Source organism: Sinorhizobium chiapasense (assembly GCF_045277575.1).
GTDB lineage: Bacteria > Pseudomonadota > Alphaproteobacteria > Rhizobiales > Rhizobiaceae > Ensifer > Ensifer chiapasense_A.
Genome location: NZ_CP144205.1, coordinates 3252672 through 3364543, shown reverse-complemented (window position 1 = coordinate 3364543; position 111872 = coordinate 3252672). Strand labels below are relative to the sequence as shown.

Below are 111872 nucleotides of genomic sequence, written 5' to 3'. Positions count from 1 at the left end.
CGCGCTCGTCGCCGAGCTGGCTGTCACGCAGGCGCGACACCGCGTCGTATTCGTAGAGACCCTGCTGCGCCTTGGTGGTCGACTTGACGCTCCATTCGATGAGTTCGAGATCGAGGGCGGCAGCGATCTGGCGGGCAAGCTCGGTCTTGCCGGTGCCGGGTTCGCCCTTGACGAGCAGCGGCCGCTCCAGCCGGATCGCAGCATTGACGGCGATCATCAAATCCTTGTCGGCGATATAGTCGGCGGTGCCTTCGAATTGCATGGTCGTCTTCCGGTTCAGCATAGGTCTAGCAAAGCGATGCCCATGGACTATCGCATATTGGCTTAATTCGGAATCGATTTGAGAGGAGATGGCGCGAGCAGAAGGGCTCGGCGTCAGCCGCGAAGGGCGGTGACTTCGATCTCGATCAGCATTTCCGGGCGGGTCAGGTCGCAGACGATCATGGTTGCGGCCGGGCGGATCTCGCCGAAGACTTCGCCGAAGATGGGGAACACCCGATCGGCGAAGCTGGCATCGGTGACGTAGTAGTGATTGCGCACCACGTCGGAAAGCGAAAAGCCCGCTTCCTTCAGCGCGCCCTCGATCGTCCTGAGGCAATTGCGCGCCTGCTCCTCCACCGTCTCCGGCATGGTCATGGTGGCATAGTCATAGCCGGTCGTGCCGGAGACAAAGCACCAGTCGCCCATCGCGACGGCACGCGAATAGCCTGCCGTCTTTTCGAAGGGCGAACCCGAGGAGATGAGCTTGCGCGCCATGTTGCCCGCTTTAGGCCCAGGGGCGCGACGTGGCGGCGGACTTCTCGAAGCTGTCGATGGCGGTTGCCTTTTCCAGCGTCAGGCCGATGTCGTCGAGGCCGTTCAGCAGGCAGTGGCGCTTGAAGGCGTCGATCTCAAACTTGATCGAACCGCCGTCCGGACCGGTGATTTCCTGGGATTCCAGATCGACCGAGAGGATGGCGTTGGAGCCGCGCGAGGCGTCGTCCATCAGCTTGTCGAGGTCGGCCTGGCTGACGACGATCGGCAGAATGCCGTTCTTGAAACAGTTGTTGTAGAAGATGTCGGCAAAGGACGTGGAGATCACGCAGCGGATGCCGAAGTCGAGCAGGGCCCAGGGGGCATGTTCGCGCGAGGAGCCGCAGCCGAAGTTGTCGCCGGCAACGAGGATCTTGGCGTTCTGATAGGCGGGCTTGTTGAGCACGAAGTCCGGATTGATCGAGCCATCCTCGTTGTAGCGGGCTTCGGCGAAGAGGCCCTTGCCAAGGCCGGTGCGCTTGATCGTCTTCAGGTAATCCTTCGGAATGATCATGTCCGTGTCGATGTTGACGACGGGGAGGGGTGCTGCGACACCGGTGAGCTTGACGAATTTTTCCATAACTTCAGGCCTTCGATTTCAGAAGAATGTTGCGTAGCGTTTAGATGAGTTTTGCGCGGAAATGAAGGAAAATCTGTCCAAACAGGCGTCGCCGGGCGGGTGAAAATGCCCGCCCGGCGGAAGCTTTGTCCGGTTTTCGATTGTCGGGAAGGCCTCAGCCTGCCTTTACCGGGCTGTTCATCGCCCAGAGAACGCCGAAGGGATCGCGAAGCTGGCCGTAGCGGTCGCCCCAGAACATCACCTCGACCGGCATCACCACCTCGGCGCCGGCGGCAACGGCCCGGTCCCACCAGGCATCGATGTCGTCGATGGTGAGCGTCAGGGTGAAGGCCTGCGGCTTTTCGAGTGGATGGCCATATTCCGGATAGGCATCGGCCAGCATCAGCGAGCTGCCGTTGATGTAGAGATGGATGTGCATCGTCCGGCCCTGCTCGTCTACCGGGTGCCGGTTGACTTCCTTGGCGCCGAACGCCCGCGTGTAGAATTCGGCCGCCTTTACGGCGCCATCGACCTGAAGATAGGGCAGAAGGCCGTTCAGAACCGGTGCCGGCTTCTTCGTTTCAGTTTGCTGCGTTTCGATGTCCATGTCGTTCTCCATTCCGTTCGAAGAGCCAGGACCGTGCTGGCCTGTCTCAAGGACGGGGAGAACGCGCCCGATCCGACAGGAAGATGGAAAAATTTTCGCAGACTGGGGAGCTATGGTTTTCCGCAGGAAACAATGGTGGGCGAGCCGATCATCGATCAGCCCGATTCCGGACCTGAGGATCGATCCCGATCGCTGGGGATCAGAGGTCGATGATCGTGCCGCGACCGTCGTTCCAGATGCGCATCTCGCGCTGGCCAGGGGCGGCGCCTGCGGCGGCCGGACGCGCGGTGGCGCGGGCTGGCTTGAGGTTCAGACGGGCGGCAATGGCGCTGCCGATCACGACGACGGCGGCGATGCCCGCCAGTGCCAGCGCCAGTGAAGCGGTCAGAACAAAGGCCGCGAACGTGATGGTCAGGGCTGCGGCCGTAAAGAGGACAGAGCGAATGCTTTGCATAATCGTCACCTTTCTGGTTGCGATGTGGTGGTTTGCAGCTCCGCTTGCAAGGGGTGGCTCTTATGAAAGGGTGCGGCGGTTCGCCTCGTCTTGCGGAACGAAGGAAAGGCGGGCACAACTGAAACATGAACAAATCGATCGAACATCACCCCGTGCGCCTGCGCCGCTCGGTGCTCTCGGTGCCGGCCGACAATGCCCGTGCACTTGCCAAAGTCGCTGAACTCGCGACGGACGCCGCGATCTTCGATCTCGAGGATGCGGTGGCGCCCGAGCGCAAGGTGGAAGCGCGCGAGGCGCTGGTGCAGTTTCTGACGGCGAGCCGGCCGGATTGCGAAATCGTCATCCGCATCAATGCGATCGGCTCCGACTTCGGCCAAGGTGACCTCGCTGCGGCACTTTCTGCCAACTCGGACGCCATTCTGCTGCCGAAGGTCGAAAGCCCGGCGGATATCCAGGCGGCGGCCGACTGGCTTGCCGAGAACGATGCGCCGGAGACGCTGCGTCTCTGGGCGATGATCGAGACGCCGCGCGGCGTCATCAACGCGCCTGTTATCGCCGAGGCCGGCCGCACCTTCGGTGGGCGGCTCGATTGCTTCGTCGTCGGCCTCAACGATCTGCGCAAGGAGACCGGCGTGCCGGATCGTCCGGGCCGGCCCTATCTCGTCCCCTGGCTGATGCAGATCCTGCTGGCAGCGCGGGGCGGCGGGCTCGACGTCATCGACGCCGTGTTCAACGATTTCCGTGATGTGGCGGGTTTCGACGAGGAATGCCGGCAGGGCCGCGACATGGGCTATGACGGCAAGATGCTGATCCATCCGGCCCAGATCGGCCCGGCGAACGAGCGCTTCGGCGTGGAGCAGATCGCCGTCGACGAGGCGCGCGCGATCATCGCCGCCTTCGCGGCTCCGGAAAACACCGGCAAGGGCGTCATCAATCTCAATGGGCGCATGGTCGAGCGGCTGCACCTCGACCAGGCCATGACGCTTGCCGCCAAGGCGGACCTTATCGAGAAACGAAAGGCAAGATCTTGAAACTCTACCGCTTCCTGACCGGCCCCGACGACGCCTCCTTCTGCCACAAGGTGACAGCGGCGCTGAACCAGGGCTGGAGCCTGCACGGCTCCCCCGCCTATGCCTTCAATGCGGATACGCAGCACATGCAGTGTGGCCAGGCGGTGGTCAAGGAGGTCGAGGGCAAGGATTACACCCCGGATATCAAGCTGTCGGAACAGTGAACCCGACGATTCGCTTGAGATTGCCCCTCACCCTAACCCTCTCCCCGCAGGCGGGGCGAGGGGACGAACCCGGCTCGCAGCGTTGTCGAATGGAAGCGTCGTCAGTAGAAATCGACGGGGCTTCTTGTTGAAGCGAGCGGAGGCCGCGAGTCTCCTTCGCCCCGCCTGCGGGGAGAAGGTGCCGGCAGGCGGATGAGGGGCAGAATGGCGGTTGAGTGGTACTCACTGGAGTAACGGAAAAACGCCTCACACTTTTCCCGGAATTGCTCTAACCGCCGACGTGCTCGACGCTGGCTTCGATCCGTTCCATGTCGTCGTCGGAGAGGCCGAAATGGTGGCCGATCTCGTGGATCAGCACATGGGTGATGATGTCGCCCAGCGTCTCCTCGTTCTCTGCCCAATAATCGATGATCGGACGGCGATAGAGCGTGATCCGGTTGGGGAACTGGCCGGTTTCCATGGTGAAGCGTTCGCCGATGCCGCGGCCTTCGAAGAGGCCGAGCAGGTCGAAGGGCGTCTCCAGCGCCATGTCCTCGAAAACGTCGTCGCTCGGAAAGTCGGCGACCTCGATGATGAGGTCTGTCGTCAGCTGGCGGAACTCCTGCGGCAGGTGGCCATAGGCTTCCAGCGCGAGCTGTTCGAAAGTGGTAAGCGTCGGTGCGTGGCGTTCCCGCCAATCATCGGTGTGGTCAATGCGGGCCATAGGCACTCCTTGTTGCCCTCCATATAACGATTTTGCCTTTGTTTTTCGAGTGTTGAATTCCGCAGGCACAAAGACAGGAATAAATTCTTAGAATTGGCTGTTGACTCATTTAGGAAGCTCTGGAATCAATTAGAACATAACATGAACATTTATGATGGGAGTTGACCGTCATGGCCGACAAAGCCGTGCAGCGGGAGACGGTACTTTCGCTCCGAGAGACCATAGCCAGGATCGAAAACCGTCGACTTCCGGGCGTCGTGCGCGCCGCCAAGGCGGCTGACCCCGGCGGCTTCCGTCAGCGCGAGGAAGATGGATCCGGCCGCAAGGCGCTTGCGCTCGGGGTTCCGGATCTGGACGCGCTTCTTGAAGGCGGTCTGCCGCTCGAAGGCATGACGGAAATCCGCAATGCCGAGACGCGTGATGCTGGTGCTGCCGCCGGTTTTGCCGCCGCACTCGGTGTGCTCTGCCAGCAGGCGCGCCTGGAAAAGGGCGAGACGGCAGCTCCCGTTCTCTGGATCAGCCAGTCGATGGCCTCCAACGAAGCGGGCATGCCCTATGGGCTCGGTCTCAAGGCTTACGGGCTCGATGTGCGCGGCCTCGTCTTCAGCCTGCCACGCACGGTGAAGGATGCGCTCTGGATCGCTGAAGCCGCGCTTTCCGTTCCAAGCTTCTGCGCCGTCATCCTGGAAATTCGCGGCAATCCCGCAGCCTTGGCGCTTAGTGAAAGCCGGCGCCTTCATGTCCGCTCACGGGCGGGCCACGTTCCTCTTCTGCTCCTGCGCCAGTCCGGACACGAGGAGGCCAGCAGCGCCTTCTTTCGCCTCCTCGTCGAGCCGGCGCCGGCGCGAGAGCGCCCCCTACCGGATGGATCGATGCTTCGCGGCAGCATCGGCCATCCCGTCTTTCACGTCATTGCCGAGAAGAGCAGGGCTCCTGCGCCGCTCGGCTTCTTCCTGGAGTGGAATCCCCATGACCGCCGCCTTTACCCCGTCGAGCCCCTACCAGCCGCTGCTGCGGCAGATCCAGAACCAGCGCATTCTGTCGCTCGCCTTTCCGCATCTTCCGGCCGATCGGGTCGCCCGCAAGCGCTGGGGGAACTCGTGGCTTTCCCGCGGGCGTCCTGAGCATCCGCCCGTCGTCTTCGCCGACAAGGTGAAGAGTGCGATGCGTCTCGTTGCGCTCGACGGTTACGCCGAGAAGCGTGGGTTTCACATTGGCCAGGGGGTTGCCGAGGCCCGGGCCATGTGTCCCGAGATCGACGTGCTGCCGGCCGATCCCGTCGCTGACCGAGCCCTGCTCGAAGGCCTTGCCGATTGGTGTTGTCGCTATACGCCGCTGGTCGCGCTCGACGGCGACAGTGGCCTCTTTCTCGACATCACCGGCTGCGCCCATCTTCTCGGTGGGGAAAAGGCGCTTCTCGACGATCTGCTCGCCCGCCTCTTCCATCTGGGGGTCGAGGCCCGCGCGGCGATCTCCTCCTCGGCCGGGCTTTCCTGGGCGGTGGCGCGCTTCGGGTCCGAAGGCATCATTGCCCCGGATGAGGCTGCACGGGTGCTGGCGCCGCTGCCGATGGCGGCGCTCCGGCTGCCGCGGGAGACGATCGAAACGCTTGGCCGGGTCGGGCTCAAGCAGGTCGGCGACATCATTGGGGCGCCGCGCGCGCCGCTTGCCCGCCGGTTCGGCGCGATCCTGCTTCTGCGCCTTGATCAGGCGCTCGGGCGGGAGGACGAACCTTTGTCACCACGGCTGCCCGTCGCCGCCCTTTCGGTCGAGCGCCGTCTCGGCGAACCGGTCCAGGGCGAAGACGATATTTTAGGCCTGACGGAAGAGCTGGCGCTGCGGCTGAAGCCGGAACTGGAAAAGCGCGGGCAAGGCGGGCGGCTGTTCGAGCTTCTGCTCTTTCGCGTCGACGGTGCGGTCTTCCGCATCGCCGCCGGCACATCCTCGCCGCTCAACGAGCCGCGGCGTGTTGCCGGTCTTTTCCGCGAGCGGCTGCAGGCGGTCCATGAGGATCTCGACGCCGGCTTCGGCTTCGAAATCCTCAGGCTCTCGGTTCCGAAGAGCGAAAAATACGAGGTGATGCAGGAGGATTTTTCCGGCACGCCGGATCGCGAGCGGCCGCTTGCGGCCTTTGCCGATCGGGTCATGGCGCGGTTCGGTGCGGAGAGCCTGCTGGTGCCGGCTCTCGCGGAAAGCCATGTGCCGGAGCGGGCAGCGACTTTCCGTCCGCTCACGGACCTGGCGCTGATCAGCAAGGCCGAGGAGCCGGCGGAAAACATTCCCGCGACCCTGCTTGCCGCAGCGGCCCGGCCACAGCGGCTCTTTCCAAGCCCCGAGCCGGTGGAGGCGGTGGCGGAGGTGCCGGAGGGGCCGCCGAGAAGTTTCCGCTGGCGCCGCACGTTGCATCGCATCGCGCGCGCCGAAGGGCCGGAACGGATCGCCGGCGAGTGGTGGCTCGATGGCGAGCCGGCGATGGAACGCGATTATTTCCGGGTGGAAGATGAGCGCGGCCGGCGGTTCTGGCTGTTTCGCGAGGGCCATTACGGGGCTGCCGCCCCGCCCCGCTGGTTCATGCATGGAGTTTTCGCATGAGCGGCGCTACCCCCTATTTCGAGATCGGCGCCTGGTCGAATTTCTCCTTCCTCGAAGGCGCCTCCCATCCGGGCGAGATGGTCGTTGCGGCAAGCCGCCTCGGCATTGGTGGCCTTGGCATTGCCGACCGCAACACGGTGGCCGGCGTCGTGCGCGCCCATGCACAGGCCAAGGTGGAGAAATATGCCTTCCAGCCCGGCGCGCGGCTCTCCTTTGCCGAAGATCTGCCTGACGTGCTTGCCTATCCCTTAAATCGCCGCGGCTGGGGCAATCTCTGCCGGATGCTGAGCGCCGGAAACCTGCGCGCCAAGAAGGGCACCTGCACGCTCTATGAAGCCGATCTTGTCGAATGGGGCGAGGACCTCTTGCTTGTCGTGCTGCCGGATCCGGTGATCGGCGCGCCGGAGGCAACCCTGCTTGCCGATTTCCTCAAGCGGCTGAAACCGCATTTTGCCGATCGGCTCTATCTGGCGCTGGTGCCGCGTTATGACGGCTTCGACCAGCTTGCCTTTGCCGGGCTTGCGACCATCGCCCGCCACGCGGCGGTCAAGCCCGTCGCCACCAACAGTCCGCTGTTCCATGCCGCTGCCCGGCGGCCGCTCGCCGATGTCGTCACCGCCATCCGTGAGCATGTGACCATTGCCACGGCCGGCTACCGGCTGCACGCCAATGCCGAACGGCATCTGAAGACACCTGAGGAAATGGCGCGCATCTTCCGCGACTACCCGGAAGCGATCGCCAATACCGGGCATTTCTTTGGGAGGTTGAAGTTCTCGCTGTCGGAACTCGAATATCAATATCCGGACGAGAGCATTCCGGGCGAGACGCCGACGGAGACCCTGCGGCGGCTGACGATGGAGGGCGCGCGCGAGCGGTATCCTGAAGGCATTCCCGATAAGGTTTCAAGGCAGATCGAGTACGAGCTCGAACTGATCGCGGGCAAACGTTACGAGCCCTATTTCCTGACGGTGCGCAATATCATGCAGTTTGCGCGCAGCGTTCCTATCCTGTGTCAGGGCCGCGGGTCGGCGGCGAACTCCACCGTCTGCTATTGCCTGGGCATTACCGAGGTCGATCCATGTGAGACCACCCTGCTCTTCGATCGCTTCCTCTCGACCGAGCGGGACGAGCCGCCGGACATCGACGTCGATTTCGAGCATGAGAAGCGGGAAGAGGTGATCCAGCATATCTACCGCACCTACGGCAAGGAACATGCGGGGCTGACGGCCGCCGTCATCAGCTACCGGGCGCGCTCGGCCGGCCGCGAGACCGCCAAGGCCTTCGGCTTTTCCGAGGACGTGCAATCGGCGCTCGCCGGTTCGGTCTGGGGCTGGTCGGTCGCCGATCTTTCCGAGCGCGAGGCGCAGGCTGCCGGTCTCGACACGAAGGACCCGACGACGGTGAAGGTGCTCGATTATGCCACCGAGCTGATGAGCTTCCCGCGCCATCTCTCCCAGCATGTCGGCGGCTTCGTCATCACCCGCGACCGGCTCGACGAGGTGGTGCCGATCATGAACACGGCCATGCCCGACCGCTACATGATCGAGTGGGACAAGGACGACCTCGACACGCTGAAGATCCTGAAGATCGACGTGCTGGCGCTCGGCATGCTCACCTGCATCGCCCGGGCCTTCGCGCTGCTCGACCGGCATTACGGCGAGAAGAGAACGCTGCATCAGCTCTTCAAGGACGACCAGAAGGACGTCTACGACATGATCTGCCGCGCCGATACGATCGGTGTCTTCCAGATCGAAAGCCGGGCGCAGATGAGCATGCTGCCGCGATTGAAGCCCAGGAAATTTTACGATCTCGTCATCGAGGTGGCGATCGTCCGGCCGGGGCCGATCCAGGGCAACATGGTGCATCCCTATCTGAAGCGACGGGAGCAGCATGCTCTGAAGATCCCCATCGAATATCCGAGCAAGGAGCTGGAGCTCGTTCTGGAGCGGACGCTCGGCGTGCCTCTCTTCCAAGAGCAGGCGATGCAGATCGCCATCACGGCCGCCGGTTTCTCGCCCAGCGAGGCCGACCGGCTACGGCGCGCCATGGCGACCTTCAAGCGCACCGGCACCATCCATACCTTCCATGAGAAGATGATCGAGGGCATGGTCAAGAATGGCTATGACAGGGACTTTGCCGAGCGCTGCTTCAAGCAGATCGAAGGTTTCGGCGAATATGGTTTTCCCGAGAGCCATGCCGCGTCCTTCGCGCTTCTGGTCTATGTCTCCTCCTGGCTCAAGACCTATTATCCGGACGTCTTCTGCGCGGCGCTCCTGAACTCGCAGCCGATGGGGTTCTATGCGCCCGGGCAATTGGTGCGCGATGCAAGGGAGCATGGGGTCCGGGTGCGGCCCGTCGACATCAATCATTCGGTCTGGGATGCCGATCTTGAAGAAGGAAGCCTCGACAAGGGGGCCATCGAGCCGCGCCATCGCGAGATGGAGGACGTGATCATGACCGACAAGGCGATGCGCCTCGGCTTCAACTCGATCAAGGGCCTGAACCAAAAGGAGATGGAGGATAAGCTCGTTGCCAACCGCGGCGCCGGCTACCGGACAGTCCGCGATCTCTGGCTGCGCTCCGGCCTCTCCCGCTCCGCGCTCGAAAGGCTTGCGGACGCGGATGCCTTCCGCTCGATCGGGCTCGATCGGCGCAAGGCGCTCTGGGCGGTAAAGGCCTTGGACGAAAAGAGTGCCGCCGAACGCTTGCCGCTCTTCGACCGGGCAGCAAAGGAAGAGTTGCGGCCGGAACCGGCGATGATCCTGCCGGAGATGCTGCCGGGCGAGCAGGTCATCAACGACTATCGCTATCTCTCCTTCTCGCTCAAGGCGCATCCGGTCTCCTTCCTGCGGGCGGCGCTTTCCGAGCAGGGCATCGTCACCAGCCGCACGCTTGCGACGGCCCCGGTCGGACGGCGGATAACGGTCGCCGGACTGGTGCTCGTCCGCCAGCGCCCGGGCTCCGCCAAGGGCGTGATCTTCATGACGATCGAGGACGAGACCGGCGTCGCCAATGCGATCGTCTGGCCGAAGGTATTCGCGACCTATCGGCCGGTGGTCATGGGTGCGCGCCTCGTCAAGATCCGCGGCCGGCTGCAGCGCGAAAGCAGTGTCATCCATGTGGTCGCCGAACACATCGAGGACATCACGCCGATGCTGGGACTGCTGCGTGCAGAGGTGAGGCGGTTCGGCGCGAACGACCGTGCCGATGAAACGCTGAGACCGACCGGCGACGCGCGCGAGAAGAAAGCGCAGGGCGATCTGCGCCTGGCGACGGCGCGGCGTCCCGGCAGCAGTCCGGAGCAGGCGACGGCCGAGGTGGCAGACGTGATGCCGAAGGGGCGCAATTTCCATTGAGGGCGCGGCTCGGATCCCGGCTACCGCAAAGGCAGCCGGATGGGCTTTCCGATAAAACGAGCAGGTCATCTTATATGCGGATCGGGACGGTCCGCATGACCATTCGGCAAAGGCTACAGTCGGCGCGCGCGGCGAAGCGGTCTGATGGTGTGTAAAAATGTCGCAGTCGGCGTGCGGCATGATCGACCTAAGGTCTGCAAGAATAGTCGTTCATATTTCTCTAATATTTTGAAAAGACGAAGCTTTTTATCAAGTTTAGAGTCGTTCTAATCGACCTGCAACTTCCGCTCGCGGAGTTTTTAGTTGACACTAAATGTCCTGTTTTGCTTTATGCGCTGATACAGGGCGTTGCGTACGACAGGCGAGACGACATGCTGGTTTGCAGCTGCAATTTCATCACGGAAAAAGAGATCGAGGACACGATTATCGGCCTCCTCGACGAGGACTGTTGGCAGCTGATCGTGCCGGCGAAAGTCTATCACGCGATGGAAAAACGCGGCCGTTGCTGCGGCTGCTTCCCGAATGTCGTCGACATCATCATCCGCACCACCGAGCAATATCACGCGCACCGCGACTCGACGGACGCCGAGATATTTGATTTCATGACCCGCCTCAGACAATTCCACGAAGAGAACCGGAGGGCGGACATTGAAAGGCGACAAAAAGGTCATCGAGCAGCTTAACGAAGCGCTCTATCTCGAACTCGGTGCCGTCAACCAATACTGGTTGCACTACCGCCTCCTCGAAGACTGGGGTTACACGCTTCTCGCCAAGAAGGAGCGCGCGGAATCCATCGAGGAGATGCAGCATGCCGACAAGCTCGTCGCGCGCATCATCTTCCTTGAAGGCCACCCCAACCTGCAGACGGTTGCGCCGCTGCGCATCGGGCAGAACGTCAAGGAAGTGCTGAAGGCTGACCTCGCCGGCGAATACGACGCCCGCACCGCCTACAAGAAATCACGCGACATCTGTCACGCCGCCGGGGACTATGTCTCCATGAAGCTCTTCGAAGAACTGCTCGCCGACGAAGAGGGTCACATCGACTTCCTGGAAACCCAGCTCGATCTGCTCGACAAGATCGGCGAAGAAAAATACGGCCAGCTCAACGCCGCACCGGCCAACGAGGCCGAAGCCGACTGAGTTCGGCGCAGCTTTCCAAAGGCAAAGGCCGGCGACATCGCCGGCCTTTTTCGTCTGTGAGACAAACTCTCGCTGGGTCCTTCGAAATTACGCGATACCGAACGGTAAGCCGCTGCGTATTTTGCGCGGCGTCCTTCAGGGCGCGAGATGCGCGAAGGCCGTGACGACTTCCTCGTAGACCTTGCGCTTGAACGGCACGATCAGCTCCGGCAATTCGTGCATCGGCTTCCACTCCCAGGCGTCGAACTCCGGATCGTGTCCACCCGGCGGCGGGTTGATGGCGATTTCGTCCTCCTCGCCCTCGAAGCGAAAGGCATACCAGCGTTGCGTCTGGCCGCGATACTTGCCCTTGAGGCCGATACCGATCAGATGCTCTGGCAGATCGTAGTTGATCCAGCCAGGCGCCTCCGCGAGTAGCGAGACCGTCTTCATGCCGGTTTCTTCGTAGAGCTCGCGATAGGCGGCCTTCAACGGATCCTCGTTCTTGTCGATGCCGCCCTGCGGCATCTGCCAGCGCTGCGGCGAGCCGTCATATTCGGAATTGCCGACGGCGATCCGGTGCCCGGCCCAGACGAGGCCTGCGCGGTTCAGCACCATGACCCCGACACAGGGGCGATAGGGAAGGTCCTCCGCTCTGAGTTTCTTGCCCTTTTCCTTGCTCATCGGCTGCCTCTTCTCTTCAATCGCCAAATCATCCTGCCGGATGGCTGTAAGCTAGTTCTGTTGCGGATCCTTGACGAGCGCGGAAACGCCGACGATCTCGATACCGCGTCCCTGTGCCTCGCCGATCCAGGAGGCAATCGCACCCACGCTTTCGTCGAAGGCGGAAGCGACGCCGATGGCAGTGCCATTGCGGCGTGCAATGCGCTCGAGCTCGTCGAGCTTCTTCAGGATCGCGCTGCGGCTGAGCTCGGTGTCGAGCGTCAGGTCGGCAAAGCCGTGCGGTACGTCGAAGGCATCGGCAAGCTTGCCCGAGAGCGATTGCGCCGACGTTCCGTCATCGAGGAACAGCAGGCCGCGCTTGCCGAGATCGCGCATCACCGGTTCCAGCGCGTCGGCGTCCGACAGGAAGCGGCCGCCGAGATAATTCATGATGCCGGTGTAATTCGTGATCTCGGCGAGATTCCGGTGCAGCTCCGTCAGGTTCTTCTTGGCGCCGAGATCGATGCGCAACGCATTGGGGCCGGGATCGTTCGCCGGATAGTCGAAGGGTTCCATCGGTACCTGCAGCAGGATCTCGTGGCCGCTTCGGCGCGCCTCCTGCATCCAGCGCTGCAGGCTGTTTCCGGCCGTGGCAAAGCCCAGCGTCACTTCAGCCGGCAGGTCGCGGATCGCTTTCTGGGTGCCGGTCTGGCTGAGGCCGAGACCGCCGACGACCAGCGCGATCCGCGTGCCGCGCGCACCGGACCAGGGCCGGGCATATTGATCCATGGGGCGCAGACCGTCCGGGCCGATGATCGGTAGACGTCCGGCCGGGCTGTCTTCCAGGAGATCGTCGTTGGGCATGGCTGCCATTCGCGGATCCTGGCCGCGGATCGGACCGACATTGATCAGGGCCGGGCCCTTGCCGTCGCGGCTGCGCGGTGAAAACTTGGTAACGGTAGAGCCGTCATCGGTGAGCGTGTGTTCGACGTCGGCGCCGGAATAGGCGGTCCCCGGCTTCATCGTTCCGCCCGCACCGGACTGGCCATTTGCCGCCTTCGCTGGCTTCTCGGCGGCGCCCTTGGCGCTCTCGGTCGCTGCCGTTTCAGGCTGGCCTCGCTTCAGCCCGTCCTGCGCAAGCGTGCCCCACAGCGACAGTCCGACCACCGACGCAATACAAATACCGAGAAAAGAGAGCCCGAGCATCCGTCGGGGATTGCGCCTCGCCGCTGGCTTCACCCGCCGGTTCTGGCCCAGGGGGGCATTGAGATCAGTTCCCAAACGGAGCCTCGGTCGATCTGTGCGATGTTGCCGCTCCTGCATGCCTGCTTTTGATCACGGTCGATCAAAGGACAAACATGCAGCAATTCAAAGTGCTGCAGCGACTTTGCGCGTCTGACAGGACGTGCGGCACTCTAGAGCAAGGCGGCGTTGAGACGCTTCGCAGTTCCTCTCTCCGAGCGCACCGGTGCCTGAGAATCAGCGGCCGCGGCAGCGTCTTTACCCCTATAATTTAGCTGAGTCGCGTTGACCAGTGCGTCTGCTTTCGGCGGAGCGGATGCGCTCGGCTGAAATGCAGAGCGCCGCGTGTTCGTTCGAACACGCGGCGCTCTCAATTCCATGCTCAGAGGCTTACTTCTTGAGCTGAGCCTGTTCCGGATTGGCCGGGAAGGCCGGATCCGTCTTCTTGCCGCGCAGCAGGTCGAGCGCGTAGTTGAGCTGCAGGTCGTCCTTCGTCTCCGGCGGCACATAGGCGACCGAGCCCGACCCTTCTTCGGTCTCGCTCTGGCCCTGGATGTGGCCGCGCAGGTCGGACTCGCCCTGGGCCTCGACCTTGCCGAGCAGTTCCGGCGGCAGCGGTTGTTCGACCTTGATGTCGGGCGAGATGCCCGTGCCCTGGATCGATTTGCCGGATGGCGTGTAGTAGAGCGCCGTCGTCAGACGCAGGGCACCGGCTTCGCCGAGCGGGATGATCGTCTGGACCGATCCCTTGCCGAAGGAGCGGGTGCCAAGCACGGTCGCGCGCTTCAGGTCCTGCAGGGCACCGGCGACGATTTCCGACGCGGAGGCCGAACCGCCGTTGACGAGCACGATGACCGGCTTGCCATCGGTCAAGTCGCCGGGCGTCGCGTTGAAGCGGCGGGTCTCGTCCGGGTTGCGGCCGCGGGTCGAAACGACCTCGCCGCGCTCGAGGAAGGCATCCGAGACGTTGATCGCCTGGTCGAGCAGACCGCCCGGGTTGAGGCGCAGGTCGAGGACGTAGCCCTTGAGCTTGTCGGCCGGCACTTCGGCCTTGATCTTCTCGATGCCCTTCTTCAGGTCGTCAAAGGTCTTCTCGGTGAAGGAGATGACACGCAGATAGCCGACGTCGCCTTCGGTGCGGAACTTGACGGCGCGAACGGCGATGACGTCGCGCACGATTGTCAGCTCGATCGGCTTTTCCGCGCCCTTGCGCAGGATCGTCAGCTTGATCGGCGTACCGACGGCGCCGCGCATCTTCTCGACGGCGTCCTCAAGCTTCAGGCCGCGCACGTCCTGGCCGTCGATCTTCGAGATGAAGTCGCCGGCAAGAACACCGGCGCGCGCGGCCGGCGTGTCGTCAATCGGGCTCGTGACCTTGACGAGATCGTCCTCCATGGTGACTTCGATGCCGAGGCCGCCGAACTCACCGCGGGTCTGGGTGCGCATGTCCTCGGCATCGGCCGAGTTCATGTAGCTGGAATGCGGATCGAGCGAGGAGAGCATGCCGTTGATGGCATTCTCGATCAGCTTGTCGTCCTGCGGCGGCGTCACGTACTGCGCGCGTACGCGCTCGAAGACGTCGCCGAAAATTGCCAGTTCGCGATAGGTCGAGGTGTTGGCCGCGACAGCCGGAACGACAGCCGAATAAACCACGCCCATCGCGGTCGCGCCCATCAGCGCCCCGACCAGAACAAGTGAAGCCCTACGTATCATTTCGCGCCTTTCCAACCTCTGCTGCGGTCCACCACGGTCGGGAATCAACCGGTTTCCCGTCTTTCCGGAATTCAATGTAAAGCGTCGGCCGGTCTGTTTCCAGCGCCAAGGCCGCAGCGCTCGCCACTCTTTTTGCGCCCATCGTTGCCAATGGTTCACCGGCCACGACAAACTGCCCGGGCTGTACGCTCACCCTCTCCATCCCCGACAGCACGACGTGATAGCCGTCGCCCGGGTTGAGAATGATCATCTGCCCATAACTGCGGAAATTGCCTGCATAGACGATCCAGCCATCTGACGGCGCAGTCACCAGCGCGCCCGGATTGGTTTCCAACATGATCCCTTGCAGGGAGTGCCCCGTGCCATCTGCATCGCCGAATTTGCGCAACAGCGATCCCGCAACCGGATAGGCAAGCTTGTTCCTCAGCTCCGAAAACACATATGCGGGGGCAATGCGGTTTTTGTCGGGCACGGCATTGCGGGCCAATTCGCGCGCCGCCTCGCGCTCGGCCTCGCTCATGCGCCGGCGCTCTTCCTCCTGCGCGCGGGCCGCTTCCGCGGCTTCGCGAACAGAGGCGATCTGGCTTTCGAGCGAGCCGATCAGACCTTGAAGATTGGTGGCCTGCCCGGCAAGTTCCTGCGCCTTGCGCTGTTCGGCGGCAAGCTCGCTGGCGCTCGACTGGCGCAGCTTCTCCTTTTCGGCGACCAGCATCGACATGCGGCGCTCTTCTTCGAGATTGGCGGTCATCGCCGCGGTCAACTCTTCCCGCTGACGGTCGATGCCGACGCGGATGTCCGAGAGCGCCTTGAGGTCCGCCACCAGGTTTTCGGTTTCCTTGCGCAGACCCGGCACGACGGCGCCGAGCAGAATCGCGCTGCGCACCGAGGCCAGCGCATCCTCCGGCGTCACCAGGATCGCCGGCGGCGGGTTGCGCCCCATTCGCTGCAGCGCGGCGAGAACCTCGGCAAGCACGCCGCGGCGCGCGTGCAGCGACTTCCGGACGGCATCCTCCTTGGTTCGCAGATCACTCAGTTTCTTTTCACCGTCGACGATCTGTTGCTCAAGGCCCTGCCGCTTCTTGGCGGAATCGACAATCGCGGCGCGCAGCGTCTCATTGGTCTTGTCGATCTCGGCGATGGTTTCGCTCAGCGCGTTGGCGCGCTCCTGCGACAGCGTGATGGTCTTCGAAAGCGCGTCGAGTTCGCTGCGCGTGCTGTTGCGGCGAAGGGTGAGGTCGGCGGCAGGATCCGGCGGGCCCTGTTCCTGGCCGGCCATCGTGGCGCCGGGTGGCGTGGCTTCCTGGGCGCCTGCCGGCAGGCCGATCGCGAGCGCGACCGCAAGCGCCGCCGCCTTGCGGCCAAGCCGTCCTGCGTCGTCTTTTCCCATGCTGAAAACGCTGGTCCTGCCTCGGCGCGTCATCGGTTCGCGTGCGTCCATCCGAAAAACATGAAGAAAAAACCTAATCTGATTTGGCGCGCGCGACCAAGCATATTCTCGTTATCGCTGCGTGTGCCGCGCGGGGAGTAAGGGCGAAAAACCTGCGCGTTAGACGCGATGGTATGGGTGTCCGGAGAGAATGGTGACGGCGCGGTAGAGCTGTTCGGCGATCAGGATACGGACGAGCTGGTGCGGCCAGGTCATCTTTCCAAGATTGAGCACGGCATCGGCGCGGGCGTGAAGGCTCGGGTCGAGGCCATCGGCGCCGCCGATCGCGATCATCAGATCGCGCTTGCCGCTGTCGCGGAACGTCCCGAGCAGCGATGCAAAGCTGTCTGAATCCAGCGCCTTGCCGCGCTCGTCGAGAAGCACGAGCAGGCTGCCATCGGCGAGTGCCTTCTCGAGCTGGGAGGCTTCCTCCCGCTTGCGCGTGTCGGCATTCGAGGCGCGGCTTTCGTTGACTTCGACGACACGGGAAAGCTCGAGGCCGATCGCCGGGCCCGCCTTGGAAAAACGATCGAGATAGCGGGCCGCGAGATCCTTTTCCGGCCCCGCCTTCAGGCGGCCGACTGCGAATAATCCGATACGCATGACCTTATCCGTCCTCGCTTGCGCTGCACCCGCGCACTGCATAGTTCCTGAAATCGGGTCGATTCAAGGAGAATTCCATGCAGCGTCCATGGAGCCTTGCAGCGTCGGTGCGCGCCTTGTCCGGTTAACGGCCCTGAAGGTCACGATCAGTCGCAACAAACTTCCGGCTGAAAGCGCCGCTCAAGACGGCGACAGCCCTTCAAATTCATGCATGACCGCAACTCGGCTCGTCCGGCATTCAGCAGCGCGGCGACCCGGTCGGTCTCAATGCAGGGTGCCGTCCTCGATCTCAGGAGCTGCCCACATCTTCTCGATGTTGTAGAACTCCCGGATCTCCGGCCGGAAAATGTGAACGATCACATCACCGGTGTCGATCAGCACCCAGTCACCGCCTTCCAGACCTTCGACACGGGCATTGCCAAAGCCCCCGTCCTTGAGGTCGGTCGTCAGGTGATCGGCAATGGCCATCACATGCCTGTTCGATCGCCCGGAGACGACGACCATGAAGTCCCCCAGCGCCGATTTTCCGGCAATGTTGATGCTGACGATATCTTCTGCCTTCGAGTCCTCTAGGCTTTCGAGGACCAGTTGAAGCGCACGGACAGCGGCTTCGTCGCTCGATCCCGTGCTGCGCGGGAATGCGGAGACCGCATATCCCTTGGCGTGTGCTGTTGTCAGGGTCTTTCCTTTCCATATGAACAGAACAGGCACTTTCGATTCGAACAAAGATCGAACCGTCCATGAATTTAGGCATCAAACCGTAGCGGTTTCAAGACAGCAGAACTGATTCCCAGGAAATCATACTCCGCCCGCCGCCCGAAGCGCGGTCGAGCTCATCGACGAGCGCGGTCCGTGAATGAAGGTCCAGGCGGGGGCTGCGTGATAGGCCAGGCGGCGTGCGTCGTCCTCGTCGATGCGTGCCTGGTCGAAGGTCTTGGCCATGCGCGAGGAGAGGTAGGCGAGCGTCGAGCCAGGCCGATCGATGACGGCGATCGGGAAGGTGCGGGCGATCTTCTGCCAGTTCTGCCAGCGGTGAAAGTTCTTCAGGTTGTCGGCGCCCATGATCCAGACGAAGCGAATGTCGCGATTGCGGGCGCGCACGATCTCAAGCGTGCGGGCCGTATAGCTCTGCCCGAGCGCCTGTTCGAAGGCCGTCACCTTGATGCGCGGGTCGCGCGCGATCGTTTCGCTCATGGCGATACGGTCGGCGAGCGGCGCCAGATCGTTGTGATCCTTGAGCGGGTTGCCGGGCGTCACCATCCACCAGAGCTGGTCGAGCCCGAGCCGCTGGATCGCCGTATCGGCTACCAGCACATGGCCCTGGTGCGGCGGATTGAAGGATCCACCGAAGAGTCCGACCACCATGTCGCTTTCGACATGGGGCATGCGCAGGTAGCGGGCGTTCACCTTGCCCGCCGTCACCTCAGGGCCTGACCTGTCCAGCACCGCGCACCCGATACTTGAAGGATGTCAACTGCTCGACGCCAACGGGGCCGCGCGCATGCATCTTGCCGGTGGCAATGCCGATCTCGCCGCCCATGCCGAACTCGCCGCCATCGGCAAACTGCGTCGAGGCATTATGCAGCAGGATCGCGGAATCGATCTCCGAGAAGAAGCGTTCGACCACCGCAGGATCCTCGGCGATCACCGCTTCGGTATGCGCCGAAGACCAGGTGCAGATGTGTTCGATGGCGCCGGAAATGCCGTCGACCAGCTTCACCGAGATGATGGCGTCGAGATATTCCGTCGCCCAGTCCTCATCGGTCGCGGCCTTCAGCCCGTCGACCGTACCGGCGAGTTCGTCCGACACCCGCACTTCGCAGCCGGCCGCAAGCAGGGCGCCCAGCAGCGGCTTGGCCAGCCGCGCGGCGTCGTTGCGGTCGATCAGCAGCGTTTCGGCCGCGCCGCAGATGCCGGTGCGGCGCATCTTGGCGTTGACGACGATCTTTTCCGCCATGGCAAGGTCGGCCGAGGCGTCGACATAGATGTGGCAGAGACCCTCGAGATGGGCAAAGACCGGCACGCGCGCTTCGTTCTGGACGCGGGCGACGAGGCTCTTGCCGCCGCGCGGCACGATGACGTCGATCGCGCCAGCGAGACCCGAGAGCATGGCGCCGACCGCGGCGCGATCGGCAACCGGCACCATCTGGATGGCGTGTTCGGGCAGGCCGGCGGCCTTCAGCCCTTCGACCAGGCAGGCGTGGATCGCGCCGGAAGAATGGAAGCTGTCGGAGCCGCCGCGCAGGATAACGGCATTGCCGGCCTTGAGGCAGAGCGCGCCGGCGTCGGCGGTTACGTTCGGCCGGCTTTCATAGATGACACCGATCACGCCGAGCGGGGTGCGCACGCGCTCGATATGCAAGCCGTTCGGCCGGTCCCATTCGGCGATCACGTCGCCGACCGGATCCTTGAACTCGGCAATTGCGCGAATGCCGCTCGCCATGTCGCGGATGCGGCCTTCGGTGAGGGTCAGGCGATCGATGAAGGCGCTGGCGACGCCGGTCTCGCGGGCGTTTTCGAGGTCGATCGCATTGGCGGCGAGGATCTCTTGCCCGCGCGCAATGATGGCGTCGGCCATGGCGATCAAGGCGGCGTGCTTGCGTTCGGCGCTGGCGACGGCGAGCGGTCGGCTGGCAGCCTTGGCCCTGCGGCCGATCTCCAGCATGACGCTTTCGACGTCGTCCTTGTTCTTCACCTCGTCAAGCATGGATCTCATCCTTCCGGCTGCCCTCGTCTTGGGCGCGTTTTCCGGTCATCACCATATCATCGCGGTGCACCATGGCGGCGCGGCCGGCATAGCCGAGGATCACGGCGATCTCGGCCGATTTCTTGCCGACGATCTGGCGGGCCTCGTCGGCGTCGTAGCCGGCAAGGCCGCGGGCGATCTCGCGGCCCGATACGCCGAGAATGGCGATCGTGTCGCCGCGGCTGAAGCTGCCGGTGACGTCGCGGACACCGGCCGGCAGCAGGCTCTTGCCCGAGCGCAGCGCCTCCTCGGCGCCGGCGTCGACGCTGAGCGTTCCGGCCGGCAGCAATTGCCCGGCGATCCAGGTCTTGCGTGCGGTCACCGGCGAACCCGATGGGGCAAACCAAGAGGAGCGGGCGCCGTCCTCGATCGCGGCGAGCGGATGGTTCGGCTTGCCGGAAGCGATGATCATGGCGCAGCCCGCGGTCGTCGCGATCTTGCCGGCGTCGATCTTGGTGCGCATGCCGCCGCGTGAAAGCTCGGAGGCCGCACCGCCGGCCATGGCTTCGATTTCGGGCGTGATCTCGGCGATCGTTTCCAGGAAACGGGCGTTCGGGTCGAGATGCGGCGGGGCGGTATAGAGCCCATCGATATCGGAGAGCAGCACCAGGAGGTCGGCGCCGACCATGGTGGCGACGCGGGCGGCGAGGCGATCATTGTCGCCATAGCGGATTTCCGTGGTTGCCACGGTGTCGTTCTCGTTGATGATCGGCACGGCGCCGAGCTTCAGCAACTGGTTGATCGTTGCGCGGGCATTGAGATAGCGGCGGCGCTCCTCGGTATCGCCGAGCGTCAGCAGCACCTGGCCGGCAACGATGGCGTCGGTCGAAAGGCTCTCCGACCAGGCGCGTGCCAGCGCGATCTGGCCGACGGCGGCGGCCGCCTGGCTTTCTTCCAGCTTCAGGGCGCCGGACGGCAACTTGAGCACCGTGCGGCCGAGCGCGATTGCGCCTGACGAAACGACCAGCACCTCGACGCCTTTGGCCTTGAGGCCGGCGATGTCGGCGCACATCGCGTCGAGCCAGGATTTCTTCAGCCCTGTGGCGCGGTCGACGAGGAGTGCCGAGCCAATCTTGATGACGACCCGGCGATACTTCAGAAGCGGCTTACGGGTCTTGCTCATGTCAGACGTTCTCCTCGCCGGACTCTTCGCCTGCCTTCGCGGCGACGATGACGCCACGAAGGGCCCGCAGCGCTTCGGTCATACCCTTGCCGACGGCGGCCGAAAGCAGGAGCGGCGGCGAGCCGCAGGCCTTCGCCAGAGCCTTGCTCTTCGCCTTCAACTCGTCCTCGTCCAGCACGTCGATCTGCGACAGCGCCACGATCTGCGGCTTGTCCTCGAGGCCGCCGCCATAGGCTTCGAGCTCGTGTTTCACCGTCCTATAGGCCTTGGCGACATCTTCTTCCTGGGCCGAGACGAGATGCAGCAGCACGCGGGTGCGCTCGACATGGCCGAGGAAGCGGTCGCCGATGCCGACGCCTTCATGGGCGCCTTCGATGAGGCCCGGAATGTCGGCGATGATGAACTCGTTGCCGTCGATGGTGGCGACGCCGAGATTGGGATGCAGCGTCGTGAAGGGATAGTTGGCGATCTTCGGACGCGCGCGGGTGCAGGCGGCGAGGAAGGTGGACTTGCCGGCATTCGGCAGGCCGACGAGGCCGGCGTCGGCGATCAGCTTCAGCCGCAGCCAGAGGGTCTTCTCGTCGCCTTCGAGGCCCGGATTGGCCCAGTTCGGCGCCTGATTGGTGGAAGACTTGAAATGCGCGTTGCCGAAGCCGCCATTGCCGCCGGCGGCCAGCCGGTAGCGCTGGCCCTCGGCCACCATGTCGACGATCAGGGTCTCGTTGTCTTCCTCGAAGATCTGCGTGCCGACCGGCACCTTCAACGTCACGTCGTCGCCGCCGGCGCCGGTGCGGTTGCGGCCCATGCCGTGCTGACCGGTCTTCGCCTTGAAGTGCTGCTGGTAGCGGAAGTCGATCAGCGTGTTGAGACCGTTGACGGCCTCCACCCAGACGTCGCCGCCGCGACCGCCGTCGCCGCCGTCCGGTCCGCCGAACTCGATGAACTTCTCGCGCCGGAACGAGACGGCGCCTGCGCCGCCGTCGCCGGAGCGGATGTAGACTTTCGTTTCGTCGAGAAATTTCATTGGGCTGCCATCTGTTCGGTAAAGGTGCGCGGTCTTAGTTCACGGTGAGAGCGGGATGCGGGCGGAAAACCGCATACATTTTTCCTCATCCCGCTTTATTTTGCCGCCATCGATATAGGCGGTTTATTCGGAGGTCAAAGAATATCGTGCGGTTCGTCAGCTACAACATCCAATACGGCATCGGTCTCGACGGCCGCTTCGATCCCGAAAGGATCGCGGCCTCGATCGGGGACGCCGATATCATCGCGCTGCAGGAAGTGACGCGGGGCTTCCACCGCAACGATCACGTCGATCTTGTTGCCCGCTTCGAAAGGCTGTTTCCGGGTCATTTTACGGTCTTTCACGCGCCTTGCGACATCGACATCGGTTCGGCGATCGAAGATGGGCGGGCGGTCAGCCGCCGCTTCCAATTCGGCAACATGATCCTGTCGCGCTGGCCGATCCTTTCGACGCGGCTGATCCCCCTGCCGCGCACCCGCACGATCAGCCCGCTGAACCTGCAGCGCGGTGCGACCGAAGCGTTGATCGCGACACCGGGCGGCGCCCTGCGTGTCTACTCCGTGCATCTCGATCATGTGCTTCCGGCCGAGCGCATCGCCCAGATCCGTTATCTCAAGGACCGGCTGCTCGGCTATCCGCTCGAAGGCGGCGCGATCACAGGGGCGGCCGATTTCGGCCTGGCCGAGCCGCCGCATCCGGAAGACTTCGTCGTCATGGGCGATTTCAACATGCAACCGGAGACGCCGGAATACAACGCCATGGTCGGTTCGCGCGACGCCTACTACGGTCGCTCGCTGCGGCTTGAGAACCCCGTCGATGCGCTCGCCCATCTCGGTCGGCTGGCGCCGGAAAGCTATAGCTGGATTCATCCCGAAAACCCCGAAAGACGCATGCATCTCGACTATTGTTTCCTCAGCGCCGGTCTCATTTCGCGGCTGACGGACGCTTGGATCGACTACGACGCCAAGGGCTCCGACCACTTGCCTGTCGGCTTCACGCTCGCATGACAAGTCCCCCGCGAAGTGAGCTTCGCGGGGGATGTCTTTCAATGTGGTCGACGCAGATCGGCAGCGGTCAGCCGCGTTTCGATATGCGCGACCATGGCATTGCGGGCGAGTGCGTAGACCTGGCTGCAGCCGGTGATCTGGAACCCGATCTTCTCCTGCACCTTCAGCGAGCCCGGATTGTCGGCAAAGACGCCCGAATGCAGCGTCGTTTCCGGCATGCGGCGGAAGAAGCGGTCGACCGCCGCATAGGTCGCTTCGGAGGCAAAGCCCTTGCCCCAGTAGAAACGGTTCAGCCAGTAGCCGACATGCCACTGGCCATGCCGGAGCTCGATGCTGACACAGCCGATATGCACGTCGTCGCCCGTGGTGACGGCGAAGGTCCAGTCGGGCGTCAGCCCCGAGGTCTGCGCGGTCAGCCAGTCGAGCGCATCCTGCAGGTCGTAGGGCGCGGGAACGCGCGCCAGCATGCGCGCGACCTGGAAATCGCCGAGCGACTGGGCGATCGCTTCGGCGTCACCTCGCCGGTGCGGGCGCAGGACCAGGCGCTTCGTCTCGATGACCGGGCAGGGGCCCGGACCGGGGCGGGCGACGAGCCGTTGGCGTTCGGAAACGAGCGCGTTCATCGCATGCCTCCCCAGCTTCTCAAGGAGACCCAGGTCTTGCGGTCGAGCCGGTACCACTCGACGGCGATCGAACCGCCGAGCGCCAGGCTGCCGACCATGCCGCTGCCCTGGAACTGGAAGCCGCACTTCTGGATGACCCGGCGGGACGCCAGATTCATGACCCGGCAGCGCGCATCGATCTGATCGATGTCGCGGGTGCGGAAGGCCATGTCGGTCAGGACCTGGGCGGCCTCGGTGGCATAGCCCTGGTTCCAGTAAGGCTCGCCCAGCCAATAGCCGAGTTCCGCCGTCTTGCCGTCCGGATGCGGCTCGATACCGCAGCAACCGAGAAATGCGCCATTGTCCGCCTTGGTAATCGCGTAGACGCACTTGCCAATCGTGCCGGCTTTCGCGCGTCGCACGAAATCGGCGGCGTCGGCCGTCGTATACGGGTGCGGCATGCGCGAGACCATGGTCGCGACATTGGCATTGTTGGCAAGATGGGCAAGGGCGTCGATATCGTCTTCATGAGGGGCGCGCAGAACGAGCCTGGGTGACAACAATATCGGGCAATCGGTCCTTGACCGTTGGGGCCTCAGCCTCTGCTCGGGAGACCGGGATTGGTCTTCCCTCAACAACTCGGTTTGCATGGCTTCCTCCAGAAATGAAAAAGGGGAGTTGGGTCTTGCCCCATCTCCCCTTTTCAAGTCTGGCCTGGAACCATCAGGTGCGTCAGCCGGGTCGATGAGACGCCGGCTGTTTTAGAGCGCTACCGGCTTATTCCGCTGCTTCGGCTTTCGGCATTACAGACACGTACACGCGGCCATTGGCCTTCGTACGGAAGTCCACGTTGCCGGCCGTAAGTGCAAAAATCGTGTGGTCCTTACCGAGGCCGACATTGGCGCCCGGATGCCACTTCGTGCCGCGCTGGCGCACGATGATGTTGCCTGCAACGACGTTTTCGCCGCCGAACTTCTTCACGCCAAGGCGCTTGGACTCAGAATCGCGACCGTTACGCGACGAACCGCCAGCTTTTTTGTGTGCCATTGGTGTTCTCCTTTAAACCTTAGATCCAGGAACTCAGTTTGCAGCGGCTTCGGCGGCAGCTTCGGTCTTCTTCGAAGCCTTCTTCGCCTTGCCACCGGCAGCAGCGATGTCCAGGATACGGACGGTCGTCTGGTGCTGGCGGTGACCGCGCGAGCGCTTGGAGTTCTGGCGGCGACGCTTCTTGAAGGCGATGACCTTCTTGGCGCGGCCCTGTTCCACAACTTCAGCGCTGACAACGGCGCCTTCGACAAACGGAGCACCGATGGTTGCATCGGCGCCGACGCCGACCATCAGGATCTCGGTGAATTCGATCTTGTCGCCTGCAACGCCTTCCAGCTTTTCGATGGTGAGGACGTCGTTGGCGGCCACGCGGTACTGCTTACCGCCGGTCTTGATGACTGCGAACATTTTTTATCCTTTCATGTTCGATCCGGCTCTTTGCCCAAGGACAAGGCCGTCTTTTTCTCAGTCGACAGGTAAAGTGGAGCCTTTTAGGCTTCCACCGGTGAAAGGGCGCAATTCACACCCGATGCGGAGTAGCCAGGCCACACCACTTCATTGCGCGGATTACAAGGAATCGCGCGTGTGTGTCAAGGCGAAAGCAACAGGACCGTTACATATTCTTCAAACAGGCCCTTGCCAGCACCCGAATCTGCCGCTATGAACCCGACCGCGCTCACCGAGCGCCAACCAGTTATGCGGAGAGGTGGCAGAGTGGTTGAATGCACCGCACTCGAAATGCGGCATAGGTGCAAGCCTATCGGGGGTTCGAATCCCCCCCTCTCCGCCAGTCTGAACTGAATTTCCAGCGTATTCCCCATACTTCTGCGCTCATTTGAGCGATCAATGCGCATGTTTGGTGGGTGTATGTATGCCTGGCCACAGTCCGGCACGAATAGACTTTCGCCTATGCATGCGGCGTCCGCGATGCGATGTTTGATCTGCGGAGGTTGCCCTCCGCAGAGGTAGTTACTCGGTGATGTCGACGTAACGCCAAGGCAAGCGTGACGGGTGGACGTTTTGGAGAAAGCGCACGACATCACGCCGACCATACAGTTGATTGCCGGTCGCACTCAGGAGGACAACCGGTTGCCTCAACCTTACGCTGAGAGCGGCAATGGTGCGCTCAGCTGTGTGACTGTTGCAGACAACGTGATCTTTTACCGAAGCTACGGCGAAATTGATCCCCTGTTCGCGAACGAGTGCTATTTGCCATCGAGACATTAAGCCACCCTCCTTTTCGTAAGAGCGACTTGTTCACTGCCCACGTGCTTTCGGCGTTTAACGACCTCGTTTATACGACCCGGGTTGACACCAAAGCTGGCTGCGATGTGGTGCTGGAATTCACCGGCCCAGTATCTCAACCAAACGTTCACTGCATCATCGAATGACAGCCTGCATGCCTGTGGATATTCCGTCTTCATGACGGCTCCTTTCGAGAAAGAGCCGGCTATGGCTTGACTGCTTCCACCTAATGACTCAAGGTCTGGTGGTGATCACGCAACAGCCCACCGGCTGTTATACCCTATGACCCACACGTCTCAACCACGTGTGGGTCAATTCAATTTCAGCGATTCTCCTAACGAAATCGAATCTTCCGGTCGCGTAAGCAGGGGCGGCGCCTGCTTTTCCACAGGAATCGGGGCGTTCTTCTTAAATGCGTGTATGCATAATCTTTGGCATCAGTTGGTTCATCCTCAGCTAGGTGTGGAGCCTCAACAGGTTGTCCTCGGTCAGGCCGAGTCTACTGATGGGCGTTTGAGATTTTAGGCTGCCATGCGGACGATGCCAATTGTAGCGATGAAGCCAGGCAGGCAGTTCGGGGGCGCGCTGGTCTGAAGTCGGGTAGGCGACGGCATAGGCCCATTCCCGGAGCGCGGTCTGGATGAAGCGCTCGGCCTTGCCGTTGGTTTTCGGCGTGTAGGGTCTGGTGCGGATGTGCTTGAGGCCGAGCGTGCGGCACGCCTTGGCGAAGGCTTTCGACCGATAGCAGGAGCCGTTGTCGGTCATGACGCGTTCGACCGTGATGCCGAGGCTTGCGTAGTAGGCGACCGCCGCCTTGAGGAAGGCGACGGCGCTTGTCTGTTTTTCGTCCGGCAAGACCTGCGAGAAGGCGCCGCGCGAGGCGTCGTCGATGCACACATGGACGAACTCCCAGCCAATGCCGCGGCTGTTGGACTGGCCGGTGCGATCGCCGGTGATGCGGTGGCCGACCCGGTCGAAGCGCCCGAGTTTCTTGATGTCGATGTGGATCATCTCGCCCGGCCTGTCGCGCTCGTAGCGGCGCACCGGCTCGGCCGGTTCGATATCCATCAGCCGCGAAAGACCGACCCGCTTGAGCACGCGGCTGACGGTTGCCGCCGACACGCCCGTCTGTCTGGCGATATGCTTGCCCGTCAGCCGCCGGCGGCGCAACGTCGCGATCGCGTCGGCAACCGCTGCCGGGGTCTGTGCCGGGCTCCGCTTCGGTCGAGACGAACGATCCGCCATGCCAGCCGGCCCCTCGCACCGGAAGCGCGCGACCCAGCGCCCGACGACCTTCACCGTCACGCCATAGACCCGCGCCGCATCGGCTTTGGAAAGACGGCCTTCGACAACGGCGCGCGCCATCTCCTCTCGACGCAACGGCGTCAAACGGGCATTCTTGTGGATGTTCATTCGGTCCTCCGCGAATCACTGAAGCTTGAACAACCTCAGCTTTCCCGGCTCGGACCGAGTGGACAACCTCCTGAAAGCTCACAGCTAGGTCTTCAACAGGCGTGTCAAACCAGATGATGTAGAACATCGATGGACGCCGATATCTATAAGTCTGACCAAGTCACTGCTGCTCACGGGAAGCTGCGACGGGATCTCAAGACCCAGTCGCTAATTTACGACTGTAAAGCTACCTTTTACTGGTCGTGCCGGGGCTGGACCTGTCAAGCCAAATACCAATGACTCAACCTCCTCCCAGGGAAGATTGAGATCATTGGCTATGTCGCTTTTCGTAACGCCTTTGGACCACAACGCCGCAAAAACCTTCGCTAACAGAGTGGAAGCCTCCCTTTCGACGCCTAATGGTTCGCCTGTCCGGTACCCCCTCTGACCAAGGTCGATGACAATTGACCGGTAGTTCCAATCCGAAAGCATACCGGCCTGGTTCAGCCTCATAGCCAATGCCATGGCTGAAACTTTCCAGCGAACCTTCGCTTTGATAATTTGCGATGAGCTATATACCTGACCAATCGAGTTCTTGAGATCGGCTTCGGGCATCAGGAAGGCGGAAGCAAATTGATTTGCTTGTCGTTCGGCATCGTCTTCCGGCGCCGATTCAGCTTGAGCATGGAAGTGCAAAACTAAATGGCCGAGTTCGTGCGCGGCATCAAAGTTGGAACGCTCCGCCGTCTTCCTCTGGTTAAGGAAGACGTAAGGGTGATCTGAATGCCAGAAAGAATATGCGTCCACATTCTGCGTATTCTCTGAGAGAGAAAGCACGCGGATACCCTTCGATTCGAATAATCGCAGGATATTGCCGATCGGACGATCACCGATGCCCCAATGCTGGCGCAGCAGACGTGCGGCCACTTCCGGTCGGTCCTGCTCTCTGCTCAGATCGATGAGATCTGGCGTTGGGAGTTTGAAACGTTCGTCAACCCATTGATAAAGTGCAATGCCGTTTGAGCCTGCTGCGAGCGAGGCGTTCCGCTCCGCCGCTTTCATTTTCTTTAGGCTGCGAAATGAAACAGAGCGCGGCTCAAGTATCTCCGGCTTATCCATGAAGAAGAATGCTCGAGGGTAGCCGAGCGCATGAATCAACTTTTCTACGGTCGCCTCGTCAGGCTGGTGACCGTTCTCGACTTTTGAAACTGTTACCTCCGTAACGCCAGCTGCTTCCGCTAATTGCTTCCCCGATAGCTTCTTCCTATGCCGGGCTACCTTTAGTCTTTCTGCGCAGAACATTATGCTTTGTCTTTGAAAATCACGGGAACATCAAAATCGTCGATTGGGCCAGTGTCAGGATCAATTGACGCTTCCCAGTTCTCATCAGGGCGATCAACGAAAATCCGCTCCACAAATCCGGCGTATCTCTTATTTCCGATCACAGGGCAAGAAAGTTCGACGCTGCCGTCTTCGCCGACCATCACAAAATAGGTAGTTACCTGATCGCCCAGAGGATCCTTAGCATCCTGATCAGGCAAGCGATCGGCATCATTTTCGAGAGCGATATCGAAATACTCAAAGAGTGGTAGGCGACATAGCTGGGCAGTGCCGTTACCCTTTGAGGAGCGCGGCATCGGAGGAAAATCAGCATCACATGCTCTATCGACGTTCTGATAGCCAAGGCGAACGCCAAGTCGACGATTGATCACAGCCTCAACGCCGAGCGTCCTGTCGATCATCCACTCATCATCAAGGACTTGGCTACGCAGCGCACCCACTCCGTGGATGTATGCCAGCGTTCCAGGTGCGTTAAGTGGCATCAGCGGGCTCGCGTCGTCGGCGGCGGCGCGTGCCGAGTCTCTAATGGCCAATATTTGGCCGAGAGTCAGTGCGAAATCGGCAAGTCGCCGCTCAGCGTCCATCGGTTTCTCAAAAATGGCAGTGCGGAACGGTGACATGGCGTTTCTCGCGTTTAAGAATCTCCCCCTCAATAGAGGGGATAAAAATTAAACGCGCAAGAGGCGCGGTCAACAATACGGATGTTTTTTCCGTCTTTGGGGCGGATGCCTCCACCCTCTCCACGAGTGGATTTCCTTGATAAATCTGTGCGATGTCGCGATCCTGCTTCAATTCTGCCTCGCGCTTGGTGCGTTCGGTCGTCATCGGCATCGCCGGCAATCTCGTTGCGCTCCTTCTTGCGACCTTTGGCAATGCTGGTCAGAGCCGCAAGACCATGGGTGTCGCAGAAATTGTTGGCTTTCAAGTGCTCGATGTCCGTCTGGTCGAGACGGGCAGGGAGACGGATTCGAGCTCAAGGCGCCGGCTCAATCCGCCGCGTTGTCCCGCAACCACATCTCCAGCGCGGCGATCACCGACAGACGCAGGCTTGCGCCCTTGGACAAGGCGCGGGTGAGGGACATGTCGTCGCCGGCAAAACCCATCTCGGCCATGATCTCGTTCGCGCGCAGCCGGCGGCGGTTCATGACGGTGCGGATTTCGGCGATCGCTTCGGGAAGCAGGTAGCGGCCGCTGGCGATGGCGGAGGGCTGGTGCGCCGCGCGTGGCGGATCGATTTCAACCAGTGTTGCGGCCAGTTTGACGGCGTCGTTGCTGCTCAGCCAGTTCAGGAAGGTCTCGCGTTCGGCGGGGCTTGCCTTGGTCCAGGAATTCTTGAGCTTGTCGAGGCGGGTGCGCTCGTCCTTGAGCCCTGCCGCGACAAGTGCCTTGCGCAGTGACGGGATGCGGCCGGAGAGCAGATCCGCATGGATCTCAGGGAAATCGAGCTTCAGGCGCTGCATGTCACCGGTTTCGTCGCGCTTGGTTTTCTTCGACATGCTCATTCCCGCGTCGTTCGTCCAGGCCGTTTCAGCGAAACCGCATGCCTCGTCTCCGCAACCGCGTGAACTGGGCGAAGCAACGCTTTCGCGTTTCTGGCGCAGCGGCGCGGGTGGGTGGCTAAACTGAGGTGATCTCGTCCAAGCCTCTGCCGCGCTCCACGCTTCTGCGCGACCTCCTCTAGCGTGGTCGTGCGCCCGGTGCGAGCGAAATAGCCCACTATCCTCTGTCCTTTGCGGACCATTGCCGATAGAACCGGGATCGAAGCGGTGCTCGGCGCGATATTCAATCGGTATGTTCGCTCGACGCTTTGACGTCATGCATCCAGCTTTACGCAAGTCCCTTCGCCTATCGTCACCTCAATGGCCGGGATGTGACACGGCGAATGAAGGACAATGATATGTCAAACGATATCGAGCATTACCGCGACCCATCCGATTCCATGGTCGCCCTCTATCTCGCCAATAACGACGGCGACGAACTCACCGATGCCCTGGTTGCCGCGCTTGAAGACGCGTTCCGTATTCTCCGCGACGAGATCTCCGGCGAGACGATGCACTGAAGCGGTGCCGGCTGTCGCGGCCGCCGGTTGCGCGCCGCCGCAGCCGCCGTGGCCGATGGGCGCCGCCCGACGGAGAAGGCCCATCAGCCCCAGTGCGCAGCTCTTCTCGGTTCGATCGGGATGTCTTGCCGCTTCAGTTTTTCCGCAGCAGCGCCTCCACCGAAAGAGCGGCCGCCAGCACGGCCGCATCCGTTCCATTCCGTCCCACCAGCATCATGCCGGCCGGGCGCAGGAGGCCCGGCATCGGCAGCGTGATGGCGCTGAGGTCAAACTGGTTGGCGATCTGGCAATTGCGCAGCAACAGGTCCTCCACGCGGTTGTATTCGGCCCGGTCCGCTTCGACGCTTGCGATCGGCAGGGCGGCGATCGGCGTCGTCGGCAGCGCGATGAGATCGTAGGGCGAAAGCCGCTCGTCCATTGCGGCGGCGAGCCCGCGCCGCGTTTCCAGCAAGGCGGCGATGGCTGCATCGGGTACGGCGAGACGGCGCCGAAGCGGGAGCTTGACCCTGTCGTCGACGGGGGCCGCGGCGTCATTCAGCCAGCCGGCATGGATGCGGCTTGCTTCCAGGCCGGCGATCGAGCCGATTCGCGTCGCCTCGCCGAGCTTGTCGATCAGATCCTCAAACGTGAAGTCGACGATTTCGGCGCCGGCCTTGGCCATCCGGCCGAGGCTTGCCGAGAAGGCAGCGGCGATTTCGGATGAGAGGTCTTCGAGCAGCCTTCCCCGGGGGATGCCGATGCGAAGGCCTGTGATTGGGCGGGCGACAGGCGGTTTCGGTTGCTCGCCGGCCATCACGGCGTCAGCCATCGCGCAATCGGCAACCGTTCGCGCAAGCGGCCCGAGCGAATCGAGCACGGGCGACAGCGGAAAGGCACCGGCGAGCGGGATGCGGCTGGCGGTCGGCTTGAAGCCGACGATGCCGTTCAGCGCCGCGGGGATGCGTATGGAGCCGCCGGTGTCGGAACCGATGGCGATGTCGCAAGTGCCTTCGGCAGCCGAAACGCCGGCGCCGGAAGACGAGCCGCCGGGGATGAGGCTCTCGTTTGTGGCGTTGCCGGGCACCGGGTAGTGCGGATTGAGGCCGACCGCGGTGAAGGCGAATTCGGTCATATGGGTCTTGCCGATGATCACGGCGCCGGCAGCGCGCAGTCGCTGGACGACGAGAGCGTCTTTCTCGGCCGGAACCGCATTGCGGCGGATGACGGAGCCGGCAAGCGTCGGTTCGCCCGCAACGTCGAAGAGGTCCTTGATCGAAACGATCTTGCCGTCGAGCGGACCAAGGCTGGCGCCGTCCCGTCGGCGGCGGTCGGCGGCATCGGCTTCCGCGCGGGCACTTTCCGCATAGAGGCGCACGAAGGCTTTTTCTTCGCGCCGGCGATCGTTGAGCCGGCTCAGGATTTGTTCCAGGCGGTCGCGGGCGGGAGTGGTGGCGGAGTGAGACACGATGATGACCTGTCGATTTTGGTGTTGCCGCGTGGCGGCATTAGGCGGGATCGTTGCCCGGATTCGCATGTGCGGTCAGGCTTTCTTCTTTGATAGCAGCATTGGCGGCGAAAGCCATTGCTCCAATGCCGAACGAGGTGGTGGTCTCAACCTTCACCGAACTGTCGCCAAATCGTTCAAATAGTTTCATGCCGTTGTTACGCCGTTGACATCGGCATGACCAAAGGTCCGGCACGCGCGATCGCGCTGCCGAATCGGAGGTCTGTTTGGCCGATATTCTCAAGACGCTTTCGCGGCGTTCTTTCCTGCTTTCCGCCGGTGCCGCGGGGTTCGTCGCCTCATCCGGCCTCGCGACACCCTTCTATGCCAGAGGCTACGGGCGGCCGGAATTCATTCACGGCGTGCAATCGGGCGATGTCGATACCTGCTCCGGCATGATCTGGACCCGGGTGGATCGACCGTCGCGGGTGTCGGTCGAATATTCGACGACCGAGAGCTTCTCCAATCCGGTTCGGCTTGCTGATCTCACGGCGACGCCCCAAACCGATTGCGCGGTCAAGTGTTCGCTCGACGGGCTGCTGCCGGACCAGGACATCTTCTATCGTTTCACCGCCACGGATCTTTATGATGTCAATCGCGTCTCCGAGCCGGTGGTCGGCCGGTTTCGCACCGCCCCCTTGCGCAAGCGTTCGGTCCGCTTTGTCTGGTCCGGCGATACCGCGGGCCAGGGCTGGGGCATCGACGATGTCGGCATGAAGACCTATTCGACCATGCGGCTGCACGAGCCGGATTTCTTCATTCATTCCGGCGATACGATCTATGCCGACAACCCCATCCCGGACGAGATCCCGCTTCGCGATGGCGGCGTCTGGAAGAACCGGGTGGTCACGCATGAGAAGCGCGACGTGGCGCGCTCGCTCGAGGAATATCGCGGCCAATGGAAATATAATCTGCTCGACGGGCATGTCCGGCAGTTGAACGCCGTCTGCCCCACCTTCTATCAGTGGGATGACCACGAGGTGCTGAACAACTGGTCGGCCTCGACCGATCTTCGCGACGATCCGCGCTATCCGGAAAAGGATGTCGCCGTCTATGCCGAGCGGGCAGCCCGGGCGTTCCATGAGATGACGCCGATCCGCACGCCAGCGACGCAGCCGGGCCGCATCTTCCGCAAGGTCGGCTACGGGCCATTGCTCGACGTGTTCTTCGTCGACCTCAGATCCTATCGCGGCGCCAACCAGGGTGAGGGCGGCGGCGCGCTGTTCGGCTGGCGGCAGGCGGACTGGCTGAAACGCGAACTTGCCGCCTCGCGCGCGGTCTGGAAGGTGATCGCCTGCGACATGCCGATCGGTCTCGTCGTCTGGGACGATTATGCCAACAGACGCGGTTCGGACGCGATCGCCAATGGCGACAATGGTGCGCCTCAGGGACGTGAGCGCGAATTCGCCGATCTCTTGCGCTTCATCCGCGACAACGGCATCGACAACCTCGTCTGGCTGACGGCGGACGTGCACTATACCGCCGCGCATCGCTACGATCCCGCGCGCGCCGCCTTCAAGGACTTCACGCCCTTCTGGGAGTTCGTGTCGGGGCCTCTGCATTCCGGCACCTATGGGCCGAAGGAGCTCGACATGACCTTCGGGCCGGAGGTCCGCTTCATCAAGGCATCCGGCGGCGGCATCGACTCGAACCTGCCGCCATCGGCCGGTCTGCAGTTCTTCGGCATCGTCGACATCAACGGTCAGACAGAGCAGATGACGGTGCGTTTGATGGACCGGCAGGACCAGGAACTCTGGCGGGTGACGCTCGATCCGGCCGCGATTGCATGACGAATCTGGTCCAGGCCGGCCGCTTCCCAAACCTTGTTCGCGAGACCCCTGGCGGGTGCAAACCCATGGCCTACCGGCATTTGAACGCGGCGCTCGTGCGCGCGCCCCCTTTCGCAATCGCAAAAAAACCTGTATGAGCGCGACCATTGAAAAAGCGGCGTGGCCCATCGGGGCTTGCCCTGAACCTCCGAGACGAAAAATGAGCATTCGTAACATCGCGATTATCGCGCACGTCGACCATGGGAAAACGACCCTTGTTGACGAGCTCCTGAAGCAGTCGGGCTCGTTCCGCGAAAACCAGCGCGTTGCCGAACGCGTGATGGACTCGAACGACCTCGAAAAAGAGCGCGGTATCACCATTCTCGCCAAGGCGACTTCGGTCGAATGGAAGGGAACCCGCATCAACATCGTCGACACCCCCGGCCACGCCGACTTCGGCGGTGAAGTCGAACGCATCCTGTCGATGGTGGACGGCGCCATTGTTCTCGTCGACGCTTCCGAAGGCCCGATGCCGCAGACGAAGTTCGTCGTCGGCAAGGCGCTGAAGGTCGGCCTGAAGCCGATCGTCGCGATCAACAAGATCGACCGTCCGGACGGCCGCCACGAGGAAGTCATCAACGAGGTCTTCGACCTCTTCGCCAATCTCGACGCCTCCGACGAGCAGCTCGACTTCCCGATCCTCTACGGTTCGGGCCGCGATGGCTGGATGAACGTCGCTCCCGAAGGTCCGAAGGACCAGGGCATGGCGCCGCTGCTCGATCTCGTGCTGAAGCACGTGCCGGAGCCGACGGTTGCCGAAGGTCCGTTCCGCATGATCGGCACGATCCTTGAAGCAAACCCCTTCCTCGGCCGCATCATCACCGGCCGCGTTCACTCAGGCTCGGTCAAGCCGAACCAGGCCGTCAAGGTCCTCGGCCAGGACGGCAAGCTGCTCGAATCCGGCCGTATCTCGAAGATCCTCGCCTTCCGTGGCATCGAGCGTCAGCCGATCGAAGAGGCGCAGGCAGGCGACATCGTCGCGATTGCCGGTCTCACCAAGGGCACCGTTGCCGACACCTTCTGCGACCCGAGCGTTGCCGAGGCGCTGACCGCCCAGCCGATCGACCCGCCGACCGTGACCATGTCGTTTATCGTCAATGACTCGCCGCTCGCCGGCACCGAAGGCGACAAGGTCACGAGCCGCGTCATCCGTGACCGCCTGTTCAAGGAAGCCGAAGGCAACGTCGCGCTGAAGATCGAAGAATCCTCCGAGAAGGATTCGTTCTTCGTCTCCGGCCGCGGCGAACTGCAGCTTGCGGTTCTGATCGAGACCATGCGCCGCGAAGGCTTCGAACTGGCCGTGTCGCGTCCGCGCGTCGTCATGCACAAGGACGACAACGGCCAGCTGCTCGAGCCGATCGAAGAAGTGGTCATCGACGTCGACGAAGAGCATTCCGGCGTCGTCGTGCAGAAGATGTCGGAGCGAAAGGCCGAAATGGTCGAGCTGCGTCCGTCGGGCGGCAACCGCGTCCGCCTGGTGTTCTTCGCCCCGACCCGCGGCCTCATCGGCTACCAGTCGGAACTTCTGACCGACACCCGCGGCACGGCGATCATGAACCGCCTGTTCCACGACTACCAGCCCTACAAGGGTGAGATCGGCGGTCGCGTCAACGGGGTTCTCCTGTCGAACGATGCCGGCGAATCGGTTGCCTATGCGATGTTCAACCTGGAAGACCGCGGTCCGATGATCATCGACGCCGGCGAGAAGGTCTATGCCGGCATGATCATCGGCATCCACACCCGCGACAACGATCTGGAAGTGAACGTGCTGAAGGGCAAGAAGCTCACCAACATGCGCGCCGCCGGCAAGGACGAAGCCGTTCGCCTGACGCCGCCGATCCGCATGACGCTCGAGCGCGCGCTCTCCTGGATCCAGGACGACGAACTCGTCGAAGTGACGCCGAAGTCGATCCGCCTGCGCAAGCTGCATCTCGACCCGAACGAGCGCAAGCGCTTCGAAAAGGCCCGCACCGCCGGCGCTGCGTAAAGGAAGAATGCCCCTCATCCGCCTGCCGGCACCTTCTCCCCGCAGGCGGGGGGAAGGGAGATGCCGCGCTCGCTCAAGTCCCCTCTCCCCGCGAGCGGGGAGAGGGCCAGGGTGAGGGGGCAAGTCCCATGCTGCGACTTCGTCGACTATGAAACCCCGGAGCGACAGGCTGTGTGGAAACGCTTTTGAGGCTCCGATTTGATCGGGGCCTCTTTTGGTCTCAGGCTGTTGCGGGGTCGAGGCCGATGTTGATGGCGCGCAGCATGTTGTAGGCGAGGACGGAGAGGGCCATTTCGGTGCGGGTGCCCTTGAGGTTTCTGGTGAGAAATCGGCCTCCTGCCGTCATTCGCTTGATCGTTCCGAATGGATGCTCGACGGTACATCGTCTGGCCCGCATCATGTCGGGTGTCGCGCGCGCGGCCATGCGGTTGAGGGCGTCCTCATCGAGGTGGCGCTTGACGAAGCGTCGATCTGCGGTCGTGCACCGTGACTTCAGGGGGCAGTCGGAGCAGTCCGCAGAGGCATAGGTGACATGACGCTTCTTGCGGTGCAATTGCTTGCGGATCAGCTTGCGTCCGGACGGACAGACCAGCGTGTCTGTTTCAGGCTCGTAGGTGAAGGCGGTGCGGTCGAACAGTGTCCCATCGCCCTGATTGTCGACGGAGCGCTGGCCGGGCACGCAGGCGAGGATCGCGTCGCGTTCGCAGGCGCCGGCATGTTCGCCGTTGTCATATCCCTTGTCGGCCACGACCGTCAGGGCGGCGAGCCCGAGGATCGTCTTCGTGCCATTGGCCATGGGATGAAGCTGGCGCCGGTCGGTCGGGTCGGCGGTCACGTCATGGTGCACGATCAGGCCGGTCCCGGCATCGACGGCACTCTGCACGTTGTAGCTCGGTGGTTTGGGGCCATGGCCCTTTCCCATCGGACGGGCATCCTCCTCGCCTTCGACGAGCGTTGTTCGGTCCTCCGCCTCCAGCCTGGCCGCCAACCTGTCCAATTCCGTGCGTCGCGCCTTCAGGGATGCGAGGGCCGCACGCACCGCGTCGGGCGCATCGTCGGGCTCGGTGGCATCAGTTGCGTCGAGTTCGACAAGATAAGCGGCGATCCTGCGGTCGAGACGCTCCGTCTCGGCCATGATCTCTTGGCGTCCGATGATCTTCTTCGGGCTCGCAGCCGCACGGAACTTGGAACCGTCTATCGCCACAAGCCGGGCCGAAAACAGACCGGCATCCCGGCACAGGAACACAAAGGCCCGGCAGGCACCGACGATCGCAGCGCCGTTGTCACGGCGGAAATCGGCGACCGTCTTGAAGTCGGGGGCGAGCCTTCGCATCAGCCACATCGCCTCGACATCGCGCCGGCAGGCACGCTCCAGACGCCGCGACGAACGCACCTCGTTGAAATAGCCCCAGACGTAGAGCTTCAGAAGATCCCGCGGATCATAGCCGGGACGCCCGGTCGATGCGGGAGCAGCACGAGTGAAACCAAGACCGGCAAGGTCCAGTCCATCGGCAAAGGCGTCGATCACCCGCACCGCGGCATCGGCCGAAACGTAATCCTCAATCCGAGCCGGAAGCAGGAGCCCCTGATCCCGCTCGTCTCCTGCGATGTAACCCATGAAAATGGCCGCCCCGTTCCCAAGGCGGCCACTCTATCTGATTTGCCCGGCTTTCCACACAGCCTGGCGATCCGGGGTTTTTTGCTATGTGTGCCACGGATGGGCGACTTGCGGATAAAGTTAAAAAGGCGTTAACCTTGCGTAGGGTGCCGTTAAAGTTGCCTGTGGGTTAACGCTGGCCGGCAACCGGGCGGGATTCCTGTTCGCCCCGTGTGCGTTTAGAGTCGCGAGTCATGAAGACTGTTTCGATCGAGGTCCGGCCTGGAGAGCCGCAGGAAGCGGCGGCAATTGCCGACGTGCACCGCGTTTCGTGGTTGCAGGCCTATGGCGGTCTCATTCCCCATCGCCCGCTGGTTCAGATGGTCAACCGTCGCGATGAAGTGTGGTGGCGCAAGGCGACGCGCGGGCCGGCGACGCTGCTCGTCGTTGACGTTGCCGGAACCATTGCCGGCTATGCAACGCTCGGCCTCAGCCGCGCCAAGGCGCTGCCGCAGGAAGGCGAGATCTACGAAATCTATCTCAGGCCGGAATATCAGGGCATCGGTCTCGGACGCATCCTCTTCGGCGAAGCCAAGAGCCTGTTGCGTTCACTCGGTTGCCGCGGCCTCGTCGTCTGGTGCCTCGAGGACAGCGAACACGCCTACCAGTTTTTCCAGGGCGCCGGCGGCACAGATATCGCCGAAGGCATGGAAGACTTTGGCGACAAGCACCTGAAGAAGGTCGGCTTCGTCTGGAACTGATCCGCTCCGCCTTGCGGACAACCCTCTGAAATCGAAAGCTTATTCCGGCAGTTGATTGTTGGGCTCGGCCGCCTTGTCGCCGCGCGTGCCGTGATAGCTGGCCGTGTCGATGCCGCAGCGGAAGGTCGGCGCCACCTCGTCGGCGATCTTGCGGGCAAGGGCGTTCGGATCGGGATTGGCAAGCGCATCGACATAGCCGGCAACGCAACCCTTGCCGTCATCCTTCTGCGCGACCTTGGAGACGACGAGGACCTGGCCCTGAAGCGCGGGGACCGAGGCGCCCGAGGCGTCCGTGTTCTCGATGAACCAGCGCAAGATCGTCGCGACCGGGGTGCCGCCCTCGGCAATCCGCCACTCCACCGTGGTGCCGGTATGGTTGAACGGGATGAAGCTTTCGAAGGCATCGTCGGCATAGCGCTGGTTCAGGTGGCCGAAGGAGACGCTCTGGCGGATGTCGGCTTCCTTGAATCGAACAGGGTAATCGGCGTGTCCGGGGCAGGTCATCAGCACATACATGCCTTCCTCTTCCGCGATCGTCTTGCACTTGTCGCGGCCGATGTCGATGTAGACGCTCTCATTGGCCATCACCGATCCGGCGGATAACAAAACCAGCGCCAGGGCTGCAACCTTTCCGTTCATCGTCATCTCCCCCGAACGAGATTTGGGCACTCTTGCAAGACGTTTCGCGAAGACAAAACGAGCGATTGAATCTGCGCTACGGACGAAAGTTATGTTGCATCGCGGCATGTTTCCCTTTATCCGACGGGCACACTTCTCAACTGACCCTGGAGTAGTCCATGCGCATCGACGCGATTTCCATCGGAAAGAATCCACCAGAAGATGTCAACGTCATCGTTGAAGTTCCCGTCGGCGGCCATCCGATCAAGTACGAGATGGACAAGGAAGCCGGCACGCTGGTCGTCGACCGCTTCCTCTACACGCCGATGACCTATCCGGGCAACTACGGCTTCGTGCCGCATACGCTGTCGGACGACGGCGACCCGATCGACGTTCTGATCTGCAACACCCGTCCCCTGGTTCCGGGCTGCGTCATCAACGTTCGCCCGATCGGCGTGATGATGATGGAAGACAATTCCGGCCAGGATGAAAAGATCATCGCCGTGCCGTCGTCGCACCTGACCAAGCGTTACGACAAGGTTGTCGAATATACCGACCTGCCGGAAATCACGCTCAAGCAGATCGAGCACTTCTTCGAGCACTACAAGGATCTGGAGCCCGGCAAGTGGGTGAAGATCTTCGGCTGGAAGGATGCTTCCACCGCTAGGCAGCTGATCAAGGAAGCCGTCGAGCGCGCCAAGGGCGCCAAGTAAGCTTCGAGCGGCGCAGGTCCGGACGGAAGACCGCTTCAGAGTTTTCCTGGAACTGCGCTACGGACCGACAAGCACTGCAAGTCGTCTGAATATCTCCTCCGGGTCGCCGTCGATCCGGAGGATTTTTTTACGCTGCGTATCGCCTGAGATGAGGGAGAGCTTGCTCTTGGCAAGGCCGAGCTTCTTCGCGAGAAAGGCAATCAGCGCCTGATTGGCCTTGCCCTTCTCCGGAACCGCGCTGACGCGCACTCTTAGATGTTCTTCTCCATCGGCGGCCGCTTCCAGGCCATCAATGGCATCGCGACCGCCGTTCGGCGTCAAGCGTACCGTCAGGCGAACGTGGTCGCCATGCGCGGTGAAGGCCGGGTTGGCCATCGTCAGCCAAGCAGCGCCTGTGCGATCGTCGTATTCAGGAAGAGCTGGATGAAATAGAGGATCACCAGCACCACCAGGGGCGACAGATCCACGCCGCCCATGTCGGGCAGCACACGGCGGATCGGGCGATAGAGCGGCTCCGTCAGCTGGTAGAGCGAGCGGCCGATCATGTTGATCGCCTGATTGTTCACGTTGATGACGTTGAACGCGTAGAGCCAGGAAAAGATGGCCGACGCGATGACCAGAAACCACGCGATGTTGATGATGAAGTTCAAGGTGCCGATAACAGCAAGCATGCCGGTCTCCAAATCGTTATTGACAGACATGTAGACATTGAGACCTAAACGAGCAAGTACGCCGGTCTATCGGGCGCGATCATGTTTAACGTGAGAACGCGTGATAACCGACCCCTAGCAGGAGTCTCTTCCGCATGTCCGCCGTTCATGCCTCGCATCGTTTTGCCGCCTTTCGGCATGTCGGCTATCGCCGCTATTTCTTCTCGCGGTTCCTGGCTTACTTCGCCATCCAAATCATCTCGGTCGCCGTCGGCTGGCAGATCTATGATCTCACCCGCGATCCCTTCGATCTCGGCCTGATCGGCCTCTTCCAGTTTCTGCCGTCTCTGGTGCTGATCCTCGTCACCGGCGCGGCTGCGGACCGCTACAACCGGCGCATGATCATGGGGATCTGCATGGTCGTCAGCACGCTCTGCGCGGCGGCATTGCTGTTGCTGACCATATCCGGGTTGTTTTCACCCTGGCCGGTCTATGCGGTCCTGATCGTCTTCGGCATCGAACGCGCCTTCCTGGCGCCGGCGTCGCAGTCACTGGCGCCCAACCTCGTGCCGCCCGAAGATCTACCCAATGCGATTGCCTGGAATTCCACGTCCTGGCAGACGGCGATGATCGTCGGTCCGGTTGCCGGCGGCCTGATCTATGCGCTCGGCGCCGTTGCGCCCTATGCCGTCGGCGTCTGCTTCTTCCTGGCCTCGGCATTGATGGTCTTCGCGATCCCGAAGCCGGCAGCGCGGACGCAGGCCGCTGGCCAGAGCTGGGAGACGATCACCGCCGGCTTCCGCTATATCAAGGCCGAGAAGGTGGTCCTCGGCGCGATATCGCTCGATCTCTTCGCCGTGCTACTCGGCGGTGCGGTCGCGCTGATGCCGGTCTTTGCCCGCGACATTCTCGATCTCGGTCCCTGGGGTCTCGGCCTCCTGCGTGCTGCGCCCGGCATCGGTGCCGTCAGCATGGCGGTCTGGCTGGCGGCGCATCCGATCCGCCACAGGGCCGGCTTCTACATGTTCACCGGCGTCGCGCTCTTCGGTCTCGGCACCGTTGTCTTCGGTCTTTCGGCGACGCCCTGGGTCTCGATCGCCGCGCTCGTCATCATGGGCGCTGCCGACATGATCTCGGTCTATGTGCGTGAAATCCTGATCACGCTGTGGACGCCGGACGAGCTGCGCGGCCGGGTCAACGCTGTCAACATGGTCTTCATCGGTGCGTCCAACGAGCTCGGCGAATTCCGCGCCGGCATGATGGCATCCGGCTTCGGCGCCGTCTTCGCGGTGGTCTTCGGCGGCATGGGAACGCTGCTCGTGTCGGGGCTCTGGGCGCTCCGTTTCCCGCAATTGCGCAAGATCGACACGCTGGACGTGCCCGATCATCACAAGTAGCCGGGTTACCGGACGGAAAACCGCGTCACAGCTTTGTTGCTTTCGGCCGCTCGTCGCGCAGGAAGATCAATTCCAGGAAGTTTTCCATCCAGGTGCGCAGCGGTCCGTCGTGCTGCATGCGTCCGTCGAGATGCGCCTTGCCCACCTGGGCGCCCGGCATCTCGAAGCGGTGGGCGCCGTGCACGACCCAACGGTGCATCATGGCGCGGGTCAGTTCGCCGTGAAACTGAATGCCCCAGGCATTGTCGCCGTAGCGGAACGCCTGGTTGGGATAGGTGTCGCCTGTCGCCAGCAGCTCGGCGCCGGCGGGCAGGTCGAAGCCTTCGCGATGAAAATGGTAGACCATGGCCGGCCAGTCCATCAGCGCCTTGCCGGCTTCGGTCGCGATGAGCGGATACCAACCGATCTCGGTCATGCCTTCATGATGCGGCGCCACGGAGCCACCGAGATTGCGCGCCAGCATCTGGGCGCCGAGGCAGATGCCGAGATAGGGCTTGTTCTCCTTGAGCGGCACCGACAGCCAGTCGATCTCGCGGCGAACGAACTCTTCCTCGTCATTGGCGCTCATCGGGCCGCCGAAGATGATCGTGCCGCTGTGATGTTCCAGTGTCGGCGGCAGGTCATCGCCGAGCGCCGGCCGACGGATGTCGAGCCGAAAGCCCTTCTGCTCCAGGATCTGGCCGACACGGCCAGCGCTCGACCGCTCCTGATGCAGGATGATCAGGACGGGCTTTCGGGCGCTGGTGTCCGGCATCGGCATTTCAGTTTCCCTGTTGCGGCTCGGCTTCTTCGACGGCGTCGCTTCTTGCCGCAGCCACCTGCCGCTGCAGCACCCGATCGCGACCGGAGACGCCGAGCAGATCGGCGATCCGCCAGATCACGTGGTCTTCCATCTCGCTGCGCTCGCCATCGGCATAGACGATATCCCAGAGCATGCCGACGAGTTCGATCCGCTGTTCCTCCGAGAGGTGGCGCTTGATCTCGGCGGTGAACTGGTAGAAGTCGATCGCCTCGCTTTCCGCAGTCTCCCCCGCTTCGATCAGCGCGGCAAGCGAGGCATCGTCGAGCTTGTAGTGTTTCTTGATGACTGACCGCATCTTGCGCCGTTCGGACGCAAGGATCCGGCCGTCGGCCTCCATCACCTGGAAACAGAGGGCGATGACGGCCACGCGCGGATCGCCATGCTCTATCCGCGTCGCTGGGCCCGTCAGGCCGTCGAGAAACGTTCGTAAGCGTTCAAACATGTATTTCGCCACAACCCATGAGAGTTCAAAACAGTCGGAAACCAGTCTTTTCCGGCGCCCTCTCGCCGGCGGCTGGATCGCGCACGCCGGGATCATCCGGCGGACGACCGAAGAAGGGATCGGGTATACGCTCGCCGTCGGTAACCTCTTCCTTCTCCGTCTTCTTGACCGGAGCCTTGTCGGCTATCGGCTCGGATGGCTTGCGCTCCGTAACCTTGATCGGCTGCGGTTCCGGGCGTGCCTCCTCCCGTTCGGCCTCGAGGATGACCGGCGTTTCGCTGCGGCGGGCTGCGGGTGCCGGTTCATGCGCATGCGGCTCCACCGCCACCGGCGGCAGACTGCGGATCGCCTCGTCGGCATTCGATTGCTCGTGGTCGACGGTCGCCGAAAGCGTATGGGGCGGCGCCTTCCATTCGAACGCATCGAGCCGCCCGCTGACCGGCGAGACCGGCAGCCAGGTCGGTGACGTCACGCCGTCGGCAGTCCAGGCCGGGTCGCGTGGGCTGCGCAGCGCCTGCGCCATCCAGTGGCGGATGCGGCCCTCGTCGCCGGTATCCGCCTCTTCGATATCGGCGAGTAGCAGGAAGACGCTCTCGGTCGGGTCGAGCCGGGCGGCGGCTTCCGCCTTGGTGCGGGCCAGAAGCAGTTCGCGTGCTTCGAGCGCGGCTTCGGCGACGGCAGCCATCGCCACGGCATTGTTGGGCTTCAGGGCTTCGAGCTTTCGCGCCCGCTTCAACCGGTCGACGGCGGTGTCGCCGCCGCGGGCGCGCACGTAGAGCCGCGCCACGTCCGGATGCGGATCGTGCTTCCAGCTCTTTTCGAGAATCGAGGTTCCCTTGCGCAGGTTGTCCTCGCGAAACAGTGCCTTGGCCGCCGTCAGCGCCGCCGGCACCAGATGTTCGTCGAGCTTCAGTGCAGCGAGCGCATCGTCGCGCGCCGCCTTCACGTCGCCGTCGAGCCTGGTGATGGCCCTTGCGGTCAGGAGCACGGCCTTCTTGCGGTCGGCTTCCTTGCGGTCGACCACATGGGCCGCGCGGCTCTGGTCGAGGAGACGCAGCGCATCGTCCCACTGTCCGGCCTGGCTCTGGCTGTCGAGCGTCGCGAGCGCTGCCCAGGGCAAATGCGGTGCCTTCTCGGCGGCGCGTTCGGCATATTGCCGGGCGGCCTCGTGGGCGCCGAGGCGTTTGGCTTCGAGATAGAGGCCACGGAGCCCGAGCTCGCGGGTCTCCGGATCGTCTGCCATCAGCTCGAACTTGCGGCGCGCATCATCGTACTTGCCTTCGATGAGGGCGGTCTGCGCTTCGAGCAGGTGGATTAGCGGCTCCTGGTCGGCGCTGATCAATCCGCGGGTGCGGGCGGTCATCTTGCGGGCAAGATTGGCGTCGCCGGCGCCAGCGGCGATCAGGCCGGTCGAAAGCGCCTGGTAGCCACGGTCGCGCTTGCGTGCCCGGAAATAGCGGGTGACGGTGTGCGGCGAGAGCCAGATGGTGCGCACCAGCCAGACGGCGATCAGCACGGCAGCGATTAGCGAGATCAGAAGTGACGCAGCGCGCATCAGGCTCATCTCGATGAGCTGCCCCTGCCAGATCAGCGAAAGTTCACCCGGTCGATCCGCGAGCCACGCGAAGCCGAGGCCGAGACCGAGCACGATCAGGATGAAAATCAGAATGCGGATCATATCTGGTACCCTCAGCCCTCTGTGCCTGGCTTTGCCATCGTCGCGGCGACGGCGGCATCGATCGCGGCTTCGACACGCAAACGCTGGTCGAGCTTGGCCTTGAAGGTCTCGCCCGCCGGTTTGGCGCCATCCGGCAGGCCATCCCACTCCAGAGCGGCGCCCTTGAGATCGCCGTTGTTCAGCTTGTCCTCGATGCGGGCGATGACGGCTTCGGGCGTTTCACCCTCGACACTGCCGACGGGGCGCACGCGAATGCCGGACATGGCGCTGGACACCAGCCGGTCGAAGATGCCCTCGTTCGGATCGGGCTGATTGAGGGCGTCGAGCATGGCGTCGGCGGTTCTCGGGAAATCTCGGCGCAGGTCGGTGCGGGTCGGCACGCCGACCTGGGCATCCTTAGCCAGAGCGGCGACGGCCGGCTCTTCCGGTGCGATGCTGCGCAGGGCGTCGAGTTCGGCAAGGAAGGGGCCACCGCGATCGATTGCCGACTTCAGCGCCGTGACTGCAACCGCCTTGGCCATCTGGATGTCGTTGACCGGCTCGTTGAGCTTCTGTTCGGCGGATTCGATGCGGCTCGTGAGCTCGGCCTTCTCGGCGGTTGCCGCCTGTTGCGCATCGGCAAGCGCCGCCTTCAGGCCTGCAAGCTCCTTGGTGAGCGTGTCGACCTCCGCCTTCAGCGTTTCGACCTCGGCGCCCGGCGCCCCGTTCGTGCCGGGTTGGGGGGCAGACTGCTCCAGGGCGGCGATACGGGCTTCGAGCGCCGTGTTGTCGACGACTGCTGCGGACGTGGGGAGTGCTGCGATCTGGTCGCGCAGGGCCTGCAACTCCCCGGAGACGTTCTGCTCGATGCCGGAAGCGCCACGATCGGGGCCAAGGCCTGGGACGATGCCCGCATATTGCAGGCCGCCGAAGCCGAGCAGCGTCACGAGGCCGCCGACGATGCCGGCCGCAAGCGCGCCTGAGTTCGATACCGGTTTCTGCCGCAGCGTCGGCTCCGGTTCAGGTGCCGCGTGGGGTGGCTCTTCGGCGAAGACGGCTGCGGCCGCATCGGCACGCTGCTCCTCGATCTCTTCTTCCAGGCGCGATCCGGCGGCGCTGTCGTCGCTGCTGTCCGTTGCCGTGTCATCCGCCTTTGCATCGCCCGCCGGGCTTGCGGCTGCCACGTCCGTCACCGTCTCGCGGCTGGCTTCGGCTTCTGATTCCGCAACGGTTTTTTCCGCTTCGAGGTCGATCGTCAGCGGTTCCTTCTCGGACTTCGAGCGGCGCGGCGGGTTTTCCGATACCATGGTGACCTCTTCCCGTTGGTGCCTGTCGGCTCTTCTTTCAAACCTAGTCAGCCGGACCGGTGAGGGAAAGCCCCTCCGTTCCGATTTTGGCCGAATCGGCATCGGACTAACGCGGAATGCGGGCGGAAAACCGGCCACACATCTCCTCATTCCGGTTTAGAGCAATCTAAAAAGGCTTTCTTCATCGGGCCTTGCGGCGATCTGCGACATGGCGTTGCCCGGCAGCGCCTCGGCAACGGCAGCGCTCAGGCAAAGGTAGCGCGGGGCGAAGGACGCAGCGTCCAGACCGGCCTGCAACAGCAACGTCGCCAGCCGTCGAGCCGTCTCCCGCGAATAGAGCAGGACGGCGTCGGGTCGGCTGGCTTGCGTGAGATCCTGCAACGCACCGGGTGGGTGCGCGATCGGTTCCATGCGATAGCATTCGACCGTTCTATGTTCGATGTCGTGCTGGCGGAGCGTGCTCTCGAGACCGTCGGAGCGAGGCGAGCCGGTCAGGTAGAGGAGGGGCTGTTTTGGCAAGGTGCCGGCGGCCAAAACGATCAGGCCGGCCAGCGCCTCGCCGGCGCCGTCGCCGACGCGGATATCGGTGAAGCCAAGTTCCCCTGCCGCGCGCGCGGTCGCTTCGCCGACGCAGAAGCACGGTGTTTTCAGGTGCTTTTCCATTTCACTGCCCAGCGCTGCGAGCACCCGAACGGCTTCGGCGCTGGTCAGGACGATGGCGGCAAATGGTTGTTCGAGCGCGGCGCTGGCAACGGCCGTGAGATGCGTGGCCTGCATCAATGGCAGGAGGATCGGCTGGTGGCCGGCAGCCTGCAGCCGGCGTGCCGTCGCCTCGGCGGCGGGAAGCGGCCGGGTGACGAGCACGCGCATCGGCTCAGGTCCAGCTTGCAAAGAAGCCGGGACCGGCCTTGGCGCGGATTTCCTCGCCCGCCTTCTTGCCGAGCGCTTCGGCGTTGGTGGCCTTGCCTTCGATCGTGACGCGATGATGCGTCTGGCCGTCCGGTGTGAGGATCATGCCGGAAAAACTGAGATGGGTGCCATCCGAGGTGGCGAGACCGGCGATCGGCGTGCGGCAAGAACCGTCGAGCGTCGCCAGGAAACCGCGCTCGCAGGCGACCGCCTCGTGCGTGCGCGGATCATCGATCGCGGCGAGCAGGTCGTTGATACGGCTGTCGCCGATCCGGCTCTCGATGCAGATCGCGCCTTGTGCCGGGGCCGGCGGGAAATCCTTGGGATCGAGCAATTCGGTCACCACGTCGGTCATGCCGAGCCGCTTCAGGCCGGCATAGGCGAGGAGCGTTGCGTCCACCTGGCCCTCGGCGAGCTTTCGCAGCCGTGTTTCCACCTGGCCGCGATAGGTGATGACGTCGAGATCCGGCCGCAGCCGGCGGATCAGCGCCTGGCGGCGCAGCGACGAGGAGCCGACGGTCGCGCCTTCGGGCAGTTCCATCAGCTTGCGCGCCGTGCGGCCGATGAAGGCGTCGCGGATATCCTCGCGCGGCAGAAAGGCGGAAAGACAGAGCCCGTCCGGCAGCTTCGTCGGCATGTCCTTGGACGAATGCACGGCAAAATCGAGCTCGCCCGACAGCAACTGCTGCTCGATCTCTTCGGTGAACAGGCCCTTCCCGCCGATCTCGGCGAGCGAGCGGTCGGTGATCCGGTCGCCCTTGGTCGAGAGGATGACGACCTCGAACATTTCCGGCGCCAGGCCATGCGCCGCTGCGAGCCGATCGCGCGTTTCATGGACTTGAGCGAGCGCCAGCGGGCTGCCGCGCGTGCCGATCCGGAAAGGTTTTGTTTGCATCAAAGGCTATCCATTGTTACCGGAGTTCCGTGTACCCACCTTTCGGTGCGACCGCAATCTTTGAGTATACTCTGATGTCTCCGCCCCTGCGCATCCTCGGCATAGAAACAAGCTGCGACGAAACCGCCGCTTCCGTCATTTTGCGCGATTCCGACGGCAAGGGCCACATTCTCGGGGATGTCGTTCTCAGCCAGCTCGAAGAGCATAGCGCCTATGGCGGCGTGGTTCCGGAGATCGCCGCGCGCGCCCATGTCGAGGCGCTCGATACCCTGATCGAGGAAGCGCTGCTGCGCGCCGGTGTGACGCTTTCGGACATCGATGCCATCGCTGCGACAAGTGGTCCCGGTCTGATCGGCGGCCTGATCGTTGGGCTGATGACCGGCAAGGCGATCGCGCGGGCCACGGGCAAGCCGCTCTACGCCGTCAACCATCTCGAAGGCCACGCGCTGACGGCGCGCCTGACCGACGGGCTCTCCTTCCCCTATCTGATGCTGCTCGTCTCCGGCGGTCATACGCAGCTCATCCTCGTCAAGGGCGTCGGCGAATACGAACGCTGGGGCACGACGATCGACGATGCGCTTGGCGAAGCCTTCGACAAGACGGCGAAACTGCTCGGCCTTCCCTATCCGGGCGGCCCGGCGGTGGAGCGTGCGGCACTTGCCGGCAACCCCGAACGTTTCGATTTTCCGCGTCCCCTCGTCGGTGACGCAAGGCTCGATTTCTCGTTTTCGGGTCTGAAGACGGCGGTGCGCCAGGCGGCGCAATCGCTGGAGCCGGTGACGGATGAGGATATCGCCGATATCTGCGCTTCCTTCCAGCGTGCGATTTCGCGCACGCTCAAGGATCGCGTCGGTCGCGGGCTGAAGCGCTTCAAGGCGGAGCATGCCGGCGTGGCGCGCCCGGTGCTGGTGGTTGCCGGCGGCGTTGCCGCCAACCAGGTGCTGCGTTCGACGCTGCAGACCCTGTGCGCCCAATCCGGTTTCGAGTTTATCGCGCCGCCGCTTTCGCTCTGCACCGACAATGCCGCGATGATCGCCTGGGCCGGTGCGGAACGCCTGGCGGCGGGCATGGCGGCCGATGGCCTCGACGTCGCGCCGCGCTCGCGCTGGCCGCTCGACGCCCAGGCACAGGCACTGCTTGGCTCCGGCAAACGCGGCGCCAAGGCATGACGAACTCAGCCAAGGGCATGAAGAATTCAGCCAAGGGCATGAGGGACCTGGTCAGGGGCTCAGCCCGGCATGATGCAGAATGTGACGGATAGAGAATGAACGATAATTCCAAGATCGGGCCCAAGATCGTCGTCGTCGGTGCCGGTGCCTTTGGCACCGCGCTCGCCGCGGTTGCGGCCTCGGCCGCAGGCAGCGACGTGACGTTGCTCGCTCGCCGCCAGGAGACCGTAGCGGCGTGCCAAAGCACCGGTCGCAACGAGGATCACCTGCCGGGCATCGACCTGCCTGCAGCGCTGAAACATACGGCCGATGTCTCCGTTCTGGCTGATGCCGAGGTCGTTCTTTTCGCGATGCCGTCCCAGGCGCATCGCGATGCGGCGCGGCAATATGGCCCGCAGATCAATGTCGCCGCCACGATCGTCACCTGCGCCAAGGGCATGGAGCAGGCGACCGGCCGGTTGCTGACCGATATCCTGTCGGAGGAATTGCCCGGCCGTTCGATCGGCGTGCTCTCGGGTCCCGGTTTCGCTGCCGACATCGCCAAGGGTCTGCCGACTGCGATGGTGATCGCTGCGGCCGATGCCCAAACGGCGACGATGTTGGCAGAGGTGCTTTCAGGCCCGACCTTCCGTCTCTACCCGTCGGAGGATCGCATCGGGGTCCAGCTCGGCGGTGCGCTCAAGAACGTGCTGGCCATCGCCTGCGGTATCGTCGAGGGCGCTGGTCTCGGCGATTCCGCCCGCGCAGCGCTGATCTCGCGCGGCCTTGCCGAAATGTCGCGCTTCATTGCCGCCGAGGGTGGCGAGGCCGATACGGTGCGCGGGCTCTCCGGCCTCGGCGACCTCGTGTTGACGGCCACCAGCCACCAGTCGCGCAACCTGCGCTTCGGCATCGCGCTCGGCAAGAACGGCCGCGCCGATGGGCGCACCAGCGAGCTGGTCGAAGGGGCGTTTGCTGCCTCGGTCGCCGCCCGTGTCGCCGATGATCTCGGGGTTGAAATGCCGATCACCGAAGCGGTGGCGGCGATCATCGACGGCAAGCTCGATGTCCGCACCGCACTCGAACAATTGATGACACGCCCGATTACTCAGGAATAATCCGGCAGCGGGATGGGAAAAGTGTAAGGCGGTTTCCGCTTGCATCCCGCGCCAAACGACAACTCCAGGAGGAAGCATGCTCTTCGCACTTCATTGCACCGACCAGCCAGGCGCCCTGCAGCTTCGGCTCGATACCCGCCCCGATCACGTTGCCTATCTCAATGATCTCAATGCCAAGGGCATCCTGAAAATGGCAGGCCCGTTCATCGGTGACGACGGCAAGCCGACCGGCAGCCTGGTGATCGTCAAGGCCGAGACCATTGACGAAGCCCGCGCCCTTGCCGAGGCCGATCCCTATGCCAAGGCGGGTCTTTTCTCCAATGTCGAGATCAAGGCCTTCAACTGGGTCTTCAACAATCCGGAGGCTTGAGAGGCGATGGCGCACTGGCTCTACAAGTCCGAACCATTCAAATGGTCCTGGCAGATGCAGAAGGACGCGGGCGCCAAGGGCACCGAGTGGACCGGCGTGCGCAACTATCAGGCGCGCAACAACATGCGGGCGATGCAGATCGGCGACAAGGGCTTCTTCTACCACTCAAACGAGGGCCTGGAGATCGTCGGCATCACCGAGGTCTCAGCGCTTTCGCACCCGGATTCGACCGCAGAGGGTGACGCTCGCTGGGACTGCGTCGACATCCGCGCGGTGATGGATATGCCGCGTCCGGTGACGCTGAAGGAAATCAAGGACAATCCGAAGCTCGCCAAGATGTCGCTCGTCACCTCGATGCGCCTTTCGGTGCAGCCGGTGACCGAGGACGAATGGATCGAGGTCTGCCGTATGGGCGGGCTCGACAATCCGCCGCGGTAGTTTTTTCCCGCATGATTTGTCCGACACCGGTTCCCGCCTTTCGGACCACGCTTGGAGAGTTGTTTGAAGACCGATCCGGAAAGCTTCATTCTCGCCAATACCGGCGTGCTCTCGCCGCCGCACGTGCCAGAGGTTCGCCTGCATCTGGCAACCGAGGCGCATGAGCTCTGGCTGAAGACGGAGGAGGAATTGCAGGAGATCGGCCTGCCGCCACCGTTCTGGGCCTTTGCCTGGGCCGGTGGGCAGGGGCTTGCGCGCTATATCCTCGATCATCCGGAGGTGGTGCGCGGCAGGAGGGTCGTCGATTTCGCCTCGGGCTCCGGTCTGGTGGCGATCGCCGCGGTGAAGGCGGGTGCGGCCTCCGTTCTTGCCGCCGATATCGATCCCTGGGCGGAAACGGCGGTCCGGCTCAATGCCGATCTCAACGGCGTCACGCTCTCCTATACGGGCGAGGACGTGACCGGCCGCGACCTTCAGGCCGATGTCTGCCTCGCCGGCGACGTTTTCTACGACAAGGCTTTCGCCGACCGGCTGAAGCCGTGGTTTTCGGATCTGGCGGCGAAAGGCGTGACGGTGATCGTCGGCGATCCCGGCCGCGCCTATTGCCCGCGCGAGATGATGACGGCGCTCGCGACTTACGAGGTTCCCGTGACGCGGGCACTGGAAGACAGCGAGGTCAAGCGCACGACCGTCTGGCGCTTCGGGGCTGCTGCGAACACGGACGGTTGACAGCCCAAAGGCCTTCGATTCCAATCCGTCAAAAAAACTAGGGGATCGGATATGGCATTTGCGGGCATGAACTATCTGGCGGTGCTGATTGCCGCCATCGCAGCTTTCGTCATCGGTGCCGGCTACTACGGCATTCTCGGCAAACCCTGGATGAAGGCCGCGCGCATCGATCCCGCGAGCGCGCAGATGTCGCCGGTACTCTTCGCCATTTCCTTCGCCTCGGAACTGGTGATGGCGACCATGGTCGCCGGTGTCGTTGGCCACCTCGGTCCGGGCGAGGTGACACTCGTCAACGGCATCGCCTCGGCCTTCTTCCTCTGGCTCGGCTTCGTCGCCACGACCCTCGTCGTCAATCATCGCTATCAGGGTTTCGGCTGGGACCTGTCGCTGATCGATGGGGTGCACTGGCTGCTCGTGCTTCTGGCGATGGGCGCCATCATCGGCGCCATGGGCGTATCGGGCTGATCCGGCCGGAGGCGCTGCGACTACCGCCGGATCACGCAGACGCCGTGTTCATAGGCGCAGGAACCGTTCATCGTTTGCGGCGTGACATTGATGATCTTGCCGCGTTTCGTCTGCGGTGGCGGCGCATACTCCCCGCCGTCGGCATAGCCGTAATCACCTTCCTGGTTGAAATAGATGCCGTTGCCGAGGTCGACATAGGCGGAAATGCCGCCGACATAGGTGCCGATGCCCGGGATGATGTCCGGATATTCATCGCCGCCATAATAGCTCGGGCGATAGTCGCGGCGCTGGCCGCCGGATGTCCAGATCTCGCGTCCGGCGCGGTCGCGAACCCAGCCGCCGCCGTTGCCCCAGCGATCGGGATAGGGGCGGTATTGCGGGAGGAGAACATGCCGCGTGCGTGTCTCGACTTCCGGCAGTCCATCGGCGATGCGTGGGCGACCGTCGTGGCGGCGGCCCCCGGATGTCCAGATGTCATTGCCTGCCCTGTCACGAACCCATCCGCCGCGATGCTCCCAGCGCCCGGCATAGGGGCCGGGGTAGGGGCGATATCGGGGGAGCCGAACATGCCGGGTGCGCGTGTTCACTTCCGGCAGCCCATTGTTGGCCATCCAGTCGCGACGCGGCATGTGATTGCGGTTCCAGCCGTTGCGATAGCCTGAGCGGTCCGAATACATGCGGATATGGTTGGTGCGCGTCTGAAAGCCGCGTGCTCCGCCCCAGTCGCGGGCCTCCAGGGGGATGCAGGTCGTGGCGATGACCAGGCCGGCGAGCGCTAGCACTTTGGTCGCATGGATTGCCCTGAACAGAGTCATTCTGTTCGCCCTCCGGAATGACGCTTAACAAATCGTTAAGCTCACCTTGGGCCACTTTCGCCGGAAAGTCACGGAATTGCTTGGCTTTTTGCTGCTATCGTTAACGGATGCCCATGTCTCCGGCAGGCAGGAAAATGGCGCAATTCGTCTAATCGATTAAATTGATTTTGCACCGCAAACACACTTGTCGTTAAGCATTATGGTGATTAAAGGTCCGAATGACTGAATTGCGCACAATCAGGTGCGATACCGGACTAAAACCGTCCAGTTTCTTGGGCGAAAATCCGGGCATTCCGTGAGGTTCCGATGACGAATGTCACAAGAAGCCGGCCACTCTCGCCGCATCTTCAAATCTATAAACCGATCCCGACGATGGTGATGTCCATTGTGCACCGCATCACCGGCGGCGCGCTCTACTTCGGCACCATCCTCGTTGCCTGGTGGCTGATCGCCGCCGCATCGGGTGCGGCCTACTACGATTGGGTCAGCTGGCTGTTCGGCACGCTGATCGGCAAGCTGGTGCTCTTCGGCTATACCTGGGCGCTGGTGCACCACATGCTCGGGGGCTTGCGCCACTTCGTCTGGGATCTCGGCTACGGCTACGAGAAGCACTTCGCCACGAAGATGGCCAAGGCGACGATCATCTGTTCGGTGGCGCTGACGCTGCTGATCTGGGTGGTCGGTTATCTCGTCCGCTAACTGAGAGGAAAGACACCCATGGATATGCGCACACCTCTCGGCAAGGTCCGCGGCCTCGGCTCGGCCAAGGAAGGCACCGATCACTTCTGGCGCCAGCGCCTGACGGCGGTCGCCAACGTTCCGCTGCTGACCTTCTTCGTTATCTTCCTCGTTCGTTACGCCGGCGCGCCCCATGCGGATGTCGTCGCCGCGCTTTCAAACCCCTTCGTCGCGGTCGTCATGGCCCTCGTCGTGCTCTCGGGCCTGGTCCACATGCGTATCGGCATGCAGGTGATCATCGAGGACTATGTGCATGGCGAAGGCATGAAGATCGCCCTTCTCATGCTCAATACGTTTTTCGCGATCGCGGTTGGCGGGCTCTGTCTCTTCGCCATTCTGAAGATCGCTTTTGCAGGGTAATTTCGCCATGGCATCGAACAGTTCACCCGCTGCAAACGGCAAGGCCTATCAATATGTCGATCACGCCTTCGACGTCGTCGTCGTCGGCGCCGGCGGCGCCGGCTTGCGCGCGACCCTCGGCATGGCCGAGCAGGGTCTGAAGACCGCCTGCATCACCAAGGTCTTCCCGACCCGCTCGCACACGGTCGCCGCCCAGGGCGGCATCGCCGCCTCGCTGCAGAACATGACGCCGGACAGCTGGCAGTGGCACCTCTACGACACAGTCAAGGGTTCCGACTGGCTCGGCGACGTCGACGCCATGCAGTATCTCGCCATGGAAGCGCCGAAGGCGGTCTATGAGCTCGAGCACTACGGCGTGCCGTTCTCGCGCAACGCAGAAGGCAAGATCTACCAGCGGCCCTTCGGCGGCCACATGCAGAACTATGGTGAAGGCCCGCCGGTTCAGCGTACCTGCGCTGCCGCCGACCGTACCGGCCACGCGATCCTGCACACGCTCTACGGCCAGTCGCTGCGCAACAACGCCGAGTTCTTCATCGAGTATTTCGCGCTCGACCTGATCATGTCGGATGACGGCCGCTGCACCGGCGTCGTCGCCTGGAACCTTGACGACGGCACGATCCATCGCTTCTCCGCCAAGATGGTGGTGCTGGCGACCGGCGGCTACGGCCGCGCCTACTTCTCGGCGACCTCGGCGCATACCTGCACGGGCGACGGCGGCGGCATGATCGCGCGCGCCGGCCTGCCGCTGCAGGACATGGAGTTCGTTCAGTTCCACCCGACCGGCATCTACGGCGCGGGCTGCCTGATCACCGAAGGCGCACGCGGCGAAGGCGGTTATCTCGTCAACTCCGAAGGCGAGCGCTTCATGGAGCGCTACGCGCCCTCGGCCAAGGACCTTGCCTCGCGTGACGTCGTCTCGCGCTGCATGACGATGGAAATCCGCGAAGGTCGCGGCGTCGGCAAGAACAAGGACCACATCTTCCTGCATCTCGATCACCTCGATCCGGCCGTGCTGCACGAGCGCCTGCCGGGTATCTCGGAATCGGCGAAGATCTTCGCCGGCGTCGACGTGACGCGCGAGCCGATCCCGGTTCTGCCGACGGTGCACTACAACATGGGCGGCGTGCCGACCAACTATTGGGGCGAAGTCCTGAACGCCGACAGCCAGAACCCCGAGCGGGTCGCGCCCGGCCTGATGGCGGTGGGCGAAGCCGGCTGTGCTTCGGTGCACGGCGCCAACCGTCTCGGCTCCAACTCGCTGATCGACCTCGTGGTCTTCGGCCGCGCCGCCGCGATCCGTGCCGGCCAGGTCATCGACCGCAACGAGGCGATACCGGAACTCAACAAGGTTGCCTGCGACCGGATCATGGACCGCTTCGACCGCCTGCGTAACGCCAATGGCGGCACGCCAACGGCGGTGCTGCGCGAAAAGATGCAGCGCGCCATGCAGGAAGACGCAGCCGTGTTCCGCACCCAGGAATCGCTGGAATCGGGCTGCAAGCGCATCTCGGCGATCTGGAAGGAGATGCCCGATGTCAAGGTCACCGACCGCTCGATGATCTGGAACTCCGATCTCGTCGAGACGCTGGAACTCGAAAACCTCATGGCCAACGCCATCACGACGATCTACGGTGCCGAGGCGCGCAAGGAGAGCCGTGGCTCGCACGCCCGCGAGGACTTCACCGAAGGTCCGCTCGGCGGCCGTGACGACGTCAACTGGCGCAAGCATACGCTCGCCTGGGTCAATGAGGCCGGCGACGTCAAGCTCGACTATCGTCCGGTTCATACCGGCCTGATCGCCGAAGGCATCGATCCCAAGAAGATCGAGCCCAAGGCCCGGGTGTACTAGTGTTCAGAGCGGAACAAACTGCACTCGACCCAGATGCGCGTGAGCGCTCTGGGCTCTACGCAGCGTTCCCAATTTTTACGCAGAAGGACTTCGAGGCTCCTGTAAACAAGGCCGGATATGAAGTTGGAATTGACTATAGTTATCCCGCGTCACTACGCGAGATGATTAGTGCTGCAATTGTAACCTACTCTCTGCGAAATAAGTCGATCGATCATGTTCGGCGGACCTACCTCAAGGATATCCGTTATGAGGAGGATCCGGGGGCAGAGTCTAGGCTTGACCGCGGGTACAAGCGGGCATGTTTCTCACGTCTCACTGCAATACAAGCAGCAATCAACTCGTATCCACCTTTGTTAGGTAGGGAACCGACTGTCGGTGAATGGATAGGAGACCTCACTCTTATCAGAGCCGACTATAGTTTCAGGCGCGCGTTCGCGGAGGCCGACAAGGGCGCTCTATTTGAAGCCGTCGCCATTGCAAGAATGATTCTTGAGCAGCTAGCATGGGTTTATGTCATTCGAGGAATTGACGACGCCGAGAAAGTCCAGAAAACCCAAACGACTAAATGCATGGGCATTACGGCAGCGAAGTTCCGGACAGTGGGTCGCCTTTACGGATGGATGAGTGACCATGTGCACTGGGGTTACAATGCACATGCGAAAGTGATCACGTCCAACGACGACGGATATTCTGGAGCGTGGCTAGCCACCCCCCAGTTTAAAGCAACCGCATATGCAATGCTCATAGCACTGACAGCGATTGCTTACGAGTTGGTTATAGCTCTGCTCGGCAATTACCCCGAACTCATTGAAAGCAAGGTGCTAAAAGATTGGCTCGTCGAGAGCGATGATTTCAGCCCGGTTTCAATGGTCGAACGCATTTACGAATTGTCCGATGAATCGGAAGACATCAATACGATTCTCGAAATTGTGAAGGTGGCAACTAACGATGGTTGAACTCGCTCTCCCCAAGAACTCGCAGATGACGGAAGGCAAGGTCTGGCCGAAGCCTCAGGGCGCGACCAACGTTCGCGAATACCGCATCTATCGCTGGAACCCGGATGACGGCGCCAATCCGCGTATCGATACCTTCTATATCGATATCGACGATTGCGGCCCGATGGTGCTCGACGGTCTGCTCTATATCAAGAACAAGATCGACCCGACGCTGACGCTGCGGCGCTCCTGCCGCGAAGGCATCTGCGGCTCCTGCGCGATGAATATCGACGGCACCAACACGCTCGCCTGCACCAAGGGCATGGACGAGATCAAGGGCGCGGTGAAGGTCTATCCGCTGCCCCACATGCCGGTTGTCAAGGACCTGGTGCCGGATCTGACGAACTTCTACGCCCAGCACCGCTCGATCGAGCCGTGGCTGAAGACGGTGTCGCCGACGCCGGCCAAGGAATGGAAGCAGAGCCACGAGGATCGCCTGAAGCTCGACGGCCTCTACGAGTGCATTCTGTGCGCCTGCTGCTCGACCTCCTGTCCGAGCTATTGGTGGAACGGCGACCGTTACCTCGGTCCGGCGGTTCTGCTGCAGGCCTATCGCTGGCTGATCGACAGCCGCGACGAAGCGACCGGCGAGCGTCTCGACAATCTCGAGGACCCCTTCCGCCTTTACCGCTGCCACACGATCATGAACTGCGCGCAGGCCTGTCCGAAGGGCCTGAACCCGGCCAAGGCGATCGGCGAAATCAAGAAGATGCTGGTCGAGCGCCGCGTCTGATCGACAGGCAGTATTCGATTGCGAAAGCGGCGGGCTCCGGGCCCGCCGCTTTCATTTTGACATGCTGGCCGGCGATGCCGGGCGAGCAATCCGTGATTGTGGGGCGCGTATCAGAAGATCGTCGCTCGCGACTCGCGTTGGAGGAGCGTGTGGCACAAGCCGGCTTCGCACTTCGGCCAGACGTTTCAATCCTGCAACAGGTCGGCAGGAATCGTCGTCCCTTGATTTGGCCGGTGGATTTGCTGTATTTCGGCCTATATTATCGCGTTGCATCATGGTTCGCGAACACGAACAGGAGTAGGGATATGCGGGTTTTTCATGCGGCGGCGGGGCTGGCAGTTGTGCTTGCGCTGACCGGATGCCAGCGGACATCGATGGGCGGTTTCAGTTCCCAGGATGCTTCACCCGCTCCCATTCAAGCCGCACCGGTTCCCTCGGTTTCGTCGAACCAGCTTCCGGCGCCGACCGGAAACACTTCGCAATTCCCGGCTGCACCGACGAGCGGGACAATGACGCCCGGCACGGTTCAGCAGCCCGGCACGCAGGTCGCTGCGGCGGCGGGCGGCGGACTTGACGTCACCAAGGAGTCGATGGTCGGCAACTGGCGCGTATCGAGCGCCGGCAGCTCCTGCGACATGTTCCTGACGCTTACCAATCTCGGCTCCGGCTCGCGCGGCGGCACGCGTGGCTGCGCCGGTGAGCTGACGACCATGGGGTCCTGGGAAGTGGCCGGCAAGCAGGTGGTTCTCAAGGACCGCAGCGGCAACGCCATCGCCCGTCTCTACAAGACGGCCGACGCCCGTTTCGACGGCTCGACCAATGGCGGCCAGCCGGTCAGCCTCAGCCGCTGACGCTTTTTCAGCCCGGTCTCGCGCCGGGCTTTTGTTTTCCGGCCCATCTCGGGTGAGACGTGCTCAATCCTGACGACAGTATCTACCGCAAGCTCGAAACGCTCGTTGAGAGCGGCGAGCGCAAGCGCGACCCCGCACAGTTTACAATTGCGCGGCGTTTCGACCATCTTTCCGCGGAGCTGCTGGCCAGCCGCCCGTCGCGCAAGACCAATGCGCTCGGCTGGCTGTTCGCCTCACGCAAGAAAGACCATCCGCCGGTCAAGGGCCTCTACATCCATGGCGGCGTCGGGCGCGGCAAGACCATGCTGATGGATCTATTCTTCGATACCGTGCCGATCCAGCGCAAGCGTCGGGCGCATTTCCATGAGTTCATGGCCGACGTGCACGAGCGCATCTACAGGCACCGCCAGAAGCTGAAGAACGGCGAGACGAAGCAGGCCGATCCGATCCCGCCCGTCGCCTCGGAGCTTTTCGGCGAGGCGCGGCTGCTCTGCTTCGACGAGTTCTCGGTTACCGATATCGCCGATGCGATGATCCTTGGGCGGCTATTCGGCGAGCTTTTCTCGAAGGGCTGCGTCCTGGTCGCGACGTCGAACGTGGCGCCGGACGATCTCTATCGCGATGGCCTCAATCGCGGACTGTTCCTGCCCTTCATCGATCTCCTGAAGGCCAATGCCGAGGTCATCTCCCTCGACACGGACACCGACTACCGCCTGACGAAGACGGACGGCAGCCCGGTCTGGCTCTCGCCGCTCGGCGCCGAAGCGGATGCCGCGATGGCGCGGGCCTGGATCCAGGAGACCGGCAACGGCCTGGCCGGCCCCGCCGAGGTGCCGCGCAAGGGTCGCAAGATCCATGTGCCGGTCGCCTCCGGAAAGAGCGCCCGCTTTACCTTCGCCGACCTTTGCCAGCAGCCGCTCGGCGCGGCGGACTATTTGGCCATCCTCGAACGCTATTCGACGATTTTCGTCGATCACGTGCCGCATCTGGGTCCCCACATGCGCAACGAGACCAAGCGCTTCATCCTCCTGGTCGATACGCTCTACGATAACGGCGCCCGTCTTTTCGCTTCGGCCGCGGCCGAGCCACAGGATCTGCTGACCCAGAAGAAGGGCACGGAAGGCTTCGAGTTCGATCGCACGGTTTCGCGCCTGATCGAGATGCAAAGCGAAGAATATGCCCGCTGAGCACCCTGCTAATCGTGCTGTTTCATGACGCACTCGTGACGGAAATTCTTACGTTTACGTAAGAATTTTATGTTCTAACCGATTGAAATTGCTCTATCCAAAAGTATCGTTTGATATTTTACCATTTGCCGTTTAATGGCTTTCGGCGAAGGTTTGGCGTTTGCCGCGTTTCAGGCCTCGATCATATTGGGATCACAAAGGAAGCACTTTCATGGCGCGCAACAAGATCGCACTTATCGGTTCAGGGATGATTGGTGGTACGCTGGCGCATCTCGCCGGCCTGAAGGAACTGGGCGACATCGTCCTCTTCGACATCGCCGACGGCATTCCGCAGGGCAAGGGCCTCGACATTGCCCAGTCCTCCCCGGTCGAAGGCTTTGACGCCAACCTCACCGGCGCCAGCGACTATTCGGCAATCGAAGGTGCTGACGTCTGCATCGTCACCGCCGGCGTTCCGCGCAAGCCCGGCATGAGCCGCGACGATCTGCTGGGCATCAACCTCAAGGTCATGGAACAGGTCGGCGCCGGCATCAAGAAGTACGCTCCGAACGCCTTCGTCATCTGCATCACCAACCCGCTCGACGCCATGGTCTGGGCGCTGCAGAAGTTCTCGGGCCTGCCGAAGAACAAGGTCGTCGGCATGGCCGGCGTTCTCGATAGCTCGCGCTTCCGCCTGTTCCTTTCCCAGGAATTCAACGTCTCGGTCCAGGACGTCACCGCCTTCGTTCTCGGCGGCCACGGCGACACCATGGTGCCGCTCGCCCGCTACTCGACCGTTGCCGGCATCCCGCTGACCGACCTCGTTCAGATGGGTTGGGTTACCAAGGAGCGCCTCGAAGAAATCATCCAGCGCACCCGTGACGGCGGCGCCGAAATCGTCGGCCTGCTGAAGACCGGTTCGGCCTACTACGCCCCCGCCGCTTCGGCGATCGAAATGGCCGAAGCCTACCTCAAGGACAAGAAGCGCGTTCTGCCCTGCGCCGCTCACCTGACCGGCCAGTACGGCGTCAAGGATATGTATGTCGGCGTTCCGACCGTTATCGGCGCCGGCGGCGTCGAGCGCATCATCGAAATCGATCTCAACAAGGCCGAGAAGGAAGCTTTCGACAAGTCGGTCGCTTCGGTCGCCGGTCTTTGCGAAGCCTGCATCGGCATTGCTCCGAGCCTGAAGCAGTAATCGCGTCCCGTTGAGCGGATGCCCAAATCCGCTCAACCTCATTGTTTTTGCCGCATTTGTGCGATGGCAGGTGTTTCACCTGCCTGCGAAATGCTCCAGACAGGAAAAACACCATGAACATTCATGAATATCAGGCCAAGGCTCTGCTGAAGAGCTACGGCGCACCGGTCGCGGAAGGCGTCGCGATCTTCTCCGCCGATCAAGCTGAAGCCGCTGCCAAGTCGCTCCCGGGCCCGCTCTACGTCGTCAAGAGCCAGATCCATGCCGGCGGCCGCGGCAAGGGCAAGTTCAAGGAACTTTCCGCCGACGCCAAGGGCGGCGTTCGTCTTGCCTTCTCGATCGATGAAGCCAAGGCTCATGCCAAGGAAATGCTCGGCAATACGCTCGTCACCGCGCAGACCGGCCCCGCCGGCAAGCAGGTAAACCGCCTCTACATCGAGGATGGCGCCGACATCGATCGCGAACTCTATCTTTCGCTGCTCGTTGACCGCTCGGTCGGCCAGATCGCCTTCGTCGTTTCGACGGAAGGCGGCATGGACATCGAGGCTGTTGCGCACGACACGCCGGAAAAGATCGTCAACGTCGCGATCAACCCGGAAGCTGGCGTCACCGCCGCTGATCTCGCCAAGCTCACCTCGGCCCTGAAGCTCGAAGGCGAAGCCAAGGCTGACGCCGAAAAGCTCTTCCCGATCCTCTACAAGGCCTTTGTCGAGAAGGACATGAGCCTGCTCGAGATCAACCCGCTGATCGTCATGAAGAACGGCCGCATGCGCGTTCTCGATGCCAAGGTCTCGTTCGACGGCAACGCGCTCTTCCGCCACGACGATATCAAGGCACTGCGCGACGAAACCGAAGAAGACGCCAAGGAAATCGAGGCCTCCAAGTGGGACCTCGCCTATGTGGCGCTCGACGGCAACATCGGCTGCATGGTCAACGGCGCGGGTCTTGCCATGGCGACGATGGACATCATCAAGCTCTACGGCAAGGAGCCGGCGAACTTCTGCGACGTCGGCGGCGGCGCCGGCAAGGATAAGGTCGCGGCAGCCTTCAAGATCATCACGGCCGACCCGAAGGTCGAGGGCATCCTCGTCAACATCTTCGGCGGCATCATGAAGTGCGATGTCATCGCTGAAGGTGTCGTTGCGGCCGTACAGGAAGTCGGCCTCAAGGTTCCGCTGGTCGTTCGTCTCGAAGGCACGAATGTCGAGCTTGGCAAGAAGATCCTGAACGAATCCGGCCTGGCGATCACCGCCGCCGACGATCTGGATGACGCTGCCAAGAAGATCGTCGCCGCGATCAACGGCTAACTGAAGGACCAGACCACATGTCGATTCTCGTCAATAAGAACACCAAGGTCCTCGTTCAGGGCCTGACCGGCAAGACCGGCACCTTCCATACCGAACAGGCGCTTGCCTATTACGGCACGCAGATGGTCGGCGGCATTCACCCGAAGAAGGGCGGCGAAACCTGGACCGGCTCCAAGGGCGAAACCTTGCCGATCTTCGCCTCGGTTGCCGAAGGCCGTGAAAAGACCGGTGCGGACGCATCCGTGATCTATGTTCCGCCGGCAGGCGCCGCGGACGCGATCATCGAGGCGATCGATGCGGAAATCCCGTTCATCACCTGCATTACCGAAGGCATTCCGGTTGCCGACATGGTGCGCGTCAAGGCCCGTCTCGACCGCTCCAAGTCGCGCCTGCTCGGCCCGAACTGCCCCGGTATCCTGACGCCGGAAGAATGCAAGATCGGCATCATGCCGGGGTCGATCTTCCGCAAGGGTTCGGTCGGCATCGTCTCGCGCTCCGGTACGCTGACCTATGAAGCCGTGTTCCAGACCTCCAACGAAGGCCTCGGCCAGACGACGGCCGTCGGCATCGGCGGCGACCCGGTCAAGGGCACCGAGTTCATCGACGTGCTGGAGATGTTCCTGGCGGACGAGGCCACGACCTCGATCATCATGATCGGCGAAATCGGCGGCTCGGCCGAAGAGGATGCGGCGCAGTTCCTCATCGACGAGGCCAAGAAGGGCCGCAAGAAGCCGATGGCCGGCTTCATTGCGGGCCGTACCGCGCCGAAGGGCCGCACCATGGGTCATGCCGGCGCCGTCGTCTCCGGCGGCAAGGGCGATGCGGAATCCAAGATCGCTGCGATGGAGCAGGCTGGCATCCGCGTGTCGCCGTCGCCGGCCCGTCTCGGCAAGACGCTGGTCGAAGTCCTCAAGGGCTGATCTCAAGACTATGCCCGGGCCGGCCTATCCGGCCCGGGCAACCTGCAGCCCGCGTGTTTCCTTGGCTGATTGAAGATCAGGACATGCGGCAATGACTGCCACGGTGACCCGGCGCGTTCTTTCTATGCGCGGCGCCGTAGGAAAAGGCCCGGCGCCCGGACGCGCCGAACGAACATGAACGACCGGGATACCCGGCAACCCAACTTCAGTCAGGAGGCGGACAGATCAGTCCGCGTGAGACCATGACAAGGCAAGAGGCCAACGAGCAATTCCAGCTCACTTCGTTTCTGGACGGCGCCAATGCCGCCTATATCGAGCAGCTCCAAGCACGCTATGAAACGGAGCCGGCGTCCGTGTCGGCCGAATGGCAGGCCTTCTTCAAGGCGCTCGCCGACCGGCCGGAAGATGTCGTGAAGGCAGCCAAGGGCGCCTCCTGGAAAAAGAACAACTGGCCGATCGCGGCCAATGGCGAACTCGTCTCCGCGCTCGATGGCGACTGGGGTACGGTCGAAAAGGTCATCGAAAAGAAGGTCAAGGCGAAGGTTGAGGAAGCCGCCGCTGCCGCCGGTGTTGCCGTCAGCGCGGCCGATATCCATCAGGCGACGCGCGATTCCGTCCGCGCCATCATGATGATCCGCGCCTATCGCGCCCGCGGCCACCTGCATGCCAAGCTCGACCCGCTCGGCCTTGCTGCCCCGGTCGAGGACTACAACGAGCTTTCGCCCTCGAACTACGGCTTCGAGGACAAGGATCTCGACCGCAAGATCTTCATCGACAACGTGCTCGGCCTCGAATACGCGACCATCCGCGAGATGGTCGAAATCCTCGAGCGCACCTATTGCTCGACGATCGGCGTCGAGTTCATGCACATGTCGAACCCGGACGAGAAAGCCTGGATTCAGGAACGCATCGAAGGGCCGGACAAGGGCGTCGAATTCACCCCGGAAGGCAAGAAGGCGATCCTGCAGAAGCTGATCGAGGCCGAAGGCTTCGAGCAGTTCATCGACGTCAAGTACAAGGGTACCAAGCGCTTCGGTCTCGACGGTGGCGAGTCCGTCATCCCGGCGCTCGAGCAGATCATCAAGCGTGGCGGCCAGGAAGGCCTCAAGGAAATCGTTCTCGGCATGGCTCACCGCGGCCGCCTGAACGTGCTTTCCCAGGTCATGGCCAAGCCGCACCGCGCGATCTTCCACGAGTTCAAGGGCGGCTCCTACGCGCCTGACGACGTCGAAGGTTCGGGCGACGTGAAGTACCACCTCGGCGCTTCCTCCGACCGCGAATTCGACGGCAACAAGGTTCACCTGTCGCTGACGGCGAACCCCTCGCACCTCGAAATCGTCAACCCTGTGGTCATGGGCAAGGCCCGCGCCAAGCAGGACCAGATGGCGACCGTCTTCGAAGGCGACATCATACCGCTGCGGGAGCGCTCCAAGGTCATGCCGCTGCTGCTGCATGGTGACGCCGCTTTTGCCGGCCAGGGCGTGATCGCCGAAATCCTCGGCCTTTCGGGCCTGCGCGGCCACCGCGTTGCCGGCACCGTTCACTTCATCATCAACAACCAGATCGGTTTCACCACCAATCCCGCCTTCTCGCGTTCGTCGCCCTATCCGTCCGACGTCGCAAAGATGATCGAAGCGCCGATCTTCCACGTCAACGGCGACGATCCGGAAGGCGTTGTCTATGCGGCCAAGATCGCGACCGAATTCCGGATGAAGTTCCACAAGCCGGTCGTCATCGACATGTTCTGCTACCGCCGCTTCGGCCACAACGAAGGCGACGAGCCGGCGTTCACCCAGCCGAAGATGTACAAGGTCATCCGCGCCCACAAGACCGTCGTCCAGCTCTATTCGGACCGACTGATCGCCGAAGGCCTGATCTCCGAAGGCGAAGTCGAGAAGATGAAGGCCGACTGGCGCGCCCATCTCGAGCAGGAGTTCGAGGCCGGCCAGTCCTACAAGCCGAACAAGGCCGACTGGCTGGACGGTGCCTGGTCTGGCCTGCGCTCGGCCGACAACCAGGACGAACAGCGCCGCGGCAAGACCTCGGTGCCGATGAAGCAGCTCAAGGAAGTCGGCCGCAAGATCTCGGAGATCCCGGCAGGCTTCAACGCGCACCGCACCATCCAGCGCTTCATGGAAAACCGCGCCAACATGATCCAGACCGGCGAGGGCATCGACTGGGCAATGGCCGAAGCGCTCGCCTTTGGTACGCTCGTCACCGAAGGCACCAAGATCCGTCTTTCGGGCCAGGACTGCGAACGCGGCACCTTCTCGCAGCGCCATTCGGTGCTCTACGATCAGCAGACCGAAGAGCGCTACATTCCGCTCGCGAACCTCTCGCCGACACAGGCCCGCTACGAAGTCATCAACTCGATGCTCTCCGAAGAGGCGGTCCTCGGCTTCGAATACGGCTACTCGCTCGCCCGCCCGAACGCGCTGACGCTCTGGGAAGCCCAGTTCGGCGACTTCGCCAACGGTGCACAGGTCGTTTTCGACCAGTTCATCTCGTCGGGCGAACGCAAGTGGCTGCGCATGTCGGGTCTCGTCTGCCTGCTGCCGCACGGCTATGAGGGCCAGGGTCCGGAGCACTCCTCCGCCCGCCTCGAACGCTTCCTGCAGCTCTGCGCCGAAGACAACATGCAGGTCGCCAACGTCACGACGCCGGCGAACTACTTCCACATCCTGCGCCGCCAGGTGAAGCGCGACTTCCGCAAGCCGCTGATCCTGATGACGCCGAAGTCGCTGCTGCGCCACAAGCGGGCGATCTCCAGCCTGTCGGAAATGGCCGGCGAGAGCTCTTTCCACCGCCTGCTGTGGGACGACGCCGAAGTCATCAAGGATGGTCCGATCAAGCTGCAGAAGGACTCGAAGATCCGTCGCGTCGTGCTCTGCTCGGGCAAGGTCTACTACGACCTGCTCGAAGAGCGCGAAAAGCGCGGCATCGACGACGTCTACCTGCTGCGCGTCGAGCAGCTCTATCCGTTCCCGGCCAAGGCGCTCATCAACGAGCTCAGCCGCTTCCGCAATGCGGAGATGGTCTGGTGCCAGGAAGAGCCGAAGAACATGGGCGCCTGGTCGTTCATCGACCCCTATCTCGAATGGGTTCTCGCCCATATCGACGCCAAGTATCAGCGCGTGCGCTACACCGGCCGTCCGGCCGCCGCCTCGCCGGCGACGGGCCTGATGTCGAAGCACCTGGCGCAGCTTGCCGCTTTCCTCGAGGACGCGCTGGGGGGCTGATGCTCCCCTCGCTCTGAGCCAACAGAAACAGATATCTGATCAACGGAACAAAAATCATGGCAACAGAAATCCGCGTTCCCACCCTTGGCGAATCCGTCAGCGAAGCGACCGTCGGCACCTGGTTCAAGAAGGTCGGCGATGCCATCAAGGCCGACGAACCCCTGCTCGAACTCGAAACCGACAAGGTGACGATCGAAGTGCCGGCCCCTGCAGCCGGTACGCTTTCCGAAATCGTCGCGCAGGCCGGCGAGACCGTCGGTCTCGGCGCGCTGCTCGGCCAGATCGCCGCTGGTGACGGCGCTGCTGCGGCAGCCCCGGCTGCCGCGCCTGAGAAGAAGGCCGAGCCGGCTGCTGCCGCTCCGGCTGCCCCGGTCGCTGCTGCGGCTCCCGCCGCCTCGTCGATGCCGCCGGCACCGGCTGCCGCCAAGCTGCTCGCCGAAAACAACCTCTCGGCCGACCAGGTCGACGGTTCGGGCAAGCGTGGCCAGGTGCTGAAGGGCGACGTGCTTGCGGCCGTCGCCAAGGGCATCTCGACACCGGTCGCCGCAGAGCCGGCCAAGGTCCAGGCCCGCGCGCCGTCGACGGCCGAGGACGTCGTTCGCGAAGAGCGCGTCAAGATGACCCGCCTGCGCCAGACGATCGCGCGCCGCCTCAAGGATGCGCAGAACACTGCCGCCATGCTGACCACCTACAACGAGGTGGACATGAGCGCGGTCATGTCGCTGCGCAACAAGTACAAGGACATCTTCGAGAAGAAGCACGGCGTGAAGCTCGGCTTCATGGGCTTCTTCACCAAGGCCGTTACCCACGCGCTGAAGGAAATTCCGGCGGTCAACGCCGAGATCGACGGCACCGACATCATCTACAAGAACTACTGCCACATCGGCGTCGCCGTCGGCACGGACAAGGGTCTTGTCGTTCCGATCGTTCGCGATGCCGACCAGATGTCGATCGCCGAGATCGAGAAGGACATCGGTCGTCTCGGCAAGGCCGCGCGTGACGGCGCACTGTCGATGGCCGACATGCAGGGCGGCACCTTCACGATCTCCAACGGCGGCGTCTATGGTTCGCTGATGTCTTCGCCGATCCTGAACGCGCCGCAGTCGGGCATTCTCGGCATGCACAAGATCCAGGACCGTCCGGTCGCCATCGGCGGCCAGGTCGTCATCCGCCCGATGATGTACCTCGCGCTCTCCTACGATCACCGCATCGTCGACGGCAAGGAAGCCGTGACCTTCCTCGTCCGCGTCAAGGAAAGCCTCGAGGATCCGGAGCGTCTGGTTCTCGATCTCTAATCTTGGCAACAGACGCGGGCGCCTCTGCGCGCCCGCGTCTATCCTCATGTCGGTCGGAGACGGCGAATGATCGTTCGTCGCCGCCCTTGCCGAGGAGACTTGCCCCGGCGGGGTCGTGATACCGATCTGGATTGATCCTGAGATTGCGAGGGCTGATGGAAGCCGCGGCAGCGTCGACTGAAATCTGGGTGCTTGGCTGGAGCGTCGTGCTGCTGATCGTCCACATCCTGGCGCAGGCGCTGTCGCTCGACCTCGGCGTCAAGTACCTGCTCGGACCTCGTGATGAGCAGCGCGTGTCGAAGAGCTTCGTGGCGGGACGTCTCCTGCGCTCGCTTCGCAACATGCTGGAAACCAATCCTGCCTTCGTTGCCCTTGCGCTTGCACTGGCGGTGACTGGGAAGACCGGCGGCCTCGGTGCCATTGGCGCCCTAACCTGGATTTTGGCACGGGTGGCCTACATCATCCTCTACGTGGCAGGCGTTCCCGTGTTGCGCTCCATCGTCTGGTTCGTGTCGATCATTGCACTGTTGCTGATGGTCGTCCGGCTCATGGCATAGCATCCCTGCGGCAAGGCAAGAGGAGACTGGCATGGCATTCGAACCCAATGTACCGCCGATCCAGGTGCATCTCTGCGTCAAGGATGGCATGGCGGCGATTGCTTTCTACGAGAAGGCCTTCGGAGCGCAACACACCTTTTGCCAGTTGGCGGAGGATCGTAAGCGCGTAATGCATTCCAATCTGTCGGTGTTCGGCGGGGAGATCATGCTGCATGACGAATTTCCCGAATTCGGCGGCAGCGTGCTCTCGCCCGAGACGATCGGCGGCACCGGTGTCGCTATCAGCATCAACCTGCCGGCGGCTGTCGATGTCGACGCGGCCTATGACAGGGCGATTGCCGCAGGGGCATCGACAGTGCTGGAGCCGCAGGATACCTTCTGGCACGCACGCTACGCGCGCATCCAGGATCCCTTCGGCCACGTCTGGGCCTTCAACGCACCGGTCGCAAAACCATGAGCCAATATCTCTTTGAACTTGCCTCGCTGATGGCGATCTTCGCCTTCGCCATCGTCTCGCCCGGCGCCGACCTCGCCATGGTCATGCGCCAGTCGATCGTGCATGGCCGCCGCCCGGCCATCATCACATCCTTCGGCATCGGTACGTCGCTGATGTTCCATGTCACCTATACGATCCTTGGTCTCGGGCTGATCATTTCGCAGTCGATCTACCTGTTCAACATCGTCAAATGGTGCGGCGTCGCTTACCTGATCTATATCGGCATCAAGGCGCTGCGTGCCGGTCAGACGGAGATCAAGGTCGAGCGCGCGGAAGGCGCGGAACCCGCCAAGAGCCAGTCTGCCGCGAAGGCCTTCGGCCTCGGCTTCGCCGCCAACGCGCTCAACCCGAAGCCGGTGTTCTTCTTCCTGTCGATCTTCTCGACCGTCGTCAGCGCCCACACGCCGATTCTCATCAAGTTCGGCTACGGTCTGGTCATGGCTTCCTGCCTGATCCTCTGGTTCGTCGGCGTCAGTCTGTTCATGACGACGCCGCGTATGCGCGCCGCCTTCACCCGCGCCAGCAAGTGGATCGACCGCATGAGCGGCGTGGTCTTCATCGCCCTCGGCCTCAAGCTCGCGACGGAGAAGGCCGCCTGATCATGGTTCCCGGTCGTTTCGTTCCGACATTGTTTGGTCCGGCTCTGCTCGGCCTTGCACTCGCCGCACCGGCGATCGCTGCCGACTGCAAGCAGTCGCATGCGATCTATGGCGATCGCGACGGCGGCTACGAACTGCGTTTCGAACCGGTCGGCTCGGCAAGCGCGGCGACCAGCAACCACTTCAAGGTGGCGGTGCTGAAAGCCGGTCTGCTGCTCGACGGCGTCGTGATGCCGGCAGGCGAGCCGGAGCGCGCGACGGGGCTGATCATGCACAATTGCCCGGAAGGGGACGCGACCGGTGAGGAGCTGCGCGCCTGCACCGTCTGGCAGGGCGTCGTCTACGCGCTAAACAAGGCCGGAGCGATCAGCGAGATCCCGGCCGAGACCGAGCCGGCGGCCGAGCAATTGCTGCTTCCTGATTTCGGCCCGTCGCTCAGGGCGTCCAGCGCCTGGGGCAAGGGCAAGGCGGAGGCCGATAGCTGGGATTCCTTCACCCTCAAGGGATGCGCCGCATGAGCGTACGCCCCGTTCTCCTCGTGACCGGTGGCAGCCGCGGCATCGGCGCGGCGATCGGCCTCGGCGCCGCCAAGGCCGGCTGGCGCATCGCCGTCAACTATGCAAGCAACCGAAAAGCCGCCGATGCTGTCGTCGGCGCGATCGAGCGGGAAGGCGGCACGGCGATCGCGGTTCAGGGCGATGTCGGCTCTGAAGCGGATATCCAGGCGATGTTTGCTGCCGTCGATACGGCTTTCGGCCGCCTGGACGGCCTCGTCAACAATGCCGGCATCGTCGGGCCGACCGAGCGGGTGGACGAAATGTCCGTCGACCGACTGGAGCGCATGTTCCGCATCAACGTCACCGGTTCCATTCGCTGTGCGGCGGAAGCGGTCCGGCGCATGTCGACGCGCTATGGTCACCAGGGCGGGGTCATCGTCAACATCTCCTCGGTCGCCGCGGTGCTCGGCTCGCCGGGGCAATATGTCGACTATGCCGCATCGAAGGGCGCTATCGACACCTTTACCGTCGGCCTCGCGCGCGAGGTTGCGACCGAGGGCATTCGCGTCAACGCGATACGCCCCGGCATCATCGATACCGAGATCCACGCCTCCGGTGGTCTGCCGGACCGGGCACGCGATCTCGCTTCCACCATTCCCGTTCAGCGACCCGGCACCGCCGAGGAAGTCGCTGACGCGGTTCTCTACCTCCTGTCGGACAAGGCGACTTATGTGACGGGAGCAATTCTCAATGTCAGTGGCGGGCGGTAACCGCCCTGAAGGAAGGATATTCTAATGGCTTATGATCTCATCGTTATCGGCAGCGGCCCCGGCGGCTATGTCTGCGCCATCAAGGCGGCCCAGCTCGGCCTGAAGGTGGCCGTCGTCGAGAAGCGCGCGACCTATGGCGGCACCTGCCTGAACATCGGCTGCATCCCGTCGAAGGCGCTGCTGCATGCTTCCGAGATGTTCCAGCATGTCGCCCATGGCGTGGATGCGCTCGGCGTCGAAGTCGCAGCACCGAAGCTGAACCTCGAAAAGATGATGGCTCACAAGGACGCGACCGTTAAGTCGAACGTCGATGGCGTTTCGTTCCTGTTCAAGAAGAACAAGATCGACGGCATCCAGGGCACCGGCAAGGTGCTCGGCCAGGGCAAGGTCTCGGTCACCAACGACAAGGGTGAGGAGCAGATCCTCGAAGCCAAGAACATCGTGATCGCCACCGGCTCCGACGTGGCGGGCATCCCGGGCGTAAAGGTCGACATCGACGAGAAGGTGATCATCTCGTCCACGGGCGGCATCGCGCTTGAAAAGGTTCCAGCGCACATGATCGTCGTCGGCGGCGGCGTCATCGGCCTCGAGCTCGGCTCGGTCTGGGCCCGCCTCGGCGCCAAGGTCACGGTCGTCGAATATCTCGATACCCTCCTCGGCGGCATGGACGGCGAAGTTGCCAAGCAGTTCCAGCGCATGCTTGCCAAGCAGGGCATGGACATCAAGCTCGGCGCCAAGGTGACCGGCGTCGTCAAGGACGGCAAGGGCGCCAAGGTGACCTTCGAGCCGGTCAAGGGCGGCGATGCCGTGACGCTCGACGCCGATGTCGTGCTGATCGCCACCGGTCGCAAGCCCTACACCGATGGCCTCGGCCTGGACAAGGCCGGCGTCGTCATGGACCAGCGCGGCCGCGTCGAGATCGACCATCACTACCAGACGAGCGTTGCCGGCGTTTACGCGATCGGCGACGTGGTGCGCGGCCCGATGCTCGCCCACAAGGCCGAGGATGAAGGTGTCGCCGTTGCGGAAATCCTGGCAGGCCAGGCCGGCCACGTGAACTATGACGTCATCCCGAGCGTGGTCTACACCCAGCCGGAAGTTGCCTCCGTCGGCAAGACCGAGGAAGAGCTGAAGGCCGCCGGCGTTGCCTACAAGGTCGGCAAGTTCCCCTTCACCGCCAATGGCCGTGCGCGCGCGATGCTTGCCACCGACGGTTTCGTGAAGATCCTCGCCGACAAGGAAACCGACCGGGTGCTCGGCGGCCATATCGTCGGCTTCGGCGCCGGCGAGATGATCCACGAGATCGCCGTATTGATGGAGTTCGGCGGCTCGTCGGAAGACCTCGGCCGCACCTGCCATGCGCATCCGACCATGTCGGAAGCGGTCAAGGAAGCGGCTCTGTCGACTTTCTTCAAGCCGATCCATATGTGATGATTTTGCAGGGGGCTGCGGCGAGCGGCCCCCTCATTCCGGCCGCGCGTTTCGACTTGCCGGCTGCCGTTGCCGACCCATGCCGCGTCGGCGCGCACTGACATTGCCGCCAGCGACGTCGTCCGATGCCGGCGATCTTACTCCTCAGAAGCAGACCGGATCGCGTGGAAGCGCTCCTCGAATTCGCGCCTGAGGCTGCGTCGCGCCTCGGCCGCGCGTTGCCGTTGCTTACGGTCGGTGGTGTCCGTGACGAGCGGAGGAACGGGCGTCGGGCTGCCATCGGCATCGACCGCGACCATGGTGAAATAGCAGGAATTGGTGTGGCGGCGCTCGCCGCTGCGGATGTTTTCGGCCTCGACCCGGATGCCGATTTCCATCGAGGTGCGACCGGCATGGTTGACCGCGGCGCGGAAGGTGACGAGCTCGCCGACGTGGATGGGCTGGCGGAAGATCACCTGATCGACCGAAAGCGTCACCGCATATTGCTGCGAATAGCGCGAGGCGCAGGAAAACGCCACGCGGTCCAGGAGGTTGAGCAGCGCGCCGCCGTGGACCTTGCCGCTGAAATTCGCCATGTCCGGCGTCATCAGGACGACCATCTCGAGCTCGCGCGGGTCGTGGCTGGTTTCCATAGTTTGTCTCCTTGATGCGATTGGCGGCTTCACACCAGAGTTATGCAGCTTGTCGCCGCGAATGGAAGAGTGCGTAGACTCGTGGCCGATGGGGCGTGAGACGAGGTGTGACGATTGGCCCGAGGGGCTGCGACAAGCGGCGGTCTGTGCGGCGACGGTGGAGGGCGCAATCATGTTTTTCGCTTCAGATGACCAGCGTCGCCGAGGGGTAAGGAGGGAACATGAAACCGAGAGCCGTGGCCGTTTCGTTGCCGAACCGGCATCTGCCGGAGGCCGATTGGGCCGACCGTTTCGAGCTCGCCCTTGACGGCAAGGGCGTGACCGCCGCGGAAGCGGCCGAACGTTCGCTTGGCCGCTCGCCACGATGGATTCGCGAGCTGTTGCGCCTGCGCAATCGCATGGTGTCCCTCGTCGGCTTGAAATCGGCGGCGCCGAGGTCCGGCCGTTTCGGCCTGGTCGGAGCGTTTCCGGTGCTGTCGAAGACCGATGACGAAGTGGTGCTCGGCTTTGACGACAAGCATCTCGATTTTCGCATCATCGTCGATGTCAGGGCAGGGTCCGCGGTCAACCAGATCGTCGGCGTCACGACGCTCGTTCGGCGGCACAATACGCTCGGGCGGGTTTACCTCGCGGCGGTCACGCCGTTTCACAAGGTGATCGTGCCGACGCTGCTTGCCGGCGTTGCCGGTCCAGGCGGCATGATTGGCTGATCAGTCTCTGGCTTGAACGCCCGCCAGTCAGTTGGCGCGCGTGAGAATGAACCCCTGGGCACGCAGGAGTTCTACGAGGCCTTCCTTGCCCGGAAGGTGCAGCGCCCCGACCGCCATGAACGCACCGCCGTCCATCAGGATCGGTTCGGCGCGCGTCGCCATCGTCCTGTTGCGCTCGACGATGATGCGCTGTTCGAAATCGGCATAACCGAAATCCTCGCTGGAGGTCGTGTCAACGGCCTTCATCATCGGCATGATCATGCCTGTGTCGCCCGCGAGATAGAGATCGGTCATCGTCGCGAAGACGTCGTCGATCGTCTTGCCGAGCGCCAGCGTCTCGATGAGCGCGCGCAGATGCAGTTCGGTCGGCAGCGAATCCATCGCCGAGAGCTGCTCGATCAGCGTCTCCAGACCCTTGAGCGCCTTGCCCCGGCCGACGGCATCCTCGGCGATCTTCTTGTCGAGGAAGGAGGCGCCCGCCGCCTTTCGCGTGATCTCGCAGGCAGGCAAGGCCACGAAGCTCGCGATCATCCATGGTTTCATGCGCGCAACCAGCGTCAACGGAATGCCGCGTGCCTTGAGACCCGCTTCGAGCTGCTCACGGTCAGCGGGCTTCAGGAAGTCGGCGATCGTCTTGTTGTCCGGGAACATGGTGAGGTCGGGGTGCATCAGGATCGCAGCGGCCGACTTCTTTTCGTCGATGATCTCGTCCGATTCGACGATGACAGTCGAGGCTGCCTCGAAGGCGGCCGGCGCCTCGGCCGGCAATGCCAGCACGCGCGGATCGGTGACGTGCATGGTGCCGAGCAGCCAGGAGGGCGCGATACCGTCCTTCTCGATCTTCCAGAAGATGCCCTTGCCGTTCGGCACGGCGGCGGCTTCCGCTTCGAGCGCGGCGAATTTTGTCGGATCCGACTTGGCAAGCGCGGTCAGGACGTTCGAACCGCCGCATTCCCCATCCTGGTCGGCGTCCTGGGCATCGGCTTCGGCGACGAAGAGGAGGGCAACGACAAGGCAAGCCGCAAGGGCGACGTGCAGCAGGGCGATCAGCCACAGCGTGCCGTCAGTAACCCGCGCAAGCAGGCTGCGGTGCAGGTTTCGATCAGGTCTCGCAAAGGCTGTCATCATTCTTCCCCGACGGACGGACGCTTCTCAACCCTAGGCCCGGGCCGGTCACGGCTTCCTTAAAGGGCATGGTTAATCCAAGGTTTCGCCGAAAATCAGGCGCGCGGATGGGCGCGATCATAGATTTCCAGAAGCCTTGCGGAATCGACACCGGTATAGACCTGCGTCGTCGACAGGCTGGCGTGGCCGAGCAGTTCCTGAATGGTCCGGAGATCGCCGCCGCCGGCGAGCAGATGGGTGGCGAAGGAGTGGCGCAGGGCATGCGGCGTTGCCGTGTCCGGCAGGCCGAGGGCGCCACGCAGCTTCTGCATCTCGCGCTGGATGATCGCCGGCTGCAGCTTGGCGCCGCGCGCTCCGCGAAACAACGGCTCATCGGCCGCGGGCCGATATGGGCAGAGTTTGATATAGGCGGCGACGGCGTCACGTGCAGCCTGAATCAGCGGCACGAGCCGCGTCTTGCCGCCCTTGCCGACGATGCGCAGCGACGAGGGCCCGCCGGCGAAATCGCCCGATGTCAGCCCAAGCGCTTCGGAAATGCGCAGGCCGCAGCCGTAGAGCAGGGTCAGCACCGCGGCATTGCGCGCCGCAATCCAAGGCTCCTCGGCAAGCTGCGCCTCCGAGGTCACGACATTGAGCGCTTCACGATCGGTCAGCGGTTTCGGCAGGGATTTCGGCTGCTTCGGCGAGCGCACCGCGGTTGCACCGGCCGCATTGGCGAGACCATTGCGTTCGAGGAAGCGGAGGAACGAGCGCAATCCCGCGAGCCCGCGGCCGAGCGTTCGTGCGCCTGCGCCACCCTTGCGGCGCTGGGCGAGGAAGCCGCGCAGGTCCGCCGGCCTGAGCGTCCGGATATCGGAAAGCCGCGGCGGCCCGGCCAGATGCCCGGTCAGGAACGTCAGGAACTGGCGGGTGTCGCGCTCATAGGCCTCGACGGTGTTGTCCGAGAGGCGGCGCTCTCGCATGAGCCCATCGAGCCAACGTTGGCGTTCGGCAAGGAGTTCCGGATGGCCGATGACGAGGAGCTCGTTCATTGTCGCTTCCCAAGTTGGTCCATCGGCGACAATGCCCTGACGCGTCTTATGTTTTTGCTAATGCGCCCTTGGAATCTGTCATTCTTCGATCATATAGAATTGCGATGGTCAGCCGGAAAGAATCGGATGGGACTATGGCGGGACGGGATTCGGTGAACGGATTCGCGCATTTTGCTGAAGTAATCGCCCTGGTCTCACAGGGGCAGCCTGGTCACATCGTCGACACCCTGATTGCCGAGCGCGGGCAGCGCATCGTCAAGAGTCCGCTATGGCCGCTGCTGCGGCCTTTTCTCTACGCATTGCTGAATTACCGCAAGGCACACGAGTTCGCCGATGCGGTCGCCAACATGCCTGGCTTTCAGGCCTTCGAACATCTGAGTTCGCTTCTCTCGCTGGAGGTGCGGGTCGACCGGGCCGAACGCATTCCGGCCAAGGGCGGTTTCCTGCTCGTCAGCAACCATCCGACCGGCATTGCCGACGGTATCGCGGTCTTCGACCTGCTCAAGACACGGCGACCGGACATGATGTTCTTCGCCAATCGCGACGCCATCCGCGTCAATCCGCGCTTCGTCGAGATGGTCATCCCGGTCGAATGGCGCGAAGAATATAAGAGCAAGCTGAAGGCCCGCGAGACGCTGCAGGTGACCAATCGGGCGATCGGTGAGGGCAAGGCGACGGTGCTCTTTCCTTCCGGGCGCATCGCCTATTGGGCGGACGGATGCCTCAACGAGCGGCCGTGGAAGACGTCTGCCGTGGGCTTTGCACGGAAATACGGCTTGCCGATCCTGCCGGTGCACATGAGCGCCCGCAATTCTGGCCTATTCTACTGGTTCGCCAAATGGTCGACGGAACTGCGCGACATGACCGTGTTCCACGAACTGCTCAACAAGAAGGGCGATCTCTTCGATTTCCGCATTGGCAACCTCATCCCGCCGGAGGCGCTGGAGGGCGAGTCTGGCGAGGTGACGAAGGCGCTCGAGCGGCACACTGTCTTCGATCTGGCCATGGACGCAGACGCGGCGTTCCAGCCCAGGCTGCAAGTCGCGGCCGGGGTCTAGCGATCAGCAGCGCCATGTCTGCCGGCTTCACGCCAGGCGGCGGATCGGCTAGGTCTTGACCTATGCTGCTACAATCCATGTTTGCCGAAAACTATCGTTCGCTGAAGTCGATCCGCATGGATCTGACCGGGGTCAACCTGTTCATCGGCGAGAACGGCGTCGGCAAGTCCAATCTCTATCGGGCGCTTCAGCTCGTGCAGTCGGCGACGCGTGGGACGCTGGCGCGCGAGATCGCCGAAGAGGGCGGCATGTCGTCGGCGCTCTGGAGCGGCCGTCGGCGTGCCGACAAGCCGGCGCGCATCCGGCTCGAGACCGAGCTTCTGGACGAGGAGCGGGCGATCACCTTTCGCTACCGGATCGAGGCCGGGCTGCGCCCGCCAAAGGCTGCAGCCGGTTTTGCCTATGAGCCCCAGGTGAAGGAAGAGGAGCTGACGGTCGAAACGGGCCGCCGGCCGGTGACGATGATGAAGCGGTCCGGTCCCGGTATCTTCGTGCGCGGCGAGCGGGGGCGGATGGAGGACTATCCAGAAACGGCACTGACCTCGGAGACAGCGATCTCGCTGCTCGGCGACGCCGGCCACTATCCGGAGGTCGGCACCTTTCGCCGCGCGGTCGATCAGTGGCGGTTCTTCCATGGCTTCCGCACCGATCGCGATTCGCCCCTGCGGTTGCCGTGCCTCGCCGTCACGGCGCCGATGCTCGACGAGACCGGCGTCAACATGGCCGCGGTCTTCGCGACGCTTCGGCACACACGTCAGGATACGGTCGATCTCGATCGCGCCATCGCCGATGCCTTCGGCGGCGCCCATCTCGATGTTCCCGATCCCGGCCAGTTCGCCGAATTCTCGCTGGTCTTTCCGGATTTTTCCAACCGGCCGTTTTCGCCGCGCGAGCTTTCCGACGGACAGATGCGCTTCCTGGCCTTGGCGGCGGCGCTGCTTTCCTATCGCCGCCCACGCTTCATCGCACTGAACGAGCCGGAAACCAGCCTGCATCCGGACATGCTGCCGGCACTTGCCGACATGATCGCCAGCGCCTCGCGCGAGAGCCAGATCTGGATCGTCACCCATTCGGAAAGACTGGCGGAGGAAGTGCGCCAGCGCTGCGGCATCCGTCCGCGCCGGGTGATCCGCAAGGACAGCGCCACCTGGATCGACGGCATGCGGCTGACGGGGCTGATGGACGACGATGAGTAGGCAACAAAAAACCCCGCATCGCTGCGGGGTTTCTGGTCGCTCCTGAATGATCAGGCGATCTTCTGGCCGGTCTTGGCCCAGTCGGCCAGGAACATTTCGAGGCCCTTGTCGGTCAGCGGATGCTTGACCAGTGCCTTGAGCGTTGCCGGCGGCGCGGTAACGACATCGGCACCGATGAGCGCGGCTTCCTTGACGTGGTTCACGGTGCGGATCGAGGCTGCGAGGATCTCGGTCTCATAGCCGTAGTTGTCGAAGATGTGGCGGATTTCGCGGATCAGGTCCATGCCGTCGAAGGCAATGTCGTCGAGACGGCCGACGAAGGGCGAAACGAAGGTCGCGCCGGCCTTGGCGGCGAGCAGGGCCTGGTTGGCCGAGAAGCACAGCGTCACGTTGGTCTGGTGGCCGTCCGAGGTCAGCGCCTTGCAGGCCTTGAGGCCGTCGAGCGTCAGCGGCAGCTTGATGCAGATGTTGTCGGCGATCTTCGAGAGAACGGCCGCTTCCTTCATCATCTCGGCGTATTCGGTTGCAGTCACTTCAGCAGAAACCGGGCCTTCGACGATCGAGCAGATTTCCTTGGTGACTTCCGTGATGTCGCGGCCCGACTTCAGGATCAGCGACGGATTGGTGGTGACGCCATCGAGAAGGCCGAGATCGTTCAGCTCGCGGATTTCCTTGACGTCGGCGGTATCAACGAAAAATTTCATGGAGTCACTCCCTTGGGGCACGATTGCCGTTCGGGCGCATATCTACCGGGGAGGAATTCCGTTGGCAGAGATCGCGCGCGTTGAAACTCTGGTGGAACCGTGACAAACCCTGCGGCCTGCAAGGCTGCGGTTCGCAGCGCAGTTTTCTTTAACCGAAACACGTGGCAAGGTCACGGTAAAATGACTCGCGATTCAACCGATTTATTCGGCGATTTGCTCAGGTCCGCTCCGGGCCGTCGCGTCGTGCCGGTCCTGGTGCCCATGCCGGCGCCGAAAGCCTATTCCTATGGGGTTCCTGATGGCATGGCGGTGGAGCCTGGCTCGATCGTGCAGGTGCCCCTCGGGCCACGCCTCGTCGTCGGCGTCGTCTGGGATGGTGATGACGACGGCTCCGTCGACCCGAAGAAACTCAAGACGATCGAGAAGGTTTTCGACTGCCCGCCGCTGACGCGGGATATGCGGACCTTTCTCGATTGGGTAGCCGCCTATACCGTCACGCCGCCGGGACTCGTCGCGCGCATGGCGCTCCGGGCGCCGGCCGCCTTCGATCCGGAGCCGATGGTCGAGGCCCTGCGCCTTACCGAGATGCGGCCGGAGCGCATGACGGCGGCGCGCGAGCGCGTGATTGCCGCCGCCAGCGACGGCTTCTCCTGGACGCGCTCGGGGCTCGCGCACGCGGCCGGCACCTCGTCGAGCGTGATCGACGGGCTGACCCAGCAAGGCGTCTTCGAGACCGTATTCATGCCGCCGCCGCCGGTGGTTGCCTTGCCCGATCCCGATTTCGTCGCTCCCCGGCTCGAAGGCGCTCAGAAGGACGCCGCCGCCGACCTCCTTGCGGCGGTGGAGGAGGGCGGCTTCTCGGTGTCATTGATCGACGGCATCACCGGGTCCGGCAAGACCGAGGTCTATTTCGAGGCGATCGCGGCGACGCTTCGGGCGGGCAAGCAGGTGTTGATGCTGTTGCCGGAGATCGCGCTGACGTCGAGTTTTCTCGAGCGCTTCCAGGATCGTTTCGGCGCGAAGCCGGCGGAGTGGCATTCGGACCTCGCGCCGCGCACGCGTGAAAAGGTCTGGCGTCAGGTGACGACCGGCACGGTGCGTGTCGTTGCCGGCGCCCGCTCAGCGCTGTTCCTGCCCTTCGAGGACCTGGGTCTCATCATCGTCGACGAAGAGCACGACCCCGCCTACAAGCAGGAGGACCGCGTCTTCTACAATGCGCGCGACATGGCGGTCGTGCGCGGCCGCATCACCGGCTTTCCGGTCGTACTCGTCTCGGCGACGCCTTCGGTCGAAAGCCGGGTCAATGGCGAGGTCGGCCGCTACAAGCCGATCCATCTGCCGACGCGCTTCGGCGATGCGGCGCTGCCGCGGCTCGGCGTGGTCGACATGCGCCAGCATCCGCCGGCGCGCGGTGGCTTCCTTTCGCCTGTCCTCATCAACCAGATCGGCAAGGCCGTCGAGCGCGGCGAGCAGGCGCTGCTTTTCCTCAATCGTCGCGGCTATGCGCCGCTGACGCTCTGCCGAGTCTGCGGCCATCGCTTCCAGTGCCCGGATTGTGCGAGCTGGCTCGTCGAGCACCGATTCCGCGGCCAGATCCAGTGCCACCATTGCGGCTACTCGGAGAAGACGCCGGAAGCCTGCCCGGAATGCGGTACGCTCGATCACTTGGTTGCCTGCGGTCCCGGTGTCGAGCGCATCGCCGAGGAGGTGGAGCGGCATTTTCCCGAGGCGCGCACCATCGTGCTCTCCTCGGACCTGATGGGCGTCAAGCGCTTGCGACTGGAACTCGACGCCATTGCCCGCGGCGAAGCCGACATCGTCATCGGCACGCAGCTCGTCGCCAAGGGACATAATTTTCCGCTGATGACGCTGGTTGGCATCGTCGATGCCGACCTCGGCCTGGCGAACGGCGATCCGCGTGCGGCGGAGCGGACTTTCCAATTGCTCTCGCAGGTTACGGGTCGTGCGGGGCGAACCGGCCTCAAGAGCCTTGGCCTCTTACAGACCTACCAGCCACAGCATCCGGTGATGCAGGCGATCGTTTCGGGCGATGCAGACGCCTTCTACGACCGCGAGATCGCCGAGCGGGAGAAGGCGCTGCTGCCGCCCTTCGGCCGGCTCGCCTCGCTGATCGTTTCGGCCGATACGCGGCAGGATGCCGAGGGCCATGCGCGCGGCTTGCGCATGGCTGCGCCCCGGACCGATGGCATCACCATTCTCGGCCCCGCGGAAGCGCCACTGGCGCTGATCCGCGGGCGGCATCGCTTCCGCCTGCTCGTGCATGGCCGACGCAACAGCGACATGCAGGCCTTCGTCAAGGCGATGATCGCCGCCGGCCCGAAGGAACGCGGCTCGATCAGCGTCCAGCTCGACATCGATCCCCAAAGCTTCCTGTAAATTCAAGTTTCCTGTGATCGTCGTTGCTATGAGACGGCAGGCGATTCACAACCAGGGCGACATGCGCTAGAGGTCAGAAGTGCTTCGCTTCGGGCGGCCAGCCAGCCGAAGGCGAAACGACATGACAACGGCTCATCTGTGGGAACGGGCATGGAGTTCTACATTCCGACGGAAACCGGCGAGTTCCTCGCCTTCTGCGCGGCGGCGGCAGCAGTGCTGATCGGCGTCGTGATGCTGTTTGCGCCGCGGTTTACCTTTCGCGCGGCTGGCATCGGCCTCGCCGAGGGGCGGCGCGGCGGCTATGCCGAGGCGCGCTCCACCATGGGTGGCATGCATGTCGGGCTCGGCCTTGCCGCCATCCTGCTGGCGCAGCCGATGGTCTATCTTGCCGTCGGAGCGGCCTTTGCGCTTGCCGCCTTCGGCCGGATCCTCTCGATGATGAGTGACAATGGTGGCACGGTCTACAACTGGCTGGCGCTCTTCGTTCAGGCGGCACTCGCCATCCTTCCGCTCGCCTACGTCTTCGGCATGATCTGATCGTGCCCGCGGGCTATTCCGCGATTCACGGTGCAGGAAACGAATTTACGGCAAAATTCGGCCCAAGGCGGCCGACTTATGCCGCATTCCTGCCGTTCGCGTGTTGCGAGTCCAAACATCCTATGCTAGACGAACCGCGAATTGCGGGGGAAGTGGGTCGCCAGGCCTCGATATCCTGCAAGTTATTGCAGCAAATTCAAGAAGTTAAGTTGACGGCTCACCACCAACTCGGTTCTTGGATGAAATTGAGAGAAGCTTGTGCCCGTGGCAGACACATCCCAGCTTATTTCCGGTGTTGCAGAAAGATATGCGTCCTCGCTTTTTGAACTCGCGCTTAGCGCCGGTTCCGTCGAGGCAGTCGGCGCGGATCTTGCCCGCGTCCAGGCCCTGATCGACGGCAGCGATGATCTGAAGCGGCTGATCGTAAGCCCGGTCTTTTCTGCAGACGACCAGTTCAAGGCCATTTCGGCAGTTGCCGCGAAGGCTGGCATCTCCGGGCTCGTCGGCAACTTCCTCAAGGTCGTTGCCCGCAATCGCCGCCTCTTCGCGCTGCCGGGCATGATCAAGGCGTTCCGCCTGATCGCCGCGCGCCATCGTGGCGAAATTTCCGCCGACGTCACGTCGGCCCATGCGCTCACCGCAGCGCAGGAAACTGAATTGAAGGCGACGCTGAAAAGCGTCACCGGCAAAGACGTGGCGGTCAACGTCACCGTCGACCCGTCTATTCTTGGAGGTCTGATCGTCAAGGTCGGGTCCCGCCAGATTGACACCTCCCTTCGCACCAAACTCTCTACCCTTAAGCTTGCACTGAAAGAGGTCGGCTGATGGATATCCGCGCCGCGGAAATTTCCGCAATTCTCAAAGATCAGATCAAAAATTTCGGCCAGGAAGCAGAAGTCTCCGAAGTCGGTCAGGTGCTTTCCGTCGGTGACGGTATTGCCCGCGTCTACGGCCTCGACAATGTTCAGGCAGGCGAAATGGTCGAATTCCCCGGTGGAATTCGCGGCATGGCGCTGAACCTCGAAGCCGACAACGTCGGTGTCGTTATCTTCGGTTCGGACCGTGACATCAAGGAAGGCGACACCGTCAAGCGGACTGGCGCCATCGTGGACGTCCCGGTTGGTCCGGAACTGCTCGGCCGCGTCGTCGACGCGCTCGGCAACCCGATCGACGGCAAGGGTCCGATCAATGCCAAGCAGCGCGCCCGCGTTGACGTCAAGGCTCCGGGCATCATTCCGCGCAAGTCGGTGCATGAGCCGATGTCGACCGGCCTCAAGGCCATCGATGCGCTGATCCCGGTCGGCCGCGGCCAGCGCGAGCTCGTCATCGGCGACCGCCAGACCGGCAAGACCGCCATCATCCTCGACACGATCCTTAACCAGAAGGCCATTCACGACAATGGTCCGGAAGGTGACAAGCTGTATTGCGTCTATGTCGCTATCGGTCAGAAGCGCTCGACAGTTGCCCAGTTCGTGAAGGTTCTCGAAGAGCGTGGCGCTCTTCAGTATTCGATCATCGTTGCTGCGACGGCCTCCGACCCGGCTCCGATGCAGTACCTCGCACCGTTCGCGGGCTGCGCCATGGGCGAATACTTCCGTGACAACGGCAAGCACGCTCTCATCGGCTACGACGACCTGTCCAAGCAGGCCGTTGCCTACCGTCAGATGTCGCTCCTGCTGCGCCGCCCGCCGGGCCGCGAAGCCTACCCGGGCGACGTTTTCTACCTGCACTCCCGCCTGCTCGAGCGCGCTGCAAAGCTGAACGACGACATGGGCGCTGGCTCGCTGACGGCTCTGCCGGTCATCGAAACGCAGGGCAACGACGTTTCGGCGTTCATCCCGACCAACGTGATCTCGATCACCGACGGCCAGATCTTCCTCGAAACCGACCTGTTCTACCAGGGTATCCGTCCGGCCGTTAACGTCGGTCTGTCGGTATCGCGCGTCGGCTCGTCGGCTCAGATCAAGGCGATGAAGCAGGTCGCAGGCTCGATCAAGGGTGAACTGGCTCAGTACCGCGAAATGGCGGCCTTCGCTCAGTTCGGCTCGGACCTCGATGCCGCAACCCAGCGCCTCCTGAACCGTGGTGCTCGCCTGACCGAACTCCTGAAGCAGCCGCAGTTCTCGCCGCTGAAGACGGAAGAGCAGGTCGCGGTGATCTTCGCCGGCGTCAACGGCTACCTCGACAAGCTTCCGGTCGCCCAGGTCGGCAAGTTCGAACAGGGTCTGCTTTCCTACCTGCGTTCGGAAGGCAAGGACGTTCTGGAAACCATCCGCAAGGAAAAGGCGATCTCGGACGACACCAAGGCAAAGCTCAAGGCAGCAATCGACAGCTTCGCCAAGTCTTTCGCCTGAGCGGATTTCATTTAGGACGGACAACGGATGCCTTCACTTAAGGATCTGAAAAACCGGATCGCCTCCGTCAAGGCGACGCAGAAGATCACCAAGGCGATGAAGATGGTCGCCGCGGCGAAGCTTCGGCGTGCGCAGGAGGCGGCCGAGGCCGCCCGGCCTTACTCGCAGCGCATGGCTGCCGTTCTCGCCAACATCGCCCAGGCGGTTGGTGCGGACGACAGCGCGCCTGCGCTGATGACCGGGACCGGTAAGGACGATACGCACCTTCTGGTCGTCTGCACGGCTGAACGCGGCCTTTGCGGCGGCTTCAACTCGCAGATCGCCCGCCATGCCCGCGACCACGTTCGCAAGCTGCTTGCAGCCGGCAAGACGGTCAAGATCATCTGCGTCGGCAAGAAGGGCTTCGATATCCTGCGTCGCGAATATGCGTCGCTGATCATCGATCGTGTCGATCTGCGTGAAGTCAAGAAGATCGGCTTCGAGAACGCCGATCAGATCGGTCACAAGGTCATCGGGCTCTTCGAAAAGGGCGAGTTCGATGTCTGCACGCTGTTCTACTCCGAGTTCAAGTCCGTTATTTCGCAGGTTCCGACTGCGCAGCAGTTGATCCCGGCTTCGGCAGCACCGGTTGCCGCCGACGCATCGGACGCTTCGGCCGTCTACGAATACGAGCCGGACGCGGGCGCCATCCTCACCGATCTCATTCCGCGCAACATCTCCGTGCAGATCTTTAGGGCTCTGCTGGAAAACGTTGCCGGCGAAATGGGCGCGAAGATGAGCGCGATGGACAATGCGACGCGCAATGCTGGTGAGATGATCAACAAGCTGACGCTGAACTACAACCGTCAGCGTCAGGCGCAGATCACCAAGGAACTCATTGAAATCATCTCGGGCGCGGAAGCGCTCTAAGGTCACGAGAAGAGGGTAAGAATTATGGCTAAGGCAGCTACCCCGAAAGAAACCGTAGCGGAGAAGAAGCCCGCTGCACCGAGGAAGGCAGCTTCCGCCAAGACCGCAGCAGTTGCCGCAACGGGCGCTGTGGGTCGTGTAACGCAGGTCATCGGCGCCGTCGTCGACGTCGCGTTCGAAGAAGGCCAGCTTCCGCAGATCCTGAACGCGCTGGAAACCGACAACAACGGCAACCGCCTCGTTCTCGAAGTCGCGCAGCACCTCGGCGAAAACTCCGTCCGCACGATCGCCATGGACTCGACCGAAGGTCTGGTTCGCGGCCAGTCGGTCACCGACACCGGCGGCCCGATCTCGGTTCCGGTCGGCGACGAAACGCTCGGCCGTATCATGAACGTCATCGGCGAGCCGGTTGACGAAGCCGGTCCGCTGGTCACGTCCGCGAAGCGCGCAATCCACCAGGACGCTCCGGCCTATGTCGAACAGTCGACGGAAGCCCAGATCCTCGTCACCGGCATCAAGGTCGTCGACCTTCTCGCTCCTTACGCAAAGGGCGGCAAGATCGGCCTCTTCGGCGGCGCAGGCGTCGGCAAGACCGTTCTCATCATGGAACTGATCAACAACGTCGCCAAGGCGCACGGTGGTTACTCGGTGTTCGCAGGCGTGGGTGAACGTACCCGCGAAGGCAACGACCTCTACCACGAAATGATCGAGTCCGGCGTTAACAAGCACGGCGGCGGCGAAGGCTCCAAGGCTGCGCTCGTTTACGGCCAGATGAACGAACCGCCGGGCGCACGCGCACGTGTTGCTCTGACCGGTCTGACGATCGCTGAAGACTTCCGCGACAAGGGCCAGGACGTTCTGTTCTTCGTCGACAACATCTTCCGCTTCACCCAGGCTGGCTCGGAAGTGTCGGCTCTGCTCGGCCGTATTCCCTCGGCCGTGGGTTACCAGCCGACGCTGGCGACCGACATGGGCGCGATGCAGGAACGCATCACCACCACGACCAAGGGCTCGATCACCTCGGTTCAGGCCATCTACGTTCCGGCCGACGACTTGACCGACCCGGCGCCGGCAACCTCGTTCGCGCATCTTGACGCGACGACCGTTCTGTCGCGCTCGATCGCTGAAAAGGGCATCTACCCGGCCGTTGACCCGCTCGACTCCACGTCGCGCATGCTCGACCCGATGATCGTCGGCGAAGACCACTACGAAGTCGCTCGTAAGGTCCAGGGCACGCTGCAGCGCTACAAGGCCCTGCAGGACATCATCGCCATCCTGGGCATGGACGAACTGTCTGAAGAAGACAAGCTGGCCGTTGCCCGCGCTCGTAAGATCGAACGCTTCCTGTCGCAGCCGTTCTTCGTCGCCGAAGTCTTCACCGGCTCGCCGGGCAAGCTCGTCGCCCTCGAAGACACGATCAAGGGCTTCAAGGGCCTGGTCAACGGCGAATACGACCATCTGCCGGAAGCTGCCTTCTACATGGTCGGCTCGATCGAAGAAGCGATCGAAAAGGCCAAGAAGCTGGCTGCAGAAGCCGCTTGATAGCACTTAAGCCTCGGCGCGATGGCGCGCCGAGGCTTTCATCCTGCCTTCTCAGAGGGCAGGGAAGACATGCACAGCCACCCTCGGGTGGCGCGCCCACGAGAAGTGAATGGTCATGGCCGATTTCAACTTTGAGCTTGTTTCCCCCGAGCGCCTGCTCCTCTCCGAAAAAGTGACGGAAGTCGTCATTCCGGCGACCGAGGGCGAGATGACCGTGATGGCCAATCACGCTCCGACGATGACGACGGTCAAGCCCGGCGTGGTCTCGGTGAAGACGGCGGACGGCAAGACCGAGCGCTTTGCCGTGTTCGGCGGTTTTGCCGACATTCTGCCGACCGGCTGCACGCTTCTGGCCGAGTCCGCCGTCCACGTCGACGAACTCGACCGCACAATTCTTGAGAACCGCATCGAAGCGGTTCGCGCCGAGCTGGAAGGCGCCGGAGACGAGAAGAAGACCCGTCTCGAACAGTTTGTTGCCGAGCTGACGAAGCTTGGCGAGATCGTGATCCCGGCTTGAAAGGGACACCCGGAAGGGTGACCGATTTGAACCCCGCTTCGAGCGGGGTTTTTTATTGGTCGCAGGCCTTTGCCGCAATCGTTCCCCTAAAGTTAGAGCGAGATGTGGGCGGAGGGCCGCATACGCTTTTCCTCACACTGCCTAAACCTTCATGTCGGCGAATGGCTTGCCCGGATCGGCGCTTTGGCTATTCTCCATCAGAAGCCCTTGATTGGTCCCGGAACGTTCAGCTCGAAGAGGAAGAGGCGCCGGTATGACGTCAAAGATTGTTCCGGTGATCATGGCCGGCGGACGCGGCACCCGTCTGTGGCCGCTCTCGCGCGCCGCCGCGCCAAAGCAATTCCTGCAAATCCTCTCCGATCGCTCGCTGTTCCAACAGACGCTGGAGCGCGTTCACGACGCCAGCCAGTTCGAGCCGGCCATCATCGTCACCAACAGCGACTTTCGCTTCATCGTCGCGGAACAGGCCCGGGCGATCGACGTTCCCCTGGGCGACATCCTGCTTGAGCCGATGGCCCGCAACACCGCACCGGCGCTGGCTGCTGCGGCCTTCCAGGTTCTCGCCCGCTACGGCAAGGGCGCGATCATTCAGGTCCTTGCCTCCGACCACGAGATCGATGCCGGCGAGGTCTACGGGGATTGCATCCTCAGGGCGCAGCAGGCCGCAAGTCACGGCGAGTTGGTGACCTTCGGCATCACACCGACGGAACCCGCGACCGGCTACGGCTATATCGAGTGCGGCGAGGAGTTGACGGCGGGCACGAACCGTGTGGCGCGTTTCGTCGAGAAGCCGGACCGTGCGAAAGCCGAAGCGATGCTCGAGACCGGGCGCTACCTCTGGAACTCCGGCATGTTCATGCTGCCGGTAAATCCCTTTCTTGACGAAATGAAGCGGCACGCGCCGCCGGTCTGGGAAGCGGCGAAGCTCGCGCTGGAAGGGGCACAGAAGGACCTCGATTTCACGCGCCTGGATGCCGCGAGCTTTGCGACTGCGCCCGAGATCTCCGTCGATTATGCGGTGTTTGAAAAGACCGCGCGGGCAGCCGTGGTACCGTCTTCCTTCCTCTGGTCCGATCTCGGCAGCTGGGACGCCGTCTGGAAGACGGGAGAAAAGGACAGTGACGGCAATGTCGTCACCGACAGGGCGACGGTGTCGAACACGCGCAATTCGCTGGTCCTGTCGCGCGACATCCACCTTGCCGTTCAAGGACTGGACGATGTCGCCGTCATTGCCGGCGAGGATGCCGTCTATGTCGGACGGCTGGCCGACAGCCAGAGCGTCGGCTCCATCGTCAAGACATTGGCGAAATCACCGCAGACGACGGTCCTGACCGAGATACACCCGACCTCCTATCGCCCCTGGGGCGCGGTCGCCGCCATTTCGGACGGAGAACGTTTTGCCGTCAAACGGCTGCGGGTGAATCCCGGCAAGAAGATCTCGCTGCAGAAGCATCATCATCGGGCAGAACATTGGATCGTGGTGCGCGGCACGGCGGAGATCACGATGGCCGGAGAAACGCGCATGCTGCACGAGAACGAGTCGGCCTACATTCCGCCGGGGATCGTGCACCGGCTCTACAACCCGGGCAAGATTCCGCTGGAACTGATCGAAGTGCGCACCGGCTCCTATCTCGGTGAAGACGACATCATCCGCATCGAGGACGAATTCGGCCGAAGCTAAGGGGCTGTCCCTTGAAGCATGTCGCCGCAAAGGCGCGCCGCGGTTTTGCGATAACGGCATGCGAAATATCAAAGGCTTGAAGCGGAGGAACGAATCTGAAAGATCGCGACGCCCTTGGTGCATCTCGACCTCGCTCCAAAGACAGAGACCTGCAGCAAATCAAGGTGCGACGGCGACCTTTGCGCGCCTCAGAAGACGCGCGGCGCTGTAGCCCAAATGACTGGACGACATGAAAAAAGCCCGGGTGACCCGGGCTTTGCGTAGGTGAGAGCGGAATATCTATCCCGCTCCAAATCTGGCACGCTTCAAGCTGAAGGATCAGCCGGCGACGCGCTCGGTTTCACCCTTCTGAGCGTAGTAGTGGCCGAAGCGGTTTGCGAGGAATGTGTCGAGGCTGATGTCTTCCTGGCGGACAAAGCCCTTCGAGGCGATCTTGCCTTCGGCGAGCAGGTCGAGCACGGCGCAGATGCTGCCTGCCGTGGTGATCTGGATACCGCTCTGCATGCGGCCGGCAACGACGCCGCTATAGACCTTGTTGGCGTAGGTTTCCTGGATCAGGCGGCCGTCGCGGAAGCCCGAAACGGTGACGAAGATCACGACGACGTCCTGGGTCGTGGTCGGCAGCGCGTTCTCGAAGATGTCCTTGAGGACTTCGCGGCGATGACGCAGGCCGAGATCGTTCAAGAGCGCCTTCATGATCGCGGCGTGGCCCGGATAGCGGATCGTCTTGTAGTTGAGCGTCCGGACCTTGCCCTTCAGCGATTCGCAGAGGGTGCCGAGGCCGCCCGAGGTGTTGAAGGCTTCGTAGGTGACGCCATCGAGCGAGAATTCTTCGCGCTCTTCCATGGCCGGCACTTCGATGAGGTTGCCTTCGACGATCGCCTCGCAGGGCTCGATGTATTCGTTGATGACGCCGTCGGTGCTCCAGGTCAGGTTATAGTTCAGAGCGTTCGACGGATACTGCGGCAGGGCGCCGACGCGCATGCGCACGTTTTCGAGCGTCTCGAAGCGGCTGGCGAGATCGTTGGCGACGATCGAGATGAAGCCCGGTGCGAGGCCGCACTGCGGGATGAAGGCGGTGTTCGCCTTGGCCGCGATCGCCTTGACCTGGCGGGTGGATTCGACGTCTTCGGTGAGGTCCAAATAGTGGATGCCGGCTTCGGCAGCGGCTTCGGCGATCGCCACCGTCAGGTGGAACGGAGCGGCGCTGAGCACGGCGAACTTGCCGGAGAGAAGGGCGACGAGCGCCTTCTTGTCGCCGATGTCGACGGTTGCCGTCGTGATCGCGGCATGCTTTTCGATCTGCTCCAGCTGCTCGGCGCTGCGGTCAGCGACGCAGACGCTGTAGTCGCCGGTATGGGCGAGCATGCGAGCGATGGTGGAGCCGATCTTGCCTGCTCCGATGACGACGATATTCTTCATTCTTTCCCCCAGGGTATGAGAACTGTTTCTGTCGCTATTGTCGGGGGAGGGGTTGTTGATTTGAAGCGCTGAAACGACTAAATCGCCTATAGATATTCGGCAGATTGCCCAAGCGGACCGACGAAATGCAGATCACGGACAAGGATCGGGAGCTCCTCGCCATCCTCAGCGAAAACGCCCGCATGCCGACCGCGACGATCGCGCGGCGACTCGGCCTGTCGCGTACGACGGTGCAGGCGAGGATCGAGCGGTTGGAGCGCGAGGGCATCATCACCGGCTATGGCGTGCGCCTGTCGGAGAGCTACGAGAAGGGGCTGGTCAAGGCGCACGTGCTGATCACCATCGCGCCGCGGGCGCTCTCCCGCGTCACCCCTGAACTCAGCGCCATCCGGGAAATCCAGACGCTGCATTCCGTCAGCGGCAGTTTCGACCTTATCGCCGTGGTCGCGGCGACGTCGATCAGCGAACTCGATCTCCTGATCGATCGCATCGGCGAAATCGATGGCGTCGACCGAACGTTATCTTCGATTATCCTGTCGACCCGGATCGATCGCTAGGTCGTTGCTTTCCGTAAACCGGGCGCGCCAGGACCGTCATGGCCTGAGGTTGGCGGCGGGCTTTTCGCCGGCGCTGGTATCGGTCGCCGGTTCCGTGCCATCCGGTACTTTCGCCGGCACGTTCCATTCCGTGGGACCCTTGACGAAGCTGCGTTGGCTGGCATCGCCATAGGCAAGCCATTTGCTCCGGTCGAAGTAGAGCTCGGCAATGCTCTTTGGCCGCGCGCGCGGCGGCTGGTTCGCAAGGAAATTGTAGCGTGGCGTCACCTCGTCGGACTCGCGCTTGAACTGGATGCGGCTACCGAAACGCTTGAGGTCGAATTCCTTCAGAGCCTGGATCTGCAGCGTGACGCTGGCCGCGTCGGCCCAGCGCACATGGTCGAGAAATACGGAAGCCGCCCGTGCTGCTGCGGTGGTCACGGCCTGGCGGTCGTCGGGGCGTTCGATGTTGAGCTTGACGCGGAAGGAGGTGATTTCCTCTTCGCCGCTGCCCTTGACGAAGATGAAGATCGACGAGGGTTTGTCCTCGCCCGGACGCGGGAAGGAGACGAGCGATGAACATTCCCACTGGGCGCGTTCTCCGCCACCGGCTTTCCATTCGAGTTCGCGGAAGCCGGCGTCACGCAATTCATCGCAAAGCGCCTTGGGGTCGCTGCGGATCACGCGCAGGAATTGCTGCTCCGGCGTCTGCAGATCCTGGAAGGTCCAGGCGGGCAGGGCGATGCGCGGCGGTTCGCGCCTTGCCGGCTTCTCGGCCATCGGTTCGGGGGGCTTGCTCCTCTCGAGGAATGTCGTCGGCAGGCCCAATGCGACGAGAACTTTCCTGAGGTTGCGCTGCTCGTTGGCGAGCAGGGCCGTCGCGAGAATGGCGGTGACGATCAGGACGAGGGCCACAAGAAAGAAGCGCAGTCCCGTCCGGCCGGCGGGCCTTTGTGCCGGCGTCTTGCCACGGGACGCGCTCATGCCGCCTCGCCTGCCCGGCGGGGCGCGATGAGGCGCGGCGCCTCCAGCAAAAGGTGAACGGTCGGCCGGGCTTCCATGGTCTCGGGTTATCAACGGGTCTGGGCCCTCTTCATCCCCGAAATCCGTCGCGGCGGCAATATGCAACCGCCGATATCGGCAAGGGACTGTTGCGTCTCGGCACAACGCGCCGCTGAACCAGAGGTGCGGTGAGACTGAGAAGTTGAAATCCAGCGGCGATCACATAGCTTGGCGCAAATATCGAATGGGATGCGCCATGGCAGTTTCGAGTTCAGCCGAGCTTGTGATCGACGCGTCGCTGGTACGGCGGCTGATTGCAACGCAGTTTCCGCAATGGTCGGATCTCGAGGTGCGCCCGATCGAACCCGGCGGCTGGGACAACAGAACCTTCCGGCTCGGCGATCAGATGACCGTGCGCCTGCCGAGCGCCGAGCATTACGTGCTGCAGGTGGAGAAGGAGCACCACTGGCTGCCGCGGCTGGCGCCGCACCTGCCGCTGCCCATTCCCGTGCCCCTGGCCAAGGGCACGCCCGGCGAAGGCTTTCCCTGGCGCTGGTCGGTCTACCGCTGGCTTCCGGGCGAGACATTGGCGGTGGAGCGGGTCACGGATCTCCGCGACGTGGCGAAGGACCTCACGCGGTTTCTGCGCGCCATGCGGCAGGCGGATACGGCCGGCGGGCCCCTGCCCGGCGACCACAATTTTCATCGTGGTGGTCCTCCAGGCTTCTATGACGCGCAGACGCGCCAGGCGCTCACGCTGCTCGAAGGCGAGGTCGACACGGCGGCGGCCAGGGAGGTGTGGGAAGCCGCTCTTGCTGCACCGTTCGAGGGGACGCCCGTCTGGTTTCACGGCGATATCGCCTGGGGCAACCTGCTGGTCGAGCACGGTCGCCTGAGCGCCGTCATCGATTTCGGCACCTCGGGCGTCGGCGATCCGGCCTGTGATCTCGCGATAGCCTGGACGTTCTTCCAGGGCGAGAGCCGCGACGTCTTCCGCGATGGCATGGCACTCGATCGCGGCGCTTGGGCGCGTGGGCGGGGCTGGACCCTGTGGAAGGCGCTGATCGTTCTTGCCGGCATGACCGGCGCGCCCGCAAGCGAGAGGGCAAAGCAGCGCGCGGTGATCGAAGACGTGCTTATGGATCATCGCCGCTACGGCTGAGGCCGGTTGCGCTTCGGACAGACGCCAGCTTGACCGGGCGGCAGATTGCCTCTGGGTCGGGCGCAGGCGGGACGTCCCGCGTCGGTGCTTCGCATGGGGACGGCCTCACTATCTCCACCGAGATACTGAAGTCGATCGCGTCATGCAGCCCCAAAGCCCGCGGCGCGTCCGCGTGACCTTCCTCCTCCCGGAACAGCCCGATCAATTCATCGGAAGCGCTCGCTTCGTGGAACGATCTCGGTCGTCGACGCTTATCCAACACATTGACGCGTCAGCGGCCGCCGTCGCGTGCCGCCGATGTTTCGTCACCAGCGCACGAGGTTGATGATGGCTGGACCCATCGAACAATTCGAGATCAAGTCGCTCCTTCCGATCGCCGAGGTCGGCGGCCACCAGATCAGCTTTACCAATTCGGCCGCCTACATGGTGCTGACCGTCGCGATCGCCAGTCTCTTCCTGATCCTGTCAACGCGAAGACACGGCCTCGTGCCGGACCGGGCGCAGGCGGCGGCGGAGATCCTCTATGAGTTTGCGGCAAAGACGCTCCGCGACAATGCCGGCGAGAAGGGCATGCGCTTCTTCCCGCTGGTCTTCTCGCTGTTCATGTTCATTCTGGTCGCCAATGTGATCGGCACGTTCCCCTATGCCTTCACGGTGACGAGCCATATTGCCGTGACCTTTGCGCTGGCGATGCTCGTGTTCCTGACGGTCACGCTCTTCGGTATCTACCGGCACGGCTTCGGCTTCCTGCGATTGTTCATGCCGGCGGGCGTGCCATTGATTCTGGCGCCGATCATCATCCCGATCGAGGTGGTCTCCTACCTCGCGCGGCCGGTCAGCCACTCGGTTCGTCTGTTCGCGGTCATGCTGGCCGGCCACATCACGCTCGAGGTTTTCGCGGGCTTCGTCGTGGGGCTCACTGGCCTCGGGGCGCTCGGAATCCTGGCCGCGGTCATGCCCCTGCTGATGACGGTGGCGCTGACCGGGCTCGAACTGCTGATGGCGCTCATCCAGGCCTATATCTTCACCATGCTGACCTGCATGTATCTCAACGACGCGCTCCATCCGAGCCACTGAGAAAAGTGGAAGAGGCTCCCTGCAACGGGAGCCGCGTCGTCACTCGGCCGTCGTTCGTCGCGCTTCGATCCGGTAGGTCCGCCAGGATGACCAGGCGAAGGCGAGCAGGAACATTGCAGTCATCAGCAGCACGATGGTCGGCGCCGGTGCGCTATCGATGAAGAAGGAGAGGTAGACGCCGCAGAAGGAGGCCGTCATCGCTATGAACACGGCGACGACGAGCATCGCGCCCATGGTGCGGGTAATCAGGAAAGCGATGGCGCCGGGCGCGATCAGCATGGCGATGGCAAGGATCAGCCCTACCGCCTTCAGCGCGCCGACGATCGTCAGCGACAGGATCGCGAGCAGCCCGTAATGCAGCCAGTTGACCGGAAGGCCGACGGCCTTGGCCTGGGCGGGATCGAAGGCGTGCAGCAGGAAATCGCGCCATTTGATGGCGAGAATGCCGGTGGCGACCAGGGCGATCACGCCGGTTTCGACAATGTCCGGCCAGCCGATGCCGAGCATGTCGCCGAAGAGGATATGATCGAGGTGCACGTCGCTCTGGATCTTGGTGTAGAGCACTAGCCCGAAGCCGAACATGCCGGAGAAGACCACGCCCATCACCGTGTCCTGCTTGATACGGCTGTTCTCCTTGAGATAGCCGGTCAGAAGCGCACAGGACATGCCGGCTGCGAAAGCGCCGACGGCCAGCGGCAGGCCGACGATGTAGGAGATCACGACGCCGGGGAAGACCGCGTGCGAGATCGCGTCACCCATCAGCGACCAGCCCTTCAGCACCAGGAAGCAGGAGAGCATTGCCGTCGGGATCGCGACCAGCACCGAGATCAGCAGCGCATTGCGCATGAACTCAAATTCGAAGACGGCGAGCAGCATGTCGAGCGAGATCATCGGCCCGCCTCCGCCGGTTCGGCGCCACGCCTGCGTGCGGCGAGAAGCCCGTGTTTCGGGGCGAAGACGAAGGCTGCAAGGAAGAGCAGGGTCTGCAGCACGATGATGATGCCGCCGGTGGCACCATCGAGGAAGTAGCTGAAATAGGCGCCGAAGAAGCTCGTGAGCGCCCCGATGGCGACGCTGATCAGGATAAGCCGCGGAAAGCGGTCCGTGAGCAGGTAAGCGGTGGCGCCCGGCGTCACCACCATGGCGATGACGAGGAAGGCGCCGACGGTCTGAAGCGCTGCGACGGTGCAGGCCGAAAGCAGCGTGAAGAACAGCACCTTGAGGAAGGTGGTGGGAATGCCGATCGAGCGGGCGTGGCTCTCGTCGAAGAAGGTCACCATCAGGTCCTTCCACTTCGCCGTCAGGATGATGAGCGAGACGATGCCGATGATGGCAAGCTGCAGCGTATCGGCGGGCGTGATCGCCAGGATGTTGCCAAGCACGATCGTCTGGATGTTCACCGAAGTCGGCGACAGCGACACCATGAAGAGCCCGAGGCCGAAGAAGGAGGTGAAGATCAGGCCGATGATCGTGTCCTCCTTCAGCCGGGTGCGCTGATTGAGAAACAGCATGGCGCCGGCCGCAAGCGCGCCGGAGAAAAAGGCGCCAATGGAAAACGGCAGGCCGAGCATGTAGGCGCCGGCGACACCGGGGACGATCGAGTGCGAAAGGGCATCACCGATCAGCGACCAGCCCTTCAGCATCAGGTAGGAGGAGAGGAAGGCGCAGACGGCGCCGACCAGCGCGCTGACCCACATGGCGTTGAGCATGTAGCCATAGGTGAAGGGTTCCAGGAGCGTGGCGGTCATTTGCCGTTCGGCTCCGCGTCCGTTTCGGGTTTTGCCGGCTGCGCCACCATGCGGTCCTTGTCGCCATACATGACCAGCGGGCGCTCGTCGTCGGTGATGACGGCAAGCTGCCGCGGGTCGGCATCGTCGTGCAGGTTTTCGCCGCCGAGCACGAAATGCCGGAGCACCCCGCCGAAGGCGAGTTCGAGGTTTTCGCGGGTGAAGGTGGTTTCGGTCGGGCCATAGGCGAGAACCGTGTTTTTGAGCAGCACGGTGCGGTCGCAGAACTCCGGCACGCTGCCGAGATTGTGGGTCGAAACCAGCATCACCCGGCCTTCGTCACGAAGGCCGATCAGCAGGCGGATGATCGCATCCTCGGTCTTGACGTCGACGCCGGTGAAGGGTTCGTCGAGCAGGATGACCTTGCCATCCTGGGCAAGGGCGCGCGCCAGGAAGACGCGCTTCTTCTGGCCGCCGGAGAGCTCGCCGATCTGGCGCTTGCGGTAGTCGCTCATGCCGACCCGGGCAAGCGCTGCCTCGACCGCCTCATGGTCTGCCCTCTTCGGGATGCGCAGCATGTTCATGTGACCGTAGCGGCCCATCATGACGACGTCCTCGACGAGAACCGGGAAGTTCCAGTCGACCTCTTCGGCCTGCGGCACATAGGCGACGAGGTTCTTCCTGAGCGCTTCCGGAACGGAGCGCCCAAGGATCGAGATTTCGCCGCGCGACAGGCGGGCGAACCCCATGATCGCCTTGAACAGCGTCGACTTGCCGCTGCCGTTGACGCCGACGAGCGCGCTGATAGTGCCCGTCGGGATCTCGAAGGTGGCGTCGCGCAGGGCGCGCAGCCCGTTGCGGTAGGTGACGGTCGCGCCTGCGACGCGGATGCCGCTGCCTTGCTCGCCTGATACCGGCGGCTGGCCGGAGCGGGTCTTCACCTGGAGGTTCATTGCGAGAGGCCTTTGGCGATGGTTTCCGATGTGACGCGCAGCAGGTCGATATAGGTCGGAACCGGACCGTCCGCTTCGCTCAAGGAATCAACGTAGAGCACGCCGCCGTATTTGGCACCGGTTTCGCGCGCGACCTGCTCGGCCGGGTCGGGCGAGATCGTGCTTTCGGAGAAGACGACAGGGATGTGGTTGGCCCGGACGGCGTCGATCACCTTGCGGACCTGCTGCGGGGTACCCTGCTGGTCGGCATTGATCGGCCAGAGATAGAGTTCCTTCATGCCGAAGTCGCGAATCAGGTAGCTGAAGGCGCCTTCGCTCGATACCAGCCAGCGCTTGTCCTCAGGGATCTTGGCGATCTCGGCACGGATCGGCGCAATGGTTGCCTCGATCTTCTGCTTATAGGCCTCGGCATTGGCCTTGTAGGCCTCGGCATTGGCGGGGTCGTATTTCACGAAGGCGTCGCGGATGTTGTCGACATAGATCAGCGCGGCGGACGGCGACATCCAGGCATGCGGGTTGGGCTTGCCGCTGTAGGGGCCCTCGGCAATGCCCATGGGTTCGACGCCAGTCGAGACGACGACGCCCGGTACATCATCGAAATTCTGGAAGAACTTCTCGAACCAGCGTTCCAGGTTCAGACCGTTCCACAGGATCAGCTTGGCGTCGTGCGCCTTCAGGATGTCGCGCGGGGTCGGCTGGTAGTTGTGGATCTCGGCACCCGGTTTGGTGATCGATTCGACGACGGCCGCGTCGCCCGCGACGTTTTTTGCCATGTCGGCAATGACCGTGAAGGTCGTCACTGCCTTGAACTTTTCTTGCGCCGAGCTGGTGCCCGGAGCGAGCGCGATGGCTGCCAGGGCAGCGGCCGCTGCCAGGATCGCGCGCCTCGTCTGATCGATCATTCACTACTCCCAGATGTTGACGCCCACAGGAGTAGGCGAATGGTTTGCATAAGTCAATGCAAATGAGAAGCATTCGCAACTAGCTATTTTCAAAACCGGTGCCCTTGGCTAGTGTACGACCATGAAACAGAACAAGAATCGTGTCGAAGAACTGGAAGGTGTTTTGCGGGATGGCGGCGTGCGCGTGACGCGTCAGCGCTCCGCAATCCTGAAGATCCTCGCCACCGCCGAAGACCATCCGGACGCAAACGAACTGCATCGCCGGGCGAAGGAGATCGACGCCACCGTCTCGCTTTCGACCGTCTACCGGACGCTGTCGGCGCTCGAACAGCAGGGCGTGGTGCATCGCCACGCCTTCGAAAGCGCCACCGCGCGTTTCGAGACCGCCGACGCGCCACATCACGATCATCTTATCGACATCGATACCGGTGCGGTCATCGAGTTCCGCTCCGACAAGATCGAGCAGTTGCAAGCGGAGATTGCCGCCGAGCTCGGCTACGATCTGGTGCGGCACCGCCTCGAGCTCTATTGCCGCAAGCGCAAGGACTGAGCCAAGCGCGTTGGGGAGGCTGCGCCAAAGTGCGTCGCGATCTTTGCGATCGCTCCTTGCGCTTTAAGTTTTTGATATTTCGCATGTCGTTGTCGCAAGATTGCTGAGCCCTTCTGCGCGACCTACAGCGCCGCGCGTCTTATCAGACGTGCAAAGGCCGCCGTAGCACGTTGATTTGCTGCATGTCTTCGTCCTTAAATCGAGGTCGATTTAAGGACGAAGACATGCAGCAGGGATGTCGCGCAACGTCTCCTGTTGCCTTCAAACGAAAGAGCGTCAGCCACGGCCTGACGAATCCAAAGATCATGCAACGTAGCCGCAATGCGAAGCATCGATGGTTTCTGCGCCGGTGCGAATGCTCCGGCGCCGTTCGTTTGGGATCACGATCGATGGTATCTTGGAGACAGGCCTTCCGGCATCTGGCCGCTGTGCTGTTCACGCTCGCCTTCGCCCTTCCACCGGCTGCTGCGCGCGCCAGCGGCGCGACCTTTCCGGGGCAATGGCAGCAGGTGGCGTCAGGAACGGACGCATGCGAGACCTGCTGGGTCGAAATCAGGCGGAACGGTCCTGTCCTGAAAGTGACGGGCAAGGACGGATGGTTCGCGGTGGTCCATCTCGGGCGCGCTGGAGGCGGCTATAGCGCCGAGGGGATCGGCCGTTGGAGCGAGGGCGGCGACAGCCACTATCGCGGCCAGCCCTTCGACATCCGGATCGCGATCGTCGACAAGCATCTCTACATGGACATGACGGTGCGGATGGACGATGGCTCGACACGGGCGGTCAGGGCGATCTTCGACAAGCGCCGGTCCGAGAAGTCCAGGCGTTTGCGGCTGGCGCGCATGTAGGTGGGGCCATTTCTTCCAGGGAATGCCGGCAAAGAAAAACCGGGGCCGTTGCCGACCCCGGTGCCGCATCTCCTGAAGAGAAGAGGCCGCCCGTCTTGCAGGCGGCCCCGTTTTTTACTGCTGCCAGCTCTTGACCAGATCGTCGTAGTTGACGGTCTGCGGCTTTTCCTTCTCGTTCTCGACCTTCAACTGCGGAGCGAGGTTGCCCTTGGAAGCGGCGTCCTTGTTCCAGTATTCGAGATCGTGCTCTTCGGCGAGCTTCGGGCCGATGTCGCCCTGGACGCCCGAACGCTCGAGACGGGAAAGAACCTTCTCCTGCTCGGCGCACAGCGAGTCCATGGCTTCCTGGGCGGTCTTCGCACCCGAGGAGGCATCGCCGATCGCCTGCCACCAAAGCTGAGCCAGCTTCGGATAGTCAGGAACGTTCGTGCCGGTTGGCGACCACTGCAGGCGGGCCGGCGAACGGTAGAACTCGATCAGGCCGCCGAGCTTCGGAGCGCGATCGGTGAAGCTCTTGTGGTCGAGCGTCGACTGGCGGATGAAGGTGAGGCCGACATGGCTCTTCTTCACGTCGACGGTCTTCGAGGTCACGAACTGCGCATAGAGCCAGGCGGCCTTGGCGCGATCGTCAGGCGTGGACTTCAAGAGCGTCCAGGAACCGGCGTCCTGGTAACCGAGCTTCATGCCGTCCTTCCAGTAGACGCCGTGCGGGCTCGGAGCGAAACGCCACTTCGGCGTGCCGTCTTCGTTGACGACGGGCAGACCCGCCTTGACGAAGTCGGCGGTAAACGCCGTGTAGGTGAACATCTGCTGGGCGATTTCACCCTGCGACGGAACCGGGCCGGACTCCGAGAAGGTCATGCCCTGGGCGGCAGCCGGTGCATAGGCCTTCATCCAGTCGAGATACTTCTGGATCGAGTAGACCGCGGCCGGGCCGTTGGTGTCGCCGCCACGGGCAACGCAGGAGCCGACCGGACGCGAGTTTTCGTCGACCTTGATGCCCCACTCGTCGACCGGCTTGCCGTTCGGGATGCCCTTGTCGCCGTTGCCGGCCATCGACAGCCAGGCGTCGGTGAAGCGCCAGCCAAGCGACGGGTCCTTCTTGCCGTAGTCCATGTGGCCATAGACTTTCTTGCCGTCGATTTCGCGGCCGGTGAAGAACTCGGCGATGTCTTCGTAGGCCGACCAGTTGACCGGAACGCCGAGGTCGTAGCCGTACTTCGCCTTGAAGTCCGCCTTGTTCTTCTCGTCGTTGAACCAGTCGTAGCGGAACCAGTAGAGGTTCGCGAACTGCTGGTCGGGAAGCTGGTAGAGCTTGCCGTCCGGCGCCGTCGTGAAGGACTTGCCGATGAAGTCATCGATGTCGAGGTTCGGGTTGGTGACGTCCTTGCCTTCATTGGCCATGAAGTCGGTCAGGCTGCGGGCCTGCTGGTAGCGCCAGTGGGTACCGATCAGGTCCGAGTCGTTGATATAGGCGTCATAGACGTTTTCGCCCGACTGCATCTGCGTCTGCAGCTTTTCGACGACGTCGCCTTCGCCGATCAGGTCGTGGGTGATCTTGATGCCGGTGATGTCGGCGAAGGCCTTGGCGAGAACCTTCGATTCGTATTCATGGGTGGTGATCGTTTCGGAAACGACCTTGATCTCCATGCCGGCGAAGGGCTTGGCCGCATCGACGAACCACTGCATTTCGGCTTCTTGGGCCGCGCGGTCGAGCGAGGACAGGTCGCCGATCTCGCTGTCGAGGAACTTCTTCGCCTCGTCCATGCCGGCGAATGCCGTGCCGGTAAAGGCCAGCAGCATTGCCGCCGTCGTAGTCAAAAGATGCCGTCGCATAATTCCCTCCCTTAGGTTTGCGAGTGCGGTTCTTTAGGTTTTGACGGGCCGCTACCCAGCGGCCCGTCAAATCGGTTCGCCTCAGACGTAGCGGAAGACGCCGACGGCATAGACCAGGGAGAGCGCGAGCGCCCACCACAGGTTCTGTCCGCCGACGAAGCCGAGCCACGCGAGGTGAATGAAGGCGCTGCCGAGCAACGACACGAAGAGGCGATCACCCCGCGTGGTCTCGAAGCGCAGGATGCCGACGCGCGGATTGCCGCCCGGCGAGGCATATTCCCAGACTGCCATCATCGACAGCAGTGCGAAGATGGTGAGGAAGAACATGGCCGACGGGAACGACCAGGCCATCCAGCCGCCGGCGACCAACGGCGCGAACCAGTCGCGTGCGCCGTCCTTGATCGGCAGCATGCTCATGAGCAGCCCGGCGACGGCGGCATAGACGACGAGAACGGCGGCGAAGGGCAGTTGCCAACGGGCCTTGCGAATGGGTTGAGCGGTCATCATACCCTCCCGAGGGCAAAGCCCTTGGCGATGTAGTTGCGAACGAAGTAGATCACCAGCGCGCCCGGAATGATGGTGAGCACGCCGGCAGCGGCCAACACGCCCCAGTCGAGGCCCGAGGCGGAAACCGTGCGGGTCATGGTGGCAGCGATCGGCTTCGCGTCGGTGGTCGTCAGCGTGCGGGCAAGCAGGAGTTCGACCCAGGAGAACATGAAGCAGAAGAAGGCGGCGACACCGATGCCCGAGGCGATCAGCGGCATGAAGATCTTCACGAAGAAGCGCGGGAACGAGTAGCCGTCGATATAGGCGGTTTCGTCGATTTCCTTCGGCACGCCGGACATGAAGCCTTCCAGGATCCAGACGGCGAGCGGCACGTTGAACAGGCAGTGGGCGAGCGCCACGGCGATGTGCGTGTCGATCAGGCCGAAGGCCGAATAGAGCTGGAAGAAGGGCAGCGCGAAGACCGCGGGCGGCGCCATGCGGTTGGTCAACAGCCAGAAGAACAGGTGCTTGTCGCCGAGGAAGCGGTAGCGCGAGAAGGCGTAGGCCGCCGGCAGCGCTGCCGTCACCGAGATCACCGTGTTCATGACCACGTAGATGATCGAGTTGATATAGCCGTTGTACCAGGACGGATCGGTGAAGATCACCTGGTAGTTCCGGAGCGTCGGGTTCACCGGCCAGAGCGAGAAGGTGCTGAGGATCTCGCTCGTCTCCTTGAAGCTCATGTTGACGAGCCAGTAGATCGGCAGCAGGAGGAAGACGATGTAGATCGTTGGCACCAGCCAGGACAGGCGTTCGGTAAGCGGTTGTGTCTGCATGTTGGTTCTCCTCCCGACTTTATCAGCCCTGCGCGTCGCTCGTGGTCATCACGGTGTAGAAGATCCACGAGAGCAGCAGGATGATGAGGAAGTAGATGATCGATAGCGCTGCCGCCGGACCGAGGTCGAACTGGCCGATGGCCGTCTTGACGAGGTCGATCGACAGGAAGGTGGTGGAGTTGCCCGGGCCGCCGCCGGTGACGACGAAGGGCTCGGTATAGATCATGAAACTGTCCATGAAGCGCAGCAGGAAGGCGATCAAAAGCACGCGCTTCATCTTCGGAAGCTGGATGTAGCGGAACACCGACCAGCGCGAGGCGCCGTCGATCTTGGCCGCCTGGTAGTAGGCGTCCGGGATCGAGACGAGGCCGGCATAGCAGAGCAGCACGACGAGGCTCGTCCAGTGCCAGACGTCCATGACGATCAGCGTCACCCAGGCGGCGACCGGGTTCTGCACGTAGTTATAGTTGATGCCCATGCCTTCGAGCGTGCGGCCGAGCAGGCCGATGTCGACGCGGCCGAAGACCTGCCAGATGGTGCCGACGACGTTCCACGGGATCAGCAGCGGCAACGCCATCAGGACGAGGCAGACCGGCACGCCGAGACCCTTCTTCGGCATGTTCAGCGCGATGACGATGCCGAGCGGGATCTCAATCGCGAGGATAATCGCCGAGAAGATCAGGTTGCGGGTGAGCGCATCCCAGAACCGGTCGGACGTCAGCACCTGGACGTACCAGTCGGTGCCGGCCCAGAAGAACTCGTTGTTGCCGAAGGTGTCCTGGACCGAATAGTTGACGACGGTCATCAGCGGGATGACGGCCGAGAAGGCGACCAGCACGAGGACCGGTAGCACCATGAACCAGGCCTTGTTGTTCCAGGTTTTCTCCATGGTCAGGCCTCCTCGCCGACGCGCCAGGAATCGGCGTAGATGTTGATGGCTTTCGGATCGAAGCGGACGCGCGGATCGGCGGGGATCTCGCCGTCCTCGTCGACGATGATCGAGATCGGCTGATCGGCGAAGCGGGCGCGGACGATCTTGTGGCGGCCGATATCCTCGACCTTGGTGATCGCGACCGGCATGCCCTCGCGGCCGATCGAAACGAATTCCGGGCGGATGCCGAGCTCGGTCTTGGCGCCGGCCTTGACCTTGGGCAGGAAGTTCAAGGCCACATGTTCGCCGCCGACAGTGGCGGTGTTGCCGTCGAGATTGACCGGCAGCACGTTCATGCCCGGCGAACCGATGAAGTAGCCGACGAAGGTGTGGCGCGGGCGCTCGAAGAGCTCGGCCGGCGTGCCGATCTGGACGATCTGGCCGTCATACATGACGACGACCTTGTCGGCGAAGGTCAGTGCCTCGGTCTGGTCGTGGGTGACGTAGACCATGGTGAAGCCGAACTGCTTGTGCAGCCGCTTGATCTGCGAACGCAGCACCCACTTCATTTCCGGATCGATGACGGTGAGCGGCTCGTCGAACAGAATGGCGCTGACGTCGTTGCGCACGAGGCCACGGCCGAGCGAGATCTTCTGCTTCTGGTCGGCGGTAAGCCCGCGGGCGGTCTTCTTCGCCCAGCCGCCGAGACCGATCATCTCGATCGTTTCCTTGACGCGGCGGTCGACCTCGGCTTCCGGCACGTGCCGGTTGCGCAACGGGAAGGCCAGATTGTCGTAGACGGTCATCGTGTCGTAGATCACCGGGAACTGGAACACCTGGGCGATGTTGCGTTCCTGGGTGGAGAGATGCGTCACGTCCTTGCCGTCGAAGAGGATGCGCCCTTCGGACGGGTTGATCAGGCCGGAGATGATGTTGAGCAGCGTGGTCTTGCCGCAGCCGGACGGGCCGAGCAGCGCATAGGCGCCGCCGTCGTTCCATTCGTGATGCACTTCCTTCAGCGCGTAGTCGTTTTCCGACTTCGGTTTGGCGCCATAGGCGTGGCGGATATGTTCCAGATCGATGCGTGCCATGTTTTCCTCCCAGCGCCTCCTTTAGGCCGCGCCGCCAATGGCGCGTCCATCAGGCCCGAAGGCCATGAGATGGCGGGTGTCGACGAAGACCTCGAGGGTCGCGTCCGGTTCGATGTCGTGAATGCCCGGTGCCAGCATGACCCAGCGCGCATTGGCGAAACCGACGTGAATGAAGCTCTCCGATCCGGCGATCTCCGAGATCGCGGTCTTCACGGCAAGCGCATCGCCGCCGCCATTCGGCCGGTCGAAGGAGATGTGGTGCGGCTGGAAGGCGACGGTGCAGGGACCGTCGGCAATCGCCGCCAGATGCGCCGGGACCGTCAGTACGGACTTGCCGTCGAGCGCAAAGAGCGAACCGGTCTTGACGAGTTCGATCGTGTTCAGCGGCGGGTCGGCGAAGGTGCGGGCGGTGATGAGGTCGGTCGGACGACGATAGACGTCGATCGTCTTGCCGAACTGGGTGACGCGACCCTGGCTGAGGGCTGCCGTATTGCCGCCGAGCAGCAAAGCTTCCGATGGCTCCGTGGTGGCATAGACGAAGATGGCGCCGGAAGCGGCGAAGATCTTCGGCAGTTCCTCGCGCAGTTCCTCGCGCAGCTTGTAGTCGAGATTGGCGAGCGGTTCGTCAAGCAGCACGAGATCGGCATTTTTGACGATGGCGCGCGCCAGCGCGGTGCGCTGCTGCTGGCCGCCCGAGAGGTTCAAGGGCGTGCGGTCGAGATAGGGTGTCAGCTTCAGCAGCTCGGCTGCCTTGCGGACTTCGCGGTCAATGGTGGCGGCATCGGCGCCGCTGATGCGCATCGGCGAGGCGATGTTCTCATAGACGGTCATCGCCGGATAGTTGATGAACTGCTGGTAGACCATGGCGACCGAGCGCTTCTGCACGGGCAGGCCGGTAACGTCGGTGCCGTCGAAGATCAGCGAGCCGGAGGCGGGCTTGTCGAGACCGGCCATCAGCCGCATCAGCGACGTCTTGCCGGAAAGGGTCGGGCCGAGCAGCACGTTGAGCGACCCCCTCTCCAGCACCAGGTCGGTCGGGTAGATATGCGTCTCCCCGCCTACGACCTTGGATATCTTCTTCATTTCAAGCATCGAATTCTCCACCCAGCAGTCCAGAGCGTTTCCACGCCCAGCGCGGAAACGCTCTACCTCGTCGTTTTTCGCATTTCCGGACGCAAAACTGCTGCGCGCTTTTGCCGGAAATGCCCTAGAATGCGGTCTTCAGGCGGCTGCGTTGGCCGCTCCCCGCATGTACTCCTCCAGTGCTGCCGCCTCGCCGGGCGTCAGCTTCAATCCCAATTTCGTCCGGCGCCACAGCACGTCCTCGGCGTGCCGCGCCCATTCGTTCGTCATCAGCCACCTGACCTCGACTTCGTAGAGATCCGCGCCGAAATGGTGGCCGAGTGCGGCCTCGCTCGAGGCTGAACCGAGGAGCGCGGCGGCGCGTGTGCCGTAGAGGCGCACCAGGCGCCGCGCGTGTGCCGGCGCAAGGAAGGGATACTGCTCTTGCAGCCTTTCGACTTCATCGGCATAGCCCTGGGCCGGAAAATCGCCGCCCGGCAGCCTCGAGCCGGCCGTCCATTTCGATCCCTTGACGCCGATCGCCTCGCCGATCTTCTCGAGCGCGGACTCGCCGAGGCGGCGGTAGGTCGTGAGCTTGCCGCCGAAGACGTTGAGCAGCGGCGCCGCACCCTTGTCGCCTTCGACCCGCAGCACGTAGTCGCGGGTTGCCTCCTGCGCCTTGCTGGCGCCGTCGTCATAGAGGGGGCGCACGGCGGAGTAGGTCCAGACGATGTCGTCCTTCGTCACCGGTTCCAGGAAATATTCGCTTGCGGCCTTGCAGAGATAATCGACCTCGGCATCGCTGATGCGGACATCGGCCGGGTTGCCGGTGTAGTCGCGATCGGTGGTGCCGATCAGGGTAAAGTCTTCTTCATAGGGGATGGCGAAAATGATGCGGCCATCCGGGTTCTGGAAGAAATAGGCGCGCGGGTCGTCGAATTTCTTCTTCACGACGATATGGCTGCCCTGGACGAGGCGGACATTGTGGACGTCGTTCTTGCCAAGCGCGCCGGAAAGCACCGTGTCGACCCAGGGGCCGGCCGCATTGATGAGCATGCGGGCTCGAACGGTCTTGCGTTCGCCGCTCGTCTGGTTTTCGGTCTCGACCGTCCAGAGTGTGCCGTTGCGCCGTGCCGAGACGACGCGGGTGCGGGCCATGATGACGGCGCCGCGGTCGGCGGCGTCGCGGGCGTTCAATACGACCAGGCGGGCGTCGTTGACCCAGCCGTCGGAGTATTCGAACGCCTTGTTGAACAGGCGCTTCAGCGGCTTGCCGGCCGGATCGCGTTTCATGTCCAGCGTCGCCGTCGGCGGCAGCAGCTTGCGGCCGCCGATATGATCGTAAAGAAAGAGGCCGAGGCGGATGAGCCAGGCCGGGCGCAGGCCGCCCTTGTGGTATGGCAGCACGAAACGCATGGGCCAGATGACGTGCGGCGCCATCGCCCAGAGCACTTCCCGCTCCATCAGCGCCTCGCGCACGAGGCGGAACTCGTAATGCTCGAGATAGCGCAGGCCGCCGTGAATGAGCTTGGTGGAGCCGGAAGAGGTGCCGGAAGCGAAATCGTTCATTTCGGCCAAGGCGACCGAATATCCACGGCCGACCGCGTCGCGCGCGATGCCGCATCCGTTGATGCCGCCGCCGATAACGAAGACGTCGTAGATTGCCTGCTCTGACACTGCTGTTTCCCCTCCACTTTTCGCGACGCACAAATTGATGCGTCAGCGAAAGTGAAATCAGTTAAAACGAAAACATATCGAATGTCAAACGAATGCTCCCCGAATCTTTAGGGGTGCCTAAACCGCCCGTCTCAGGCGTCGGTTTCGATCAGCCGAACGTCCCGTTCGGCACAGATTTTCCTGACATTTTCGAGCGTGCAGCGATCGGTGATGAAGGTCTGCACCTGCGAGATGTGACCGATGCGCACTGGCGCCGTTCTTTCGAACTTGGTCGAGTCGGAAACGAGGATGACATGGCGCGCATTGGCGATGATTGCCTGTGCGACCTTCACTTCGCGGAAATCGAAATCGAGAAGCGCGCCGTCATGGTCGATTGCCGAGGCGCCGATGACGGCGAAATCGACCTTGAACTGCTTGATGAAGTCGACGGCGGCCTCGCCGACGATACCGCCGTCGGAACCACGCACGACTCCGCCGGTGATCACCACCTCGATCGAGGGGAAGACGCGTAAACGATTGGCGACATTTATATTGTTGGTGATGACCATCAGTTCCTTGTGGTCGAGAAGGGCCTCGCCCACGGCTTCGGTCGTCGTGCCGATATTGATGAACAGCGAGGCACTGTCGGGAATGAGTTCGGCGGCGGCCTTGCCGATTGCCTGTTTCTCCGGTGCTGCGATCTGGCGGCGGGCATCGTATTTGACGTTTTCCTTGCCGCTCGGGAAGATCGCGCCGCCGTGGATACGGTTCAGAACCTTGGCGTCGCAGAGGTCGTTCAGATCCTTTCGGATGGTTTGCGGCGTGACGGAAAAGCGCTGGGCCAGTTCCTCCACGAGTACGCGGCCCTCGCTCTTTGCCAGTTCCAGGATCTCCGCCTGCCGACCCGTCAGATACATTCCATCCTCCCCATTTTCGTTTTGTTTCATAATATGCAAAAACGAAAGTCGCGCAATTTCATAAATTGGCGTTTATCGTGAAACCGGTTTCGCCATGGTTTAAAATGCGGGAGCGCGTTGCATTCGTTTCGGCGATGGGCGACGCTGCTCGAGGAGCGAAGAGGGGAAAGACATGTTTCATCCGGCCTTGTTCAAGGGCATGACCGTCGTCGTCACCGGGGCCGGGCGCGGCATCGGGCTGGAGGTCGCGCGGCAATTCCTGGACTGCGGCGCGCGCGTGCTTGTCCATGCCGGCCGGTCGATCGGCGAGCTGCCCGATTTTCTCGAATCGGCGGCGACCGAGGGGCGGGCGCATGTGGTGACGGCGGATTTTCTGGCGCCGGATGGCGTCGAGAGTTTGGCCGAGGTGGTGCGCAGCCGATTCGAAAGCGTCGATATCCTCATCAACAATGCCGGTACGATGGTTGGTCGCTTTCCTGCGGCGGAGCTCACCGACGAACAATATTGGACCGTCGTGCAGCTCAATCAGACAGCGGTCGTCGAGATGACGCGGGCGATGCTGCCGTTGCTGCGCAAGGGCACGCATCCGGCGATCGTCAACACCGTGTCGATCTCGGCGGTCACAGGCGGCAGTGCCGGCTCTTCGATCTATTCGGCCACCAAGGCCTTCGTCGCCACCTATTCCAAGGCGCTGGCGCGCGAACTCGCGCCCGAGGGCATTCGAGTCAACTGCGTTTCGCCCGGCACGATCACCACCGACTTTCATCAGCGTTATTCGTCGCCGGAAAAGCTGGAGGCGACCCGCAAGACCATTCCGCTCGGCCGGCTGGGAACGGCGGAAGATTGTGCGCCGGCCTACCTCTTCCTCGCATCGCATGTGCTGTCGGGTTACATCACGGGCCAGGTGCTGGAGGTGAATGGCGGACAACTGATCGCGTGAGTGAGAGGCGATAACATGTGCTTGTTTCAATGTTCGCCCCTCATCCGGCTGCCGCCACCTTCTCCCCGCGGGCGGGGAGAAGGGACACTGCCGCGCCGTCTCAGTTCTGATCGGAGACTAGCGTGTTCGCACTCGCGCAGATGGGGAAAAAGGAGTTTTGGCGCTGCTGGTGTTTCTCTGGCTAGGACCGGGGCACGTCCCCTCTCCCCGCCTTCGGGGAGAGGGCTAGGGTGAGGGGCAAAAGCCAGCCCAATCGGGTAAGGGGCAGAATCAAAAACTCTGAAGGCTCGGCATGATCGATAAGCTGGAAATGTTCCTCGTTCTCGCGCGCGAACGGCACTTCGGCCGCGCGGCGGAGGAGTGTGGGGTGACGCAGCCGACATTGTCGGCCGCCATTCGTCAGCTCGAGGATCAGCTCGGCGTCATGCTCGTCAGTCGCGGTTCGCGTTTCCAGGGACTGACGCCGGAGGGACAGCGGGTGCTCGAATGGGCGCGCCGCATCGTCGGAGATACCCGGACGATGCGGGAGGAGATGCGAGCGGCGCGCAAGGGCCTTTCCGGCCACATCCGCCTGGCGGCGGTGCCGACGACGCTTGCCATGGTGCCGATGATCACCGCGCCGTTCCAGGAAAAGCACCCGGACGTCACCTTCTCCGTGCAGTCGACGACATCGGTGCAGATCCTGGCGTTGCTCGAGAATCTCGAGATCGACGCCGGACTGACCTACCTGGAGAACGAGCCGCTCGGCCGGGTGACCAGCGTTCCCCTGCAGGTCGAACGTTACCACCTCGTCACCGCCGCCGGGACGCCGCTTTCGGAGCGGGAAAGCGTGACCTGGAAAGAGGTTAGCGACGTTCGGCTTTGTCTATTGACGGCCGACATGCAGAACCGCCGCATCATCAACCAGCATTTTTCGGAAGCCGGCGCCGTTGCCAGTCCGACGCTTGAATCAAACTCGATGATCGTCCTTTTTTCGCATGTGCGCACCGGTCGCTGGGCCAGCATCATGCCGTTCAACGTCGCGAAATCATTCGGTTTTCACGAGGATATCCGGATGATTCCGATCGTCGATCCGGACGCCCGCCATACGGTTGGCCTGGTCGCGACACATCGCGAGCCGTTTACGCCGCTCGTCTCGGCCCTGCTGCATGAGGCGCGCATTCTCGGCGAACGAAATCAGGCTCAATAGATTTTTTCTATCGATCGACGGAACAGCCTTATTGACCCATTGGGCCATAAGCGCGAAGCTTTTTGATCATGGCCGGAGGCGTTGAGGAACGGCCTCTGTGAGACAAGCGAAATGTCGGCTGGGCCGGCCGCCCGTTTCGGGTGCTGCCATCCTAGTCCACGAGCCGGGAGGGCTCCTGTTGAATATCCATCAGCCGCGCGCCGATATCGCGGAAACCACACTCGCCATCGTCGAGGAGCTGAAGGGGCTCGAAGGGCCGCTGCTTCCGATCCTGCACGGGATCCAGGAAGAGTTCGGCTATGTGCCGCAGGAATGTCTTCCGCTGATTGCGCGCGAGCTCAACCTGTCGCGCGCCGAAGTCTATGGGGTGATGACCTTCTACCATGACTTCCGCGAGCATCCGGCCGGGCGCCACGTGCTGAAGCTCTGTCGTGCCGAGGCCTGCCAGTCGATGGGTGGAGACCAGCTTGCCGAGCGGGCAAAGCGGCTGCTCGGCATCGACTTTCACCAGACGACGCCGGACGGCGCGGTGACACTGGAGCCGGTCTACTGCCTCGGGCTCTGTTCCTGCGCACCCTCCGCCATGCTCGACGGAGAGGTGCATGCCCGGGTCGATGCCACTGAGCTGGAAGTGCTCGTTCAGGAGGCGCGTCGATGACGGTGAAGATCTATATCCCGCGGGATGCGGCTGCCGTGGCACTCGGCGCCGAGAAGGTCGTGACGGCGATGAGCGAGGCGATCGCTTCGCGCGGTCTCGATGCGGTGATCGTGCGCAATGGTTCGCGCGGCATGCACTGGCTGGAACCGCTGGTCGAAGTGGAGACGGCCGAGGGCCGCATCGCCTATGGTCCGATCAAGGCGCGCGACGTTGCCTCGCTCCTCGATGCCGGCCTGCTGGAGGGCGGCGATCACGCGCTCTGTCTCGGCAAGACCGAGGAGATCCCCTTCCTCAAGCAGCAGACGCGGCTGACCTTTGCGCGCTGTGGCATCATCGATCCCCTGTCGCTCGACGACTACCAGGCCCACGGTGGCCTAACGGGTCTGCGCAATGCCATCGCGCTGACACCTCAGGATATCGTCACGCAGGTGACCGAGAGCGGCCTTCGCGGCCGCGGCGGTGCCGGCTTCCCGACCGGGATCAAATGGAAGACGGTTCTCGATGCTGCGGGTGACCGCAAATACATCGTCTGCAATGCCGACGAGGGCGACAGCGGTACCTTTGCCGACCGGATGATCATGGAGGGTGATCCCTTCGTGTTGATCGAGGGCATGGCGATCGCCGGTATTGCGACCGGCGCCACCAAGGGCTTCATTTATACCCGCTCCGAATACCCGCATGCGATCGCGGTGATGGCAGAGGCGATCGAGATCGCGCGCAAGGCGGGCGTGCTCGGGTCCTCGGTGCTCGGATCGGGCCGGACCTTCGACATGGAGGTGCGTACCGGCGCGGGCGCCTATGTCTGCGGCGAGGAAACGGCGCTGCTGAACAGCCTCGAAGGCAAGCGCGGCATCGTCCGCGCAAAGCCGCCCCTTCCGGCCCATAAGGGCCTCTTCGACTGTCCGACCGTCATCAACAACGTGATCTCGCTCGCCTCGGTGCCCATCATCATGGACAAGGGCGCAGCCTTCTACCGCGACTTCGGCATGGGCCGATCGCGCGGCACGATCCCGATCCAGATCGCCGGCAATGTCAAACATGCCGGTCTGTTCGAAACCGCCTTCGGCCTGGCGCTCGGCGATATCGTCGATCAGATCGGCGGCGGCACGGCGAGCGGCCGACCGGTGAAGGCGGTACAGGTCGGCGGTCCGCTCGGCGCCTACTTCCCGCGGGCGCTGTTCGACACGCCGTTCGACTACGAGGCCTTTGCCGCGCGTGACGGCCTCATCGGCCATGCCGGCATCGTCGTTTTCGACGATACGGTCGACATGCTGCACCAGGCGCGCTTCGCCATGGAATTCTGCGCCGTCGAAAGCTGCGGCAAGTGCACGCCCTGCCGCATCGGTTCGACGCGCGGCGTCGAGGTCGCCGACAAGATCGCTGCCGGCATCGAACCGGAGAAGAACCGCGAATTGCTTGCCGATCTCTGCAACACGATGAAGTTCGGTTCGCTCTGCGCACTTGGCGGCTTTACGCCCTATCCGGTCATGAGTGCCATGACCCATTTCCCGGATGATTTTCAGCCGGCACCGGTGGTGGAGGCTGCGGAATGATCGAGGCGATGGAGTTCACCCCCCTCTGCCCTGCCGGGCATCTCCCCCACAAGGGGGGAGATCGACTCTTGGCTGACCTCTCGCCCTGGCAGGAACGGTTCCGCAGGCCGAGCGTTTCAATCGTTACGCAACGTGCGCCTGATCTTTTCTCCCCCCTTGTGGGGGAGGTGGCCGGCAGGCCAGAGGGGGGTAACGTCGCCCTCTTGAACGCATCTTCTCTGGAGGCCCGCTAATGTCCCTCATTCATGAAATCGACTACGGCACTCCCGCTTCCAAGTCCGAAAAGCTGGTGACGCTGACGATCGACGGGCGCGAGGTCACCGTGCCCGAGGGTACCTCGATCATGCGCGCGGCGATGGATGCGGGCATCGAGGTGCCGAAGCTCTGCGCCTCCGACATGATGGATGCCTTCGGTTCCTGCCGGCTCT

General features: G+C 62.9%; 114 protein-coding genes, 1 tRNA gene and 1 pseudogene (2 of these 116 cut by a window edge). 60 read left to right on the top strand and 56 right to left on the bottom strand.

Annotation, left to right across the window (positions count from 1 at the left end):
• From QM996_RS16225 to QM996_RS16205, 5 genes are all read right to left on the bottom strand, one after another.
• Nucleotides 1–262 carry the 5' end (the start) of an AAA family ATPase gene (locus QM996_RS16225; protein WP_500268334.1) on the bottom strand. The gene continues 578 nt to the left of window position 1, outside the view, so 262 of the gene's 840 nt are visible here — the first part of the coding sequence; it begins with the start codon at nucleotides 260–262; the stop codon falls past the left edge of the window.
• A 113-nt stretch (nucleotides 263–375) separates the two neighbouring features.
• Nucleotides 376–756, bottom strand: coding sequence for a RidA family protein (locus QM996_RS16220; RefSeq protein ID WP_500268333.1), 381 nt, complete (start codon nucleotides 754–756; stop codon nucleotides 376–378).
• A 10-nt stretch (nucleotides 757–766) separates the two neighbouring features.
• On the bottom strand, nucleotides 767–1372 hold the full coding sequence (gene leuD / locus QM996_RS16215; protein ID WP_500268332.1) for a 3-isopropylmalate dehydratase small subunit: 606 nt from the start codon (nucleotides 1370–1372) through the stop codon (nucleotides 767–769).
• Nucleotides 1373–1526: 154 nt separating this feature from the next.
• Nucleotides 1527–1958 (bottom strand): VOC family protein, encoded by a 432-nt coding sequence (locus QM996_RS16210; RefSeq protein WP_500268331.1) that lies wholly within the window; start codon nucleotides 1956–1958, stop codon nucleotides 1527–1529.
• A gap of 199 nt (nucleotides 1959–2157) precedes the next feature.
• Nucleotides 2158–2412 (bottom strand): hypothetical protein, encoded by a 255-nt coding sequence (locus tag QM996_RS16205; RefSeq protein WP_483500393.1) that lies wholly within the window; start codon nucleotides 2410–2412, stop codon nucleotides 2158–2160.
• A gap of 125 nt (nucleotides 2413–2537) precedes the next feature.
• Between QM996_RS16205 and QM996_RS16200 the strand changes: the two genes are divergently transcribed.
• Both QM996_RS16200 and QM996_RS16195 read left to right on the top strand, forming a co-directional pair.
• The gene (locus QM996_RS16200; protein ID WP_500268330.1) at nucleotides 2538–3443 is read left to right on the top strand and encodes an HpcH/HpaI aldolase/citrate lyase family protein; all 906 of its coding nucleotides are present in this window, start codon (nucleotides 2538–2540) and stop codon (nucleotides 3441–3443) included.
• On the top strand, nucleotides 3440–3646 hold the full coding sequence (locus QM996_RS16195) for a DUF1737 domain-containing protein (RefSeq protein ID WP_500268329.1): 207 nt from the start codon (nucleotides 3440–3442) through the stop codon (nucleotides 3644–3646). The genes QM996_RS16200 and QM996_RS16195 overlap by 4 nt, the downstream gene beginning before the upstream one ends.
• A gap of 268 nt (nucleotides 3647–3914) precedes the next feature.
• Here the strand turns inward: QM996_RS16195 and QM996_RS16190 are convergent, their stop codons facing one another.
• Nucleotides 3915–4349 (bottom strand): metallopeptidase family protein, encoded by a 435-nt coding sequence (locus tag QM996_RS16190; RefSeq protein WP_429814805.1) that lies wholly within the window; start codon nucleotides 4347–4349, stop codon nucleotides 3915–3917.
• Between the two features lie 170 nt (nucleotides 4350–4519).
• Between QM996_RS16190 and QM996_RS16185 the strand changes: the two genes are divergently transcribed.
• The 5 genes from QM996_RS16185 to bfr all read left to right on the top strand — a co-directional run bounded on the left by QM996_RS16185 (nucleotide 4520) and on the right by bfr (nucleotide 11437).
• Complete coding sequence (locus QM996_RS16185) at nucleotides 4520–5473, top strand: ImuA family protein (RefSeq protein WP_500268328.1); 954 nt, start codon at nucleotides 4520–4522, stop codon at nucleotides 5471–5473.
• The gene (locus QM996_RS16180; protein WP_500270334.1) at nucleotides 5358–6941 is read left to right on the top strand and encodes a Y-family DNA polymerase; all 1584 of its coding nucleotides are present in this window, start codon (nucleotides 5358–5360) and stop codon (nucleotides 6939–6941) included. The genes QM996_RS16185 and QM996_RS16180 overlap by 116 nt, the downstream gene beginning before the upstream one ends.
• Nucleotides 6938–10297 carry an error-prone DNA polymerase family protein gene (locus tag QM996_RS16175; protein WP_500268327.1) on the top strand — a complete coding sequence of 1120 codons (3360 nt, stop codon included), beginning with the start codon at nucleotides 6938–6940 and terminating at the stop codon, nucleotides 10295–10297. Before QM996_RS16180 ends, QM996_RS16175 begins: the two co-directional genes overlap by 4 nt.
• Nucleotides 10298–10668: 371 nt before the next feature.
• The gene (locus QM996_RS16170; RefSeq protein WP_500268326.1) at nucleotides 10669–10980 is read left to right on the top strand and encodes a (2Fe-2S)-binding protein; all 312 of its coding nucleotides are present in this window, start codon (nucleotides 10669–10671) and stop codon (nucleotides 10978–10980) included.
• Nucleotides 10946–11437: a bacterioferritin gene (gene bfr, locus QM996_RS16165; protein ID WP_247959431.1), complete on the top strand. Its 492-nt coding sequence runs from the start codon at nucleotides 10946–10948 to the stop codon at nucleotides 11435–11437. Before QM996_RS16170 ends, bfr begins: the two co-directional genes overlap by 35 nt.
• Nucleotides 11438–11572: 135 nt before the next feature.
• On the opposite strand, the gene QM996_RS16160 is transcribed toward bfr, so the two are convergent.
• From QM996_RS16160 to obgE, 10 genes are all read right to left on the bottom strand, one after another.
• A complete protein-coding gene (locus tag QM996_RS16160) occupies nucleotides 11573–12100 on the bottom strand; it encodes an RNA pyrophosphohydrolase (RefSeq protein ID WP_500268325.1) in 528 nt (175 codons plus the stop codon).
• Between the two features lie 51 nt (nucleotides 12101–12151).
• Nucleotides 12152–13360, bottom strand: coding sequence for a divergent polysaccharide deacetylase family protein (locus QM996_RS16155; RefSeq protein ID WP_500268324.1), 1209 nt, complete (start codon nucleotides 13358–13360; stop codon nucleotides 12152–12154).
• Nucleotides 13361–13711: 351 nt separating this feature from the next.
• Nucleotides 13712–15034, bottom strand: coding sequence for a S41 family peptidase (locus QM996_RS16150; protein WP_173517792.1), 1323 nt, complete (start codon nucleotides 15032–15034; stop codon nucleotides 13712–13714).
• The gene (locus QM996_RS16145) at nucleotides 15024–16421 is read right to left on the bottom strand and encodes a murein hydrolase activator EnvC family protein (protein ID WP_500268323.1); all 1398 of its coding nucleotides are present in this window, start codon (nucleotides 16419–16421) and stop codon (nucleotides 15024–15026) included. The genes QM996_RS16150 and QM996_RS16145 overlap by 11 nt, the downstream gene beginning before the upstream one ends.
• Before the next feature lie 159 nt (nucleotides 16422–16580).
• On the bottom strand, nucleotides 16581–17063 hold the full coding sequence (rlmH, locus tag QM996_RS16140; protein ID WP_500268322.1) for a 23S rRNA (pseudouridine(1915)-N(3))-methyltransferase RlmH: 483 nt from the start codon (nucleotides 17061–17063) through the stop codon (nucleotides 16581–16583).
• Between the two features lie 264 nt (nucleotides 17064–17327).
• On the bottom strand, nucleotides 17328–17774 hold the full coding sequence (gene rsfS / locus QM996_RS16135; protein WP_173518198.1) for a ribosome silencing factor: 447 nt from the start codon (nucleotides 17772–17774) through the stop codon (nucleotides 17328–17330).
• Nucleotides 17775–17861: 87 nt separating this feature from the next.
• Nucleotides 17862–18449: a nicotinate-nucleotide adenylyltransferase gene (locus QM996_RS16130; protein WP_500270333.1), complete on the bottom strand. Its 588-nt coding sequence runs from the start codon at nucleotides 18447–18449 to the stop codon at nucleotides 17862–17864.
• 37 nt (nucleotides 18450–18486) lie between these two features.
• On the bottom strand, nucleotides 18487–19770 hold the full coding sequence (locus QM996_RS16125) for a glutamate-5-semialdehyde dehydrogenase (protein WP_500268321.1): 1284 nt from the start codon (nucleotides 19768–19770) through the stop codon (nucleotides 18487–18489).
• Nucleotides 19763–20932, bottom strand: coding sequence for a glutamate 5-kinase (gene proB / locus QM996_RS16120; protein WP_500268320.1), 1170 nt, complete (start codon nucleotides 20930–20932; stop codon nucleotides 19763–19765). Before proB ends, QM996_RS16125 begins: the two co-directional genes overlap by 8 nt.
• Before the next feature lies 1 nt (nucleotide 20933).
• Entirely contained in the window at nucleotides 20934–21956 is a 1023-nt protein-coding gene (gene obgE, locus QM996_RS16115) for a GTPase ObgE (RefSeq protein WP_173517787.1), read from the bottom strand.
• A gap of 146 nt (nucleotides 21957–22102) precedes the next feature.
• Between obgE and QM996_RS16110 the strand changes: the two genes are divergently transcribed.
• Nucleotides 22103–22963 (top strand): endonuclease/exonuclease/phosphatase family protein, encoded by an 861-nt coding sequence (locus QM996_RS16110; RefSeq protein ID WP_500268319.1) that lies wholly within the window; start codon nucleotides 22103–22105, stop codon nucleotides 22961–22963.
• Between the two features lie 38 nt (nucleotides 22964–23001).
• Here QM996_RS16110 and QM996_RS16105 read toward each other — a convergent pair whose 3' ends face one another.
• From QM996_RS16105 to rplU, 4 genes are all read right to left on the bottom strand, one after another.
• On the bottom strand, nucleotides 23002–23586 hold the full coding sequence (locus QM996_RS16105) for a GNAT family N-acetyltransferase (RefSeq protein WP_500268318.1): 585 nt from the start codon (nucleotides 23584–23586) through the stop codon (nucleotides 23002–23004).
• Entirely contained in the window at nucleotides 23583–24215 is a 633-nt protein-coding gene (locus QM996_RS16100) for a GNAT family N-acetyltransferase (RefSeq protein ID WP_034802649.1), read from the bottom strand. Before QM996_RS16100 ends, QM996_RS16105 begins: the two co-directional genes overlap by 4 nt.
• Before the next feature lie 127 nt (nucleotides 24216–24342).
• Nucleotides 24343–24612 (bottom strand): 50S ribosomal protein L27, encoded by a 270-nt coding sequence (gene rpmA / locus QM996_RS16095; RefSeq protein WP_037470908.1) that lies wholly within the window; start codon nucleotides 24610–24612, stop codon nucleotides 24343–24345.
• Between the two features lie 33 nt (nucleotides 24613–24645).
• Complete coding sequence (gene rplU / locus QM996_RS16090) at nucleotides 24646–25020, bottom strand: 50S ribosomal protein L21 (protein WP_057254969.1); 375 nt, start codon at nucleotides 25018–25020, stop codon at nucleotides 24646–24648.
• A 292-nt stretch (nucleotides 25021–25312) separates the two neighbouring features.
• On the opposite strand from rplU, the gene QM996_RS16085 reads away from it, so the two are divergent.
• Nucleotides 25313–25402: transfer RNA gene (locus QM996_RS16085), tRNA-Ser, on the top strand.
• A 911-nt stretch (nucleotides 25403–26313) separates the two neighbouring features.
• Here the strand turns inward: QM996_RS16085 and QM996_RS16080 are convergent.
• From QM996_RS16080 to QM996_RS16060, 5 genes and pseudogenes are all read right to left on the bottom strand, one after another.
• Entirely contained in the window at nucleotides 26314–27270 is a 957-nt protein-coding gene (locus QM996_RS16080) for an IS481 family transposase (protein ID WP_500268317.1), read from the bottom strand.
• A gap of 207 nt (nucleotides 27271–27477) precedes the next feature.
• Complete coding sequence (locus QM996_RS16075) at nucleotides 27478–28551, bottom strand: helix-turn-helix domain-containing protein (protein ID WP_500268316.1); 1074 nt, start codon at nucleotides 28549–28551, stop codon at nucleotides 27478–27480.
• The gene (locus QM996_RS16070; RefSeq protein ID WP_500268315.1) at nucleotides 28551–29210 is read right to left on the bottom strand and encodes a hypothetical protein; all 660 of its coding nucleotides are present in this window, start codon (nucleotides 29208–29210) and stop codon (nucleotides 28551–28553) included. Before QM996_RS16070 ends, QM996_RS16075 begins: the two co-directional genes overlap by 1 nt.
• A 148-nt stretch (nucleotides 29211–29358) precedes the next feature.
• Nucleotides 29359–29577 (bottom strand): annotated as a pseudogene (locus QM996_RS16065) (flotillin family protein); the annotation flags it as partial.
• Nucleotides 29577–30086, bottom strand: a complete 510-nt coding sequence (locus QM996_RS16060) for a hypothetical protein (RefSeq protein ID WP_500268314.1) — start codon at nucleotides 30084–30086, stop codon at nucleotides 29577–29579. The gene QM996_RS16060 and the pseudogene QM996_RS16065, both read right to left, overlap by 1 nt.
• 401 nt (nucleotides 30087–30487) lie before the next feature.
• Between QM996_RS16060 and QM996_RS16055 the strand changes: the two genes are divergently transcribed.
• Nucleotides 30488–30649: a hypothetical protein gene (locus tag QM996_RS16055; RefSeq protein ID WP_093233178.1), complete on the top strand. Its 162-nt coding sequence runs from the start codon at nucleotides 30488–30490 to the stop codon at nucleotides 30647–30649.
• Between the two features lie 133 nt (nucleotides 30650–30782).
• Here the strand turns inward: QM996_RS16055 and QM996_RS16050 are convergent, their stop codons facing one another.
• A complete protein-coding gene (locus QM996_RS16050; protein WP_500268313.1) occupies nucleotides 30783–32093 on the bottom strand; it encodes an amidase in 1311 nt (436 codons plus the stop codon).
• A 40-nt stretch (nucleotides 32094–32133) separates the two neighbouring features.
• Nucleotides 32134–32283, bottom strand: coding sequence for a hypothetical protein (locus QM996_RS16045; protein ID WP_500268312.1), 150 nt, complete (start codon nucleotides 32281–32283; stop codon nucleotides 32134–32136).
• A 76-nt stretch (nucleotides 32284–32359) separates the two neighbouring features.
• On the opposite strand from QM996_RS16045, the gene QM996_RS16040 reads away from it, so the two are divergent.
• A complete protein-coding gene (locus QM996_RS16040; RefSeq protein WP_500268311.1) occupies nucleotides 32360–33922 on the top strand; it encodes an alkaline phosphatase D family protein in 1563 nt (520 codons plus the stop codon).
• Between the two features lie 199 nt (nucleotides 33923–34121).
• Nucleotides 34122–35948: a GTP-binding protein TypA/BipA gene (gene typA, locus QM996_RS16035; RefSeq protein ID WP_500268310.1), complete on the top strand. Its 1827-nt coding sequence runs from the start codon at nucleotides 34122–34124 to the stop codon at nucleotides 35946–35948.
• A gap of 220 nt (nucleotides 35949–36168) precedes the next feature.
• On the opposite strand, the gene QM996_RS16030 is transcribed toward typA, so the two are convergent.
• A complete protein-coding gene (locus QM996_RS16030; protein WP_500268309.1) occupies nucleotides 36169–37566 on the bottom strand; it encodes an IS1182 family transposase in 1398 nt (465 codons plus the stop codon).
• Nucleotides 37567–37799: 233 nt separating this feature from the next.
• Between QM996_RS16030 and QM996_RS16025 the strand changes: the two genes are divergently transcribed.
• Nucleotides 37800–38306, top strand: coding sequence for a GNAT family N-acetyltransferase (locus QM996_RS16025; RefSeq protein WP_173517776.1), 507 nt, complete (start codon nucleotides 37800–37802; stop codon nucleotides 38304–38306).
• A gap of 39 nt (nucleotides 38307–38345) precedes the next feature.
• Here QM996_RS16025 and QM996_RS16020 read toward each other — a convergent pair whose 3' ends face one another.
• Nucleotides 38346–38945, bottom strand: coding sequence for a hypothetical protein (locus QM996_RS16020; RefSeq protein ID WP_500268308.1), 600 nt, complete (start codon nucleotides 38943–38945; stop codon nucleotides 38346–38348).
• 158 nt (nucleotides 38946–39103) lie between these two features.
• Between QM996_RS16020 and ppa the strand changes: the two genes are divergently transcribed.
• The gene (ppa, locus tag QM996_RS16015) at nucleotides 39104–39637 is read left to right on the top strand and encodes an inorganic diphosphatase (RefSeq protein ID WP_173517774.1); all 534 of its coding nucleotides are present in this window, start codon (nucleotides 39104–39106) and stop codon (nucleotides 39635–39637) included.
• Between the two features lie 57 nt (nucleotides 39638–39694).
• On the opposite strand, the gene QM996_RS16010 is transcribed toward ppa, so the two are convergent.
• Nucleotides 39695–40012, bottom strand: a complete 318-nt coding sequence (locus tag QM996_RS16010) for a DUF167 domain-containing protein (protein ID WP_500268307.1) — start codon at nucleotides 40010–40012, stop codon at nucleotides 39695–39697.
• A gap of 2 nt (nucleotides 40013–40014) precedes the next feature.
• Complete coding sequence (locus QM996_RS16005; protein ID WP_113535285.1) at nucleotides 40015–40308, bottom strand: YggT family protein; 294 nt, start codon at nucleotides 40306–40308, stop codon at nucleotides 40015–40017.
• A gap of 134 nt (nucleotides 40309–40442) precedes the next feature.
• Between QM996_RS16005 and QM996_RS16000 the strand changes: the two genes are divergently transcribed.
• Nucleotides 40443–41684, top strand: coding sequence for an MFS transporter (locus QM996_RS16000; RefSeq protein ID WP_500268306.1), 1242 nt, complete (start codon nucleotides 40443–40445; stop codon nucleotides 41682–41684).
• 25 nt (nucleotides 41685–41709) lie between these two features.
• On the opposite strand, the gene QM996_RS15995 is transcribed toward QM996_RS16000, so the two are convergent.
• The 6 genes from QM996_RS15995 to hemC form a co-directional block, all read right to left on the bottom strand.
• Nucleotides 41710–42444, bottom strand: coding sequence for a glutamine amidotransferase (locus tag QM996_RS15995; RefSeq protein ID WP_500268305.1), 735 nt, complete (start codon nucleotides 42442–42444; stop codon nucleotides 41710–41712).
• A 1-nt stretch (nucleotide 42445) separates the two neighbouring features.
• On the bottom strand, nucleotides 42446–42928 hold the full coding sequence (locus tag QM996_RS15990; RefSeq protein ID WP_500268304.1) for a tellurite resistance TerB family protein: 483 nt from the start codon (nucleotides 42926–42928) through the stop codon (nucleotides 42446–42448).
• Between the two features lie 25 nt (nucleotides 42929–42953).
• Nucleotides 42954–44606: a heme biosynthesis protein HemY gene (locus QM996_RS15985; protein WP_500268303.1), complete on the bottom strand. Its 1653-nt coding sequence runs from the start codon at nucleotides 44604–44606 to the stop codon at nucleotides 42954–42956.
• 11 nt (nucleotides 44607–44617) lie between these two features.
• Nucleotides 44618–45892 (bottom strand): COG4223 family protein, encoded by a 1275-nt coding sequence (locus QM996_RS15980; RefSeq protein ID WP_500268302.1) that lies wholly within the window; start codon nucleotides 45890–45892, stop codon nucleotides 44618–44620.
• A 156-nt stretch (nucleotides 45893–46048) separates the two neighbouring features.
• Nucleotides 46049–46762, bottom strand: a complete 714-nt coding sequence (locus QM996_RS15975) for a uroporphyrinogen-III synthase (RefSeq protein ID WP_500268301.1) — start codon at nucleotides 46760–46762, stop codon at nucleotides 46049–46051.
• A 4-nt stretch (nucleotides 46763–46766) separates the two neighbouring features.
• The gene (gene hemC, locus QM996_RS15970) at nucleotides 46767–47696 is read right to left on the bottom strand and encodes a hydroxymethylbilane synthase (protein ID WP_500268300.1); all 930 of its coding nucleotides are present in this window, start codon (nucleotides 47694–47696) and stop codon (nucleotides 46767–46769) included.
• A gap of 74 nt (nucleotides 47697–47770) precedes the next feature.
• On the opposite strand from hemC, the gene tsaD reads away from it, so the two are divergent.
• From tsaD to QM996_RS15940, 6 genes are all read left to right on the top strand, one after another.
• On the top strand, nucleotides 47771–48865 hold the full coding sequence (gene tsaD, locus QM996_RS15965) for a tRNA (adenosine(37)-N6)-threonylcarbamoyltransferase complex transferase subunit TsaD (protein ID WP_500268299.1): 1095 nt from the start codon (nucleotides 47771–47773) through the stop codon (nucleotides 48863–48865).
• A gap of 113 nt (nucleotides 48866–48978) precedes the next feature.
• Nucleotides 48979–49962: an NAD(P)H-dependent glycerol-3-phosphate dehydrogenase gene (locus QM996_RS15960; protein WP_500270332.1), complete on the top strand. Its 984-nt coding sequence runs from the start codon at nucleotides 48979–48981 to the stop codon at nucleotides 49960–49962.
• A gap of 76 nt (nucleotides 49963–50038) precedes the next feature.
• Nucleotides 50039–50332 carry a YciI family protein gene (locus QM996_RS15955; protein WP_500268298.1) on the top strand — a complete coding sequence of 98 codons (294 nt, stop codon included), beginning with the start codon at nucleotides 50039–50041 and terminating at the stop codon, nucleotides 50330–50332.
• 6 nt (nucleotides 50333–50338) lie between these two features.
• On the top strand, nucleotides 50339–50770 hold the full coding sequence (locus QM996_RS15950; RefSeq protein WP_429814939.1) for an EVE domain-containing protein: 432 nt from the start codon (nucleotides 50339–50341) through the stop codon (nucleotides 50768–50770).
• A gap of 63 nt (nucleotides 50771–50833) precedes the next feature.
• Complete coding sequence (locus tag QM996_RS15945) at nucleotides 50834–51499, top strand: class I SAM-dependent methyltransferase (RefSeq protein ID WP_500268297.1); 666 nt, start codon at nucleotides 50834–50836, stop codon at nucleotides 51497–51499.
• 51 nt (nucleotides 51500–51550) lie between these two features.
• Entirely contained in the window at nucleotides 51551–51964 is a 414-nt protein-coding gene (locus QM996_RS15940; RefSeq protein ID WP_500268296.1) for a DUF1761 domain-containing protein, read from the top strand.
• Nucleotides 51965–51984: 20 nt separating this feature from the next.
• On the opposite strand, the gene QM996_RS15935 is transcribed toward QM996_RS15940, so the two are convergent.
• A complete protein-coding gene (locus QM996_RS15935) occupies nucleotides 51985–52779 on the bottom strand; it encodes a hypothetical protein (protein WP_500268295.1) in 795 nt (264 codons plus the stop codon).
• A 306-nt stretch (nucleotides 52780–53085) separates the two neighbouring features.
• On the opposite strand from QM996_RS15935, the gene sdhC reads away from it, so the two are divergent.
• The 18 genes from sdhC to lpdA all read left to right on the top strand — a co-directional run bounded on the left by sdhC (nucleotide 53086) and on the right by lpdA (nucleotide 71780).
• On the top strand, nucleotides 53086–53478 hold the full coding sequence (sdhC, locus tag QM996_RS15930; protein WP_173517759.1) for a succinate dehydrogenase, cytochrome b556 subunit: 393 nt from the start codon (nucleotides 53086–53088) through the stop codon (nucleotides 53476–53478).
• Between the two features lie 18 nt (nucleotides 53479–53496).
• On the top strand, nucleotides 53497–53877 hold the full coding sequence (gene sdhD / locus QM996_RS15925) for a succinate dehydrogenase, hydrophobic membrane anchor protein (RefSeq protein WP_500268294.1): 381 nt from the start codon (nucleotides 53497–53499) through the stop codon (nucleotides 53875–53877).
• A gap of 7 nt (nucleotides 53878–53884) precedes the next feature.
• Nucleotides 53885–55726, top strand: coding sequence for a succinate dehydrogenase flavoprotein subunit (gene sdhA, locus QM996_RS15920; protein WP_500268293.1), 1842 nt, complete (start codon nucleotides 53885–53887; stop codon nucleotides 55724–55726).
• Nucleotides 55726–56682 (top strand): hypothetical protein, encoded by a 957-nt coding sequence (locus QM996_RS15915; RefSeq protein ID WP_500268292.1) that lies wholly within the window; start codon nucleotides 55726–55728, stop codon nucleotides 56680–56682. Before sdhA ends, QM996_RS15915 begins: the two co-directional genes overlap by 1 nt.
• The gene (locus QM996_RS15910) at nucleotides 56675–57454 is read left to right on the top strand and encodes a succinate dehydrogenase iron-sulfur subunit (protein WP_429814957.1); all 780 of its coding nucleotides are present in this window, start codon (nucleotides 56675–56677) and stop codon (nucleotides 57452–57454) included. Before QM996_RS15915 ends, QM996_RS15910 begins: the two co-directional genes overlap by 8 nt.
• Nucleotides 57455–57759: 305 nt before the next feature.
• On the top strand, nucleotides 57760–58305 hold the full coding sequence (locus tag QM996_RS15905; RefSeq protein ID WP_500268291.1) for a protease inhibitor Inh/omp19 family protein: 546 nt from the start codon (nucleotides 57760–57762) through the stop codon (nucleotides 58303–58305).
• Between the two features lie 59 nt (nucleotides 58306–58364).
• Nucleotides 58365–59492: a cell division protein ZapE gene (zapE, locus tag QM996_RS15900; RefSeq protein WP_500268290.1), complete on the top strand. Its 1128-nt coding sequence runs from the start codon at nucleotides 58365–58367 to the stop codon at nucleotides 59490–59492.
• Between the two features lie 211 nt (nucleotides 59493–59703).
• Complete coding sequence (mdh, locus tag QM996_RS15895) at nucleotides 59704–60669, top strand: malate dehydrogenase (RefSeq protein ID WP_113535265.1); 966 nt, start codon at nucleotides 59704–59706, stop codon at nucleotides 60667–60669.
• Nucleotides 60670–60782: 113 nt separating this feature from the next.
• Entirely contained in the window at nucleotides 60783–61976 is a 1194-nt protein-coding gene (gene sucC / locus QM996_RS15890) for a succinate--CoA ligase subunit beta (protein ID WP_500268289.1), read from the top strand.
• Nucleotides 61977–61993: 17 nt separating this feature from the next.
• On the top strand, nucleotides 61994–62896 hold the full coding sequence (sucD, locus tag QM996_RS15885; RefSeq protein WP_058321727.1) for a succinate--CoA ligase subunit alpha: 903 nt from the start codon (nucleotides 61994–61996) through the stop codon (nucleotides 62894–62896).
• Between the two features lie 242 nt (nucleotides 62897–63138).
• Nucleotides 63139–66135, top strand: coding sequence for a 2-oxoglutarate dehydrogenase family protein (locus QM996_RS15880; RefSeq protein WP_500268288.1), 2997 nt, complete (start codon nucleotides 63139–63141; stop codon nucleotides 66133–66135).
• Between the two features lie 56 nt (nucleotides 66136–66191).
• Entirely contained in the window at nucleotides 66192–67430 is a 1239-nt protein-coding gene (gene odhB, locus QM996_RS15875; protein WP_500268287.1) for a 2-oxoglutarate dehydrogenase complex dihydrolipoyllysine-residue succinyltransferase, read from the top strand.
• Nucleotides 67431–67585: 155 nt separating this feature from the next.
• Nucleotides 67586–67987, top strand: coding sequence for an MAPEG family protein (locus QM996_RS15870; RefSeq protein WP_500268286.1), 402 nt, complete (start codon nucleotides 67586–67588; stop codon nucleotides 67985–67987).
• A 31-nt stretch (nucleotides 67988–68018) separates the two neighbouring features.
• Nucleotides 68019–68444: a VOC family protein gene (locus QM996_RS15865; RefSeq protein ID WP_500268285.1), complete on the top strand. Its 426-nt coding sequence runs from the start codon at nucleotides 68019–68021 to the stop codon at nucleotides 68442–68444.
• A complete protein-coding gene (locus QM996_RS15860; protein WP_500268284.1) occupies nucleotides 68441–69082 on the top strand; it encodes a LysE family translocator in 642 nt (213 codons plus the stop codon). The genes QM996_RS15865 and QM996_RS15860 overlap by 4 nt, the downstream gene beginning before the upstream one ends.
• Before the next feature lie 2 nt (nucleotides 69083–69084).
• Nucleotides 69085–69600: a hypothetical protein gene (locus tag QM996_RS15855; RefSeq protein ID WP_500268283.1), complete on the top strand. Its 516-nt coding sequence runs from the start codon at nucleotides 69085–69087 to the stop codon at nucleotides 69598–69600.
• Entirely contained in the window at nucleotides 69597–70349 is a 753-nt protein-coding gene (locus QM996_RS15850) for a Rossmann-fold NAD(P)-binding domain-containing protein (protein WP_500268282.1), read from the top strand. The genes QM996_RS15855 and QM996_RS15850 overlap by 4 nt, the downstream gene beginning before the upstream one ends.
• A gap of 24 nt (nucleotides 70350–70373) precedes the next feature.
• Nucleotides 70374–71780: a dihydrolipoyl dehydrogenase gene (gene lpdA / locus QM996_RS15845; RefSeq protein WP_500268281.1), complete on the top strand. Its 1407-nt coding sequence runs from the start codon at nucleotides 70374–70376 to the stop codon at nucleotides 71778–71780.
• Nucleotides 71781–71917: 137 nt separating this feature from the next.
• Here lpdA and QM996_RS15840 read toward each other — a convergent pair whose 3' ends face one another.
• Entirely contained in the window at nucleotides 71918–72412 is a 495-nt protein-coding gene (locus tag QM996_RS15840; RefSeq protein WP_500268280.1) for an acyl-CoA thioesterase, read from the bottom strand.
• A gap of 221 nt (nucleotides 72413–72633) precedes the next feature.
• On the opposite strand from QM996_RS15840, the gene QM996_RS15835 reads away from it, so the two are divergent.
• Nucleotides 72634–73122 (top strand): DUF2867 domain-containing protein, encoded by a 489-nt coding sequence (locus QM996_RS15835; protein ID WP_500268279.1) that lies wholly within the window; start codon nucleotides 72634–72636, stop codon nucleotides 73120–73122.
• A 27-nt stretch (nucleotides 73123–73149) separates the two neighbouring features.
• Here the strand turns inward: QM996_RS15835 and QM996_RS15830 are convergent, their stop codons facing one another.
• Together QM996_RS15830 and QM996_RS15825 are read right to left on the bottom strand one after the other, a co-directional pair.
• Entirely contained in the window at nucleotides 73150–74247 is a 1098-nt protein-coding gene (locus QM996_RS15830; RefSeq protein WP_500270331.1) for a TraB/GumN family protein, read from the bottom strand.
• Nucleotides 74248–74342: 95 nt separating this feature from the next.
• The gene (locus QM996_RS15825) at nucleotides 74343–75278 is read right to left on the bottom strand and encodes a tyrosine recombinase XerC (RefSeq protein WP_483500308.1); all 936 of its coding nucleotides are present in this window, start codon (nucleotides 75276–75278) and stop codon (nucleotides 74343–74345) included.
• 134 nt (nucleotides 75279–75412) lie between these two features.
• Here QM996_RS15825 and QM996_RS15820 point away from each other — a divergent pair, with 134 nt between their 5' ends.
• Both QM996_RS15820 and QM996_RS15815 read left to right on the top strand, forming a co-directional pair.
• On the top strand, nucleotides 75413–76336 hold the full coding sequence (locus QM996_RS15820) for a GNAT family N-acetyltransferase (protein ID WP_500268278.1): 924 nt from the start codon (nucleotides 75413–75415) through the stop codon (nucleotides 76334–76336).
• A 62-nt stretch (nucleotides 76337–76398) separates the two neighbouring features.
• Nucleotides 76399–77532, top strand: coding sequence for an AAA family ATPase (locus tag QM996_RS15815; RefSeq protein WP_500268277.1), 1134 nt, complete (start codon nucleotides 76399–76401; stop codon nucleotides 77530–77532).
• A 50-nt stretch (nucleotides 77533–77582) separates the two neighbouring features.
• On the opposite strand, the gene fsa is transcribed toward QM996_RS15815, so the two are convergent.
• Nucleotides 77583–78236 (bottom strand): fructose-6-phosphate aldolase, encoded by a 654-nt coding sequence (gene fsa / locus QM996_RS15810; RefSeq protein WP_173517736.1) that lies wholly within the window; start codon nucleotides 78234–78236, stop codon nucleotides 77583–77585.
• Between the two features lie 180 nt (nucleotides 78237–78416).
• On the opposite strand from fsa, the gene QM996_RS15805 reads away from it, so the two are divergent.
• From QM996_RS15805 to QM996_RS15770, 8 genes are all read left to right on the top strand, one after another.
• Nucleotides 78417–80633, top strand: coding sequence for a primosomal protein N' (locus tag QM996_RS15805; RefSeq protein WP_500268276.1), 2217 nt, complete (start codon nucleotides 78417–78419; stop codon nucleotides 80631–80633).
• 150 nt (nucleotides 80634–80783) lie between these two features.
• Nucleotides 80784–81170, top strand: a complete 387-nt coding sequence (locus QM996_RS15800; RefSeq protein ID WP_500268275.1) for an AGROH133_08824 family phage infection protein — start codon at nucleotides 80784–80786, stop codon at nucleotides 81168–81170.
• Nucleotides 81171–81428: 258 nt separating this feature from the next.
• Nucleotides 81429–81995 carry a FoF1 ATP synthase subunit delta gene (locus QM996_RS15795; protein ID WP_500268274.1) on the top strand — a complete coding sequence of 189 codons (567 nt, stop codon included), beginning with the start codon at nucleotides 81429–81431 and terminating at the stop codon, nucleotides 81993–81995.
• On the top strand, nucleotides 81995–83524 hold the full coding sequence (atpA, locus tag QM996_RS15790; RefSeq protein WP_500268273.1) for a F0F1 ATP synthase subunit alpha: 1530 nt from the start codon (nucleotides 81995–81997) through the stop codon (nucleotides 83522–83524). Before QM996_RS15795 ends, atpA begins: the two co-directional genes overlap by 1 nt.
• A gap of 27 nt (nucleotides 83525–83551) precedes the next feature.
• Nucleotides 83552–84433, top strand: coding sequence for a F0F1 ATP synthase subunit gamma (locus tag QM996_RS15785; protein WP_500268272.1), 882 nt, complete (start codon nucleotides 83552–83554; stop codon nucleotides 84431–84433).
• Between the two features lie 24 nt (nucleotides 84434–84457).
• The gene (gene atpD, locus QM996_RS15780; protein WP_429815027.1) at nucleotides 84458–85975 is read left to right on the top strand and encodes a F0F1 ATP synthase subunit beta; all 1518 of its coding nucleotides are present in this window, start codon (nucleotides 84458–84460) and stop codon (nucleotides 85973–85975) included.
• 115 nt (nucleotides 85976–86090) lie between these two features.
• A complete protein-coding gene (locus QM996_RS15775; RefSeq protein ID WP_500268271.1) occupies nucleotides 86091–86492 on the top strand; it encodes a F0F1 ATP synthase subunit epsilon in 402 nt (133 codons plus the stop codon).
• Nucleotides 86493–86745: 253 nt separating this feature from the next.
• Nucleotides 86746–88173, top strand: a complete 1428-nt coding sequence (locus QM996_RS15770; protein WP_500268270.1) for a glycosyltransferase family protein — start codon at nucleotides 86746–86748, stop codon at nucleotides 88171–88173.
• 318 nt (nucleotides 88174–88491) lie between these two features.
• Here QM996_RS15770 and QM996_RS15765 read toward each other — a convergent pair whose 3' ends face one another.
• Nucleotides 88492–89595, bottom strand: a complete 1104-nt coding sequence (locus tag QM996_RS15765) for a saccharopine dehydrogenase family protein (RefSeq protein WP_483500292.1) — start codon at nucleotides 89593–89595, stop codon at nucleotides 88492–88494.
• Between the two features lie 125 nt (nucleotides 89596–89720).
• On the opposite strand from QM996_RS15765, the gene QM996_RS15760 reads away from it, so the two are divergent.
• The gene (locus tag QM996_RS15760; RefSeq protein ID WP_429815038.1) at nucleotides 89721–90152 is read left to right on the top strand and encodes an Lrp/AsnC family transcriptional regulator; all 432 of its coding nucleotides are present in this window, start codon (nucleotides 89721–89723) and stop codon (nucleotides 90150–90152) included.
• Between the two features lie 36 nt (nucleotides 90153–90188).
• Here the strand turns inward: QM996_RS15760 and QM996_RS15755 are convergent, their stop codons facing one another.
• Complete coding sequence (locus QM996_RS15755) at nucleotides 90189–91115, bottom strand: DUF6030 family protein (protein ID WP_500268269.1); 927 nt, start codon at nucleotides 91113–91115, stop codon at nucleotides 90189–90191.
• Between the two features lie 274 nt (nucleotides 91116–91389).
• Here QM996_RS15755 and QM996_RS15750 point away from each other — a divergent pair, with 274 nt between their 5' ends.
• Both QM996_RS15750 and QM996_RS15745 read left to right on the top strand, forming a co-directional pair.
• Complete coding sequence (locus QM996_RS15750; protein WP_500268268.1) at nucleotides 91390–92295, top strand: aminoglycoside phosphotransferase family protein; 906 nt, start codon at nucleotides 91390–91392, stop codon at nucleotides 92293–92295.
• A gap of 327 nt (nucleotides 92296–92622) precedes the next feature.
• On the top strand, nucleotides 92623–93372 hold the full coding sequence (locus QM996_RS15745) for a FoF1 ATP synthase subunit A (protein WP_500270330.1): 750 nt from the start codon (nucleotides 92623–92625) through the stop codon (nucleotides 93370–93372).
• 39 nt (nucleotides 93373–93411) lie between these two features.
• Here the strand turns inward: QM996_RS15745 and QM996_RS15740 are convergent, their stop codons facing one another.
• Genes QM996_RS15740 through QM996_RS15725 form a run of 4 tightly spaced genes read right to left on the bottom strand, consistent with a single transcriptional unit; the run spans nucleotide 93412 to nucleotide 96954 of the window.
• Nucleotides 93412–94263, bottom strand: a complete 852-nt coding sequence (locus tag QM996_RS15740; RefSeq protein WP_500268267.1) for a metal ABC transporter permease — start codon at nucleotides 94261–94263, stop codon at nucleotides 93412–93414.
• Nucleotides 94260–95120 carry a metal ABC transporter permease gene (locus tag QM996_RS15735; protein ID WP_500268266.1) on the bottom strand — a complete coding sequence of 287 codons (861 nt, stop codon included), beginning with the start codon at nucleotides 95118–95120 and terminating at the stop codon, nucleotides 94260–94262. Before QM996_RS15735 ends, QM996_RS15740 begins: the two co-directional genes overlap by 4 nt.
• On the bottom strand, nucleotides 95117–96052 hold the full coding sequence (locus QM996_RS15730) for an ATP-binding cassette domain-containing protein (RefSeq protein ID WP_500268265.1): 936 nt from the start codon (nucleotides 96050–96052) through the stop codon (nucleotides 95117–95119). Before QM996_RS15730 ends, QM996_RS15735 begins: the two co-directional genes overlap by 4 nt.
• On the bottom strand, nucleotides 96049–96954 hold the full coding sequence (locus QM996_RS15725; protein WP_500268264.1) for a metal ABC transporter substrate-binding protein: 906 nt from the start codon (nucleotides 96952–96954) through the stop codon (nucleotides 96049–96051). Before QM996_RS15725 ends, QM996_RS15730 begins: the two co-directional genes overlap by 4 nt.
• 121 nt (nucleotides 96955–97075) lie before the next feature.
• Between QM996_RS15725 and QM996_RS15720 the strand changes: the two genes are divergently transcribed.
• Complete coding sequence (locus tag QM996_RS15720) at nucleotides 97076–97504, top strand: Fur family transcriptional regulator (RefSeq protein WP_173517719.1); 429 nt, start codon at nucleotides 97076–97078, stop codon at nucleotides 97502–97504.
• 389 nt (nucleotides 97505–97893) lie between these two features.
• Complete coding sequence (locus tag QM996_RS15715; RefSeq protein ID WP_429815067.1) at nucleotides 97894–98349, top strand: hypothetical protein; 456 nt, start codon at nucleotides 97894–97896, stop codon at nucleotides 98347–98349.
• Nucleotides 98350–98463: 114 nt separating this feature from the next.
• Here the strand turns inward: QM996_RS15715 and QM996_RS15710 are convergent, their stop codons facing one another.
• From QM996_RS15710 to QM996_RS15675, 8 genes are all read right to left on the bottom strand, one after another.
• Nucleotides 98464–100185 (bottom strand): ABC transporter substrate-binding protein, encoded by a 1722-nt coding sequence (locus QM996_RS15710; RefSeq protein WP_500268263.1) that lies wholly within the window; start codon nucleotides 100183–100185, stop codon nucleotides 98464–98466.
• Between the two features lie 81 nt (nucleotides 100186–100266).
• Nucleotides 100267–100689: a DUF2160 domain-containing protein gene (locus QM996_RS15705; RefSeq protein WP_500270329.1), complete on the bottom strand. Its 423-nt coding sequence runs from the start codon at nucleotides 100687–100689 to the stop codon at nucleotides 100267–100269.
• The gene (locus QM996_RS15700; protein ID WP_065774067.1) at nucleotides 100689–101507 is read right to left on the bottom strand and encodes a carbohydrate ABC transporter permease; all 819 of its coding nucleotides are present in this window, start codon (nucleotides 101505–101507) and stop codon (nucleotides 100689–100691) included. The genes QM996_RS15705 and QM996_RS15700 overlap by 1 nt, the downstream gene beginning before the upstream one ends.
• A 22-nt stretch (nucleotides 101508–101529) precedes the next feature.
• The gene (locus QM996_RS15695; protein WP_500268262.1) at nucleotides 101530–102396 is read right to left on the bottom strand and encodes a carbohydrate ABC transporter permease; all 867 of its coding nucleotides are present in this window, start codon (nucleotides 102394–102396) and stop codon (nucleotides 101530–101532) included.
• Between the two features lie 2 nt (nucleotides 102397–102398).
• Entirely contained in the window at nucleotides 102399–103469 is a 1071-nt protein-coding gene (locus QM996_RS15690) for an ABC transporter ATP-binding protein (RefSeq protein ID WP_500268261.1), read from the bottom strand.
• A gap of 21 nt (nucleotides 103470–103490) precedes the next feature.
• Nucleotides 103491–104561 carry an ABC transporter ATP-binding protein gene (locus QM996_RS15685; protein WP_500268260.1) on the bottom strand — a complete coding sequence of 357 codons (1071 nt, stop codon included), beginning with the start codon at nucleotides 104559–104561 and terminating at the stop codon, nucleotides 103491–103493.
• Nucleotides 104562–104690: 129 nt separating this feature from the next.
• Nucleotides 104691–106208, bottom strand: coding sequence for a glycerol-3-phosphate dehydrogenase (gene glpD, locus QM996_RS15680; RefSeq protein ID WP_500268259.1), 1518 nt, complete (start codon nucleotides 106206–106208; stop codon nucleotides 104691–104693).
• A 131-nt stretch (nucleotides 106209–106339) separates the two neighbouring features.
• A complete protein-coding gene (locus QM996_RS15675) occupies nucleotides 106340–107104 on the bottom strand; it encodes a DeoR/GlpR family DNA-binding transcription regulator (RefSeq protein ID WP_500268258.1) in 765 nt (254 codons plus the stop codon).
• 172 nt (nucleotides 107105–107276) lie between these two features.
• Between QM996_RS15675 and QM996_RS15670 the strand changes: the two genes are divergently transcribed.
• The 5 genes from QM996_RS15670 to fdhF form a co-directional block, all read left to right on the top strand.
• Entirely contained in the window at nucleotides 107277–108044 is a 768-nt protein-coding gene (locus QM996_RS15670; RefSeq protein WP_500268257.1) for an SDR family NAD(P)-dependent oxidoreductase, read from the top strand.
• A gap of 292 nt (nucleotides 108045–108336) precedes the next feature.
• Entirely contained in the window at nucleotides 108337–109233 is an 897-nt protein-coding gene (locus QM996_RS15665) for a LysR family transcriptional regulator (RefSeq protein WP_500268256.1), read from the top strand.
• 178 nt (nucleotides 109234–109411) lie between these two features.
• Entirely contained in the window at nucleotides 109412–109891 is a 480-nt protein-coding gene (locus QM996_RS15660) for a formate dehydrogenase subunit gamma (protein WP_500268255.1), read from the top strand.
• Entirely contained in the window at nucleotides 109888–111444 is a 1557-nt protein-coding gene (locus tag QM996_RS15655) for a formate dehydrogenase beta subunit (RefSeq protein ID WP_500268254.1), read from the top strand. Before QM996_RS15660 ends, QM996_RS15655 begins: the two co-directional genes overlap by 4 nt.
• Before the next feature lie 232 nt (nucleotides 111445–111676).
• On the top strand, nucleotides 111677–111872 hold the 5' portion of the coding sequence (gene fdhF, locus QM996_RS15650) for a formate dehydrogenase subunit alpha (RefSeq protein ID WP_500268253.1). 2684 nt of this gene lie beyond the right edge of the window; 196 of the gene's 2880 nt are visible here — the first part of the coding sequence; it begins with the start codon at nucleotides 111677–111679; its stop codon lies beyond the right edge, outside the window.

Coding starts and splice junctions, on each gene's coding strand:
- QM996_RS16220 (WP_500268333.1), bottom strand. CDS start 756: ATGGCGCGCAAGCTCATCTCCTCGGGTTCGCCCTTCGAAAAGACGGCA.
- leuD (WP_500268332.1), bottom strand. CDS start 1,372: ATGGAAAAATTCGTCAAGCTCACCGGTGTCGCAGCACCCCTCCCCGTC.
- QM996_RS16210 (WP_500268331.1), bottom strand. CDS start 1,958: ATGGACATCGAAACGCAGCAAACTGAAACGAAGAAGCCGGCACCGGTT.
- QM996_RS16205 (WP_483500393.1), bottom strand. CDS start 2,412: ATGCAAAGCATTCGCTCTGTCCTCTTTACGGCCGCAGCCCTGACCATC.
- QM996_RS16200 (WP_500268330.1), top strand. CDS start 2,538: ATGAACAAATCGATCGAACATCACCCCGTGCGCCTGCGCCGCTCGGTG.
- QM996_RS16190 (WP_429814805.1), bottom strand. CDS start 4,349: ATGGCCCGCATTGACCACACCGATGATTGGCGGGAACGCCACGCACCG.
- QM996_RS16185 (WP_500268328.1), top strand. CDS start 4,520: ATGGCCGACAAAGCCGTGCAGCGGGAGACGGTACTTTCGCTCCGAGAG.
- QM996_RS16175 (WP_500268327.1), top strand. CDS start 6,938: ATGAGCGGCGCTACCCCCTATTTCGAGATCGGCGCCTGGTCGAATTTC.
- QM996_RS16170 (WP_500268326.1), top strand. CDS start 10,669: ATGCTGGTTTGCAGCTGCAATTTCATCACGGAAAAAGAGATCGAGGAC.
- QM996_RS16160 (WP_500268325.1), bottom strand. CDS start 12,100: ATGAGCAAGGAAAAGGGCAAGAAACTCAGAGCGGAGGACCTTCCCTAT.
- QM996_RS16150 (WP_173517792.1), bottom strand. CDS start 15,034: ATGATACGTAGGGCTTCACTTGTTCTGGTCGGGGCGCTGATGGGCGCG.
- QM996_RS16145 (WP_500268323.1), bottom strand. CDS start 16,421: ATGGGAAAAGACGACGCAGGACGGCTTGGCCGCAAGGCGGCGGCGCTT.
- rlmH (WP_500268322.1), bottom strand. CDS start 17,063: ATGCGTATCGGATTATTCGCAGTCGGCCGCCTGAAGGCGGGGCCGGAA.
- QM996_RS16130 (WP_500270333.1), bottom strand. CDS start 18,449: ATGCCCCATGTCGAAAGCGACATGGTGGTCGGACTCTTCGGTGGATCC.
- QM996_RS16125 (WP_500268321.1), bottom strand. CDS start 19,770: ATGCTTGACGAGGTGAAGAACAAGGACGACGTCGAAAGCGTCATGCTG.
- proB (WP_500268320.1), bottom strand. CDS start 20,932: ATGAGCAAGACCCGTAAGCCGCTTCTGAAGTATCGCCGGGTCGTCATC.
- obgE (WP_173517787.1), bottom strand. CDS start 21,956: ATGAAATTTCTCGACGAAACGAAAGTCTACATCCGCTCCGGCGACGGC.
- QM996_RS16105 (WP_500268318.1), bottom strand. CDS start 23,586: ATGAACGCGCTCGTTTCCGAACGCCAACGGCTCGTCGCCCGCCCCGGT.
- QM996_RS16100 (WP_034802649.1), bottom strand. CDS start 24,215: ATGCAAACCGAGTTGTTGAGGGAAGACCAATCCCGGTCTCCCGAGCAG.
- rpmA (WP_037470908.1), bottom strand. CDS start 24,612: ATGGCACACAAAAAAGCTGGCGGTTCGTCGCGTAACGGTCGCGATTCT.
- rplU (WP_057254969.1), bottom strand. CDS start 25,020: ATGTTCGCAGTCATCAAGACCGGCGGTAAGCAGTACCGCGTGGCCGCC.
- QM996_RS16080 (WP_500268317.1), bottom strand. CDS start 27,270: ATGAACATCCACAAGAATGCCCGTTTGACGCCGTTGCGTCGAGAGGAG.
- QM996_RS16075 (WP_500268316.1), bottom strand. CDS start 28,551: ATGTTCTGCGCAGAAAGACTAAAGGTAGCCCGGCATAGGAAGAAGCTA.
- QM996_RS16070 (WP_500268315.1), bottom strand. CDS start 29,210: ATGTCACCGTTCCGCACTGCCATTTTTGAGAAACCGATGGACGCTGAG.
- QM996_RS16060 (WP_500268314.1), bottom strand. CDS start 30,086: ATGTCGAAGAAAACCAAGCGCGACGAAACCGGTGACATGCAGCGCCTG.
- QM996_RS16055 (WP_093233178.1), top strand. CDS start 30,488: ATGTCAAACGATATCGAGCATTACCGCGACCCATCCGATTCCATGGTC.
- QM996_RS16045 (WP_500268312.1), bottom strand. CDS start 32,283: ATGAAACTATTTGAACGATTTGGCGACAGTTCGGTGAAGGTTGAGACC.
- typA (WP_500268310.1), top strand. CDS start 34,122: ATGAGCATTCGTAACATCGCGATTATCGCGCACGTCGACCATGGGAAA.
- QM996_RS16030 (WP_500268309.1), bottom strand. CDS start 37,566: ATGGGTTACATCGCAGGAGACGAGCGGGATCAGGGGCTCCTGCTTCCG.
- QM996_RS16025 (WP_173517776.1), top strand. CDS start 37,800: ATGAAGACTGTTTCGATCGAGGTCCGGCCTGGAGAGCCGCAGGAAGCG.
- QM996_RS16020 (WP_500268308.1), bottom strand. CDS start 38,945: ATGAACGGAAAGGTTGCAGCCCTGGCGCTGGTTTTGTTATCCGCCGGA.
- ppa (WP_173517774.1), top strand. CDS start 39,104: ATGCGCATCGACGCGATTTCCATCGGAAAGAATCCACCAGAAGATGTC.
- QM996_RS16010 (WP_500268307.1), bottom strand. CDS start 40,012: ATGGCCAACCCGGCCTTCACCGCGCATGGCGACCACGTTCGCCTGACG.
- QM996_RS16005 (WP_113535285.1), bottom strand. CDS start 40,308: ATGCTTGCTGTTATCGGCACCTTGAACTTCATCATCAACATCGCGTGG.
- QM996_RS16000 (WP_500268306.1), top strand. CDS start 40,443: ATGTCCGCCGTTCATGCCTCGCATCGTTTTGCCGCCTTTCGGCATGTC.
- QM996_RS15995 (WP_500268305.1), bottom strand. CDS start 42,444: ATGCCGATGCCGGACACCAGCGCCCGAAAGCCCGTCCTGATCATCCTG.
- QM996_RS15990 (WP_500268304.1), bottom strand. CDS start 42,928: ATGTTTGAACGCTTACGAACGTTTCTCGACGGCCTGACGGGCCCAGCG.
- QM996_RS15985 (WP_500268303.1), bottom strand. CDS start 44,606: ATGATCCGCATTCTGATTTTCATCCTGATCGTGCTCGGTCTCGGCCTC.
- QM996_RS15980 (WP_500268302.1), bottom strand. CDS start 45,892: ATGGTATCGGAAAACCCGCCGCGCCGCTCGAAGTCCGAGAAGGAACCG.
- QM996_RS15975 (WP_500268301.1), bottom strand. CDS start 46,762: ATGCGCGTGCTCGTCACCCGGCCGCTTCCCGCCGCCGAGGCGACGGCA.
- hemC (WP_500268300.1), bottom strand. CDS start 47,696: ATGCAAACAAAACCTTTCCGGATCGGCACGCGCGGCAGCCCGCTGGCG.
- tsaD (WP_500268299.1), top strand. CDS start 47,771: ATGTCTCCGCCCCTGCGCATCCTCGGCATAGAAACAAGCTGCGACGAA.
- QM996_RS15955 (WP_500268298.1), top strand. CDS start 50,039: ATGCTCTTCGCACTTCATTGCACCGACCAGCCAGGCGCCCTGCAGCTT.
- QM996_RS15950 (WP_429814939.1), top strand. CDS start 50,339: ATGGCGCACTGGCTCTACAAGTCCGAACCATTCAAATGGTCCTGGCAG.
- QM996_RS15940 (WP_500268296.1), top strand. CDS start 51,551: ATGGCATTTGCGGGCATGAACTATCTGGCGGTGCTGATTGCCGCCATC.
- QM996_RS15935 (WP_500268295.1), bottom strand. CDS start 52,779: ATGACTCTGTTCAGGGCAATCCATGCGACCAAAGTGCTAGCGCTCGCC.
- sdhC (WP_173517759.1), top strand. CDS start 53,086: ATGACGAATGTCACAAGAAGCCGGCCACTCTCGCCGCATCTTCAAATC.
- sdhD (WP_500268294.1), top strand. CDS start 53,497: ATGGATATGCGCACACCTCTCGGCAAGGTCCGCGGCCTCGGCTCGGCC.
- sdhA (WP_500268293.1), top strand. CDS start 53,885: ATGGCATCGAACAGTTCACCCGCTGCAAACGGCAAGGCCTATCAATAT.
- QM996_RS15910 (WP_429814957.1), top strand. CDS start 56,675: ATGGTTGAACTCGCTCTCCCCAAGAACTCGCAGATGACGGAAGGCAAG.
- QM996_RS15905 (WP_500268291.1), top strand. CDS start 57,760: ATGCGGGTTTTTCATGCGGCGGCGGGGCTGGCAGTTGTGCTTGCGCTG.
- mdh (WP_113535265.1), top strand. CDS start 59,704: ATGGCGCGCAACAAGATCGCACTTATCGGTTCAGGGATGATTGGTGGT.
- sucC (WP_500268289.1), top strand. CDS start 60,783: ATGAACATTCATGAATATCAGGCCAAGGCTCTGCTGAAGAGCTACGGC.
- sucD (WP_058321727.1), top strand. CDS start 61,994: ATGTCGATTCTCGTCAATAAGAACACCAAGGTCCTCGTTCAGGGCCTG.
- QM996_RS15880 (WP_500268288.1), top strand. CDS start 63,139: ATGACAAGGCAAGAGGCCAACGAGCAATTCCAGCTCACTTCGTTTCTG.
- odhB (WP_500268287.1), top strand. CDS start 66,192: ATGGCAACAGAAATCCGCGTTCCCACCCTTGGCGAATCCGTCAGCGAA.
- QM996_RS15870 (WP_500268286.1), top strand. CDS start 67,586: ATGGAAGCCGCGGCAGCGTCGACTGAAATCTGGGTGCTTGGCTGGAGC.
- QM996_RS15865 (WP_500268285.1), top strand. CDS start 68,019: ATGGCATTCGAACCCAATGTACCGCCGATCCAGGTGCATCTCTGCGTC.
- QM996_RS15860 (WP_500268284.1), top strand. CDS start 68,441: ATGAGCCAATATCTCTTTGAACTTGCCTCGCTGATGGCGATCTTCGCC.
- QM996_RS15855 (WP_500268283.1), top strand. CDS start 69,085: ATGGTTCCCGGTCGTTTCGTTCCGACATTGTTTGGTCCGGCTCTGCTC.
- QM996_RS15850 (WP_500268282.1), top strand. CDS start 69,597: ATGAGCGTACGCCCCGTTCTCCTCGTGACCGGTGGCAGCCGCGGCATC.
- lpdA (WP_500268281.1), top strand. CDS start 70,374: ATGGCTTATGATCTCATCGTTATCGGCAGCGGCCCCGGCGGCTATGTC.
- QM996_RS15840 (WP_500268280.1), bottom strand. CDS start 72,412: ATGGAAACCAGCCACGACCCGCGCGAGCTCGAGATGGTCGTCCTGATG.
- QM996_RS15835 (WP_500268279.1), top strand. CDS start 72,634: ATGAAACCGAGAGCCGTGGCCGTTTCGTTGCCGAACCGGCATCTGCCG.
- QM996_RS15830 (WP_500270331.1), bottom strand. CDS start 74,247: ATGACAGCCTTTGCGAGACCTGATCGAAACCTGCACCGCAGCCTGCTT.
- QM996_RS15825 (WP_483500308.1), bottom strand. CDS start 75,278: ATGAACGAGCTCCTCGTCATCGGCCATCCGGAACTCCTTGCCGAACGC.
- QM996_RS15820 (WP_500268278.1), top strand. CDS start 75,413: ATGGCGGGACGGGATTCGGTGAACGGATTCGCGCATTTTGCTGAAGTA.
- QM996_RS15815 (WP_500268277.1), top strand. CDS start 76,399: ATGCTGCTACAATCCATGTTTGCCGAAAACTATCGTTCGCTGAAGTCG.
- fsa (WP_173517736.1), bottom strand. CDS start 78,236: ATGAAATTTTTCGTTGATACCGCCGACGTCAAGGAAATCCGCGAGCTG.
- QM996_RS15805 (WP_500268276.1), top strand. CDS start 78,417: ATGACTCGCGATTCAACCGATTTATTCGGCGATTTGCTCAGGTCCGCT.
- QM996_RS15800 (WP_500268275.1), top strand. CDS start 80,784: ATGGAGTTCTACATTCCGACGGAAACCGGCGAGTTCCTCGCCTTCTGC.
- atpA (WP_500268273.1), top strand. CDS start 81,995: ATGGATATCCGCGCCGCGGAAATTTCCGCAATTCTCAAAGATCAGATC.
- QM996_RS15785 (WP_500268272.1), top strand. CDS start 83,552: ATGCCTTCACTTAAGGATCTGAAAAACCGGATCGCCTCCGTCAAGGCG.
- atpD (WP_429815027.1), top strand. CDS start 84,458: ATGGCTAAGGCAGCTACCCCGAAAGAAACCGTAGCGGAGAAGAAGCCC.
- QM996_RS15775 (WP_500268271.1), top strand. CDS start 86,091: ATGGCCGATTTCAACTTTGAGCTTGTTTCCCCCGAGCGCCTGCTCCTC.
- QM996_RS15770 (WP_500268270.1), top strand. CDS start 86,746: ATGACGTCAAAGATTGTTCCGGTGATCATGGCCGGCGGACGCGGCACC.
- QM996_RS15765 (WP_483500292.1), bottom strand. CDS start 89,595: ATGAAGAATATCGTCGTCATCGGAGCAGGCAAGATCGGCTCCACCATC.
- QM996_RS15760 (WP_429815038.1), top strand. CDS start 89,721: ATGCAGATCACGGACAAGGATCGGGAGCTCCTCGCCATCCTCAGCGAA.
- QM996_RS15755 (WP_500268269.1), bottom strand. CDS start 91,115: ATGAGCGCGTCCCGTGGCAAGACGCCGGCACAAAGGCCCGCCGGCCGG.
- QM996_RS15750 (WP_500268268.1), top strand. CDS start 91,390: ATGGCAGTTTCGAGTTCAGCCGAGCTTGTGATCGACGCGTCGCTGGTA.
- QM996_RS15745 (WP_500270330.1), top strand. CDS start 92,623: ATGGCTGGACCCATCGAACAATTCGAGATCAAGTCGCTCCTTCCGATC.
- QM996_RS15740 (WP_500268267.1), bottom strand. CDS start 94,263: ATGATCTCGCTCGACATGCTGCTCGCCGTCTTCGAATTTGAGTTCATG.
- QM996_RS15735 (WP_500268266.1), bottom strand. CDS start 95,120: ATGACCGCCACGCTCCTGGAACCCTTCACCTATGGCTACATGCTCAAC.
- QM996_RS15730 (WP_500268265.1), bottom strand. CDS start 96,052: ATGAACCTCCAGGTGAAGACCCGCTCCGGCCAGCCGCCGGTATCAGGC.
- QM996_RS15725 (WP_500268264.1), bottom strand. CDS start 96,954: ATGATCGATCAGACGAGGCGCGCGATCCTGGCAGCGGCCGCTGCCCTG.
- QM996_RS15720 (WP_173517719.1), top strand. CDS start 97,076: ATGAAACAGAACAAGAATCGTGTCGAAGAACTGGAAGGTGTTTTGCGG.
- QM996_RS15715 (WP_429815067.1), top strand. CDS start 97,894: ATGGTATCTTGGAGACAGGCCTTCCGGCATCTGGCCGCTGTGCTGTTC.
- QM996_RS15710 (WP_500268263.1), bottom strand. CDS start 100,185: ATGCGACGGCATCTTTTGACTACGACGGCGGCAATGCTGCTGGCCTTT.
- QM996_RS15705 (WP_500270329.1), bottom strand. CDS start 100,689: ATGACCGCTCAACCCATTCGCAAGGCCCGTTGGCAACTGCCCTTCGCC.
- QM996_RS15700 (WP_065774067.1), bottom strand. CDS start 101,507: ATGCAGACACAACCGCTTACCGAACGCCTGTCCTGGCTGGTGCCAACG.
- QM996_RS15695 (WP_500268262.1), bottom strand. CDS start 102,396: ATGGAGAAAACCTGGAACAACAAGGCCTGGTTCATGGTGCTACCGGTC.
- QM996_RS15690 (WP_500268261.1), bottom strand. CDS start 103,469: ATGGCACGCATCGATCTGGAACATATCCGCCACGCCTATGGCGCCAAA.
- QM996_RS15685 (WP_500268260.1), bottom strand. CDS start 104,561: ATGCTTGAAATGAAGAAGATATCCAAGGTCGTAGGCGGGGAGACGCAT.
- QM996_RS15675 (WP_500268258.1), bottom strand. CDS start 107,104: ATGTATCTGACGGGTCGGCAGGCGGAGATCCTGGAACTGGCAAAGAGC.
- QM996_RS15670 (WP_500268257.1), top strand. CDS start 107,277: ATGTTTCATCCGGCCTTGTTCAAGGGCATGACCGTCGTCGTCACCGGG.
- QM996_RS15665 (WP_500268256.1), top strand. CDS start 108,337: ATGATCGATAAGCTGGAAATGTTCCTCGTTCTCGCGCGCGAACGGCAC.
- QM996_RS15655 (WP_500268254.1), top strand. CDS start 109,888: ATGACGGTGAAGATCTATATCCCGCGGGATGCGGCTGCCGTGGCACTC.